Origin of the sequence: Lentzea pudingi, from assembly GCF_014646255.1 — a bacterium.
In the GTDB taxonomy this organism is placed as follows: Bacteria; Actinomycetota; Actinomycetes; order Mycobacteriales; family Pseudonocardiaceae; genus Lentzea; species Lentzea pudingi.
Window position 1 is genome coordinate 337,446 of the sequence record NZ_BMNC01000005.1, and the last position, 115,343, is coordinate 452,788.

Here is a 115,343-nt window from a genome sequence, read left to right on the forward strand (position 1 = left end):
GCCACGACTTCTTTCAGCCGGCCAGCTTGGCCTTCACCGCGACGGCCACCCGGCCACCCTCGGCGCGCCCGGCGACCTCGGCGTTGACGGCCTTCATGACCTGGCCCATCTGCTTCTGCCCCGGCGCCTCGCCGAGCTGCGCGGCGACGGCGTCGAACGCCTTGTCCACGATGGTCCCGAGCTCCGCGTCGTCGAGCTGCTTGGGCAGGTAGACCTCCAGCACGGCGAGCTCCTGGCGCTCCAGGTCGGCCTTCTCGGCCCGCCCGGCACCGTCGAAGGCCTCCGCGGCCTCCTTGCGCTTCTTCGCCTCGCGCGAGAGGACCTTCACGACCTCGTCGTCGGTGAGCTCGCGGGCCTGCTTGCCCGAGACCTCCTCGTTCGTGACGGCCGTGAGCGCCATCCGCAGCGCACCGGCCGTGACGGTCTCCCGTGCCTTCATCGCGACAGTCAGGTCGTTCTTCAGTCGCGTCTTCAAGTCCGCCATGGCGCAGAACGGTACCGCCCGCCGGATGCCGCGCCGATCGAGTTAACGCCCTTCCGTACCCTTGACGCGTGAACAAGCTGGGCCGCGCCCTCCTCGCCACGACCGCTCTCGGCGCCGCGACCGTCGCGTACGCGGCGGGAATCGAGAGAAGGCACTGGACCCTGCGCACCGCGACGGTGCCGGTCCTGTCCCCCGGAGCCAAGCCGATCCGGGTGCTGCACATCTCAGACCTGCACATGACGCCGAACCAGGTGTCGAAGCAGCGCTGGGTGGCTGCCCTGGCCGACCTGAACCCGGACTTCGTGGTCAACACAGGCGACAACCTCGCGCACAAGGACGCCGTCCCCGGCACGTTGCGCGCGCTCGGCCCGTTGCTCGACAAGCCGGGCGTCTTCGTGTTCGGCAGCAACGACTACTACGCACCCAGGCTCAAGAACCCGGTGCGCTACCTGCTGCCGTCCTCCAAGACCAAGCGCATCCACGGCGTGACGCTCCCGTGGCGCGACCTGCGCGCCGGCATGATCGAACGCGGCTGGGAAGACCTCACGCACCTGCGCAAGACCATCATGGTGAACGGCCAGGCCATCTTCTGCGCGGGCCTCGACGACCCGCACCTGAAGCGCGACCGCTACGCCGACATCGCGGGCACTCCGGACCCGTCAGCCGCTCTGAGGCTGGGCGTGACGCACTCCCCCGAACCGCGCGTCCTCGACCCTTTCGCGGCCGACGGCTACGACTTCGTGATGGCCGGCCACACCCACGGCGGTCAGCTGCGCATCCCGTTCTACGGCGCCGTGGTGACGAACTGCGAATTGGACCGGGGCCGAGCCCGCGGAGTTTCCCGCTGGGGTTCGCACATGTGGATGAACGTGTCCGCCGGTATGGGCACTTCGCCGTACGCACCGGTGCGCTTCTGCTGCCCTCCGGAGGCATCCCTGCTGACCCTGGTTCCCCGGCCCGTTACGCCTGGTCAGGGGCAGAATGAGGGGGTCCGATTCGGAGCTGGGGCGGACATGATGTAGAGTTCTACATGTTCCCAGCCGGGGTGTGGCGCAGCTTGGTAGCGCGCTTCGTTCGGGACGAAGAGGTCGCAGGTTCAAATCCTGTCACCCCGACTGAATAAAACAAATCAGCTCCTGTTCGCAGAAATGCGGATGGGGGCTGATTTGTTTTTCCGGGCTTTCGCGGTCGAGCCGCTCACGCCCGTCGCTCGTTGACGGAGCCCCCAGTCCGCCACCGCGTCGACATCGCGGCGAGCAGGACTCCTCGTCGGCACGCCCTTCGTGGAGGCGTGTGATGCAGCCCACGCCGTGAAACGAGAGGGTTGTTTCAGTCGTGAATTCGTCTCAGCTTTTGTTTGCCGGCATTGCCCGGCAAGGCCCTCCACTCCAGAGTCGAAGGTCCTTTCCGATCACGGAAGAAGGACATCAAGGTTCCCGATAAGCCACCCGATCGTGTGACGCGACTCGACGCGCGCGGCCGTAGACGGGACCGTGTTTGCATGACACAGCGCCATCGTTCCGCACCAAACTTTACGAAACGACCACGTAGCGTTAACCCTTACGAGTGAAGGTTGACGGTTCAACTCACGTTGCGTAACGGCTGTCTTGATCCAAACGACGAAGGCAGTGGTTCAGCCCTCGTTGAATATGTCAGGAGATGTTTGTGATGGACTCCGCCTCCGCCGCCAATCCTGCTCATAGGTCTTGGATCGTCGTAGCGGCCAAGGCAATTGTGGTGTTGCAGTCCCTGGGGATCGTTTACATGCTCACATCGGCTTGGGCGACGGCCGCGGTCGCCGTCGGTTTCGCTGTCGTCTTCTTCGCGGTCAGGGCCCTGTCCCGGGCCTCGCGGCAGGTCGACCGGATCTTCGACGAGGAGCTCGGCCGGCAATAGGCTCGCGGGCATGCTGACGCGGGTGTCCGAGGCCCTGGTGAAGCCGGGGCGGGAGCAGGAGTTCGTCGCACGGGTGCGGGACCTCGTCGCGGGGTTCCCGGCGATCTACGACGGACTCGAAGGGCACGAGGTGCTCGTCGACCTCGACGACCCGTTGCGCGTGCGGTACGTGAGCCGGTGGCGGGACGAGCAGGCGCTCGAGAACTACGCGGGTCCAGGGTGGCGCACCGATCCGGTGACGTTCCCGGACGAGGACGAGTACCTCCAGCAGCCGTTGGCGCTGCGGCACTTCCGGCACATCAGCTGACTCAGCTGATGAAGCCCCGCGCGGGCAGGCCCTCCGGGAAGCGTTCCAGCGCCTCGCCGGCCACGCGGGCCAGCGACTCCAGCGCCTCGGTCTCGGCCGGGGTCGCGGTGTGCGGGACGGCCCAGTAGCAGCCGATGGCGCCGAGCGGTTCCGGGCGCAGGATCGGAGCCATCAGCAGGCTCCGCACAAAGGTCGGCCGATAGGCTTCCTGAGGAATCCTCGAATCGACGCGGACGTCCCTGATCGCCACGGTCTGACGATTCATCATCGCCCACCCGCTGATGCAGTTCACGGCCGGGAACCTCTGCCCCTTCCACAGCGGGCTCATCGAGTCCTCGTCCGCGTAATAGCAGAGGTCACCGTCGAGGAGCACCAACGTCGCACCGTGCGCGACCAGCGAGGACCTGGCCGTCGTGCGGACGATCCGTTGGACCTCCTCCAACGTCGCGGCCCCGGCGAGGCGCTCCATCGTTTCGGTCATGCCTCAACGTTAACTCTCGCCGGACCGCGCACCTAGATCTTCTGATTCGGTTCAATCAATCAGCGTCGGTTCCTCGGCACGTGACCGTGCGACAAAGATTGCTGATGCTTTGCAACAATCCACTGCTTCACGGCCGGACGCGTCGCCAGCACGAGGCTGAGCACGCACACCGCCAGCAGTGCGGCCGACCCCAGTGAGGGCAGGAGCTCGGCGACGCCACGGCGTGCCGAGCGGATGAGCGCCACCAGCAGCACGAGCCCCGTGAAGACGCCCGCCATCTGCGAGGCGGTCGTGTTGGGGAAGTGCGGGTGGTTGATCGACATCGCGCCGAGGGCGTTCAGCACGCCGAAGCCCGCGACGACGAGGGCCAGCAGGATGCCGACGAACAACGTGCCGCCGGACACCAGGAAGCTCACGATCACGAAGGCCGCGAACGCCAGCATGGCGACGGCCAGGATCCAGTTCAGGACCGCGAGAAGGGTGAGCTGCGAGGGCTTCGGCGGCAACCAGCCGGGCTGCTGCTGGGGTGGCTGATGCTGGTACTGCGGTTGCTGGGGCCAGTGCTGTTGCGGCGGGCCTTGCTGGGGCCAGTGCTGCTGCGGTGGTGGCTGGTGTCCGTAGCCGGGCGGCGGCTGGTGCGCCTGGTGCCCGTGACCCGGTGGCGGCTGGTGCGGTTGCGCACCCCACTGTGGTGGTTGTGTCATCTGCGACCCCCCTAGAAGCAGCCTCTGACTCTAGTGTTGAACCGTGACCACGCACCCTTCTCCCGTCATTCCGGAACAGCTCTTCGAGGACCCTGCCGCCGAGACCCGGTGGCGTGAGCGGTTCACCGCTCCCCGCATGAGCCTGCCCGGCTGGGCCGACGACGCACCGGACCGCACCCTGTACGTCTCCAACGCGAGCGGCGTGTGGGAGATCTACTCCTGGGACCGCGCGACGGACGAGCACCGCAAGGTCACCGACCGCCCGAACGGCACGTCGCACGCCACGCTGAACCCGGACGGCACCGAGATCTGGTGGTTCGACGACCACGACGGCGACGAGTTCGGCGTCTGGGTGCGCGAGCCTTTCAAGGCAGATGGCAGCAAGGCCAAGCCCGCGGTCGCCGACGTGACGCCCGGCTACCCGGCGGGTCTGGAGATCGGCCGCACCGTCACGGCCGTGGCCGCGTCGACCGACGACGGCACCACGGTCTGGTTGACGCGGGGCGGCAAGAGCGAGGTGCTCTACCAGCACGTCAACGACGCCGGCGTCACCGCGCTGGCCAAGGACGAGTCGCTCGTCGTGATCGCGCACTCCGAGCACGGCGACAACCGGCACATGGCCCTGCGCGCGTTGAACGCGGAGACCGGCGAGACCGTCGCCGAGAAGTGGGACGGCAAGGGCAAGGGCCTCGACGCCATCTCGTTCAGCCCGGTCCGCGGCGACCAGCGGCTGCTGGTGCTGCACGAGCGCCGCGGCCGTGAGGAACTGCTGATCTGGGACGTCGCCGCCGGCACCGAGCAGGAGATCGTCCTCGACCTGCCGGGCGAGGTCGCCGCCGACTGGTACCCGGACGCGTCCGCGCTGCTGGTCGTGCACACCCACCACGCCCGCAACACCGTGCACCGCTACGACCTCACGACCGGCGAGCTGTCCACTCTGGACACCGCGCCCGGCGTCGTCGGCTCCGCGGGCGTGCGCCCGGACGGCACGGTCGAGTACTCGTGGTCGTCCGCCGAGCGCTCGACGGTCATCCGCGCGCTGGCCACCGACGGCACCGAGCGCGTGCTGGTCGAGCCCGCCGGCGCCAAGCCCGCGACGTCGTTCAAGCTGGAGGACGTGTTCGTCGGCGACGTGCACGCCCTGGTCTCGAAGCCCGACGGCGACGGCCCGTTCCCGACGGTCTTCCTGATCCACGGCGGCCCGCACTCCTCCGACGAGGACCGCTTCTCGGCCTACCGCGCGGTGTGGCTCGACGCCGGCTTCGCCACCGTGCACGTGAACTACCGCGGTTCCAGCGGCTACGGCTCGAAGTGGCGCGACGCCATCGAGGGCAGGCCGGGCATCACCGAACTAGAGGACATCGCCGCCGTGCACGACTGGGCGGTCGAGTCGGGCCTGACCGACCCCGCGCGCTCGGTGCTGAACGGCGCCTCGTGGGGCGGCTACCTGACCCTGCTCGGCCTCGGCATGCAGCCGGAACGCTGGGCCGTCGGCGTCGCGGGCGTGCCGGTCGCGGACTACCTCGCCGCGTACGAGGACGAGATGGAACCGCTGCGCGCCTTCGACCGCGCGCTGTTCGGCGGCTCCCCCGAGGAACTGCCCGATCTGTACCGGGAGTGCTCGCCGCTCACGTACGTCGACCAGGTCACCGCGCCGGTGCTGATCCTCGCGGGCGAGAACGACCCGCGCTGCCCGATCCGGCAGATCGACAACTACCTCGACGCGCTCGCGGCTCGTGGTCACTCCTACGAGATGTACCGGTACGACGCGGGGCACGGGTCGTTGGTGGTCGCCGAGACGCTCCGGCAGACGGCGGCCGAGGTGGACTTCGCAAGGCGTTACCTCTCGAAGTAGGCCGTGCTCTTGGCTGCCGGGGTGCCCGGTGGCCAAGAGCATGATCGCGAGTTGTCCACAGAGGGTTGCTGCGCTGACCTGCGATTGGCTGGAAATCGATAGCCTGTGGATAGAGCGGGAACCAAAACCGGGACCTGCGCGTTGCGTCATGAGGAATCGCGCGGGGAGCGGCATGGATCGGCCGCCACGACAGATTCGGCTCCGGCGTGTGCTTCCGGCGGTGGCAGTTGAAGTCGGCAGTTGAGACGGCGGCAGAGTCGGTGGCCGGGTCGGCGACAGAGCCGAGGGATGGGTCGGCGACAGAGTCGCGGCCGGGTGGGCGGCAGAGCCGACGGTTTGGGTTCGCGGCAGAGCCAGCGGCTTGGGTTCGCGGCAGAGCCGATGGCTGGGTTCGCGGCCGGGTCGAGGGCTGGGTTCGCGGCCGGGTTCGCGGCAGAACCGACGGCCACAAAGCGGCCGTTTCGACGTAGGCTGGTGGTGGCGCTGCCGAGCGCCTCACCTCCTGATCGGTCACCCACGCTGGCCGGCGTCGCGGAGGCAAAGGGGACTCCTGTCCTCCCGGCGCCGGTCAGTCGTGTGCACGCACGCAGCCCGGACGAGCTGAGCTCGGCGTGGGGAACGGCTCCAGCGCGTCCGTGAGAGGCACGCCATGACCGAGCAGAAGTCGTTCAAGCGCCTGGTTCGCGCCCGGATGGAGCGCACCGGTGAGTCGTACAGCACCGCACGCAGGCACGTTCTGAAGGACGCGCGGCCTGTGGGGCGGATGCACGACTCCTGGTTGTTGCGGGAGATGCTCGACGACGAGTGGTCCGAGGCGATGTTGGCCGGGCTCGCCGGCGGCATCGGGTTCATGTACTTCGTGTTCGAGTACGAGGGGCACACGCCCACGATGACGATCGTCGCGCGGCATCACCCGGCGCCGTTCATCCAGACCGCGCTCGTGCACGCCGGGATCTCGCACGAGGTCACGTCCACGTCGTCCGCGCGCAAGGCCGAGCAGCGGTTGAGGGCTGCTGACGGGCCGGTGATCTGCTTGCTGGGCAAGGAGAAGCATCCGGTCGGGGTTCTTGGTGTGGACGGTGACGTCGTCACCGTCCACGACCGGGGGACGCGGGTTCAGCCGCTCGGCGAGTTCATGGAGGGCTGGGGGTTGGGCAAGCACGAGATGATCAGCATCGGGGAGCGGCGGGGTGAGCCGGACGTCGCGGGGGCCGTGCGGATGACGTGTGAGCACCTGACAGGGCCCGTGCTGGGCAACAACTTCGACGTGAACTTCGGGTTCTCCGGTATGCGGAAGCTCGCGGAGCAGTTGCGGGACAAGGGGAAGAAGGGCTGGGCCAACCGTTGGGCCGATGACCACGGGTTCGTGCAGAAGAGGCTGCACGACTGCCTGGAGGTCGAGTACACGGCGCCGGGAGCCACGCGGCCGCTTTATGCCGAGTTCCTCGACGAGGCTGGGCTGCCGGGGGCGCGGGAGTTCCGGGAGTCGGGCGCGCTGTGGTCGGAGATCGCGCGAGGTGGCGACTACGAGGAACTGGCCCGGAAAGTCGACGAGGCCCGTTCCATCGAGGAACGGGCCGTCCGTCGGCTTGTATAGAGCTGGCGGGCTAGGCCGACTGGGCCTGCCACATCCAGTGCGCCTGCTCCAGTTCCTGCGTGATGCCGATCAGCAGGTCCTGGCTGACGAGGTCGTGCTTGTCGGTCTCCTCGATGCGCGTGCGCATGCGGGCGATCAACGAACCCAGTGACGACGTGATCGACGTGACCACCTGCTCCTCCTTCAGCCAGCCGGTCTCGATCTCCTGCACGCCGGACGACGCGGCGATGGTCTTCGCCGTGCCGTCCGGTGTGACACCGAGAGCCGCTGCGCGTTCGGCGACCTGGTCGGCGGCGTTGCGGGCCAGCACGACCAGTTCGTCCAGCTGGAGGTGGACGCTGCGGAAGTTCTTGCCGATCACGTTCCAGTGCGCCTGCTTCCCGATCAGGGAGAGGTCGACGAGGTCGACCAGCGTTGCCTGCAGGATGGCGCCGACGGCGTCGCGGTCGGCATCAGCGAGAGGGCTGGTGATCGGGTTCTTGGCCATGTGAGACGTGCCTCCTCAGACGGTGACGGTGAGTGCCACCTCGATGTTGCCGCGCGTCGCGTTGGAGTACGGGCAGACCTGGTGGGCCTGCTCGACGAGCTTCTCCGCGACCGCCTGGTCGAGTCCGGGGATCTTCACCGCGAGTTCGACGGCGAGCTGGAAGCCCCCGGCGCCGTTGGATCCGATGCCCACCTTGGCGGTTACCTCAGAAGAAGCGACCTGAATCTTCCCGGCGCGCGCGACTGCTGCGATGGCGGAGTTGAAGCACGCCGAGTACCCGGCTGCGAAGAGCTGCTCCGGGTTGGTCGCGTCGCCACCGGGGCCGCCCATCTCCTTGGGGACCGACAGGACCTCGTCGATCACACCATCGGATGAACGCACCTCGCCGTTGCGGCCTTCTCCGTAAGCAGTCGCCTCAGCCGTGTACAGCGCTTCCATTCCGCTCTCCCTTGAGTCAGTTACTTCAAAGCCTTTCACTGAGGGAGAACGCATCGTGCACGACTTAAATGCCCGATCGTGACTCAGTTCACGTCGGAGAGGGGGCGACGCAGCGCGAACTCGGCGACCTGGCGGCCGATGACCCGCAGGTTCCGGTCCACGTCGGCGTCCGAGCAGGCGCCGTCGCCGTCGAACTTGACCTGGGCGGAGTTGATCGCGGCGCCGAGCGGGGTCGGCCAGCCGCGCAGGGCGTGCACGATCGAGCGGACGGCCGAGAGCGTGTTCACGGCGGCCTGCCAGCCGTAGGCGGCGGTGATGGTGCCGACCGCGCGGCCGTCGAGGTACGGGCGTTCGTCGTCGCGCAGGTCTTCGATGTAGTCGAGGGCGTTCTTGACCAGGCCGGACACGGTGCCGTGGTAGCCGGGCGACACGACGATCACGCCGTCGCACCGGCGCAGGTCCTCGACCATGCGCAGGGCGATGTCCGTGCGCTCGGGCACCGACGGGTCGTAGAACGGGAGCACCAGGTCAGGGCCGCTGTACTGGATCGTCTCCGCACCGAGCTCGCGAGCACCCTCCAGTGCGACCCGCAACGCCCTTTCGGACTGCGAGTCGGACCTGATCGAGCCCCCGATGCCCACCACCGTCACCGTCATGACGTCGATCCTTCCACCTCCAGATAACTGGAGATCCAGGGCTACTCGTGAGTAACCTGAAACACATGTCGAACTTCCAGGCCGGCGTCCTGGCCGGTGCTCTGCGCTTCGCGTTCGGTCTCCCCGGCCCGGTGCGCCGGCTCATCGCCGGTGCGCCGATCTACCTGGACGGCCAGTACCTGCACCCGGAAGCCCAGCTGCTGCTCAGGCTCCAGCAGCTGTCGGGCACGGACTGGCGCACGAGGTCAGCTTCCGAGAGCCGGCTAGACCTGGAGTTGAGTTCGAAGCTCGTCTCCGGCCCGAAGATCACCGGAGTGGGTGCGCGGGACCTCACGATCGGCGAGTTCGCGGGCCGGCTCTACGTACCGCGGCTGCTGCCGACCGGCTCCCCGTTGTTGATCTTCTACCACGGCGGCGGCTGGGTGACCGGCAGTCTCGACAGCCACGACAACCTGTGCCGGTTCCTCGCCAGGGAGGCCGGTGTGCGGGTGCTGGCGGCCGACTACCGGCTCGCCCCGGAGGCACGGTTCCCCGCCGCGGCCGACGACGCCGCCGAGGTGCTGCGCTACGCCGTGGCGAAGGCCGAGGACCTGGGCATCGACCCGAAGCGGATCGCGCTCGGCGGGGACAGCGCGGGCGGCAACCTGGCCGCGGTGACCGCGCACTCGGCCGAGGTCGACCTCGCGTTCCTGCTGCTCTTCTACCCCGGCGTGGACGCGTCGGTACGCCGCCGGTCGCGGGAGATCTTCGCCAACGGGTTCTTCCTGACCGACGAGAAGATGGACTGGTTCCTCGACCAGTACACCGAGGGCGGCAAGGACCGGCACGACCCGCGGCTGTCGATCATGCTCGCCGAGGACCTGTCGAACCTGCCGCCGACCTACATCGCGACGGCGGGCTACGACCCGCTGCGCGACGAGGGCGAGGCCTTCGCGGAACGGCTGGCGGCCGAGGGCGTGCCGGTCGTGCTGCGCAGGCACGAGGGCCTGTTCCACGGCTTCGCGAACGTGCTCGGCATCGGCGGGATCTTCCGCGAGGCCGTGTCCGAGGCCGTCGGCGCGCTGCGGACCGGGTTCGCGCTGGCCAACTCCTCTCAGGACGTCGCGGAGACCGCCTGACGCTGCCGCGACAGCACCCAGCCGACGCCGGCGACGAGCAGTCCGGCGACTCCGGCGACGACGAAGCCGAGCGGGGGTCCGCTGTGGTCCACGGCGACTCCCGCGAGCGGCTGGCCCGCGGCGACGCCGAACGTGAACGCGGAGCCCTGCAGGCCCAGCGCCAGTCCGCGTGCGGTGGGTGGCGCGCTCTTGGCGATCAGCTCGGACGACGCCGTGATCGTGGGCGCGCAGGCGAGGTTCATCGGGATGAGAGCCAGCGCCAGCAGCCACACGTGGCCGTCACCGAGGCCGACCGGTATCTCCAGCAACGCCATGCACGCCAGCAGGAACACGCCGGTCGGCACGCGGCGCAGACTCCCGTAGAAGAGCCCTCCCAACGCCGAGGCCGCGCACATCACGAAGAAGATCAGGCCGAGCCAGCTCTGCTGGCCGGTGCGTTCGAGCGACGCGATGGCCGAGATCTCCATGCCCGACAACACCATCGTGGCGCCGAACGGGATGATCAACGCGGCGATCATCGGCCCGCGCAGCCACTCCTTCAACCCGGGCGGCGGCCCCTCGGCCACGTCGTCCTCGTGCAGCAGCACCGGGTTCACGAGGAACAGCACCGCGCTCGCGGTCAGGATCGACAGACCGATCACGACCAGCGCCGTGCCGGTCGAGAACTTCGTCGCGATCAGCACGCCCGCCGCCGGCCCGACCATGAACGACAGCTCGACCGAGATCGAGTCCAGTGAGAACGCGGGCCTGCGCTGGGGTTCGGGCACGATCGCGGTGAGCGCCTGCCGCCCGATCGACATCACCGGCACCGCGACGAGCCCGTTGGCGAACGCGAGCACGAGCAGCACGTAGTAGTCCATCAGCGGCGCCGTGACCCAGAACGCGCCTTCGAGCAGGCTCAGCGCCAGCACGAACCGCAGGCCCTTGGTGTCGACGAGCTTGCCCATCAGCGGCGAGCCGAGGCCGAGGCCGACCATGGTCGCGAAGCCCACCGTGCCGGCCGCCGCGTAACCCTTGTCGAGCGTGGTGACGACGTGCAGCGTCACCGTGACGCCCGCCGCCGTCGGAGGGATCCTGGCGAAGAGCATCAGCAGCATCAGGGGACGGACCCCCGGCAGCGCCAGGACCGACTTGAACGGGGCGAGGTTCACGAGGACATCGTCACCTTGGTGGCAACAGGTTTGCTCTGCCGGGCGAGCAGCCAGGCGACGCCCGCGACCAGCAGCCCGATCACGCCGACGATCGCGAACCCGAACGACGCACCGCCGTTGTCGATCGCCACGCCCGCGACGGGAGCGCCGATCGCGTGGCCCACGGTGAATGCTGACCCCTGCAAGCCGAGCGCCAGGCCACGGGCGGTGGGTGGCGCGAGCCTGCTGATGTGTTCACCGGACGCCGCGATCAACGGCGCGCACATGAGGTTCATCGGCACGAGGAGCAGGCACAGCAGCAGCACGTTGCCATCGCCCAGACCGACCGGAATCTCCAACGCGGCCATGAGGACCAGCAGCACCAGCACGCTCGGCACCCGTTTCACGCCGCCGTAGACCAGGCCGCCCACGATCGACGCCGCGCACATCGCGAAGAACACCGCGCCGAGCCAGCTCTGCTTGCCGATGTGCTCGAGCGACGCGATCGCCGAGACCTCCATGCCCGCGAGGCACACCGTCGCCCCGACGCACACGACCAGCACGCCGACGATCCGTCCGCGCATCCACTCGAACAGCCGGGGCTGCGGTCCGTCGACGACCTCGTCCTCGTGCACCATCGGCGGGTTCGCCCAGTACAGGAGCACTCCGGCGACCAGGATCGAGACGCCGATGAACAGCAGGGCGGCGTTGGTGGAGAACTTCGTCGCGACGAGCACGCCGAGCGCCGGCCCGCCCATGAACGACAGCTCGACCGAGATCGAGTCGACCGACAGCGCGACCCGCCGCTGGCTCTCGGGCACGAGCGCGGTGATGACCTGCCGTCCGATCGACATCATCGGCACGCCCAGCAGGCCGACGCCGAACGACGTCACCAGCAACGTCCAGTAGCCCATCAACGGCGCCGCGAGCCAGAACGCCGCCGAGGCCGTCACGCTCACGGCCAGCATCGACCGCAGGCCGCGGGCGTCGATCAGCCTGCCCATCAGCGGGGCGCCGAGCCCCATGCCGATCGTGCCCGCCGCCCCGACCAGCCCCGCCGCGCCGTAACCCCTGTCCAGCGTGACCGCGACGTGCAGCGTCAGGATCACGCCGGTCGCCGCCGGAGGCATCCTCGCGAAGAACATCAACAGCGCCAGGGGCCGCACTCTGGGCAGCAGCAGAACGTGTTTGAAGGGGGCGAGGTCCACCTCGTCATCCTCGCCCGGATGGCAAAAGGTTTTCTTTGCTAACGATGTGATTCGCCGTACAGGTCTTCCAGCGCCTTGTAGGCCTTCACGACGAACGGCCGTGCGTTCGCGTACCTCTCGACCAACCCCTCGTCGGGTGTGATCGTCTGGATCGGCTGCACGAGGTCGACGGTCAGCGACTCGATCTCGCCCAGCGCCCGCCACGCCAGCAGCGCCGCGCCCACGGCCGAGCCACCGGTGTCCTCGGTGAGGTGCAACGGCATGCCGAGTGTGTTCGCCAGCGTCTGGGCCCAGATCGGTGCGCGGAACGCACCGCCGGTGATCCGCAACGACTCGACGTTCGGCACCGCGTCCAGCACGAGCGCCAACTGCTGGCACACACCCTCGACCAGTGCCTTGGTGATCTGCGGAGGAGTGTGTTCGCGCCGGAGGCCGAGCAACGCGGCGTGCGCGGTCGGATCCCACCACGGTGCCCGTTCGCCCAGCAGGTACGGCAGCGCGACGAGCCCGTCGGAGTCGACGTCGGCGGCCTGCGTCAGCAGCTCACCGACCGGGACCTTGAACATCTCCGCGGCCCATTGCGCGACCACACCGCCGTTGCTGATCGCGCCGCCGCGCACCCACAGGCCCTCGCCGATCGCGTAGCTGAACGTGCGGCCCTCGGCGTCGACCCCGGGCCCCTGCTGGGCCACGCGGAGTGCGCCCGAGGTGCCGAGCGAGACCGCGCCCGCGCCGGGGGTAGCGGCGCCGACGCCGAGGTTGCCCAACGGTCCGTCGCCACCGCCGACGATCACGGGGATGCCGGGCCGCAGTCCGGGTATCAGGGCGGTGAGAGGCGTCGAGTGGGTGGGTTCGACCAACGGCGGGAGCTGGTCCGCGGTGACGCCGGCGAACTCCAGCGACGGCTCGTGCCACTGCAGGGTGTGGATGTTCATCAGGCCCGTGCCCGAACCGGACGAGTGCTCGTTGACCAGCACGCCCGTCAGGTGCAGGTGCACGAAGTCCTTGATCTCGCACCACTTCGCGGCGCGGACGCCGTTCTCGTGGAACCACGCGAGCTTCATCAGCGGCGTGAACGAGTGGATCGGCGCGCCGGTCTGCTGGTGCAGCTCACGTCCCTCGGCGGTGCCCCGCAGGCGTTCGGTCTGCTCGACCGCGCGGTTGTCGGCCCAGCTCAGGGCGGCGGTGACCGGGCTCAGCGCCGCGTCCAGACCCATGATCGAGTGCATGGCGCCGGTCAACGAGATCGCGCGCACGTCGTCGGAAGCCAGCTCGCGCAACGCGTCGAACGCGGCGTCGAGCACCTGCCACGGGTCGTGCGTGGCTTCGAGACCGCTGGTGTGCATGGGATAGGTGCGCTCGGTCGAGGCGACGACCCGAGCCTGGGCGTCGACCGCGACGACCTTGGTCGCCGTCGTGCCGAGGTCCACCGCGAGAACGATCACGCGTCACCCCGCACGGCCGTGAAGACGCCGAAGCTCGGGGACTGCCGCAGCGGCCCCCAGAACTCCTCGCCGCGGTCGTCGTCCGGCGTCACGGCGGGCTGCCGGGTGACGTCGGCGAGACCGGCCCGGCTCAGCGCCGCGTCGAACACGCCGCGCTCCCAGTAGAAGGAGTCGAACTCGAACGGTGGATCGCCCAGCACCTGCACCGTGACCGGCTGCTTCACGTTCATCGGGCCGGTGCGGGTGATCTCGTAGCCGTAGCGGCCGTACTGCGCGAGGAGGTCCCAGTCGGCGTCCGGGTTCGGCACCAGCACGACGAGCCGGCCGCCGGGCGCGAGGTTGGCCTTCAGGTTGCCGATCATGGTGTCGAGCGCGGCCTCGTCGTCCGCGTAGCCGAGCAGCCACACGGCCGTCACGACGTCGAACTCGCCGAGCACGGGCAACGCCGTCGCGTCGTGCTGCTCGTAGGTGATGCCGCGCTGTTCGCGTCGCTCGACGTGACGCGCGTAGCCGATCATCTCGCCGGCCGAGTCGACGCCGGCCACGCGGGTCGCGCCCAGGTCGTGGAAGAGCCGGGCGTAGAAGCCCGTGCCACAGGCCACGTCGAGCACCGAACGGCCCAGCAGGTCACCGACCGCGGACAGGAGCGTCGCGCGCTCGGCCAGGCCGGTCGGGATGTGCTTGGCGCGCTCGTAGATCGCGCCCAACGCGTCGTACTGATCGTCGCTCTCCGCCATGCGCCTCACCCTAGGTCGGCGGATACCGGACGAACCACTCCTGTCCCACCGGCGCGGCGTCGCTCTTCTCCAGGTCCCAGTCCGCGACCATGCGGTCGATGACGGGCCGGAACTGGACGCGCTCGACCCAGTCCGGGCGGATCTTCTCGACGCCGTGCAACGCTCCGGCGAGGTTGCCGGCCATGGACGCCGTCGAGTCGTTGTCGCCGCCGTGGTTGACCGAGAGCAGCAGCGCCTCGTTCGGGTCGTCGGTGGCGAGCACCGAGTACAACGCGATGGCCAGCGCCGTGTCACCGACGCCACCACGGCCGAGCTCTTCAACACGGTCTACGCCCGGGTTGCCCAGCGCGGCGAGTTCGAGAGCGTGCTCGATGCCCGCGACGACCTCTTCGTGGCCTTCGCGCCGGACCACCAAGTCCACCGCGACGTCCAAGGCGTCCAGCAAGTCCTTGCCGCGCAACAGCTGGTGCACCAGCACGGCGAACACGCCCGCCGACAGGTAGCCGCTCGGGTGGCCGTGCGTCAGCGCCGCGTTGTCCGCCGCGAGCGCGAACACCACGGCCGGGTCGTCGTCCGCGAGGGCGACCGGCGCGACCCGCATGGCGCCGCCGCAGCCCTTGGAGTTGTTGACGGGCTTGGTGATCGTGGCCTGCTCGCCGGTGCGTGCGTACTCCTGCAACGCGCTCGTGCACGTGAGGCCGGGCGCCCGCATCCGGAACAGGTCCCGGTGTGACACGAGCCAGCCATCGGGTTCGTCCACAGTGGAGTGAACGCCGCGTGCCTTGTCCCACGGCGTTTTCTGCGTGTGCAGCCAGCGCTGGTACGCGTTCTGCGTGACGGTGGTGAGCTCGCGTTCGCCGGTGATCCGTTCCCGCACGTGCGACCTGATGATCGCCTCGAACGTGAACAGGGTCATCTGGGTGTCGTCGGTGATGTCCGGCTTCTCGGGCAGGTCGGTGATGCCGTCCGGGCCGTGGCGTTCGTAGACGACCTCCATCGGCAGGTTCTCGGTGTTCGCGCCGAGCGCGTCCCCGATCGCGCCGCCGATGAGGCAGCCGCGCAGCCGCGAGTCCTTGTGCGGCACCACGAAGAACCGGTGGCCGGCGGCGTCGGCCCACCTGCTGGCTTCGCGCGTGGCGGACGGCCGCTCGCCGCACCCGCAGTTCCGCATGTGCTCCGCGGCGGCGCCGGCCAGCTCGGCGAAGTCGAACTCGGCCTCGAACGGCAGGCCGGGGTTGACGTGCAGCCGCGGCTTCGACGAGACCAGCCTGCTCAGGACGGTGTGCAACGGGACGCGGATCCACTGCTCGACGCCCGCCGGCAGCCGTGACTCGTCGGTGTAGGCCACGAGAACATCGGCCTCGGTCATCAGGACTTCGCCGGGGATGAGCAGCTCACCGTGGGCGGCGTGGCGGCCGAAGCCCTCCACGTCGCCCTCGTGGTCGTGCAGGAGCTGTTCCATCGGCGTCAACGGGCTCACCACGACCTCCGGTACAGCTCTTCGGCCACGAGCCGGACGTCGTGCTCGGGCCCGCCCTCCAGCGCACCGGCGACGGCCCGCGCGACCCCGCGGCCCCCACCTCGAACGGCCTGCGCCAGCGCCCCCGCGGCGGTGAACGGGTCGGCCTCGGGCGGGTCCAGCTCGGAAGGGCTGAAGAGGTGCGTGGCCAGCATGATCACGGCGTCGCACGCGGGCGAGTCGGGCCCGTGGGTCACCGCGACGAGTTCGCGGATCCGGTCCTCGTCGAGCCGCTGGACGGCGGCGGGCAGTGCCCAGATCAACGCGCCGGGCCCCTGCGACCTCACCTCGCCGTGCGGAGAGCTCCTGGCCAGGTCACGGGCACCCTGCCGGGACACCAGATCAGGCTGTACACCGGGCTTCGAAGCCCACGCAGCCAAAGCGGCAACCGGATCTTCCGCCGAACACGCGACCAACTGGTCGACGAGTCCTGTCCGGACACCCGCGCCGAAAGCGAAACCCTGATAGGCGGCCACGACTTCTGCCAGTCGCGGCGGCCTCACCCACTCGATGTCCCCCATCGCCGCCGAACCCTACCGGGCCCGGCGGCGACGCGAGAGTCGATCATCTAGAGGCGCTTCGCGAGCTCTTCCGCGACCTCGTAGGTGTTGAGCGCGGCACCCTTGCGCAGGTTGTCACCGCACACGAAGAAGTCCAGCGTGTTCGGGAAGTCCAGCGCCTGGCGCACGCGGCCCACGTACGTCGGGTCCTCGCCCACGGTGTCCGCGGGCGTCGGGAACTTCTGCGCGGCCGGGTCGTCGACCAGCACGATCGTCGGCTGCGACTCGAAGATCTTGTGCGCGGCCTCGACCGTGATCTCGCGGGCGAACGTCGCGTGGACGGACAGCGAGTGGGTCGTGACGACCGGGACGCGGACGCAGGTCGCGGAGACCTTCAGGTCCGGGATGCCGAGGATCTTGCGGGCCTCGTTGCGGACCTTGAGCTCCTCGGACGACCAGCCGCCGTCCTTGAGCGAACCGGCCCACGGCACCACGTTCAGCACCAGCGGGGCGGGGAACGGCGAGTCCTCGGCGGACAGGCCGGCGGCGGCGAGCGCCTCGGCCACGTCACCCGCCGACACACCGGCCTCCTTGCCCGCCAGCGCCGCGATCTCGGCGTACAGGCGGTCGATGCCGGACTGACCGGCACCGGAAGCGGCCTGGTAGGAGGCCACGACGAGTTCCTTGAGCTCGAACTCGCGGTGCAGGGCGCCCAGCGACGCCATCATCGACAGCGTCGTGCAGTTCGGGTTCGAGATGATCCCGCGCGGACGCTCGTTGATCTGGTCCGCGTTCACCTCGGGCACGACCAGCGGCACGTCGGCGTCCATCCGGAACGCGCCGGAGTTGTCGATCGCGACGGCGCCGCGCTCGACGGCGATCGGCGCCCACTCGGCGCTGACCTCGTCCGGCACGTCGAACATCGCGATGTCGACGCCGTCGAACGCCTCGGGCGACAGCGCGACGACGGTGACGTCCTGGCCGCGCACGTTGATCTTCTTGCCGGCCGAGCGCGGCGACGCGATCAGGCGGATCTCGCCCCACGGCACGGACGAGCGGGTGTTGATGATGTCGATCATCACGGTGCCCACGGCACCGGTCGCGCCCACGAGCGCGAGAACGGGGGCGGTCATCGTCCAGTCCCTGCGTAAACGACGGCCTCTTCGTCGGTGCCCAGGTCGAACGCGTCGTGCAGGGCACGGACGGCGTCGTCGAGCTGGGTGTCGCGGCAGATGACCGAGATGCGGATCTCCGAGGTGGAGATGATGTCGATGTTGACGCCGGCCGTGGCCAGCGCCTCGCAGAACGTCGCCGTGACGCCGGGGTGCGAGCGCATGCCCGCGCCGATCAGCGACACCTTGCCGACGTGCTCGTCGTAGAGGACCTGGTCGAACCCGATCTCGCCACGGGACTTCTCCAGGGCCGCCACCGCACGCGGGCCGTCGACCTTGGCCAGCGTGAACGTGATGTCGGTACGGCCGGACGCCGCCTGCGACACGTTCTGCACGACCATGTCGATGTCGAGCTCCGACTGCGCGACGACGCGGAAGATCTTGGCCGCGATGCCGGGGTGGTCGGGGACTGCGGTCACGGTGATCTTGGCTTCAGACCGGTCGTGCGCGACGCCGGTGATCATCGCCTGTTCCACGGGAAGGTCCTCCACTGAACCGGACACGATGGTTCCGGTCTTGTTGCTGAACGAAGAGCGGACATGCACGGGCACGTTGTAGCGGCGGGCGTACTCCACGCAGCGGAGCATCAGCACCTTGGCGCCACACGCGGCCATCTCGAGCATTTCCTCGTAGGTGATCGTGTCGAGCTTCTTCGCGTTCGGCACGATGCGAGGGTCGGCCGTGTAGACGCCGTCCACGTCGGTGTAGATCTCGCACACGTCGGCCTTGGTCGCCGCCGCGAGCGCCACCGCGGTGGTGTCGCTGCCGCCGCGGCCGAGCGTGGTGATCTCCTTGGAGTCCTGCGAGACGCCCTGGAAGCCCGCGACGATCACGATGGCCCCCTCGGACATCGCGTCCTGGATCCGGCTGGGAGTCACGTCGATGATCCGGGCTTTGCCGTGCGCCGAGGTCGTGATCACGCCGGCCTGCGAGCCCGTGTACGAGCGCGCTTCGGCACCGAGCGAGTTGATCGCCATCGCGAGCAGCGACATCGAGATCCGCTCACCCGAGGTGAGCAGCATGTCGAGCTCACGTGCGGGCGGCACCGGCGAGACCTGGCGGGCGAGGTCGAGCAGCTCATCAGTCGTGTCGCCCATGGCGGACACGACGACCACTACGTCGTTGCCCGCTTTCTTGGTCGCGACGATGCGCTCGGCCACGCGTTTGATCCGCTCGGCACTCCCAACCGATGAACCGCCGTACTTCTGGACGACGAGCGCCACCGACCTGACCTCCTTCGCGCGACTAAAACCCCACGTCGAAGGCAGCCTACCCGGACCACCTGGTGAGACTCTGGAGCCGTGACGCGCGTGACTACTCTGTCCGGGTGTCGTCCAGTGCCGATGTCGTGGAGGCCCCAGCAGCCGTGCATGAGAGCAGTGCGCGCTCGCGGATGGCCGAGGCGCTCAGACATCCGGCCGCGCTGTGGACCGCTCCGGCGCTCATCTACCTGATCGTCCGCCAGGTCGGCCTGTTCGTGCTGCAGCTCGTCGTCGAGTACCAGAACAGGCTCACCGGCAAGACCGACACCTCGGTCGACAACCTGAAGTCGTGGGACGGCGACTGGTTCCTCGGCATCGCCTCCGGCGGTTACAACGGCGTCCCGGCGCCCCCGTACGACGCGTTCGGCCGCCGCACCGCCGAGACCCCGCTCGCGTTCTTCCCCGGCTACCCCGCGCTGATCCGCTGGGTCGAGGGCCTGCCGGGCGTGGACGTGGTCGGCGCGGCCTTCGCGGTCAGCCTGATCAGCGGCATCTTCTGCGCGTACGGACTGTTCGTGCTGGGCCGGGTGGTCCGCGACGGCTCGACCCGCGCGGGCCTGATCTTCGTGACGCTGTTCGCCGCGTCCCCGATGGCCGTCGTGCTGTCGATGACGTACTCCGAGGCCACGTTCTGCGCGTTCGCCGCCTGGGCCCTGGTCGGCGTGGTGAAGAGGCGCTGGATCCTGGCCGGCGTCTGCTGCGCGGCGGCAGGCCTGGTCCGCCCGACCGCGGCGGCGTTGATCGTCGCCGTCGGCCTGGCCGCACTGGTCGCGGTGCTCGCCGACAGGAGGGACTGGCGGGCGTGGGCAGGCGGCGCACTCGCCCCGCTCGGCCTGCTGGGCTACCTCGGCTGGGTGGCCGTCCGCACCGGCGACCTCATGGGCTGGTTCGGCGTGCAGCAACGAGGCTGGGGCTCGAAGTTCGACGGCGGCGCGGCCACCTGGGAGTTCGCCTGGGGCCACCTCGGCAACCCGCGCTCGGTCCTCGAAACCGGCACCGTCTGGCTCCTGGTGCTCGCGATCGTCCTGGTCTTCTACGCCTTCCAGCGCCGCCTCGAGTGGCCGCTGGTCGTCTACGGCATCGGCGTCCTCGTCATGGACCTCGGCTCGAACGGCCTGATGAACTCGAAGGCCCGCCTGCTGCTACCGGCGTTCACCCTGCTGCTCCCCCTGGCCCTGGTCCTGGCCCGCCGCCGCCCGTCCACCGTCTTCACGATCCTCGGCATGGCGACGCTGTTCAGCGCGTGGTTCGGTGCCTACTCCCTGGCCGTTTGGCAGTATGCGATCTGATGAACGAACTCATCTCCCAGCGCCGCAGCCCGCGAGCCTTCGACGCTGACGCAACGGTGTCCGACGACGAACTCCGCACGCTGCTGGAGGCGGCCCGCTGGGCCCCGTCCCACGGCAACACCCAACCGGCCCGCTTCATCACGGGCCACCGCAACTCGACGACGTTCGACGCGATCTTCGAGACCCTCACCCGAGGCAACAAGACCTGGGCCTTCCGCGCCTCGGTCCTGCTCATCGGCTGCGTCGTCACCACCGACGACCGAGGCGACATCCCGAACGTGGAGTTCGGCCTGGGCCTGGCAATGGAGAACATCGCCCTCCAGGCCGTAGACCTGGGCCTGATCGCACACATGATGGGCGGCTTCGACAAGGAAGCCGCCCACAAGACGTTCGCGATGCCGGATAACGCCCGCCCACTGGTGGCCATGGCACTGGGACGACAAGGCGAGCTGTCCGACCTTCCCGAGGACCTTCAAGCCCGCGAGCAGCGCGAACGCAAACGCCTCCCCCTCAGCGACACCGTCTTCACCGGCACCTGGGGCGAGTCACAGTTCAGTTGAGAAGTACTTGGTCGCGACCTCGTTGTGCAGCGGAAACGCCAGCGGCACGCAGTCGAAGATGATCGTGCGCTCGGACGCCTCGTCGTTCGGAACGAACGGCGGCATGTCCTCAGCGTTGATCGCAGGCGCCGTGGCGAACATCAACACGGTCCCGCCGTCCGGCGTGGACACGAAGTGCAACGGCCGCAGGTCCTCCGGCGCAAGCCGCACGTTCGCTTCTTCTTCAAGCTCCCGCACAGCACTCTGCTGCCAAGACTCCCCGCGATCCATGAAGCCGCTGACGAACGCCAGCTCCCCCACAGGCGGAATCGCCCGGCGAACCGTCAGCAACCCGGTCCGGGGCCCGTCCTTCACCGGCACCAGCAACACCACGACAGGCGAGGGGTTCGCCCACACCATGTGCCCACAGCCACCGCACCTACGCGGGTACGCGGCCGTCTCGGCGTACTGAGTGCCACAGCTGTTGCAAAAGTCGTCGCGCGCCATGAGACGAACCTAGTTCAGGCGCCTAACAAGCTTAAGGACGATCGCTCGAACGCCAAGCCAGAACAACGCGGCCAACCCGAAGTTGACGATCACCCGCAACTTGGCGTCAGAGGGACTGAACAGGTCCTTGAACGCCAACGCCACCGGCTCCGCCACAGCCGCGACCGTGCTGGTGATGACGTTGCCGGGGTTGGCCCCGCCGACGGTGAGCACGACGTGAACGACGAGCACCACCGCCAGCGCAAGGCCGACCCAACTGACGACCCCGGCGGCAAGACCAACGACACGCGTCCGCATACCGCCGGAATCTACTACTCAGTAGCGCGACACCGCACGCGCAATCAAACCAGTCACGACCAGCCAGAACACGGCGGCGAGACCGTAGTTGAGGAAGACGTCGAGGTTGAAGTTCCCCGTCTGGAAGAGACCGGGGAAGAACAGCGCCAGAGGCTCGGCTAGGGACTGGATGAACCTGTAGAACGCGTTCGCTGCGTTCGCGCCCAACACGTTCATCAAGATGAACAGCACCTCAATGAGGGCGAAGACAACACCGATGCCGCTGATCACGCGCGAAGCCGTGCCGCGGCCACTGGAAGTACGTAATCTGGCCATACGTGAACTTTTCCCAGATCCGAGCAGGCCAAAACTTGCAAGTTGACCTGCTTCGCAAACGCATGCGCGAACGAGAAGCCAGACCAAGCGATGCCGCAGGCGAGCAGTCCAGTCCTTGTCTTTCGCCCTTAGCAAGCGCACTGGGCGGTGGGGTCCCATCACGAGTCGCGCCATAGCTCTTGCTGCACGTGAGGAGGGGTGTCAAGCGGACACGCTTTTCGTCCGCTTGACACCCCTCCTCACGTGTGGCCCGCTCTTGGCTCGGCTCGTGATGGGACCCCACCGCCGACGCCACCAAACTACGAAACCGGCAGCCGCTCAAAGCAACAGGCGTGCCATCTACCTACGGGCAGCGCTGGCCCCCTGATCAGATTGCCGGGGGTCTGGGGGCAGCGCCCCCAGGGGGAGCACGCAACCGCAACCAGGCCGCCCGCAACGGAACCACGCTGACGCAGGCGTCCCCCCGCCTTCAGGACCCCTACATCTCAACCTACTCAGAGGGTCTGACAGCCACGCCTGTCCCACGATCCGGTCGTCAAGTTCCATCAACCCCCACCATGTGACTACTCTGTCCGACGTGTGGCGTTCCCTCCTGCTTCGCTGCCGTGACGGGGTCTGATCAGACCGGCCCCCCGTCGCGGGCTTCAGCGTTGCCGCCGGTCGTTCCCGTAAAACGACCCGCAGGAGCACCCCCGACATGACCTCCGACGAGGCCTTCACCACCACTCCGAGCGTCGACTCGGCAGACGCCTACTCCTCAGGCACCAGCCGAATCCGCAAGCCCTCCCGCCCCGCCCCAGACACCCAGCAATCGTGGAACCGCCAACTGGGCAGCAGCATGCCGTTCCACCGCTACCGCCCGTTCCACGAGCTGGTAGAGGTAGTCGACGTCCCAGACCGCACCTGGCCGACGAAAACCACAAAAACCGCCCCTCTCTGGTGCGCCGTGGACCTGCGTGACGGCAACCAGGCCCTGATCGACCCGATGTCCCCGGCCCGCAAGCGCAAGATGTTCGACCTGCTGGTCCGCATGGGCTTCAAGGAGATCGAGGTAGGTTTCCCTGCCGCGTCCCAAACCGACTTCGACTTCGTCAGGGAGATCATCGAGGACGGCGCCGTCCCGGACGACGTCACGATCCAGGTCCTGACCCAGTGCCGCGAGGAACTGATCGCGAGGACGTTCGAGTCCCTCCGCGGAGCGAATAAGGCGATCGTCCACTTCTACAACTCGACGTCGATCCTGCAGCGCCGCGTGGTGTTCCGCAGCGACCGCGACGGCATCAAGAAGATCGCCGTGGACGCAGCGAAGTTCGCGAAGCAGCAAGAACAGCACTACCCGGAGACCGACTTCCGCTACGAGTACTCCCCGGAGTCCTACACGGGCACCGAACTGAGCTACGCGCTGGAAGTCTGCAACGCGGTCCAGGAAGTCATCGCACCCACGCCCGAAAAGCCGCTGATCATCAACCTGCCGGCCACGGTCGAGATGGCCACCCCGAACGTCTACGCGGACAGCATCGAGTGGATGTCCCGCAACCTCGCCAACCGCGAGGCCATCATCCTGAGCCTGCACCCGCACAACGACCGGGGCACCGGCGTGGCGGCCGCGGAACTGGGCTACCTGGCGGGCGCGGACCGCATCGAGGGCTGCCTGTTCGGCAACGGTGAGCGCACCGGCAACGTCTGCCTGGTCACGCTGGCCATGAACATGTTCAGCCAGGGCATCGACCCGCAGATCGACTTCAGCGACATCGACGAGGTCCGCCGCACGGTCGAGTACTGCAACCAGCTGCCGGTCCCCGAGCGCCACCCGTACGGCGGCGACCTGGTGTTCACCGCGTTCTCCGGCAGCCACCAGGACGCGATCAAGAAGGGCTTCGAGGCCCTGGAGGCCGACGCCAAGGACGCGGGCCAGCACGTCGACGACTTCGAGTGGGAGGTCCCGTACCTGCCGATCGACCCGAAGGACGTCGGCCGCAACTACGAGGCCGTCATCCGGGTCAACTCGCAGTCCGGCAAGGGCGGTGTGGCGTACCTGATGAAGCAGGAGCACCACCTGGACCTGCCGCGGCGCCTGCAGATCGAGTTCTCGAAGGTGATCCAGGAGGTCACCGACTCGCAGGGCGGCGAGATCAACCCGAAGGAGATGTGGGACGCCTTCGCGGAGGAGTACCTGCACGGCCGGGTGCCGCTGTACCTGCTGAAGCACCGCGCGTCGTCGGACGGCAGCGGCCGCGAGGAGATCACCGCGACGCTGATGATCGACGGCGACCAGCAGGAGATCACGGGCTCGGGCAACGGGCCGATCGCCGCGTTCGTCGACGCCCTCGCCTCAGTCGGCTACGACGTGCGGGTGCTGGACTACGCCGAGCACGCGCTGTCCGCCGGTGACGACGCCCGCGCGGCCGCCTACGTCGAATGCGCGGTAGGCGACCGCGTGTTGTGGGGCGTGGGCATCGACTCGTCCACGGTCGCCGCGAGCTTCCGCGCGATCGTGAGCGCCATCAACCGGGCACAGCGTTAACCCTTGGCCTGGCCAAGAACAACGGACGGGGAGGACGCGTGCGGCACCAGTTGCCGCGGCGCGCCCTCCCCGTTCGCCCGCACGGCCCAGATGCCCTCACCCGGCAAGCCGTAGGCGATGGTGTCGTTGTCGAGCCACACGACCTGGTCGTCGATCCCACGCGTCTCGGCCAGGGGTGTCTCCACCATCGTGGTCAGATCCAGCACGTGCTGCCGCCACGGCCGCACACCATCTCCAGCGACACGCTTCTTGAACGCCACGCGCTTGCCGTCCGGTGAGAGCGACGGGCATTCGGCGTTCTCCCGCAACGGTTTCGCCGACTCGTCCACCGCGTCGCCCTGCACGAGGTACGTCTTCCCGCCGGTGCTGAGGGTCGCGTAGTACGTGCGGTCGTCCGGGGCGAACGTGACGCCCCACCAGTTCATGTCGTTGACCGTCTTCATGCCTGACACGCTGGTGCCCTCGATGTTGCTGGCGTAGGCCTCGGTCTGCTGGTCGAAGATCGCGGTGCGGGTGGAGAACGTGCCGGCCTGCGCGTACGAGTCGCCGGTGACGAACGTCGTCCACGACGCCATCCGCCCGTCCGCCGACAGCTTCGCGCGGTTGGGCACGCCGTCGACCTCCACGCGCCGCCGTTCGGCCAGCCCGCGATCGACGAACACGGCGGTGGCGCCGGGCAACGGACCGGAGGCGTCCGCGAGGCACAGCCCCTGTCCGCCAGAGGCGAAGAAGCGCTTGCAGGACAACGAACTCACCCGCCGCGGTCCGGACGGATCAGCCAACGGCACCGAGGCGACGCGTCCGCTCACCTCGTCCACGAACATCAACCGCCCGGACGACAACTCGACCGGACCGGCCTCCACCGCGACCGAGACAGCGTCCGGAGCGCGCAGGGCGTAGGCGGTGGCGCCCGCACCCAGCGCGATCACGGCGGCAACGACGATCAGGATCCTCACCAAGCGAACCACGTCCAAAGAGCGCCGAAGAGAACCGAGGAACAAGCACGGGCCAGCACCTGCCCGGTCTGCAGCAGGGCCAGGCCGGACGTGCGCAGTTCGTCGGGGATCATCGGCCCGGCGACGGCCATCAGCACGCCGTCGGTGCACGCGTAGAACAGCCCGTGCAGCACCAGAACCCCGACCAGCAAAGAGATCCCGGAAACACCGGCGAGCAGCACGTACGCGCCGAGCAGCGCGAGATGCCCGACCAGGAAGATCTTCCACCGGCCCACGCGATCGGCCAGTGACCCGAGCGGCACGGCGGCGAGCAGGTACACGCCGGCCGTACCGAGGGGCAGCAGTGCGATGTAGGCGACCTCGACGTTGAGCTTCTTCTGCAGCAACAGGTAGATGAACCCGTCGCCGAGCGTCAGGAACCCGAGCCCGCACGCGACCAGGCAGACCCGCCGGAACGGCCTGGACCGCAACAACCCGAACGCCGATCGCAGCGACACCGCGACGCGTGGCAGCACGTCCCGGTGATCACGCACGAACAGCACGAGAACGAGAAAACCCACTGCCGCGAAGCAGAAGCTCACCACGAACACCACGTCGTAGCGGGCCGGCAGCGTCCACAGCAGACAGAACGCCAGCAGTGGGCCGAGGAACGCGCCGACGGTGTCCATGGCCCGGTGGACACCGAAGGCCCGTCCGAGCGCCGAGGGCTCGCTGCTCAACGTGATCAGCGCGTCCCTCGGCGCGGTGCGCAAGCCCTTGCCGGTCCGGTCCCCGGCCAGCACGAGCCCCATCGCGGTGGCCGAGGTCCCGGCGGCGAGCAGGCCGAGCTTGCCCAGCGCCGAGATCCCGTACCCGAGTCCGGCGACGAACTTGCGCCGTTGCCAGCGGTCCGCAGCGTGACCGCCGGCAACGCGGACGAGTGCTGTCACACCGGTGTAGATGCCGTCGAGCACACCGAACTGCAGCGGGGAGAACCCCAGCCCCAGCACTAAGTACAGCGGCAGGATGGCGGTGACCATCTCGGACGAGACGTCGGTGAGCAGGGACACCGCGCCCAGTGCGAGGACGTTTCCCGCGATCCTGCCGGTGCCACCCGAAGCCGGAGCTTGTCTGGCGGTTGCGATGTACACGACGGCCTCCGATCAACAGCCGGACTGGCTAGCGACAGTTGTAAGGACCGGCCTTATCGCGCACCCTGCCCGCGGTGTCGATGACCTCCCACGAGTAGGAGCGACCGGACAGGGTGAACTTCACGACGCCGTGCGAGTCCGCGAACCACTTCTCCACGCCCGCACGAGGCTTGACGTTCTCGTAGAGGTAGTCGCCGCCGATGCCGATGATCGCCGAGCGCATGCCGTTGGCCACGTCGACCGAACCGCTCTTGCTGAGCGGCTGGAGGCGCTCGTAGTGGTGGTCGTGACCGCTGAGCACCAGGTCGGCCTTGGCGTCCGCGAACGCGTTCCACACCGTCGTCATCTTCGACTTGTCGCCGTACTCACCCGAGTTGAAGCGCGGGTGGTGCCAGTAACCGACGACGCACGCCTTGGTGTTCGCGGCGAGGTCGGCCTTCAGCCAGGCCATCTGCGTCGAGTCGGCACCCGTGTCGTACATCTTCTGGGAGTCGAACGAGACGAAGTGGAAGTCGCCGGCCTCCCAGCTGTAGTACGGCTTGCCCTGCGGGTAGGCCTGGGCGCCGAAGTAGGACTTGTACCCGTTGAGGTTGTCCTCCCACTCGTGGTTGCCGGTCGCGGGGTGGGTGATGCTCTTGTAGCGGCCCCACGACTTGTCGTAGTGGGCCTTGAACTCGGCGAGCGTGCCGCTGTCGTACTGGTTGTCGCCGACCGTGAGCACGTGGTTCGGCTTGATCTGGTCGATCAGCTTCGCCGTCTCGTAGTGCTCGGTGTTGGTCAGCGACGCGATGTCACCGGCGGCGACGATCGTGATGGTGTCGCCGGGAGCGGGGGGCAGGGTGGTCGCCTGCACCGAGTTGCTCGCCGGGCCGAGGTTGCCGGCCGCGTCACGGGCCTTGACGGTGTAGGTGAACGCCGTGCCGGACGCGAGGCCCGTGTCGGTGAACGTGGTGCCCGTCGGGGTGCCCACGACGCTGCCGTTGCGCAGGACGTCGTAGCCGGTCACGCCGACGTTGTCGGTCGCGGCGGTCCACTGCAGGCTGACCGAGCTCGACGTCGTGCCGGTCGCGGTGAGACCGGCGGGCGCGGTCGGCGGCGTCGGATCGACACCCGAGCCGCTGCCCCAGACCTCCAGGTCGAAGATCGAGTAGCCGTAGCTCGTGCCGCGCTTGGTGCCGTAGATCCGCACGTAGCGGCCCGACGCGGTCACGCTCGTCTCGTCGATGCCGCCGTTCTGACCGGTGAGGGTCTTCTTGGTGCTCCACGACGAACCGTCGGCCGACGTCTGGATCTTGTACTCGGAGGCGTAGGCCGCCTCCCAGTTGATCTTGATCTTGGTGACGGCGGCCGTGCCACCGAGGTCGACGGCGATCCACTGCGGATCGACGCCCTCGAGGCTCGCCCAGCGCGTGGCCGAGTCCCCGTCGACGGCGTTGGCGCCGCCGAAGGTCTCGGCCTCGACGGACGAGACGGTGGTGGGTTTGTTGGCGGACAGCAGGGAATCAGCCGCGTTGGCCGTGCCGGACGCCGCGATCTGGGGGACCACGAGCGCGAGCAGGGCTATGGCGACACCAGCTCTGGTGTGCTTTTTGACCACTTCGTTCCTCCTGGGCAAAGGGCGGCGGCTCGAAGGATTGGTTAACAAGCTTCCCAATTGAAGTGGGACGCTAATGACGGCCAAAGAGGCACGTCAACGCCGTGCGCCGCCGAGGTGCCACAGAGCGGCGTGCACGACAACCGCCACGGACATGCCCTGGATCACACCCAGCAGGAGGCGCCGGACCCAGTCGTAGAGGCTGACTTGGCTGACCGGATCGGCCAACGACCACACCGCACCGGCCACCGCGCAGGCTCCGGCGAGCGCCCAGATCCAGTACCGCGCACGCCCCGTCCACGTCGGCCAGGTGTGCCCTTTCGGACAGCGGGCGGCCATCCAGACCAGCAGCGCCATGCCGCCGAGCGACGACACGTACCCGATCACGTTGTAGAGCCGGTGGGGTCCGGCGACGGACAGGTCCAGCCAGTCCCACCGCTGCACGAACCACCCGCCGGTCTGCGTGAAGGCGTCCCACAGCAGATGCGTGAGCACTCCCGCCACAACGGACACCGCGCGCACGAACGGCCGGCGGAAGTCTCCCGGACGCGACACCCGTGCCCGCACGAACGCGGGCGCCGGCGCCATCAGCGACGGCAGCAGCAGGCGTCCGGCGAGCAGCAACACCACGGCGGCAACGGATCCGCCGAGGACCCCGTGGGTCGACAGGACCGGCAGGTAGTACCCGAGGTCGGGCGCGACCGAGCCCGCAACCAGTCCGGGGAACCAGAACCACCGGCGCAACGGGAGCACCGCGGCCGGGTGCGCCAGCGTAAAGGGCACGACCTCAGGCTAGTTACCTGTGGGCGCGCTGAAGAAACACCCAGGTCGGGATTGTTCACCCGGGTCACGTACGTTCACCGATCATGAGCACCGCAGCCAGCCTCGTAGTGCTGTTCCTGGTCGCCGTCGTGCCGTTGGCACCGACGGAGGCCGTGCTGATCGGTGCCGGCGTCCTGGCCGCGTCCGGTGAGGTGCCGCTCTACCTGGTGGTGCTCGTCGCCGCGGTCGGCTGCCTGGTCAGCGACTTGATCAACTTTACCGCAGGGCGCCGGATGGGCATGCGCGCCCTCGACAAGGTCAACAAGAACGCCAGGGCGCGGGCGATGGTCGTGTGGACGGCGGACCAGCTCGCGACCAAGGGCGAGACGATCCTCATCGCGGCGCGGTTCCTGCCTGCCGGCGGCATCGTCGGAGCGTTGCTGACGGGGGCTCTCAAGTGGCCGCTGCGGCGGTTCGTGCCGGTCGCGGCGGTCGGGTCCGCGTTGTGGAGCCTCTACCCCGCCACCGTCGGGTACATCGGCGGTCAGCTCGTCGACGAGGCGTGGCTCGCGATGCTGTTGTCGTTCGGCGTCGCCACGCTCCTCTCCATCCCGGTCGGCATGGCGATCCGTGCGCGCAACGCCAACCGCACTCTCTCGTACGCCGAGGCGTCGTCGTAGAGCACCGCGAACCGGTCCGCGGCCGTCAGCAGGGCGTCCACCTCGAACGCCATCTGGGCGTCGCCGCAGAGCCGCTCCAGCAGTGAGATCCAGCGCAGGTTGAAGAGCATCAGCGCGTCGCGCACCCGGCCCGGTCTGGCGGCGAACTCCGAGCGCGTGACGACGAAGAAGCAGCCACCGGGGAACACGCGGCGTTTCGAGTAGTCGAGCCAGCGGTCGGCCAGGTCCAGCACCGACCCGCCCGGCATCACGACCTCGCGCGCGAAGATCTCGGCGGCGGCGTGCACGGCCGAGATCTGCAGTTCTTCCTTGGCGCCGAAGTGCGAGAAGACCCCGCTCTTGCTCATGCCGAGCTCGATCGCGAGCCGCCCGATCGTGACGCCTTCCAGGCCGTCGACCGAGGCGATCTCCGCCGCACGCAGGAGGATCGAGCCACGACTGTCCATCGCACGAGGACAGCGCAACGTCCTGGAGAAACGAACGGGGCCACCTCGAAAGGTGACCCCGTTCGCACGAAAAACCGTCAGCTCAGCGCCTCGGTGACCGAGGCAGGCCCGACGAGCGGGATGTCGGGCGACAGGCCGTCGCCCTCCTCCACCAGGATCGGCTTCACCTCGTGCGGCTGGATCTCGCCGGACTGGATCTGCTCGGCGTAGTGGCACGCCACCTTGTGCCCCGGCTTGAGCTCCCGGAGCACCGGACGGTCGGTGTCACAACGAGTCGCCTGCCGCCACGGGCACCGGGTGTGGAACCGGCAGCCGCTGGGCGGGTTCGCGGGCGACGGGAGGTCGCCCGCGAGCAGGATCCGCTCACGCCGGTCCTCGATGACGGGGTCCGGCACCGGGATCGCCGACAGCAGCGCCCGCGTGTACGGGTGCAGCGGCTCGGCGTAGAGGTCCTCGGCGGTGGCCTCCTCGACCAGGCCGCCCAGGTACATCACGCCGACGCGGTCGGAGATGTGCTTCACGACGGCGAGGTCGTGCGCGATCACCAGGTAGGTCAGGCCGAACTGCTCCTGGAGCTCCTCCAGCAGGTTCACGACCTGGGCCTGCACCGACACGTCCAGCGCGGACACCGGCTCGTCGGCGACGATCAGGTCCGGGTTGAGCGCGAGGGCCCTCGCGATGCCGATGCGCTGGCGCTGACCGCCCGAGAACTCGTGCGGGTACTTGCGCAGCGCGGTGGACGGCAGACCGACGGCGGACAGCAGCTCGCGCAGCCGCTTCGCCGTGGACTCCTTGCCCTCGTCCAGGTCGTGCGCCCGCAGGCCCTCGACCAGGATCGACTCCACGGACTGGCGCGGGTCCAAAGAGGACAGCGGGTCCTGGAACACCATCTGGATCCGGCGCCGCATCTTGCGCAGCTCCTCGCCCTTGAGCGCGGAGAAGTCCTGCCCGTCGAACACCATCCTGCCCGCGGTCGGCTCGTTGAGCCGCAGCATCGCCCGCCCGAGGGTGGACTTGCCGCAGCCCGACTCGCCGACGAGGCCGTACGTCTCGCCGCGCTTGATCTCGAGGTCGATGCCGTCGACCGCGTAGACGTAGCCGACGGTGCGGTCCATGAACACGCCCCGCTTGATCGGGAAGTGCACCTTCATGTCCTGGACGGAAACCAGGGTCTCGCTCATACCGGCACCTCCTCGGCGGCGGGAGTTCCCGGCACGACCGGGTTGTGGCAGCGGAGCAGGCGACCCAGCTGGTCTTCCTCCGGCGGCGTGACCTGGACGCAGACGTCCAGCGCGTTCGGGCACCTCGGGGCGAACGCGCAGGCGCTCGTCCACGGGATGTTGTCCGCGACGGACCCCCTGATCGGCGTGAGCTTCTCGCCGGGAGCCGCGTCGAGGCGCGGGATGGACGCGAGCAGGCCGTGCGTGTACGGGTGGCGCGGCTCGGCGAAGAGCTTGTGCCGCATGGCCTTCTCGACCACCTTGCCGCCGTACAGCACGTTCACCTCGTCGCACAGGCCCGCGACGACACCCAGGTCGTGGGTGATCATCACGAGCGCGGTGCCGAGGTCCTGCACCAGTTCCTTCATCAGCGACAGGATCTGGGCCTGGATGGTCACGTCCAGCGCCGTCGTCGGCTCGTCCGCGATCAGCAGCTTCGGCCGGCACGCCAGCGCGATCGCGATGAGCGCGCGCTGCCGCATGCCGCCGGAGAGCTGGTGCGGGTACTCCTTGAGCCGGCGGTTCGGGTCGGGGATGCCGACCTTGTCGAGCAGGTCCTTCGCCTCGATCATGGCTTCCTTGCGGGGCATGCCGCGGTGCCGTTCGAGCACCTCGGTGACCTGCAGGCCGATCGGGACGACGGGGTTGAGCGACGACAGCGGGTCCTGGAAGACCATGCCGAGCTCGCTGCCGCGCTTGTCGCGCATCTGCTTGTCCGACAGCTTCAGCAGGTCCGTGCCGTCGTAGGTGACGGTGCCGGTGACGGTGGCGCCGCGCTTGGGCAGCAGACCCATGATCGCCAACGATGTCACGGACTTGCCGCAGCCCGACTCGCCGACCAGACCGACGGTCTGGCCGGGCTCGACGTCGAAGCTGACGCCGTCGACCGCGCGGAACGGTTCCTCGCCCTTGCGCTGGAACACGACGGAGAGGTCACGTACTTCGAGCAGTGCCACGACGACTCACCGCCTGTTCTTCGGGTCGAGGGCTTCGCGCAGGGTCTCGCCCATGAGCGTGAAGCCGAGCGCGACGATGATGATGCAGACCGCGGGCCACGCGGCGAGGTGCGGATGCGTGTCGAAGACGTTCTGCACGTCGCCGAGCATCTGCCCCCACTCCGGGATCCGGTCGTCCGGGTTGCCGAGACCGAGGAACGACAGCGCGGCCGCCTCGATGATCGCCGTGGCCAGGACGAGCGTGGACTGCACGATCACCGGGCTGAGCGAGTTCGGCAGCATGTGCCGGAACACGATCGCGCCCTTCTTCACACCGAGAGCCGTCGCCGCCAGCACGTGGTCGCTGTGCCGTTGCGCGAGCATCGAGCCCCTGAGCAACCGCGCGAACACGGGGATCTGCACGATCGCGACCGCGAGGATCACCGTGAACTGGCTGGGCCGCGCGAACATCGCCGCGATCGAGAACGCCAGCAGCAGCGACGGCAGCGACAGCATGACGTCGACGAGCCGCATGACGATCGAGTCGACCCAGCCGCCGATCGCGCCCGCGAGCGTGCCCAGGATCAGGCCGCCGGTGAGACCGATCAGCGTCGCGCCGACACCGACGATCAACGTCTGCTGCGAGCCGACCAGCAGGCGCGAGAAGAAGTCGCGGCCCTGCAGGTCACCACCGAGGAGGTGGCCGGGCTGAGCGGGCGGGATCTCGTTGCGCGCCTTGACTACCTGCTCGATCAGCATCTTGTCGGCGGGGTCGTGCGGGGCGAGCCACGGTGCGAGCACCGACAGGACGACGAAGATGCCGATGATCGTCGCGCCGATGAGGAACACCGGGCTGCGCTTGAGCCGCTTCCACGCGCTGGCCGCGAGCGAGACGCCCGCGGTGTCGGCGAGGCCGTCGATCTTTTCCTTCTTGGAGACTCCGAGTGCCACTGCGCTCACCTCGTCCTGATGCGCGGGTCGATGAGCGCGTACGAGAGGTCGACCAGCAGGTTGACCACGACGTAGACGATGGTCGCCATGATGATCAGCAGCAGCAGGACCGGGTAGTCACGCCGTTCGAACCCGATGGCGAGAGCCTGGCCGACCCCGGGGATCACGAACACCTTCTCCGTGAGCACCGCGCCGGACAGCAGCGCACCGGTCTGCAGACCGATCGTCGTGACGACCGGGAGCATCGAGTTCCGCAGCACGTGCCGGCGACGGATCACCGGTGCGGTGAGGCCCTTCGACTCGGCGGTGCGCACGAAGTCCTCGTCGAGCACGTCGAGCACGGCCGCCCTGGTGATCCGGAAGATCACCGCGAACGGGATCGTGGCGAGCGCGATCGCCGGCAGGATCAGGTGCTCCAACGCGTCGAGCGTCGCGTCGAACTCACCGGTGAGCAGGCCGTCGAGGGTGAAGAAGCCGGTGACGCGGGTGGCGTCGATGTCGCCCTGGCGGCCGAAGGACGGCAGACCGAGAGCGTCGGAGGCCACGTCCTTGAGCACGTAGGCCAGGAAGAACACCGGCACGGCGACACCGATGAGCGAACCGATGACGCTGAAGTTGTCGAACCAGCCGCCGCGGCGCTTGGCCGCGAGGTACCCGAGCGGGACGCCGACGGCGATCGCGATCACGATCGCGAAGAAGCTGAGCTCGATCGTCGCGGGGAACCGCTGGAGGAAGATGTCGAGCGCCGAGTCACCGGGCTGGACACCGGTGGAGACGCCGAAGTCGCCGGACGCCGCGCGCCCGAGGAACTTGAAGTACTGGACGAAGATCGGCTGATCGAGGCCTAGCTGCTTGGTGAGGGCTTCACGCGACTCCGGCGTAGCGCGCTCTCCCAGGAGGGCCGAAACCGGCCCTCCTGGGAGAGATCGCATCCACGCGAAGAGCAGCAGCGAGAGCACCAGCACCACGCCGACCAGCTGAACCAGCCGTCGAATGGTGTAGCGGAGCACTTGAGCTACCCCGTTGTTCTCTTGTGGTGGGAGCTAGCCGACTCAGCCCTTGGAGACAGGGCCGAACTTCTCGTCGGTCAGCGGGCTGGGAACGAGGCCCTTGACGTCCGACTTGAACACCAGCGCGGGCGGGGAGTGCGAGATCGGGATCGCGGGAAGGTCCTCTTCCATGATCTTCTTGTTGATCTCTTCGTACAGCTTCGTGCGGTTGGCCTCGTTGGGCTCGGAGTTGGCCTTGGCCAGGTCCGCCGCGAGGGTGGCGCCCCACGGGGAGACACCCGTGTTGAAGCGGTTGTCGGTGCGGCCGAAGAACGTGCCGACCCAGTTGTGCGCGGTGCCGTTGTCACCGGTCCAGCCCAGGAGGAACAGGTCCGGGATGCCGTTGTCGACGTCGGTGAGGTAGCCACCGTTCCACGGCTTGGTGACGACATCGATCTTGATGCCGGCGGCCTGCAGGTCCGTGGAGATCGCGCCGAACAGGTCCTTCGGGGACGGCATGTACGGACGCGTGACCTCGGACGGCCAGTAGAACTTCAGCGTCAGGTCGGTCGCACCGGCCTCGGCCAGCAGCGACTTCGCCTTGGCGGCGTCGTACGCGACGGGCTTGAGGTCCTTGTTGTAGCCGTTGACGGTGTCCGGCATGAACTGCGTCGCGACCTTGGCGCCCTCGGGCAGCTGCGACTTGACCAGCTGCTCGCGGTTGATCGCGTACTGCAGGGCCTGGCGGACCTTCAGGTCGGCGAGCTTCGGGTTGTTCTTCTGGTTGATGCCCAGGTAGAACACGTTGAACGCCGGACGGATCGCGACGTTGAAGCCGTCGGTCTTCAGACCGGCCCAGTCCGCCGCGTTCGGCAGGTCGTACCCGTCGATGTCGCCGGCCTTGAGCGCCTGCTTGCGGGCGGTCTCGTCCGGGATGATCTTGAAGATCACCTTGTCCAGCTTGGCCTTCGTGCCGTGGTAGGCGTCGTTCTTCACGAGCTCCACGGTGTTGTTGGCCTTGTCGTACTTGCTGAACTTGAACGGGCCCGTGCCGGTCGGGTGCTCGTTCGCGTAGGCCGGGTAGGTGAACGCGTCACCGGCGGCCTGGACGTTGTCCGCGTCGTACTTCTTCAGCGCGTCGGGGCTGGAGATGGAGAACGACGTGAAGCCGAGGACCGACGGGAACTGCGAGGTGACCTCGTTCAGCTCGACCACTGCGGTCTTGGCGTCCTTGGCCGTGCAGGACTTGAACAGGGAGGGCTTGTCCGGCGTGCTCGCGAAGCCGCCGAAGTTGTCCAGCCAGTACTGGGAGACGGCGTCACTCGTGCCGGCGCCCTTCTGGTTGTACCAGCGGTTGAAGTTGAAGCAGACGGCCTCGGCGTTGAAGGCCGTGTCGTCGTGGAACTTCACGCCCTCCTTGAGGGTGAACGTCCACGTCTTGCCGTCCGCGGAGGGCTCGTACTTCGTGGCGAGCGCGGGCTCGACCTCGGCGGTACCCGGCTTGAAGCCGACCAGGCCCTCGAACATCTGGCGTGAGACCCGGAAGGTCTCGCCGTCAGTCGCGTAGAACGGGTCGAAGAGCTTCGGCGCGCCGGCGGCGCCGAAGGTCAGCGTCCCGCCTTCCTTGCCGCCGCCGCCTGAGTCGCGCTGGGATTGCGCGCAACCGGACAGGGCGAGCGCGCTGACGCTGAGGAAGCCGATCGCGGCGACCCAACGGCGGCGAGCCGTTACTGAGTGGACCATCAAACACCCCTTGGACAATCCGCACATCTCACGGTGTGGTCGCCGACCATAACCGTTGTAGATACCCCGTCCGGGGTTACTCAGGTCACGATCCGGCCACTAGACCAGGCATTCTGATACGTCCGGCGCACGGCCGCTGACCCAACGTGAGCACGGCAGATGCATCGGACGCTCTCCTAGGCTGTAGAAACGACAACGACACGCGGAGGAGGTCCCATGAGCAAACTGGTCGAGTTCCGCGTGCTCGGCCCCCTCCAGGTCCTCCTCGACACCGAACCTCTGCTGGTCAGAGCGGGCAGGCAGCGCGCGCTGCTGGTGTCGTTGCTGCTGCGCGCGGGCACGTCGGTGTCCGTGGACGAGCTCGCCGCCAACGTGTGGGGTGAAGATCCACCCGCTCGGGCACGCGCGACACTCCAGACATATGTGATGCGTCTCAGACAGCTGCTCGGACCGTCCGTGCCGATCCGGACCGTGCCCGACGGGTACCTGATCGACGTCGACGAGAAGACCATCGACCTGATGCGCTTCGAACCCCTGATCGACCAGGGCGAGCAGGAGCGCGCCGCCGGGAACCTCCAGGCCGCCTCGGCCGCGTTCGCCGCCGCGCTCGGCCTGTGGCGGGGTCCGGCCCTGGTCGACGTGCCGTCGGAGGTCCTGCACCGCGACGAGGTGCCGCGGCTCGACGAACGCCGCCTGCACGTGCTGGAACGCCGGGTCGAGGTCGACCTCGAACTGGGCCGGCACGGGGAGCTCGTCGCGGAGCTGTCGCGCCTGACCAGCGAACACCCGTTGCGCGAACGGTTCTGGGCGCAGCTGATGGTGGCGCTGTACCGCTCGGGCCGGCAGAGCGAGGCGCTGGCCGCCTACCAGCGCGTTTCCCGGCTGCTGGGTGATGAGCTGGGCATCGACCCCGGCGACGAGCTGCGGCGTGTGCACGGCCAGGTGCTGTCCGGGTCGATCGACGCGGTCACGGCGTCGGCCGGCGCGCCCGCGGTGGCCTCGAAGCCCGAACGGGTCGTGCCGTCGCAGCTGCCCGCGGACATCCCCGACTTCGTCGGCAGAGACGAGGCCGTGTCGCTGATCGTGGCCTTGCTGCGGACCGCGCAGGGCGTGCCGGTCGTGACGCTGGCCGGGCCGCCGGGCGTCGGCAAGACGGCGCTGGCCGTGCACGCGGCGCACCGGATGCGGGCGGACTTCGCGGACGGCCAGCTGTACGTCAACCTGCGCGGATACGCCCCCGGCCCGCCGTTGAGCGCCGTCGACGTGCTGCCGCGGTTCCTGCGCGCCCTGGGCACCGAGCCCGACCAGGTGCCGCTGGACCAGGACGAGCAGGAGGCGATGTTCCGGTCCACCCTGACCGGCCAGCGCGTCCTGCTGCTGCTGCTGGACAACGCCTCCTCCGCCGAGCAGATCCGTCCGCTGCTGCCCGGTTCGCCGGGGTGCGCGGTGCTGGTGACCTCGCGCGACACGTTGCGCGGTCTGGCCGTCTCGCACGCGGCGTCCAACGTGCGGCTCGACGTGCTCGACTGGCACGAGACGAAGTCGCTCCTCGCGGGCATCCTCGGCGCCGAGGAGGTGGCGTCCCAAGAGGACGCGGCGCTGGAGCTGGCGGACCTCTGCGCGCATCTGCCATTGGCTTTGCGTATCGCAGCCGCGAACATCGTGTCGCGCCCCGAGCTGTCCATCGCGGACTACGTGGAGGAGCTGCGGGCGGGCAACCGGCTCGCCGCGCTGGCCGTCGAGGGCGACGAACGGGTCGCGGTGCACGCGGCGTTCGACCTGTCCTACACGGCGTTGAAGCCCGAGCTCGCGCAGATGTTCCGGTTGCTGTCGCTGGTCCCCGGCACGGACTTCACGCCGGAGATGGCCGCCGCGCTGTCGGGGCTGACCACTCAGGACGCCCGCCGGCGACTAGACCGCCTGGCCACCGCGAACCTGATCTCGAACCACGCGCCGTCCCGCTACCAGTTCCACGACCTGCTGCGCGACTACGCGGCCGAGCGCCTGGCGTTCGAGGAGGGCCGCGCGGACTCGCGGCTCGCGTTGCGGCGGTTGCTCGACTGGGCGGTGCGCTCGGTCGACAACGCCACCTCGGCGATGAAGTCGACGCTGTTCCGCTTCCCGCGCCCCGCCCCGCTCGACGGCGTGGTGCCACGCACGTTCAGCACCTCCACCGAGGCCCTGACCTGGCTCGACGTCGAACGGGCGAACCTGGTCGCGCTGGTGGCGCACGCCGTGGAGCGCGATCCGGACAACTCGCCGTGGCAGCTGGCCGATGCCCTGCGCGGCTACTTCTACACGCAGTCGCTGACGGCGGAATGGCGGGAGACGGCCAAGGCCGGGTTGCTCGGGGCACGCGCACCCCGTGACGAACTCGGCCAGCTCGCGATGCTGTCCTCCCTGGGCACGCTGTACTGGGTGACCGGGCAGCACCGCAACGCGCTCGGTTACTACCAGCAGGCCATCGTCCTGCAGGAGCACGTCGACCTGCCCGCCGCCGAGGCCGCCGTGCTGTCCAACGCGGGCAGCGTCTACATCGACCTCGGCGAGCTCGAACACGCGGCCGCCCACCTGGAACGCGCCCTGGTGATCGCCCGCCGCGTGGGCGCGCCCCAGTTGCTGGCGAACGCGCTGTTCAACCTCGGCGGCGTCTACATGCAGCTCGGACAGCTCGACCAGGCCGCGTTGACGTTCGAGGAGGCGCTGGAGGACGGCAAGCGCCTCGACTCGTGGATCCTGCAGGCGAACTCGATGCGCGCGTTGGGCGAGGTGCAGGCGTGGCGCGGCAAGCCGGACCTCGGCGAGGACTACTTCGGGCGCGCACGGGAGCTGTACGAACGTGCGGCCGCCCGCAACTTCGGCCACACCATGCACGAGGGCATGGCCATCACGCTGATCATGCGCGGCCGGTACGAGGAGGCCGCTGTGGAGGCGGCCGCCGCGATGCAGATCGCGCAGGACCTGGAGAACGTGAAGAGCGTCTGCGACGCGCAGAACCTGCTCGGCCGGGCTCTGGAGGGTGGCGGCCGGTACGAGGAGGCGCTCGAGCAGTTCTCGTCCGCGCTGGCGATCGGGGTGGAGACCGGCTACTCGTGGGGCATCTGCTCGGCCCGTCGCGGCCTGGCCTCGTCCTACCGCGCGGTCGGCCGGTACGAGGAAGCCGTGGCGACGGCCACCGCGGCGCTGGTCGAGGCCGGCAAGTCGCAGTTCCGGCTGGCCGAGATGGAGGCGTTGCTCGTGCTGGGGCGCACCCACCTCGACACCTCGGATGCCGCCGGCGCGTTGGACTGCGCTCTGCGGGCGGCCTCGGTCGGTTCGGACTCCGGGCACCGGTGGGTGTTCGGGCGGTCCCTGCAACTGGCCGGCGACGCGTCGTTCGTGCTCGGGGACGCTGCCTCCGCCCGGTCCTACTGGTCCAGGTCACTCGAGGTGTTCAGCGCGATCGGGACGCCTGAGGCTTCGGTGGTGCAGGCTCAACTGCTTGACGTGACAACGTAGTCAGCCCTGGCCTTGGTCTCGTCGACCGCGAACCAGCCTCTTTCGTACTGCTGCCAACGGACGAAGTGCTCGCGTTGGTGTTCGCCGTCTCTGGCGACCGCGCGTTCCAGGCGTTCTCGCTCGTCCTCGTGGTCGACGAAGATCGCGAGGCTCAGGCGGGTGTTCGCTTTCCTGGCCGAGGAGAAGCCCTCCAGGATGATGGTCCTTTGTGGAGTGAGGATCACCTCGTCGCCCTGTTCGACGCACGGAAAGCCTTGGGACCAGTCGGTTTTCCGGTACCTGCCCTCGTTTCCCCGGGCGACCTCGTCGAGGGCGTTCTGGAGCCGCGGCCACCACTTCGTCGTCGGGTCGTCCCACGTGGCGAAGTGGTCGGTGCTGATGAGCTGGGCGTCGAGTTCGGCCGCCAGGTTTCGCGCGAACGTCGACTTGCCCGCGCCCGACGGGCCGTCCACCGCGACCAGGCGGGTGCCGCCCAGCCGCGGTGGGGCCGTCGCTACATGCTGCGGCGACCAGATAGCGCACGCCCCAGCGTCAGCTCGTCCGCGAACTCCAGGTCGCCGCCCATCGGCAGGCCGCTGGCCAGGCGCGTCACGGAGAGGCCCGGGAAGTCCCTGAGCATCCTGACGAGGTAGGTGGCCGTGGCCTCGCCCTCGGTGTTCGGGTCCGTGGCGATGATGACCTCGGAGATGTCGACACCGCCGGTGGGAGTGCCGATCCGGTTGAGCAGCTGCCGGATCCGGAGCTGGTCGGGGCCGACCCCGCTCAACGGGTCGAGCGCGCCGCCCAGGACGTGGTAGCGCCCCTTGAACTCCCTGGTGCGCTCGATCGCCTGGACGTCCTTGGGCTCCTCGACCACGCAGACCAGCGCCAGGTCCCGCTTCGGGTCCCGGCAGATGCGGCAGGTGGTCTCGGCCGAGACGTTGCCGCAGACGTCGCAGAAGACGACGCCCTCCTTGACCTTCTGGAGTGCCTGCTGGAGCCGCTCGATGTCGGCCGGCTCCGTCGCGAGGAGGTGGAAGGCGATCCGCTGCGCGCTCTTCGGGCCTACGCCGGGAAGTCTGCCCAGCTCGTCGATCAGGTCCTGTACCGGGCCCTCGTACATCTGGTCAACCGATCTCTTGGCTGTCGCGGACCACTCAGCCCAGCAGTCCGCCGAGGCCGCCCTGGGCCAGCGGGCCGAGCTTCTGCTCCACGAGCTCCTGCGCCTTGGCGTTGGCGTCCTTGATCGCGGCGATCACCAGGTCCTGGAGGGTGTCCACGTCCTCCGGGTCCACGATCTTCGGGTCGATGGCCAGGTTCACCAGTTCGCCGCCGCCGGTGACCGTGGCGGTGACCAGGCCGTTGCCCGCGTTGCCGGTGATCTGCGTTTCGGCCAGCTGCTGCTGGGCTTCTGCCATCTGCTGCTGCATGGACTGGGCCTGCTGGAGCAGGGCCTGCATGTCGAACTGACCGGGTTGCACCGCTGGTCCTCTCGGTGGGTGTTCACGGGCTTTCGTGGATCGCGTCCAGCCTACGGGCTCGGTTTCCGGTCTTGTCGGACCCTCCGAGCAGGTCGAGACGCCGGAGCCCGGGTCGGCGGGGTGTGATCTATCTGGCCCTGTCCGGTCATTCGGACCTGTAGAGGGTCTCCTTAGTTAGGTTAGGATCGCCTTGGTTATGGCCTGCCCGGCCGGCCAACGCCGAGAACCGGCGCCCAAGGACGAGGAGTAGGTGTGACCGAGTACGACCGTGAAGAGATCGCGACGGGGTCGGCGGATCCGCTGGACCTGGTAGCTCGGCTGGCTCGGTCCGGATTCGACGACTACGTCGTCTACGAGCGCGCGGGCACCTGGACGTTCGCCGGTGGTGCGCTCGCGACGGTGACGCTCGACGCGGGGCGGGTCCGGGTCGAGGCGGACGGCGAGGTGACCGAGCGGTCGTGGTCGGGCTCGCCGGGCCAGGCGCTGCGCGAGGCGCTCGCGGAACTGCCGATCTCCGACTGGCGGGCGTACGGCCGGGTCAACTTCGGGTTCGCCTCGCTGGTGCCGGGACTGGCCCTGCGCGGTGCCGCGTCCCCCGACGGCGAGGTCGTCAGGCTGATCGTGCCGCGGGTCGAGGTGACGCTGGACGAGGGCGCGGCCGTGGTCCGCGGTGTCGACGTCGCGGACCGCGTGCGGGTGCGCGACCTGCTGATCGCCGACGTCGAGCTGGACGCCGGGCAGGCCTCCGCGGTCGACATCACGGCCGACAACGCCAACTACCGCGAACGGGTCGCGCAGGCGGTCAAGGAGATCCGCCAGGGCCAGTACCAGAAGGTCATCCTGTCGCGGTCGGTGCACATCCCGTTCCCGGTCGACATCGTGGCCACCTACGAGCTCGGCCGCCGCGGCAACACCCCGGCGAGGTCGTTCGTGCTGCGTCTGGACGGTGCCGAGGCCGCGGGCTTCAGCCCCGAGATCGTCGTGTCGGTCGACGGTGCGGGCCACGTCGTCACGCAGCCGTTGGCGGGTACCCGTGCTTTCGGCCGCGGTACCGCGCTGGACGCGGCGGCACGCCACGAGCTCGAGAACGACCCGAAGGAGGTCTTCGAGCACGCCGTCTCCGTGCGGACCGCGCAGGAGGAGCTGCGCCGCATCTGCAAGCCGGAGTCCGTGCACGTCGGCGACTTCATGGGGATCAAGGAGCGGGGTTCCGTGCAGCACCTCGCCTCGCTCGTCAACGGCGACCTGGCCGAGGACCGGTCGGCGTGGGACGCGCTGGAGGCGGTGTTCCCCGCGGTGACCGCGTCGGGCATCCCGAAGCGCGAGTCGCTGGACGCGATCGCCCGCATGGACGGCAGCCGCGGTCTCTACTCGGGCGCGGTCGTCGCGATCGACGCCGACGGCTCGCTCGACGCCGCACTCGTGCTGCGCGCGGTGTACCAGGAGGGCGACCACGCGTGGCTGCGCGCGGGCGCGGGCATCGTGGTCGACTCGACGCCGGACCGCGAGTTCGAGGAGACCTGCGAGAAGCTGGGTTCGGTCGCGCCGTTCGTCGTGCCCGCCTGACCATTCGCACAAGACGACGCACCCTCCGTTCACGGTGGGGGCGTCGTCTTGTGTCAGGGCTTTCGCCAGAGCAGCCAGGCCAGGTAGACACCGCCCAGCGCACCGGTCGCCACACCGACGGGCAGGCCACCGGCGACCCGTTGCGCGGCGAAGTCCGCCACCAGCACCAGGAGTGCGCCCATCCAGGCCGCGGGCAACAACCCCGCACCGTTCGACCGGACCAGCCGTTTCGCCAGCTGCGGTGCGACCAGCGCCACGAACGCGATCGGGCCTGCCGCCGCCGTCGCGACCGCGCACGCCGCCGTGCCGGTGACGATCAGGTACACGCGGGCGCGTTCGACCGGGACGCCGAGACCCTGCGCCACCTCGTCGCCCATCTCCAGCACCTCGAGCCACCGCACGCCGAACAGCAACGCGGGCACCAGCACGACGAGCGCGATCACGACCGGCCACAGCTGGGGCCAGCCGAGGTTGTTCAGGCTGCCGGTGAGCCACACCGTCGCGCGCGCCACGTCGGCGACCCCCGCGTTGACGATCAGGTAGAAGTTGACCGCCTGCAGGATCGCGCTGACACCGATCCCGGTCAGCACCAGCCGCATCCCGAGCACACCACGCTGCCACGCGAGCACGTACACGAGCAGTGCCGTCACGAGGCCGCCCACCAGCGCGCCCGACGACACCACGGCGGGGCTGCCCCCGATGACCAGGATGACGAGCAGGCCACCGGTCGCGGCACCGTAGTTGAAGCCGATGATGTCCGGGCTGCCCAACGGGTTGCGCGACAGGCTCTGGAACACCACACCGCTCATGCCGAGCGCCGCACCGACCGCGATCGCGATCAGCACGCGGGGCAGCCGCAGGTCGAGCACCGCGTAGTTCGTGACACGACTGCCGTTGCCGAGCAGCGTGCGCGCCACGTCGAGCGGCGCCACGTAGATCGCCCCGGTGCCGAGCGCGATCACGCTGACGACCACGATCGCGGCGACGAGGCAGAGCGAGATGACGAGGGAACGCCGTCGTGCCCGCGAACGAGGCAGCTCCAGCTCGACGACGGGAGCCGGGCGGAGGGCGGTCATGCGCGGACCGCCTTGTTCCGCCGCAACAGGACCAGGAACACCGGCCCGCCGAGCAACGCGGTCACCACACCCACGTCGATCTCCTCTCGCGCCATCACCCGCCCGAGCACGTCGGCCAGCAGCAGCAACGCCGGCGCGAACACCGCGCAGTACGCCACCACCCACCGCTCGTCGGGCCCGGTGAACACCCGGACCATGTGCGGCGCGACGAGGCCGACGAACACCAACGGCCCCACGGCCGCTGTCGCCGCGCCGGCCAGCAGCGTCACCGCGACCAGCGTCAGCAGCTGGGTCCGGCCCGGATGAGCGCCCAGCGACCGTCCCACGTCGTCGCCGAGCGACAGCACGTTCAACGGCTTCGCCAGCAGGACCGCCAATGCCAGCCCCGCCACCAGGAACGGCGCGACGTCCGTCAGCGTCGCCATGTCCGCGCGTGCCAGCGCGCCCACGGTCCAGAACCGCATCTGGTCCAGCGCGTTCTGGTCCACCAGGATCACGGCCTGCGTGAACCCGGTCAGGGCGGCCGACACCGCCGCACCCGCCAGCGCGAGCCGCACCGATGACGCGCCGGTCCTGCCCGCGATCACGTACAGCACCGTGCCGGCCACGGCGGCACCCGCGAACGCGAACCAGACGAACGCCCGCAGGTCCGTCACCCCCAGCACGCTGATCGCCAGCACGGCCGCGGCCGAAGCGCCCGCGTTGATGCCGAGCAGGCCGGGATCGGCGAGCGGGTTGCGGGTCAGCGCCTGCATCAGCGCGCCCGCCACCCCGAGCGCCGCGCCGACCGCGATGCCGATCAGCGTGCGCGGGATCCGCAGCTCCCACACGACGAACGCCGAATCGGAGCCGTCACGGGTTGCGAGCACGTCCAGCACCGTCGACAACGGGATCGACCGCGCGCCCACCGCGAGCGACAGCAGCGCCACGAGCCCGAGTGCGACCAGGCCGAGCACCAGTCCCGTGGCGCGGGACAGCACAGGGGTCTTGACGCTCACCCGTTCTCACCGGTGAGCAGACGCACCAGCGCGACCTTGGAGACCTTGCCGACCTTCGTCTGCGGGAACTCCTCCAGCACCTCGAGCCGGTCCGGCAGCTTGTACGCGGCCACACCGCGCTCCCGCAGGAACGCCGTGACCTCGCGGAGAGTCGGTGCCTTCTCCCCCTTGACGACGATGAACGCGCACGTGCGTTCGCCCATCACCTCGTCCGGCATGCCGACGACGGCGGCGTCGTGCACGGCGGGATGCGCGAGCAGGTGGTTCTCCAGCTCCTCCGCGGGGATCTTCTCGCCGCCGCGGTTGATCTGGTCCTTGCGCCTGCCCTCGACGATCAGGTGCCCGGACGGCAGCTGCCGCACCACGTCACCGGACCGGTAGTAGCCGTCGGCGGTGAACGCGCGCGCGTTGTGCTCGGCGGCGCGGTAGTAGCCGCGCAGCGTGTACGGGCCGCGGGTGAGCAGCTCGCCGCTCTCACCGGGCCCGACCGGTTCGCCCTCCTCGTCGACGACCAGCAGTTCGTCGGCCGGGCACAGCGGGGCGCCCTGGGTGGTGGTCTTCAGTTCGTCGGTGTCGTCGAGCCGGGTGAAGTTCAGCAGGCCCTCCGCCATGCCGAACACCTGCTGCAGGTCGCAGCCCAACGCCTCGCGCACACGCGACGCGGGCTCGGGGTTGAACTTCGCGCCACCGACCTGCAGAAGCTCCAAAGTGGACAGATCAGCGTCCATGAAGTCGACGACGTCCATCCACAGCAACGCGATCGGCGGCACGACCGCGGTCACCGTCACGCGGTCGCGTTCGATCAGCTCGAACGCGGTGTCCGCGCTGGGGTCCGGCGCCAGCACGACGGTGCCCCCGGTGGACATCGCGCCCAGCAGACCGGGCGAGGCGAGCGCGAAGTTGTGCGCGGCGGGCAACGCCACCAGGTAGACGGTGTCCGAGCTGAAGCCGGAGACCTCCGCACTCGCGCGCGCGTTGTAGAGGTAGTCGCTGTGCGTTCGGGGGATGAGCTTCGGCGTGCCCGTCGTGCCGCCGGAGAGCAGGAACAGCGCGGGCTCGAACGGGTCCGCGGCGGGAAGGTCGATCGGGTCGGCCTCGGGCAGGGGAGCGAACTCGGCCGGGTCGCCGGCCACGAACACCTGGCGGACCGAGGGCACCGCCTTGGTCACGGTCCTGGCGAGGTCGCGGTAGTCGTAGCCCGCACCGTCGTCCTCGGCGACGAAGTACGCGACCGCGCCGCTCAGCTCGCAGAGCGGGACGATCTCGCTCTCGCGGTGCGCCGGCAGGGCGAGCACGGGCAGCACCTGGGCGCGCATCAGGCCGAAGAACAGAGCGACGAACTCCGGCACGTTCGGCAGCTGCACCAGCACTCGGTCCTGCGGCGCGAGTCCCGCGGCGACGAGGCCGGCGGCGATCCGGTCGGCCCACGCGTCGAGCTCCGCCCACGTGAAGCGGGTGCCGTCGGCGGCGACGAGCGCGGTCCGATCTGCGTGCTGTTCCGCGCCTTCACGCAGCAGCACGTCGAGCGTCTGCTCGGCCCAGTACCCCTCCGCCCGGTACCTCTCCGCCAGTGCACCAGGCCAAGGCACGCAGCCGTCCAGCATCGTCGACTCCCTGAGATCACGGCAAGAAAGTTAGGCTAGGCTAGCCGACATACTGGAGGGATGGTGCCGTGCGCCTCGGTGAACTCATCGTCGATGTCACACCACTGCGCGAGGACCCGGCATACCGCCTCGTTTTCGCCGCGCAGACGGTGACCGTGCTGACCACAGCACTGACGAACGTCGCGATCAACCTGCACGTGTACCAGATCACCGGCTCGTCGGTGCAGGTCGGCCTGGTGGGCCTGGCGTTCGGCGCCGCCCTGCTGGTCGGTCTGCTGACCGGCGGTGTGCTCGCCGACCGGAACGAACGGCGCAAGCTCATCCTCGGTTCGCGGGTGGTCGTCGCGGTCGTGCTCGGCGGTCTGGCGGTCAACGCGTCGCTCCCGTCGCCGTCGCTGTTGTTCGTCTACGTCGCCGCGGTCATCGCGGGCGCGGTCGCGGGCGTCGGCGGATCGGCGCTGATGGCCGCAATCCCGTCCACGGTCCGGCCCGTGCACCTCGCGGCCGCGGGAGCCCTGCTGACGCTGGCGAGCCAGTTCGGCGCGATGATCGGCCCGTCGGTCGCGGGCCTGATCGCGGCCGGACCCGGTGTGGCGGCCTGCTTCGCGATCGACGCGGTCGGCTACCTGGTGGGTGTCGCGCTGCTCTGGAAGCTGCCGGCACTGCGCCCGGAGGGCGTCGACGAGGTGAAGGAACACCCCCTGCGGTCCATCGCCGAGGGGTGGAAGTTCCTGCGCTCCAACGCGATCGTGCGCGGACTGCTGATCATCGACCTGTGGGCGATGGTCTTCGCGATGCCGTACGTGCTGTTCCCGCAGATGGCGGCCGAGGTGTTCGGCGGCGGCCCGGAAGCGGTGGGGCTGCTGCACACCGCGCCCGCCGTGGGTGCGTTCGTCGGCGGCCTGTTCAGCGGCTGGGTCAACACCTTCCGGCACAGCGGCCGCGCGCTGATCGGGGCCGTGCTGCTGTGGGGCCTGTCGATCACCGCGTTCGGCCTGTCCGGGCACCTGTGGCTGGGTCTCGCGTTCCTGGTGGTCGCGGGCGCGGCCGACACGACGTCCGAGATCCTGCGCCGTGCGCTGTTGCAGCACCACACCCCGGACCGCCTGCAGGGCAGGGTGGGCAGCCTGTGGCTCGCGCAGGCGACCAGCGGGCCCGCGGTCGGCGGCGCGGAGGCCGGTCTGGCCGCGCGGCTGCTCGGCCCGGGGCTGGGCATCGCGGCCGGCGGTGTCATCTGCGTCGCGGGCGTCGTCCTGGTCGCACTGACCATGCCCGGTCTGCGTCGCGCGAACCTGCGGGGTGACGCGTGTTCGCAGACCTCCCCGGCATAAAGCTCTCCTACGACGACACGGGTTCCGGCGAACCCGTGGTGCTCGTGATGGGCGCGGGTGCGAGCGGCAGGGTGTGGCACCTGCACCAGGTGCCCGCCCTCGTCGAGGCCGGCTACCGCGTGATCACCTTCGACAACAGGGGAATCTCCCCCGCCGAGCCCGGGTTCACCGTCGACGACCTGGTCGCGGACACGGCAGGGCTCGTCGAACACCTGGGGCTCGGCCCGTGCCGGCTCGTGGGCACCTCGATGGGCGCTCAGGTCGTGGCGGAGCTGGCGCTGGCCCGCCCGGACCTCGTGTCCCAGGCCGTGCTGATGGCCACCCGCGGGCGGCCGGACGTGATGCGCGCGGCGATGGGGCTGGCGGAGAAGGAAGTGGTCGACTCCGGCGTCGAGATCCCGCCGCGCCAGGAAGCCGTCGACCGGGCGCTGCGCAACCTGTCACCGCACACGCTGAACGACGACGCGGCGATCTCCGACTGGCTCGACGTCTTCGAGATGTCACCGATCCTGTGGACACCGGGGCTGCGCGCGCAGCTCGACCTCGACATCGCGCTCGAATCGAGCCGGCTGGCCGCCTATGCGGACATTCAGGTGCCTTGTCTGGTCGTCGGTTTCGCCGACGATCTTCGCCTTCCGCCGCACCTGTCCCAGGAGGTCGCCGAGGCGATTCCCGGTGCCCGGTACGTGGAACTGGAGCGCTGCGGCCATTACGGCTACCTGGAGCGGCCGGACGTGGTCAACGCCGCAGTTCTGGAGTTCTTCGCCGCTGGACACCGTTAGACCCACCTAACTAAGGTAAGCCTCAGTTAACCCGTCTGGCTGGAGGCTGCAGTGACGAACCCCTTCGACGACGACAACGGGCGTTTCTACGCGTTGGTCAACGACGAGGGCCAGTTCTCGCTGTGGCCCACGTTCGCCGAGGTGCCCCAGGGCTGGCGGGTCGTCTTCGGCGAGGACACCCGCGAAGCCTGCCTGGCGCACATCGAGTCGAGCTGGACGGACATGCGTCCGCTCAGCCTCGTCCGCGGCGAGCGCTGAGGCGTGACGTCGAACGTTGAAGACGTCCTCGCGCTGACCCCTCTCCAGCAGGGCATGGTGTTCCACGCCCTGCTCGGCGAGGGTGTCGACGTCTACACCGTGCAGACCGTGCTGCACCTTTCGGCCGGCGTGGACGCGGATCGGCTGCGCACCGCCGCCGAGCAGCTGATGCGGCGTCACGCGGTGCTGCGCGCGTCGTTCCGCACGCAGTCCTCCGGCCAGTTCGTGCAGGTCGTGTTCCGTTCGGCGGACCTCCCGTGGCGCGAGACCGACTGCGCTGATCCCGAAGCGTTGCGGCGCCTGCTGGACGCGGACCGCACGGCGCCGTTCGACCTGGGCAGGCCGCCGCTGGTCCGCTTCACGCTGGCGCGCACCGCAACCGGTCCCGTGCTCGTCATCTCGGCGCACCACCTGCTGTGGGACGGCTGGTCCGCCCCTGTGCTCGTGCGCGAGCTGCTGACCCTGTACTCGGGCGGGGAACTGCCGCCCGTCCGGCCGTTCCGCGACTACCTGAGCTGGCTGTCCAAACAGGACACGGCAGCCGCCTCCCGTGCGTGGGCCGAAGCGCTCGCCGGACTGGACGGCGCCACGCTCGTCGCCTCGGACGCCGCGCCCTCCGGATTGCCCTCCTTCCTCGACACCGCACTCCCCGCCTCGACGACGGCCGCACTGACCCGCGTCGCCCGTGACCGCGGCCTCACCGTGAACTCCGTCGTGCAGGCGGCGTGGGCTCTCGTGCTGGGAGAGCAGACCGGCCGCGAGGACGTCGTCTTCGGCGCCACCGTCTCCGGCCGCCACCCCGACGTGCCCGGCGTCGAGTCGATCGTCGGCATGCTGATCAACACCGTGCCGGCCCGCATCCGCCTGTCCCCCGGCGAAACGCTCGCCGAGCTGGTCGCCCGCGTGCAGGCCGAGCAGGCCGCCCTGCTCGACCACCAGCACCTCGGCCTCGCGGACATCCAGAAGGCCGCCGGCCGGCAGGCGCTGTTCGACACGCTCCTGGTCTTCGAGAGCTACCCCGGCACCGACTTCGAGGACTCGTTGCTGACCGCGATCGAGTCGCAGGACGCCACGCACTACCCGCTGGCCCTGCTGGTCGTCCCCGGCGAGTCGCTGTCGCTGCGCTTCGCCCACGACCCGGCCCGCTTCCCCGCCGTCGACCGCGTCGCCGCGCGCCTGCGGGACGTGCTGGAGCGGTTCGCCGCCACCCCGGACCTGCTCGTGGCCCGCCTCGAACCGCTCTCCCCCGCCGAACTGCCGAACTCGACCGCGCACCCGGTGCCGGACACGACCCTGGTGGAGCTGTTCTCCCAGCAGGTCGCCCGCACCCCGGACGCCACCGCGGTGGTGTTCGGGGACTCGTCGCTGACCTACGCCGAACTGGACGCGCGAGTCGGGGAACTGGCCGGTCAGCTCGCGGCTCGTGGCGTGCGGCCCGGCTCGATCGTCGGCGTGCACCTGGACCGCTCGTTCGAACTGATCATCGCTTTGCACGCCGTTCAGCGCGCGGGCGCGGCCTACCTGCCGCTCGACCCGTCCTACCCGGCCGACCGCCTGGCGATGATGATCGAGGACGCCCAGCCCGTCGTGGTGCTGGAGCCGGGCCTGCTCGACGGCCCGACGGCTCCGGTGCGGCGGCCGACGCCTCGTGACACCGCGTACGTGATCTACACGTCCGGCTCCACCGGCCGCCCCAAGGGTGTCGTGGTGTCGCAGCGGTCGATCGTGAACCACCTGCTGTGGATGCAGGCCGAGTACCAGCTCACCGCGGACGACCGGGTGCTGCAGAAGACGCCGTCGTCGTTCGACATCTCGGTGTGGGAGTTCTTCTGGCCGCTCCTCACCGGCGCGGTGCTGGTCGTCGCCAAGCCGGAAGGCCACAAGGACCCGGCGTACCTGGCCGACCTGATCGACCGCGAGCGCATCACGACCATCCACTTCGTGCCGTCGATGTTCCGCGCGTTCGTCGAGTCCGGCGCCCGGCCCGAATCGTTGCAGCGCATCATCCTCGTCGGTGAGGCCCTGCCCTCCGATCTCGGCGGTGCGCTGCCGCACGTGCACAACCTCTACGGGCCAACGGAAGCGACCCTCCAGATCACGTACTGGCCCGCGTCGGCCGGCCTCGGCAACGGCACGGTGCCGATCGGTGTGCCGTGCTGGAACAGCCAGGTCCACGTGCTCGACCGGTACCTGCGCCCGGTCCCCGAGGGCGTGGCGGGCGAGCTGTACCTGGCGGGCGTCCAGCTCGCCGACGGGTACCTGAACCGGCCGGGCCTGACCGCCGGACGCTTCGTCGCCAGCCCTTTCGTTCCCGGAGAACGGCTCTACCGCACCGGTGACGTGGTGCGGTGGAACGGCGTGGCCCTGGAGTACCTGGGCCGGTCGGACGACCAGGTGAAGATCCGCGGCATCCGCGTGGAGATGGGCGAGATCGAGGCCGCCCTGATGGCGTTGCCAGGGGTGCGTGCGGCGGCGGCTCACGTGTTCGCCGAACGCCAGCAGCTCGTCGGGTACGTGGTCGGCGAAGGCCTCGGGGACGTCCGGCGTGCGCTGCGGGAGGTGCTGCCGGAGCAGCTGGTGCCGTCGGCGATCGTCGTGCTGGACGAGATGCCTCTGACGCCGAACGGCAAGCTGGACCGCAAGGCGCTGCCGTCGCCCGAGGTGGCGGAGTCCGCCGGGGAGGCGGCCCGCGACCCGCGCGAGCAGGTGCTGGCAGGGCTCTTCGCCGACGTGCTCGGTGTCGAGCGGGTCGGCCGGGACGACGACTTCTTCGCGCTGGGCGGGCATTCGCTCCTCGCGACGAAGCTGGTCAGCCGGATCCGCCGCACGCTGAACGCCGACCTGCGGATCCGCGCGGTGTTCGACGCGCCCACGGTCGCCCGGCTGGCCCGGTTGCTGGACGGCGGTTCCGAGCGTCCGGAGCTGACGGCTCGGCAACGGTCCGCGATCGTGCCGATGTCCGCGGCGCAACGCAGTCTGTGGTTCCTCCACCGGCTGGAGGGACCGGACGCCACGTACAACGTGCCGTTCGCGGCCCGGCTGACCGGACCGCTCGACGCCGACGCCCTGGACGCCGCGCTGAGCGACGTCGTGGCTCGGCACGAGTCACTGCGAACGCTGTTGTCCGACGAGGGCCAGCGCGTGCAGGACGCACCTGTCGTCGAGGCGGTTCGGCGATCCGGCCTGTCCGAGACCGAGTTCGTCGCGGCCGCCACGAGCCGGCCGTTCCTGCTCGACCAGGAGATCCCGTTCCGCGCCGAACTCCTGACCACCGGCCCCGAGGACCACGTCCTCACCCTCGTCGTGCACCACTCCGCGGCGGACGAGTGGTCGGCCCGCCCGTTGTTCCGCGACCTGGCCACCGCCTACGCGTCGCGGCGAGCGGGCGAGGCCCCGCAGTGGTCACCGCTACCGGTCCAGTACGCGGACTTCGCGCTGTGGCAGCAAGATCTCGTCACGGACGGTGAACGCGCGTACTGGGCGAAGAAGCTCGAAGGTCTCCCCGAGGAGATCGCACTGCCCGCCGACCGCCCGCGTCCTCGTGCGGCGACCCGCAAGGCGGGCAGCGTCACCGTCGAGTTCCCCCTGGGCCTCGCCGGCCGGATGCGCGCGCTGGGCCGCAAGCTCGGCGTCACCGAGCTGATGATCGGCCAGGCGGCCACCGCCGTCCTGCTGTCCGCGATGGGTGCGGGCGAGGACGTGCCGCTGGGCACCCCGGTCGCCGGTCGCACCGATGCCGCGCTGGACGAGCTCGTCGGGTACTTCGTCAACACGCTCGTGCTGCGCACCGACGTGTCCGGCAACCCGGCGTTCCGCGAGTTGCTGGCACGGGTGCGCGACGCCGACCTCGACGCGTTCTCGCACCAGGACCTGCCGTTCGAGCAGGTGGTCGACGCGCTCAGCCCGCCGCGGTCGCCGGGCAGGCACCCGCTCTTCCAGGTCATGGTGTCGCGCAGGGACGACGGCGCGACCGACCTCGCGCTGGCGGACCTCACCGCCGAGCCGATCGCCACCGGCATCACCGGGGCGAAGTTCGACCTGGCGTTCCACTTCGGCGACGACGACTGCGTGATCACCTACTCGGCCGACCGGTTCGAAAAGTCCACTGTGGACTCGCTGGCGTGCAGGCTCGTCAAGGTGCTCACGACGTTCGTCGCGAAGCCGGAGCAGCGGATCAGCACCGTCGACCTGCTCGACGACACCGAACGCGCCGTGCTCGACGGGTTCAACGACACTGCGGAGGAACGGCGGGCGACCACCCTCACCGCGCTGGTCGAGGAGCAGGTGGCCCGCACCCCGGACGTCGTCGCGGTCGAGTTCCACGAGCGGTCGCTGACCTACGCCGAGCTCAACGCCAGGGCCAACCACCTGGCCCGCCGGCTCCAGGAGGCGGGCGTCGGGCCGGAGCGCACGGTCGGCATGCACTGGGAGCGCTCGCTCGAACTGGTCGTCGGGCTGCTCGCCGTCGAGAAGGCGGGTGGTGCGTTCGTGCCGCTCGAGCCCTCGTGGCCGGCGCAGCGGATCGCCGAGGTCGCGGACAGCGCGCAGTTGACCGCCGTGCTGAGCGGGCCGTCGCACGACGAAACGGTGCAGGGCTTGAACGTCCCGGTGCTGCACGTCGACCTCGACGCCGAGGACCCGGCGAACCTCGACGTCGAGATCGAGCCGGAGAGCCTCGCGTACGTGATCTACACGTCCGGGTCGACCGGCACGCCCAAGGGCGCGATGATCCGGCACCGGGCCATCACGCACCGGCTGCTGTGGCAGCGGGAACTGCTCGGCTTCGGGCCGGGCGACGGCGGGTTGTTCAAGGCCCCGCTCGGGTTCGACATCTCGATCAACGAGGTGTTCCTGCCGCTCACCACCGGCGCCAAGCTCGTCATCGCCGAACCCGGCGGTGAGCGCGACATCGACTACCTGCTCGGGATCATCGAGCGGCACCGCGTCACCTACACCTACCTGCCGTCGTCGATCCTCGACCTGCTGATCGGCCTCCCGGACTTCGAGCGGCGCGGGCAGTCGCTCCAGCACGTCTGGTGCGGCGGCGAGGTGCTCACGCCGGAGCTGTTCGCGAGGTTCCGCACGGTCAGCGACGCCGTGATGTACCACGGCTACGGCCCGGCCGAGGCGACGATCGGCGTCAGCCACGTCGTGTACCGCGAGCCGAGCGCCATGCGCGGTGCGGTGTCGATCGGCCGCCCGAACGGCAACACGCGGTTGCACGTGCTCGACCCGAACCTGCGGCGAGTGCCCGTCGGCGTGCCCGGCGAGCTGTACGCCGGTGGCGTGTACCTGGGCCGCGGTTACATCAACGACCCGCGCCGCACGGCCGCCGCGTTCGTCGCCGATCCGTTCGGACCGCCCGGATCTCGCCTGTACCGCACCGGTGACCTGGCGCGCTGGTGCCCGGACGGCACGCTCGAGTTCCTCGGCCGCGCCGACAACCAGATCAAGATCCGCGGCATGCGGGTCGAGCTGGAGGAGATCGAGGCCGTCCTCGAACAGCACCCGGCCGTGCGCCGCGCGGTGGTGCTGCTGCGCGACAAGCGTCTCGTGGGCTACCACGTCGGGTCCGAAGCAGACGGTCTGGGCGACTGGCTGCGGACCCGCCTGCCCGACCACATGGTGCCGCAGCGGTTCCTGTTCCTGGACGAGTTCCCGCTGATGCCGTCGGGCAAGGTGAACCGCAAGGCGCTGCCGGAACCTCCCGCCGAGGAAAGCACAGGCAGGGACGCGGAGACTGCGGCGGAGAAGCTGCTGTGCGGGATCATGGCCGAGGTGCTGAAGGTCGAACGGGTCAGCCCGGACGACAACTTCTTCTCACTCGGCGGCGACAGCATCCTGTCCATCCAGTTCGTGGGCCGGGCGCGCGCGGCAGGCCTGCGGGTCTCGCCGCGCCAGGTCTTCGAGTTCCAGAACGCCGCCGCGCTGGCTCGGGTGGCCGGCGAACCGCCTGCCCCTCAGGACGAGGAACGCGCGCGCGGCGTGGGCGAGGTGCCGCTGACGCCGATCATCCGGTGGTGGGCGGCGTCCGGCGACGAGAAGATGGCTCAGTCCGCGTTGCTGCGCGTGCCTCCCGCCGACGGCCCGGAGCCGTTCGCCGAAGCCGTGAACGCGTTGCTGGAACACCACGACATGCTGCGCGCACGGTTCGCGGACGGCGTGCTCACCGTGCCGGTGAACGTGCCGGACGGGGTCTTCAGCCACGTCCGGGTGGACGGTGAGCTGGAACCGTTGGTGCGTCAGGAGTTCGAGCGCGTCTCGGCCGAGTTGGATCCGGCGGCGGGTGCGCTCGTGCGGGCGGTGTGGTTCGACCTCGGGCCGGCGACACCGGGCCGGTTGCTGCTGGTGATCCACCACCTCGCGGTGGACAGCGTGTCGTGGCGGGTGCTGGCGGGCGACCTGGAGCAGGCGTTCACGGCTCGGGCCGACGGCAACCCCGCCAAGCTCGACCCGGTGCCGACCTCGTTCCGCTGGTGGGCCCAGAACCTGCCCACTCCTCCCGAGTCCGAGCAGCGGTGGTGGGAGCAGCAGACCTTCCCCTCCACCGAACCGGTGCGTCCCGGCCCGACCGCCGGCTCCCGCACCGACGAGATCAGCGGCGACCTGGCGAGCGCACTTCTCCGCGAGGTGCCCGGTGCGTTCCGCGCCGGCGTGCAGGACGTGCTGCTGGCCGCGCTCGCGACCGCGCTGGGCAAGCCCGAGACCGTCGCGCTGGAAGGCCACGGCCGCGAGGAACACCTCGTGCCCGGCGCCGACCTGTCCCGCACGGTCGGCTGGTTCACCACCGTCTACCCCGTCGCGCTGGCACCGGCCGCCACGCCTGGCGAGACCCTCAAGCAGGTCAAGGAGAAGCTGCGGGCGGTGCCGGACAACGGCATCGGCTACGGACTCCTGCGGGGCGAGACGGACCCCGCGATCGGCTTCAACTACCTCGGCCGCTTCGACATCCCGGACGGCTACTGGGTGCCCGCGGCCGAACGGCTGCCGGAGCCTGCGCACCAGCACCGGCCGCTGGAGCTGACGGTCGTCACCGAGGACCGGGCGGACGGTCCGGTCGTCAGGGCGACCTGGTCGTGGACCGGTGCACACACCCAGTCCGAAGTGGACGGAATCGCCCGGACGTGGCGGACGGTGCTGGAGGCGCTCGTCGCGCAGGCGCGCGGCGGCGAGGTGTCGTCGCTGACGCCGTCGGACGTGCCGCTGGTGTCGTTGCAGCAGAAGCAGCTGGACAAGATCGCAGCGAAATGGCAGAAGAAGTGAGCGACCCGATCGAGGACGTGCTGCCGCTGTCACCGTTGCAGCAGGGCATGTTGTTCCACGCCCTGTACGACGAGTCGGCCGACGACGTCTACACCGCGCAGTTCGTGCTCGGCCTCAGCGGTGACGTCGACGCCGGCCGGTTGCACCGGGCGGCGCAGGCGTTGCTCGACCGGCACGCCAACCTCCGGGTCGCGCTCGTGCACGAGGACGTGGACGAGCCCGTCCAGGTCGTCCTGCGCGACGTCGAACTGCCGTGGGCGCGGCACGAGTTCACGGCCGCCGAATTCGCCGAGTTCCTCGAGCGCGACCGGACCACCAGGTTCGTCCTCGACGAGCCGCCGCTGCTGCGGATGACGCTGGTGAAGCTCGGCGAGCGGGACTTCCGGCTGGTGATCAGCAACCACCACGTGCTGCTCGACGGCTGGTCGCTGCCGCTGCTGGTGCGGGAACTCCTGGAGCTGTACCAGGGCGTCACGCCGCCCGCGCCCCGTCCGTACCGCGACTACCTGGCGTGGCTCGCGGCGCAGGACCGCGACGCCTCGGTCGCCGCGTGGCTCGACGCGATCGGCGACGTCGAGGGCCCGACGCTGCTCGCGCCGGCGGCACCGAAGGTTCCCGTCCGGCCGGGCAAGGTGCGGCTGGAGCTGACCGAGGAGCTGACCGCGCGGATCTACGCCCGCGCCCGCGAGCACGGTCTCACCGTCAACACCGTCGTCCAGGGTCTGTGGGGACTGCTGCTCGCACGGGCGGCCAACCGCGAGGACGTCCTGTTCGGCGCGACGGTGTCCGGCCGACCGGCCGGGCTGCCCGGTGTCGACGGCATGATCGGCCTGTTCATCAACACCGTGCCGGTCCGCGTGCGCATCCGCGGCACCGTGCTCGACGTGCTGCGGTCCGTGCAGACCGAGCAGGGCGCGTTGATGGAGCACCAGCACATCGGGCTGACCGAGGTGCAACGGGCCGTCGGCCAGGGCGACCTGTTCGACACGCTCGTGGTGTTCGAGAGCTACCCGGTCGACACCGACGCCGTCGCCGAACGGGAACGCGCCGCGGGCATCACGATCAGCCAGATCGAGGTGGACGACTCCACCCACTACCCGCTCACCCTCGCCGTCGGCGCCGAGGAACGGCTCACCGTCGTCTTCGAGTACCGGCCGGGCGTCTTCGACGAGGCGTGGGCGCACACGCTCGCCGACCGGTTCCGGCGCGCTGCCGAAGTGTTCGCCGACGAGCCCGGCATCGACGTGCGGCACGTGGAGTTGTTGAGCGGCAACGAGATCACCGCGCTCCGCGAGTGGGGCACCGGCAAGGCTCTCGACACCGGGGACACCCTCGCCGAGGTGCTGGCGGAGCAGGCCCGCCGCACGCCGGACGCGACGGCGATCGTGGCGGGCGAGCGCAGGCTGACGTTCCGCCAGTGGAACGAGCACGCGAACCAGGTCGCCCGCAGGCTGATCGAGGCCGGCGCCGGACCGGAGAAGATCGTCGCACTGCTCCTGCCGCCCGGCCCGGACGTGCTGGTGGCGCTCGCGGCGGCGTTCAAGGCGGGCGCGGCGTACCTGCCGCTCGACCCGGACTGGCCGGCCGAGCGCATCGACTTCATGCTCCGCGACGCCGATCCCGCGATCGTGCTGACCAGCCTGCCCGACGTCACCGGCGTGCCGGGTGACGACCTGGAGCCGATCGCCCGGCCGGAGCACCCCGCGTACGTGATCTACACGTCCGGGTCCACCGGCGCCCCCAAGGCGGTCGTGGTGCCGCACCGGGCGATCGCCAACCTGTTGGTCAGCCACCGCACCGACCTGTTCGACCCCGCTCAGGAGCGGATCGGGCGGCCGTTGCGGGTCGCGCACGCGTGGCCGATGGCGTTCGACGCCTCCTGGCAACCGATGCTGTGGATGTTCGCCGGACACGAGCTGCACCTGGTGCCCGCCGACACCCGGCGCGACGCCGACCTGCTGCGGAGTTTCCTGGCCGACAACGAGATCGAGTTCGTCGAACTGTCGCCGTCGCTGCTCGCGCAGGTCGCGTCCGAACCCGGCTGGCGCGGCGCGCTGAAGGTGCTCGGTGTCGGTGGTGAGGCGGTGCCGTTGCCGTTGTGGCGCTCGCTGCGCGCGGAACCGGACCTCGCGATCTACAACCTCTACGGCCCGACGGAGTGCACCGTCGACTCGGCGGCCTGCGACTTCGACCGCACCGAGAACCCGTGCATCGGGTCGCCGGTCGGCAACGCGCACGCATATGTGCTCGACCGCGGCCTGCGACCGTGCCCGCCCGGGGTCGAGGGCGAGCTGTACATCGCGGGCGCCGGCCTGGCCCGCGGCTACCTCAATCGTCCCGGCACGACCGCCGAACGGTTCGTCGCGGACCCGTTCGGCGCACCCGGCACCCGCATGTACCGCACCGGTGACGTGGCGCGCTGGAACGCCGAGGGCCTGATCGAACTGCTGGGCCGCGTCGACGACCAGGTGAAGATCCGCGGGTTCCGCATCGAGCCCGGTGAGATCGAGGCCGTGCTGCTGCGCGACGAACGCGTCCGGCGGGCGGTGGTCATTGCCCGCGAGGACGTGCCGGGGGTGAAGCGGCTCGTGGCGTACGTCGTGGCGAGCGGCACGGAGGGCCTGCGCGAACACTGCGCCGCGGCGCTGCCCGAGCACATGGTGCCGGCGGCGGTCGTGCGCGTCGACTCGTTCCCGTTGACCCGCAACGACAAGCTCGACGTGAAGGCGCTGCCCGCACCGGACTGGACGGCGACGTCGTCCCGGCCACCCGCGACCGTGCGGGAGAAGCAGATCGCGGAGCTCTTCGCCGAGGTGCTGGGCCTGCCGGCGGTCGGGGCCGACGACAGCTTCTTCGCCCTCGGCGGCGATTCCATCGTGTCGATGCGGCTGGTGAGCAAGGCACGCGGTGCCGGGCTCTCGTTCAGCCCGCGTGACGTGTTCGAGCAGAGGACCGTGGCCGCGCTGGCAGCCGTCGTCCGCGAGGCCGTCCAGTCCGGGGAGTCGGACGGCGTCGGCGAGGTTCCGCTGACCCCGATGCTGCACTGGCTGGGCGACAACGCGCCGTACGACCGGCTCAGCCAGGCCCGCCTGCTCTGCACGCCCGCCGAGCTGACCGAGTCGCGGCTGGTGGACCTGGTGCGGGCGCTGCTCGACCGGCACGACGTGCTGCGGGCGCGGTTCGACGGCACCTTCACCGTGCCGCCACAGGGCAGCGTGACGCCCGCTGTGCGACGGATCGACGCGACCTCGTTGTCCTACAACGACATCGCCGAGCTGCTGCCGTCGGTGATGGAAGGGGAGCTGGCCGAACTGCGGCCCGCGACCGGTGACATGACGCGGTTCGTGTGGTTCGACTGCGGCGACCGGCAGGGCCGCTTGCTCGTGCTGCTGCACCACCTCGTCGTCGACGGCGCTTCGTGGGGTGTGCTGGTGCCCGAACTGGCCGACCTGTGGGACGGCCGGGAGCTGCCCCCGGTCGGCACGTCGTTCCGCGAGTGGGCCACCGGACTGCAGGAAGCCGCACGCGCGAAGGCGCCGGAGCTGCCGTTGTGGCGGGAGGTGCTCTCCGGCCCGGATCCGTTGCTCGGCACCCGCAGGCTCGACCCGGCGGTGGACATGCGCGCCACGATGCGCGCCACCCGCACGTTCCTCGACGACAAGACCACCGAGGCCTTGCTGACGCGAGTGCCCGCGCGGCACGGCGTCACGGTCGACGACGTCCTGCTGTCCGGTCTGGCGCACGCGGTCTCCCGCTGGCGCGACGCGTCCGGCACCTCGCTGCTGCTGGCATTGGAGGGCCACGGGCGTGAGGAACAGGTCGTGCCCGGCGCCGACCTGTCCGGCACGGTCGGCTGGTTCACCAGCGTCTACCCGGTGCGCGTCGATCCCGGCGACCTCGCCGCAGACGTCCACAAGGGACTGAAGCGGGTCAACGAGCAGCTCTCGGTGCCGGACAAGGGCATCGGTCACGGCCTGCTGCGGTACCTCAACCCGGAGACCGCGGCCGAGCTGGCGCGGCTGCCGGAGCCGCAGCTGGAGTTCAACTACCTCGGCAGGTTGACCATCGGCGAACGCGACGGCGAGTCGTGGACCGGTGCGCCCGAGGTGGGCGCGATGGGTGGCGGGGTCGACGACGCCGCACCCGCCCCGTACTGCCTGGTGCTCAACGTGCTGGTGCGCGGGTCGGCCCTGGAGGCCGACTGGCAGTGGCCCGCCGCGCTGTTCAGCGAAGACCGCATCCATGAGCTGTCGCGTGAGTGGTTCGCCGCGTTGACGCTGATCGCGAAGGAGACCCCCGGTGAGTGACCTTGCCGCCCGCAAGCGTGAGCTGCTGCGCCGCAGGCTGGCCGAGGCCGGTCTCGCGAACACGGCGCAGATCCCCAAGCGGGACAGCGACGACGACCTGCCGTTGTCGTACGCGCAGTCGCGCATGTGGTTCCTGCAGCAGATCGCCCCGAACAGCCCCGCCTACAACGTGTGCCTCGCGATCGACCTGCGCGGCCCGCTCGACACGGCGGCGCTGCACCGGTCGTTCCAGCGACTGGTGGAACGGCACGAGATCCTGCGCACCCGCTACACCGAGGGCGCCGGCGGCGAACCGCGCCAGGTGGTGGACAAGTTCGCCGTGGTGACCATGCCGGAGTCCGACCTGCGCGGGCTCGACGCCCTGGAGCGGGACGGCGCGGTCGCGCGGATCGCCCGCGAGGAGTCCGGGTACGTCTTCGACCTGCGCCGCGACCACCCGTTGCGGCTGCGGCTGTTGCGGCGCGGCGAGGACGACAACGTGCTCGTGCTGACCGTGCACCACATCGCCTGGGACGGCTTCACGTTCAACACCCTGTCCCGCGACCTCTCGGCGCTGTACCGGGAGGACACGACGGGCCGTCCGGCCGCGCTCGACCCGCTGCCCGTCCAGTACGCGGACTTCGCGGTGTGGCAGCGCAGGACGCTGGACGACGCGAAGATCACCCGCGAGGTGGAGCACTGGCGGCGCGCGCTGGACCCGATGCCGGAGAACCTGCCGCTGCCCACGGACCTGCCGAGGCCGGCGGTGCGGTCGGACCGGGGTGACCGGAGGTTCCGCACGTTCGCGCCGCGCGTCACCGAACTGGTCGGCGAGTTCGCGCAGACCCGTGGTGTCACACCGTTCATGGTGGTGTTCGCGGCCTACGCGAGCCTGCTCGGCCGGTACACCGGTGCGACCGACGTGCCGATCGGCTCGGCGTCGATGAACCGGGACGCGGGCGAGGTCGAGAAGCTGATCGGCAACTTCGGCAACACCCTGGTGCTGCGCGCCGACCTGACCGGCGACCCGACGTTCGCCGAGCTGGTGGCGCGCGTGCAGAAGGTGTGCACCGAGGGGTACGCGCACCAGGACCTGCCGTTCGACCTGCTCGTCGAACGCCTCCGCCCGCCGCGCGTGCCCGGCCGTTCGGTGCTGTTCGACGTGATGCTGCTGTTCTTGGCACAGGGCCTGCAGGGCTTCGACCTGCCCGGTGTGCAGGCCACCTGGGAGACCGTGCACAACGACACGACCCAGTTCGACCTCGCGCTGGAGGCGTTCGTCACCGGCGGGCAGATGCGCGTCGAGGCCACGTTCTCCACCGAGCTGTTCGCCCACGCGACGATCGACAGGTTCCTCGCGCACCTGGAGAACCTGCTCACCGCGGCACTCGCCGACCCGTCGGCAAGGCTGAGCGCTCTGGACTTCCTCGCGGAGGGCGAACGTTCGCAGCTCGTCGGCGCCCAGGTCGACGTGCCGGACACAACGCTGGTGGAGCTGTTCGCGCAGCAGGTCTCGCGGACCCCGGACGCCACCGCGGTGGTGTTCGAGGGCTCGTCGCTGACCTACGCCGAACTGGACGCGCGGGTCACCGAACTGGCCGGACAGCTGGCGGCTCGCGGTGTCGCGCCCGGCTCGATCGTCGGCGTGCACCTGGACCGGTCGCTGGAGCTGATCGTCGCGCTGTACGCGATTCAACGGGCTGGCGCGGCCTACCTACCGCTCGACCCGTCGTACCCGGCTGACCGCCTCGCGATGATGATTGAGGACGCCCAGCCCGCCGTGGTCCTCGAACCGGGCCTGCTCGACGGTTCCACGGCCGAGGTCGTCGCGCCCGCACCTGGTGACGCGGCCTACGTGATCTACACGTCCGGCTCCACCGGCCGTCCCAAGGGTGTTGTGGTTTCGCACCGGGCGATCGTGAACCGGTTGCTGTGGATGCAGGACGAGTACGGGCTGACGGCCGAAGACCGGGTCCTGCAGAAGACACCGTCGTCGTTCGACGTCTCGGTGTGGGAGTTCTTCTGGCCCCTCATCACCGGTGCCACCCTCGTCGTCGCGAAGCCGGAAGGCCACAAGGACCCCGCCTACCTCGCCGATCTCATCGAGCGTTCCAGCGTCACGACCGTCCACTTCGTACCGTCGATGCTGCGCGCGTTCGTCGAGTCCGGCGGCCGGCCGAAGTCCCTGAAGCGGGTCATCTGCAGCGGCGAGGCACTGCCGTCCGACCTCGGCCACGCACTCCCGCACGTCCACAACCTCTACGGCCCCACCGAAGCAGCCGTCGACGTCACCTACTGGCCAGCCTCCGCCGGTGTCGGCACCGGCACCGTGCCGATCGGCCTCCCGGTCTGGAACACGCAGACGTACGTGCTCGACCGGTTCCTCGAGCCGGTCGCGCCCGGTGTCGCCGGAGAGCTCTACCTCGGCGGTGTGCAGCTGGCCGAGGGTTACCTGAACCGGCCCGGCCTCACCGCCTCGCGGTTCGTCGCGAACCCGTTCGGCACAGGCCGGCTCTACCGCACGGGCGACCTGGTCAGGTGGACCGGGCACGCGCTCGAGTACCTGGGCCGCACCGACGACCAGGTCAAGATCCGCGGTTTCCGCGTCGAGCTCGGCGAGATCGAGGCGGCGCTGACGGCGTTGCCGGAGGTCGTGAGCGCGGGCGTGGTGGCACGGACCGAGCGTCAACAGCTCGTCGGCTACGTCGTGCTCCGCGACGGCGCGGACGTGTCCGAGATCCGGCAGAAGCTCGCCGCCGGGATGCCCGAGCACCTGGTGCCGTCGGTGATCGTCGAGATCGACGAACTCCCGCTGTCTCCCAGCGGCAAGCTCGACCGCCGGGCACTGCCCGAACCCGAGCTCACCGCCCTGTCCGAAGAGCCTGCGACACCCCGTGAGCAGGCGGTCGCCCTGCTGTTCGCCGAACTGCTCGGCGTCGAACGGGTCGGCCGCCACGACGACTTCTTCGCACTCGGCGGGCACTCGCTGCTCGCCACCCGGCTCGTCGGCCGGGTGCGTTCCGACCTGGGCGCGGAGATCGCGATCGGTGAGGTCTTCGAGGCACCGACGGTCGCGGGACTCGCCGGCCTGCTGGACTCCACCGGCCGCAGGCGCCCCGTGCTCGCCCCGATGCCGAGGCCGCGGCGGATCCCGCTGTCGTCGGCGCAGCAACGGTTGTGGTTCCTATACCGGCTGGAGGGGCCGAGCGCGACCTACAACGTGCCGTTCGCGGTGCGCATCGACGGCCCGCTGGACACCGACGCGCTGAACCTCGCACTCGCGGACGTGGCGCGGCGGCACGAGGTGCTGCGCACCATCTACCCCGAGTTCGAGGGCAAGCCGTACCAGCAGGTGCTCGACGTCCTGCCGTCGCTGAAGCACGGCGAGGGCTCGCCTCGCGAAGCGGCCGCCAGGGCGTTCGAACTCGACCGCGAACCGCCGTTCGAGGCCACGCTGTACCGAGTGGGCGACCACGCCCACGTTCTTTCGCTGCTGGCACACCACATCGCGAGCGACGGCTGGTCGTCCGAACGTCTCGTCGCGGACCTGACCACGGCCTACCACGAACGGTCGCGCGGCCGCACGCCCACGTGGGCACCGCTGCCCGTGCAGTACGCGGACTACGCGTTGTGGCAACGGGATCTGCTCACCAGCCTCGCGGACGAACAGCTCGCCTACTGGACGCGACAGCTCGCCGACCTGCCGGAGGAGATCAGCCTCCCCGCAGACCGGCCCCGTCCGGTCGAGGCGACGTACGCGGGTGACGCCGTCGCGTTCCGCATCGCCCCGGAGACCCACCGCGCGCTGGCGAACCTCGTCCAGCAGTCCGGCGGCACGGTGTTCATGGCCGTGCAGGCGGCCGTCGCGACGCTGCTCGCCCTGGTCGGCGCGGGCGACGACATCCCGCTCGGCGTGCCGGTGGCGGGCCGGACGGACACGGCCCTCGACGGTCTCGCCGGGTTCTTCGTGAACAACCTGGTGCTGCGCACGGACCTCAGCGGCGACCCGACGTTCCGGCAGGTGCTGGACCGGGTGCGGCGCACGGACCTGGAGGCGTACGCGCACCAGGACCTGCCGTTCGAGCGGATCGTGGAGGCGCTCAACCCGGCACGGCAGTTCGGCAGGCACCCGTTGTTCCAGGTGATGCTCGCGTTCCAGCGCGCGTCCGGCGGACCTGTGCCGTTCGGCGCGGCTTCCCTGCGCGAGGAGCACGTCGACTTCTACACCGCGCGGCTCGACCTGTCGTTCCACCTGTTCGAGCGCTCCGACGCGGGCGGGCTCGACGGCTGGCTGGTCTACAGCGGGGACAGGTTCGATCGGTCCACTGTGGACGGTCTGGTGGCGCGGTTCGTGCAGCTGGTCGACGGGCTCGTCGCCAACCCGGACCGGCCGTTGTCGAGGGCGTCCGTGCTCACGTCCGGTGAGCGCGAGGCGTTGCTCGGACGCACCACCGACCACGACGTGCCGGACACGACGCTGGTGGAGCTGTTCTCGCAGCAGGTCTCGCGGACGCCGGACGCCACCGCGGTGGTGTTCGAAGGCTCGTCGCTGACCTACGCCGAGCTGGACGCCCGAGTTTCCGAGCTGGCCGGTCGCTTGGCGGCGCAGGGAGTTCGCCCCGGCTCGATCGTCGGCGTACACCTCGACCGGTCGCTCGACCTGATCGTCGCGCTGTACGCGATCCAACGGGCCGGTGCCGCCTACCTGCCGCTCGACCCGTCGTACCCGGCCGACCGCCTCGCGATGATGATCGAGGACGCCCAGCCCGTCGTGGTGCTGGAACCAGGTCTGCTCGACGGTCCCGCAGCCGAGGTCGTCACCCCTGCACCGGGCGATGCGGCGTACGTGATCTACACGTCCGGTTCCACCGGCCGTCCCAAGGGCGTCGTCGTCTCCCACCGCGCGATCGTGAACCGGTTGCTGTGGATGCAGGACGAATACGGCCTCACCGCCGAAGACCGCGTCCTGCAGAAGACGCCGTCATCGTTCGACGTCTCGGTGTGGGAGTTCTTCTGGCCGCTGATCACCGGCGCGACCCTGGTGGTCGCCAAGCCCGACGGCCACAAGGACCCCGCCTACCTCGCGGAACTCATCGACCGCGAGAACGTCACCACCGTCCACTTCGTACCGTCGATGCTCCGGGCGTTCGTCGAATCGGGCGCACGGCCGGAGTCCCTTAAGCGCGTGATCTGCAGCGGTGAGGCACTGCCGTCCGACCTCGGACGGGCTCTGCCGCACGTGCACAACCTCTACGGCCCAACGGAAGCAGCCGTCGACGTCACGTACTGGGACACGACCGAAGGCGTCGGCGACGGCACGGTGCCGATCGGCCGGCCCGTCTGGAACACCCGGGTGTACGTGCTCGACCAGCACCTGCGCCTCGTCCCGCCCGGCGTCCCGGGAGAGCTCTACCTCGCGGGCGTGCAGCTCGCCGAGGGCTACCTGAACCGGCCCGCGCTGACCGCCTCGCGGTTCGTCGCCAGCCCGTTCGACGCGGGACAGCGGCTCTACCGCACCGGCGACCTGGTGAAGTGGACCGGAGACGCGCTGGAGTACCTGGGCCGCACCGACGACCAGGTCAAGATCCGCGGCTTCCGCGTCGAGCTCGGCGAGATCGAGGTCGCGGTCGCGAAGGTCGCCGGCGTCCGGCAGGCCGCCGTGGTGGTGCGGGACGACCGGCTCGTCGGCTACGTCGTCGGCGACGCGGCACCGGACGCGATCCGCACCGAACTGGCCCGTGACCTGCCCGATCACATGCTCCCGGCCGCGCTGGTGCCGTTGACCGAGCTGCCGCTCACGCCGAGCGGCAAGCTCGACCGCAACGCGTTGCCCGCGCCGGACTTCGCCGCGCTCACCGGGGACGCCAAGCCCGCCGACGAGCGGGAAGCCGTGCTGTGCGGGCTGTTCGCCGAGGTGCTCGGGCTGCCGGAGGTCGGCGCGCAGGACAGCTTCTTCACGCTCGGCGGCGACAGCATCCTGTCCGTCCAGCTGGTCAGCCGCGCCCGCAAGGCAGGTGTGGTGATCACCCCGAGGCAGGTGTTCGAGCACCGCACCCCGGCCGCGCTGGCCACGGTGATCTCCGCACCCGCGCGCACGGCCGACGACGAGCCGGTGGGCCTGGTCGAGCCGACGCCGATCATGCGCTGGACCCGTGGCGGTCTCGCGCAGGCGATGCTGCTGGTCGCGCCGGAGGGCCTGACGCACGACGCGCTGGTGCGAACCGTGCAGGCCGTGCTGGACCGGCACGACGTGCTGCGTTCCCGTTGGGACGGAACGACTCTGGAAGTGCCCGCGGAGTCGTTCGACGCGGCCGAGGTCGTCCGCCGGGCCGAAAGCGACCTGGACACCGAGCTGGCCGCGGCCCGCGAACGCCTCACGGCCGACCGGATGGTCCAGGTCGTGTGGTTCGACGACCGCGTGCTGATCGTCGCCGACCACCTGGTCGTCGACGGTGTGTCGTGGCGGATCCTGATGGACGACCTCGCCGAGGCGTGGGCGGGACGTGAGCTCGCGCGGACCGGCACGTCGTTCCGGCGCTGGTCGCAGTTGCTCGCCGAGCAGCAACGCGGCGGCGAGACCGGCATGTGGCGGGACGTGCTCGAGGGCGCGGACACCGTGCTGCCGCTGGGGGGAGAGCAGCTCCTCACCGAGTTCACCGTGCCGTTGCCCGATTCCGGCGGTGTCCGGGAGCTGCTGCTGGCCGCGCTTGCCCGGGCCTTGGAAACGTGGCGCGGCCGCAGCGGCGACGTCGTGGTGGCGGTCGAGGGTCACGGCCGGGAGGAGCAGATCGCCCCCGGTGCTGACCTGTCCGCCACGGTCGGCTGGTTCACGACGATCCACCCGGTGCGGTTGCGGCCGGGCATCCGGGTGCGCGACATCGCCGAGCAGCTGGACGCGTTCCCCGACCACGGGCTCGGCTACGGCCTGGTCCGGCCGTTCGCGGGGCTGCGCGAGCCCACGATCGTCGTCAACTACCACGGCCGGTTGCGCGAGGGTTCAGGCGCGCCGTGGACGGTGGCACCTGAGGCACCGGTGCTGCGGGTACCGCCGAAGACACCTCACTGGGCGTTGGAGGTGAACGCCGTCGCCGTCGGCACCACGTTGCGCGTCGAGGTGACGGGCCCGGACGAGCCGGGGCTGGTCGGGAAGTTCCGCGCGGAGCTGGCGGGCAGCGCGCCGACGGCGATCGACACGTCCTTCGTGGACGTTTCGGCAGAAGACATCGACGAGTTCGAAGTGGAGCTGGGCACGTGGTGAGTCAGCAGCCGACAGCGGGGGAACTCCTGCGCGAGGTCACCGACCTGTTGGGGCCGGAGGCGGCCGGGCTGTCGGAGAACGACAGCCTGATCGAGTGGGGCCTCGACTCCATCCAGCTCATGCAGGTGGCGAACAAGTGGCGGCGCGGCGGGGTGAAGGTGCCGTTCGCGTTGCTGGCGAAGAACCCGACCCTCGCGGACTGGCGGAAGATCCTCGCCGACGCCGCCGGTGTCGCGCCCGAACCGGAGGTGCGGGTCGAGGTCGACGAGAGCGCACCGTTCCCGCTCGCGTTGATGCAGCACGCGTACTGGATCGGCCGTGACGAGGAGGCCACGCTCGGCTCGGTCGCCGCGCACCTCTACGTCGAGTTCGACGGGCCCGACCTGGACCCGACGCGGCTCACGACGGCGGTGCGCAAGCTCGTCGCCCGGCACGGCATGCTGCGCGCGGAGTTCGGTGACAACGGGAAGCAGCGCATCCTGCCCGACCGCCGCCAGGACCCGCTGACCGTGCACGACCTGCGTTCTATGGACGAAGACGCGGTGGCGCAACGACTCGAGGAGCTGCGGGACGCCTCGTCGCACGCGCGCCTGGACGTGGCGCACGGTGAGGTCTTCCACGTGGCGCTGAGCCGGCTGCCCGGCGGCAAGGCACGGCTGCACGTCGACGTCGACATGCTGGCCGCGGACGCGCTGAGCTACCGCGTGCTGCTGGCCGACCTGGCGCGGTTCTACGACGAGCCGGACCACGTGCCCGCGCCGATCGCCTACAGCTACCCGCGCTACCTCGCCGAGCGCGAGCTGAGCCGCAAGGCCGAGCAGGAGGCCGCGCGGGAGTGGTGGCAGCACCGGGTCTCCGAGCTGCCGACCGCGCCGGACCTGCCGCTGGTGCCCGAGTCCGAGCGTGCGGACGCGTCCCGCGTGACCCGGCGCCACCACTGGCTCGCCCCGGAGGACCGCAAGCGCCTCGCCGCCCGTGCGCACGAGCACGGCCTCACCCCGGCGATGGTGGTGGCGGCCGCGTTCGCCGAGACGCTGTCGGCGTGGAGCGCGCAGCCGCGGTTCCTGATGAACCTGCCGATGTTCGACCGCCAGAGCGACCACCCCGACGTGGACAAGCTCGTCGGCGACTTCACCAGCTCCGTGCTGCTGGAGGTCGACCTGAGCGAGGAAGCGCCGTTCGTGACGCACGCACGGGCGTTGCAGGCCCGGATGCACGAGGACGCGTCGCACGCGGCCTACTCGGGTGTCGAGGTGCTGCGCGACCTGTCGCGGCACCACGGTGAGCAGGTGCTGGCGCCGATCGTCTTCACGAGTGCGCTGAACCTCGGCGAGCTGTTCGACGCCCGCGTCCGCCGGTGCTTCGGCGAGGCGGTGTGGATCGTCTCGCAGGGCCCGCAGGTGCTGCTGGACGCGCAGATCACCGAGGTCAACGAGGGCCTGCTGATCAACTGGGACGTGCGCGAGCACGCGTTCCCCGAGGGCGTGATCGACGCGATGTTCGCGGCGTTCCGCGACCTCGTCACGAACCTGGGCCAGCGCGACGACGTGTGGGAGCGTCCGGCTGGAGGCGCGCTGCCTTCTTCCCAGCTGGAGGTCCGTGCCGCCGCCAACGCGACCGACGGCCCGCGCAGTGGTGCGTTGCTGCACGACGGCTTCTTCGCGCTGGCGAAGGAGACGCCGGACGCGCCTGCGTTGCTGTGGGGCCGTGACGGCGTGCTGACCTACGGCGAACTGGCCGACAAGGCCCTGCGCATCGCGGGATCGTTGGTGGCTCAGGGGGTTCAGCCGGGCGACCTGGTCGGCGTGAGCCAGCGCAAGGGTCCCGAGCAGGTCGCTTCAGCCATCGGTGTGCTGGCCGCGGGTGCCGGGTACGTGCCGATCGGCGTCGACCAGCCTGCCGCGCGGGCCGAGCGGATCCGGCGCATCGCGGGTGTCGAGCACGTGCTGACGTCGTGGGAGACCACGGCCGAACCGCTGGCTTCGCCCGTGAGCGTGCCCGAGGAGAACATCGCGTACGTGCTGTTCACCTCCGGCTCCACCGGTGAGCCGAAGGGTGTCGAGGTGCCGCACCGCGCCGCGATGAACACCATCGACGACCTGAACGTGCGCTTCGGCATCGGCCCGTCCGACCGCTGCCTCGCCGTGTCGGCACTGGAGTTCGACCTCTCCGTCTACGACGTGTTCGGCCTGCTTTCCGCCGGTGGCGCTGTCGTTCTCGTCGAGGAGGACGACCGCAAGGACGCCCGCCAGTGGGTCGAGCTGGCCGCCACCCGTGGCGTGACGCTGGTGAACTGCGTGCCCGCGTTGCTCGACATGCTGCTCGTGACCGCACGGCCCGGCGAGCTCTCCGGCCTGCGCACCGTGCTGCTGGGCGGTGACTGGGTGGGCACGGACCTGCCCGGCCGGACGTTCGAGCAGTCGCCGTCCTGCCGGTTCGCTGGCCTCGGCGGCACTACCGAGACGGCGATCCACTCGACGGTGTGCGAAGTGCGGGAAGTGGCGCCGTCGTGGCGCTCGGTGCCCTACGGCACGCCGCTGCGCAACGTCGCGTGCCGAGTCGTGGACGTGCGCGGCCGCGACTGCCCGGACTGGGTCACCGGTGAACTGTGGATCGGCGGCGATGGCGTGGCCCACGGCTACCGCGCTGATCCGGAGCGCACCGCGGACAGGTTCGTCACGCACGAGGGACGCCGCTGGTACCGCACGGGCGACCTGGCGCGGTACTGGCCGGACGGCACGCTGGAGTTCCTGGGCCGCCGCGACCACCAGGTGAAGGTGCGCGGCATGCGCATCGAGCTGGGTGAGGTCGAGGCCGCGCTGGCCGAGTTCTCCGGTGTCCGGCGAGGCGTGGCGGGCGTCGTGGGCACGCAGCTCGTCGCCGCCGTCGCCGGTGAGGTGGACGGCGAGGAGGTCCGCGAGTTCGTGCGCACCCTGCTGCCACCGCACATGGTCCCGACGCGGGTGGTCGTGCTGGACGCGATGCCGTTGACCGCCAACGGGAAGGTCGACCGCAAGGCCGTCGCCGCGCACTGGGCGAGCGAGGCGGACACCTACGTCGCGCCGGTCTCCGCGCTGGAGCAGGTGCTGGCGAAGATCTGGGCCGAGGTGCTCGGCGTCGAACGGGTCGGCCTCGACGACGCGTTCTTCGCGCTGGGCGGCGACTCGGTGCTGGCGACGATGATCGTCGGCCGCCTGCGGGAGGCGCTGGACACGTCGGAGGTGACGGTGCGGACGCTGTTCGCGACGCTGACCGTGGGCGCGATGGCGGCCAGGATGCAGGCCGACGAGCCGGTGCCCGGCAGGCTCGGCCAGGTCGCGGAGATCTACCTGGAGATCGACGCGATGACCGAGGAGGAACTGGCGCTGTAGACGCCGAAAGGGCGTGCATCCCGCGGGATGCACGCCCTTTTTCGTTGGTGTGTCAGGCGAGCTTGGACACGCCCGGCTTCAGCTTCTCGAGCACCCACGGGATGTCGAGCGCCGTCGGGTAGCGCAGCGCCGAGATGGTCTCCATGTCGACGAGCAGGTAGTTACCGGCCTTGAGACCGGCGGCGAGCTGGTTGGCCTCGAACGCGGCCTGCAGGTCCGGCGTGGTGAACGCGACGACCACCAGGTCGGCCTTCAGCTTGTCGTACTGCTCCGGGGTGAGCGTGCCGGTCGGGCTGCCGGACTCGTTCTTGGTCGCGTCGGCGACGGTCGGGCTCAGCGTGAGGCCGGCCTGCTCGATCAGCTTGACCGCGAAGTCCTCCTTGGACACCAGCGAGAACATCTTGCCCGCGGTGTTGCCGACCGAGGCGGTGAAGGTCTTGCCGGCGGCCTTCGGGTTGTCGCTCTTGAACTTGGCGATCGCGGCCTCGGTGGTCTCGACGACCTTCTTCGCGTCACCGGTCTTGCCGAGCGCCTGCGCGACGACCTGGACGTGCTCCTGCCAGGTCTGCTTGCCCCAGTCGCTGGCGTAGCCGACCGTGGGCGCGATCTTGGCGAGGTTCGGGTACTCCTGCTCGAGCCCGTAGCTGGACGTGGCGAGGATCAGGTCGGGCGTGAGCGCACCGACGTCCTCCGCGTTCACACCCGCGGCCGCGTTGACGATCTTCGTCTTGGCCGGGTCGAGCTTGCCCTTGAGCCAGCTGGGCACGGCGTCCGAACCGGACTTGTTGAAGAACGCGATGGGGGTGACGCCCAGCGCCAGCGCGGCGTCCAGGTCGTCGGTGGCGGTGCCGACCACGACCACGCGCGACGGCGCCTTGGTGATCTCCGCGGTGCCGAACTTGTGCGTGATCTTCACCGGGAACGCCGACGGGTCCGAGCTCGCGGGAGTCGTCGGCTGGGTGGACGAGTCCTGCACCTGGCCGCACGCGGCCAAACCAACGCCCAGTACCGCCGTGAGGAGGAGGCTCCCCAGAACTCTGCCGGACGAACGAACCCTGCTGGACATGGCAACACCCTTTCGGTGCACGCGGTCAAGAGCGCGCCAAGTCAAGCAAGGCTAACCTAATTAAGCAAACGTCTCGCCTGCGACACCGATCACGTTCACCAAGGCCTTCCGAAGGCCTTCGAAGACAGATTTTCGGGACTGGATCACGCATTTCCGGTCGGCCGGGAAGATCCGGACCGACCGGTTCGGCCGCGCAAAGCCATCCCGATCCGCGATCGGCGCAACGCATTCGTGACCTCGTTCAGCCCAAACAGAACCGAGCGTGTCCGAGCGGTCACTCAATCGCGTCAGGCCTTTTTCAGCGGGCGGGCTCCCAGTTCGTCCGCCAGCAGTTTCAGGATCACCGTTTCCGGGTCTCGCGCCTCTGGGGTGCTGTCGGGATCCGCCGGACGGGCGGCCTCGGCCAGCATCGTCTCCTCGTCGTCCGGCTCCGGCGGCAGGGGGTCGTCGGGCTCGGGCGGTTCCGGCGGGGGCGGGACGTCGTCCACCGGCGGGCGTGGAGCCGGCCGTTGCTGGGGTTCTGGCTGACGGGCGCTCGTGGCCTGGCTCGGGCGCGTCGGAGCCGGGCGGGCGACCTTGGCCGGGGTGGACGCCTGCGCTGTGGCACCTGGGGCACCGTGGGTGCAGCGGACCTGCCACGTGCCGCCCAGGACCGCGGCCAGCGCGGTGGCGATGGCCTCGGTGTTGCGGGACTCGGCCAGGCGGCGGGCCAGGGGGGCCGAGGTGTGGGTGATCGTCACCACGTTGCCGTCCACCTCGCCGACCGTGGCGTTGGTCAGCATCGCCTCGGTGCTGCGGCTGGTCGCCCGGACCGCTGCCAGCAGTTCCGACCAGATCCGCCGGACCGCCGTCGCGTCCATGCCGCCGGAGACGGGAGCCGGGGCGGCGGGCTGGGGCGTTGCGGCGGGCACCACCGGGGCGGGCGCCTGGACCGCTGCCGGGGCCACCGGCTCGGGCTGGAGCGGTGCCGGGGTCGGTGCCGGAGTGGCGACGGGCTGGGTTGCCGCCACCACCTGGGGAGCTACCGGTGCCGCTCGGGGCGGTTCCGGTGCTGCCGCCGGGGGTTCCGCCGGCTGCTGGGACCTTCTGGTGAAGACCGGGCCTCCAGCGGCCTGGGGGGCCGCCGGCTGGTCGCCCGACGCGGCCGCGATGGCGGCCGGGGGGCGGCGTTCCAGCTGTTCCAGGCGCTGGAGCAGGGCTGCTTCCGACTGGCTCGCCGACGGCAGCAGCATCCGGGAGACGAGCAGTTCCAGCAGGAGGCGGGCCGCGGTGGCACCCCGCATGTCGACCAGGCCCTGGTGGACGATCTCGGCGTAGCGGGTGAGGGCTGCCGGGCCGATTCGTTCCGCCTGGGCCGCCATGGTGGCCAGTTCGTCCTCCGGGACGTTGACCAGGTTGCGCTCCGCCGCGTCCGGCACCGCGCAGAGCAGGACCAGGTCGCGCAGGCGGTCGAGCAGGTCCGAGGCGAAGCGGCGGGGGTCGTGGCCCGCGTCGACCAGGCGGTCGATGGTGCTGTAGACGGCTGCGCCGTCACCCGTGGAGAGGCCGTCCACCACGTCGTTGATCAGGGCCGAGTCGGTGACGCCGAGGAGCGTGATGGCCCGCTCGTACGTCACGCCTTCCGGGCCCGCGCCGGAGAGGAGCTGGTCCATGACGGACTGGGTGTCGCGGGCCGAGCCGCCGCCCGCCCGGATGACCAGCGGGAAGACCGCCGGTTCCACCGCCACGCCCTCCGCCGCGCAGTTGCGTTCCAGCAGGGCGCGCATCTGGCCGGGCGGGATCAGGCGGAACGGGTAGTGGTGCGTGCGCGAGCGGATGGTCGGGAGGACCTTGTCCGGCTCGGTGGTGGCGAAGATGAAGATCAGGTGGTCCGGCGGCTCTTCGACGATCTTCAGCAGGGCGTTGAAGCCCTGCGTGGTGACCATGTGCGCCTCGTCGATGATGAAGACGCGGTACTTCGCCTCGGCCGGGGCGTAGAAGGCCTTGTCGCGGAGTTCGCGGGCGTCTTCCACGCCGCCGTGCGAGGCCGCGTCCAGTTCCACGACGTCGACGCTGCCGGTGCCGTTCGGGGCCAGGCCGATGCAGCTGTTGCACTCGCCGCACGGGTCGGGCGTCGGGCCCTTCGCGCAGTTGAGCGAACGGGCCAGGATGCGGGCCGACGACGTCTTGCCGCAGCCGCGCGGGCCGCTGAACAGATAGGCGTGGTTCACCCGGCCTGCCGACAAAGCGACGCGCAGCGGGTCGGTCACGTGCTCCTGGCCAACGACCTCGGAGAACGTGGCCGGACGGTACTTGCGATACAGAGCGAGCGCCACGCCGCAGACAGTACCGGTGGACCCCGACACGAAAAGGGGACCCCGTGCACCCACCAGAGCCCGCTTATCCTTGCTGCCTTCCGGCCCTGGGGAGGTTCGCGAGATGTGTGCCGCACGAGGTCCGACGCAAGTGTAGCGAACGATCTAGATCGAACGTGTGTTCGAGTTGCCCACAGAGTTGTCCCCAGGTGTGGACAACTTCCGTCCGGTGGCGAGCATCAGCAGGTCAGGGGCCGGAAGATCGGGAATTCCGGTGTCCCGGAAACGCTTGCGAGCGCCCCAGAACGGGCTCTTCATCACATGTTCGAGGGCCGCCTCCGCCGGTTCGAGCGGCATCTCGCGGACACGGCCCAGCGGGCGGGCGATGTCCTGCCCGTGGACGAGGAAGTCGACCAGCGGATCGATCGGGGCCGCCATCGGCGCGCGCTTCGGCGAGGCGGCGGTCTCGCGGATCTGCGCGATCAACTCCGACCGGGTGAACCTCGCCGCGATCGCGCGGGCCTTCTCGTCCTCCATGCGCTCCCAGTCGAAGCGCGCCTTCACCACGCCGGTCAGCACGTCCCGCCAGCCCGTGCGCGTGGACGTGGTCAGGTGAGCGGCCATCGTCTGCATGGTCCAGCCGGCGCAGAGGGTGTCGCGCTGCCACTCGTCGTCGGTGAGGTCCTCCAGGAGGTCGGCGACACCCAGGCGTTCGGCCTCCAGCCATTTCATGATCATGATTGCCCCTCGACGGCGGTCAGCCTGCGGCGCAGGAAGTCCTGTTCGGATTCGGTGCCCGCGAGCGCGATGGCCTCGCGGTAGGCCTGGGCGGCCTCGGCGTCGCGGCCCAGGCGGTGCAGCAGGTCCGCGCGGGCCGCCCGGTACGGGTGGTAGTCGCGCAGCCGGGGTTCGCTGGCCAGCGCGTCGAGCAGCTCCAGGCCTGGCTCCGCACCGTCGCGCATGGCGATCGCGGCGGCCCTGTTCAGGGCGACGACGGGTGACGGCGTGAGTTTGGCCAGCACGTCGTAGAGCGCCACGATCTGCGGCCAGTCGGTGCTGCCGAAGTCCGGTGCCTCGTCGTGCAACGCGTTGATCGCCGCCTGCACGCCGTACGGGCCGAACCCACCCGTGAGCGCGCGCTCGGCCAGTGCGCTGCCCTCGTCGATCATGTCGCGGTCCCAGAGCGCACGGTCTTGGTCTTCCAACAGGTCGGCACGGGCGTCACGGCGGGCGTGGATCAGCAACATCAACGCCAGCAGCCCGGTGACCTCGCGGTCGGGCAACAGGTTCCGCAGGATCCTCGCCAGCCGGACGGCCTCGTCGGCCAGTTCGGCGCGCTGGGCCGCGTAGCCCTCGGTGAAGATCGAGTAGACGGCCTGCAGCACGCCGGGCAGGCGTTCCGGGAGCTCGTGCTCGTCGGGGACGCGGAACGGGATGCGCGCTTCCCTGATCTTCTTCTTCGCGCGCACGATCCGCTGCTGCATCGTCGTCACCGGCACCAGGTAGGCCCGCGCGACCTCGGGCGTCGTGAACCCGGCCAGGCAACGGAGGACCAGCGCGCCACGGTCCTCCTCGGCCAGCGCCGGGTGCGCGCACGTGAAGAACAGCTCCAGCCGCTCGTCCGGCAACCCGTCCGCGACCGGCGGATCGGCGCGGTCCACCTCCACCTGCAGCAACGCGAGCCGGGCCGCGTGGACCTGGTCACGACGCAGCCGGTCGACGGCCTTGCGGCGCGCGGTCGTGAGCAACCACGCGCCGGGCCGGTCCGGCACCCCGTCCACCGGCCAGTGCTTCAGCGCCGCCTCGACGGCGTCGGAGGTGACCTCCTCGGCCAGGTCGAGGTCGCCGAAGCGCTTGACCAGCGTCGCGAGCAGCCTGCCGCGCTCCTCCCGGAACACCTGCTCGACGTTCATCGCTCAGAACTCTGCGATCGGCCTGACGACGACGGCCCCGCCGTCACGCGACCCAGGACACTTCGCGGCCCACTCCAGCGCCGCATCGAGGTCGGGCACGTCGATGACGTCGTACCCGCCGAGCACCTCCCGGGTCTCGGCGAACGGCCCGTCGGTGACGGTGCGCCTGCCGTCCTGTCCGACCTGGACGGTGGTCGCGGTGACGAGGTCGGCCAGCGAGTGCCCGGAGACCAGGACGCCCGCGTCCCTCATCTCCTTCTCGTACGCGATCCAGTCCTCGACCGTGCAGCTCGCCTGCTGGTCAGCGGCCGCGTAGATCAACAGCATGTACTTCACGATTGCCCTCCTCGGTCCGGTCCTACGGGATCACGACGAGCGGGCCACCGCCAGATCGACACGGCGCTTCAAGATTTTTCCGGCGTCGCGTCGGAACCGGGCTCGGGCGCTGGCGGGAGGCCGCGCCGGGCACGCCGGGCGTGGACGAGGGTGACGATCGCGGCGGGAACGGCGACGAACGCGCTGAGGATTCCCGCGACGTCGTTGAGAACGTCGATGAGGGCGAGCACTTGGAGCCTCCGGTTTTAGCGCACAGCGGCTAAACCGGAGGTCTCTTCCGCCGGTGCGGCGATCTCACCGGCCAACGGCACCGGGCGTCCCACGTTGGACTCCGTACTGACGACACCGCTGCTTAGGGAGTACTCCCCTCCATGTATCCCCACCAGGCTAGGCCTGCTGCCCGACGACGTCAGCGTCCACACGGGCGACCCCCCGTTTTGGGCCCCGGAACACCCGTCCGGTAAGGTTCTCCACGGAGGATTCGCATAGCGGCCTAGTGCGCACGACTGGAAATCGTGTTGGGTTCACCCCCTCACGGGTTCAAATCCCGTATCCTCCGCTCGCGGAAAAGGGCGCCGAACGTTCAACGTTCGGCGCCCTTCGCGCGTTCTGGGTACATGCTGCCCGAAGACCTGACGCTGCTCCTCCGGCCGCGTCCGGCGGTTTCTCCTGAGGAGGCTGCGATGACGGATTACCGTGGGGGCATGCTGCCCGAAGACCTGATGCTGCTGTTCCTCGACCAGCAGACCGGAAAGCTGCACGCCGACTCGTCGTCGGTGGAGAACGCGCTCGCCGGCGCCGTGCTCATCGAGCTGGTCAACTCGGGCCGCATCGCGTTCGAGCCCAACGGGAAGAAGCTCCAGATCGTCGACCCGACGCCGTTGAAGGACCCGGTGCTGCAGGAGGCGATCGGCAGGTTCGACAAGCCGATGAAGCCGCAACGAGCCGTGGAACGCCTGCGGAAGAACGTGCGCGACAACGTCGCCGCACAGCTCGAAGCCCGTGGGATCGTGCGCGTGGAATCGCGGAAGGTGCTCGGGATCTTCCCCGGCAAGCGCTACGTGATCACCAAGGAAACCGTGGCCTTGGAGGTGCGCAAGGCCGTCGGCGAGGTCGCGTCCGGGTACCGGGGTGCCGATGCGCGCACGGGGTCGTTGATCACGTTGCTGCACGCGGTGAAGGCCGTGCACAAGGTGTTCGACGGCGACAAGCGCGCCATGACCGAGCGGGCCAAGGGCATCGCGGCCGGCAACTGGGCGGGTGACGCCGTGCGCAGGGCCGTCGAGGCGATCCAGGCCGGGGTGGCCGCCGCAACGGCCTCTGCCGCCGCCGCGTCGTCCGGTGCCGGATGACGCGACGACGGCAGCGTTGAGGCCGTTACTTCTTGAGGCAGTCGATCAGGTCTTCGAGCGCGAACACGATCCTGTCGACGTTCGCGTCACCCGTGGACGGGCGGGTGCGGACGATCTGCGGGTCGTGGTCGCTCGCCTGGTCGGCGAACTCCGCGTTGATGTGGACCACGTCGTAGCTGAAGCGCGTGATGTTCTTGCTCAGCACGAGGTGGTCGAGCGTCTGCGAGTTGCCCTCGAAGACGTAGCTGTACCGCTCGTTGACGGGCAGCGTCTCGATCAGCGCCTTGAGGTTGCCGTCACCGGTCAGCGTCTTGAGCGCGGGCGAGAACTGGTAGTCGTTCAGGTCGCCCGCGAGCACCACGTTGGCGCCCTTGTCGACCGCGCGGAGCTGCTCCGTGAACGCCTTCAGCGCCGTGGCCTGCTTGCCGCGCTGCACCTCGGACGTGCGGTTCGGCGGCTGGTTGCGGCCGTGGATGGCCTCGTCGCCGCCCTTGGAGTTGAAGTGGTTCGCGACGACGAAGACCGTGCGGCCGCGGAACTTGAACTCACCGGCGAGCGGCTTGCGGCTGTTCGCCCACGCGTCGTTGAGCGGGTCGATCCGGCCCGGTGACACGGAAAGGGCCGCGCGGCCGTTCTTCTTCACGACCTGGACGGGCGTCTTGAAGTCGCCGCCCGGACGGTCCACGAAGGACACCCGCTGCGGGTTGAAGAAGAAGCCGACGCGGATGTTGCCGCCGGGCTCGCCGCCGTCCTTGAGGTTCTCCGGGTCGATCTGACGCCACTGGTAGCGCGGGCCGCCTTTGGCGACGATCGCGTCGGAGAACTTCTGCAGCGTCTGGTCCGCCGCGACGACACCGTCGTTCGTCGCGCCGTTGTTGTCCTGGATCTCTTCCAGCACAACGACGTCCGGGCTGCGCAGGTTCGTCGTGACGCCGTCGGCGAGCCGGTCGAACTTGTCCTGCGGGTCGGACGGGTCGAGGTTCTCGACGTTGTAGGTCGCGACCGAGAGCTCGGACTCCTTCTGCTGCGCCGTGATCTCGCGCTGCAGGTTCGACGATGTGTGCGTGCCGAGCTTGAGCGCCGCCAGCGTGTAGCCGCCGAAGTTCGTGTACTCCATGGCACCCACGGTCGCGCCGGAGAAGACGTCTCCGACGTTGGCCGCGGGCAGCGTGCCGACAGCCTTGATCTTGAGACGACCGCTGTTCTGCTGGTCGTAGCTCGGGTACGTGGTGCCGCCGCGCTGGTTGCGGTTCTGGTCGGGGTTGACCGTCACCCAGACCTCGCCGAACGTGTTGCTCGGGCCCACGACGCGGGCGTCGTCGACCTGCACGAGCGTGCCTTCGAGCGACTCGAAGTAGTCGAGGCCGTACTTCGCGGGCTCCAGCGGGAGCTGCTCGATGCTGCCGCCGGGCGCGGGCAGGTAGCCGGCCGGGACGTTCTTCACGACGACCGGCGCCGGAACGGGGTTGCCCTTGGAGAGCGTGGTCGTGGTGGGCGCGGTGATCTCGGTGAGGGTCTGGTTGGAGCCCGTCTCACCGCCGGGCCGGTACTCCGCGATCGTGCCGCTGACGAGCACGCTGTCGCCCACCGCGACGGTCGGCGCGCTGCCCGCGGTGTAGACGAAGACGCCCTCGCTGGTGCGCGGGTCGGCGTCCGGGCTCGTCGTGTCCTGGATCCAGAAGCCGCGGTCACCCGAGGCGCGCGTGCCGGTGACGACACCGGGGACGTTGGTGACCTTCTGGCCGTTGAGCGGCGAGATGCGCGTGACGCCCTGGATGTCGTGGATGCGCTTGTCGCCGGGGGTCGGGTCGGGATCGGGGTCGGGGTCCGGGTCGCCGCCGCCCGGGGTCTCGCCCTTGGAGTTGGTCGGGGTGGGGTCACCGGCCGCGAAGTCGGTGGAGTTGTTGTCGGTGTCCGCGAGGCCGGTGGGGCGCGCGACCGAGGTGGTGTTGCTCAGCGCCGGTGCCGCGGTGCCCTCGCGCACGACGGCGGTGCCGTAGCCGACGAGGTCCTTGACCCGCGTGTCGGCGGCGCAGTCGGCGGCCGTCTTGCAGGTGAGCGGCGCGGTGCCGCTGACCAGCGCGATGGTGCCGTTGGTGGCGCTCATGGCGAGGGTGCCGGTGGCGTCCGGGGCAGGCAGCTCGACGGTGCCGCCGGTGCCCTTGGCCTCGGCGACGAGGTACGTCTTGCCGGGAGCGATCGAACCGGCGAGCGGGGTGACGCCCCACTGCGTGCTCGCGCCGGGGCTCGCGGAGATGTACTGGACGCTGTAACCGTCGAGGGCGACGGCCGCGGCGCTCTTGTTGGCGAGCTCGACGAAGTCCTGGGTCAGCGTGGCGCCGGAGTTGCCGCCGCCCCCGTAGACCTCGGAGATCAACGCGTCCGTGCTCGGTGCGGCGACGGCGGGAACGGCGGCGAGCACGAGTGCCGCCACCGCTGTCCCGACGACGGGCAGGGTGGGTCTCAAAACTTCCTCCAGGGGATGCGGCGGATCGCCGCATCTTTCCCCGATCGAGTGAGCTTTGGTAGCCGTTGTTACTAACGGTTAACCGGTTGGCCCATCAATGATCACTCGAACAAGTGTTCGATCATGGTGTATGATCGGTTCCGGAACGCCGGCCAGTGGGCCCCTCCCAGGCACCGGCCGGCGTCCCTACAGTCGGCTCGTGGGGATTCCGAGCTACGAGCGCCGCTGCGCCGAGATCATCAACCAGACCGAACTGCTGGTCACCGCCCTGGACGACGCTGACCTGGGCGTTCAGGTCCCGTCGACGCCGGACTGGTCCCTCAACCAGCTGCTCCGCCACGTCGGCCACGCGCACCGCTGGGCCGACTCGATGCTCCGCGACAGACTCCCGGAGATCGACTTCTCCCGCAACGGCGCACAACTCCTGTCGTCGTATGTGGGTGAGTCGACGTCAGTGCTCATCCCGTGGCTGCGGGAGGGCGCGGCCTCTCTCGCGGAGGTCCTCCGCGAGGTCGACCCGGACGAGATGATCGCGCCGCTGGGCGGCCACCCGGGCCCGCGCGTGTGGTCGCGCCGGATGACGCACGAGACGGTGATCCACAGGTGGGACGCCTGCGACGCCCTCGGCGTGCCGTTCTCGCTGGACCCCGAGATCGCCCAGGACACGCTGCGCGAGTGGACCGGTCTCGCCCTGCCGTACGCGTTCTCACGATGGCCTTCCGAGACCGCGGCTCTCGTCGGTTCCGGCACCGTGCACCTGCACGCGACGGACACCGAGGCGGAGTTCGTGATCGATCTCACCGGCCCGCTGCCGGTGGTGTCGGAGGGGCACGCGAAGGCTGACGTGGCGTTGCGCGGACCCGTGGTCGACCTGGTGCTGGCCGTGTACCGGCGGCGGTCGTTGGAGGGGCTGGAGGTGTTCGGGGACGCGGACCTGCTCTCGCTGATGGTGGAGCGCGTACGTTTTTGACCATGGGCGCACTGAGCTACCGGGAACGCTTGGACACCATCGTCTCCGAGACCTCGCTGCTGGTCGCCGGGATCGAGGGCGCCGATCTGTCGGTCCCGGTGCCGGCCACTCCCGGATGGACGCTGAACCAACTGCTGCGCCACGTCGGCTACGCGCACCGGTGGATCGCACAGATGGTCGGCGAGCGGTTCCCGGAGGTCGACAGGTCGCTCAGCAAGGCGCACACCGTCGAGGAGTACGCCGGTGAGACGGCCGCCGACCTGGGGCCGTGGCTCATCGAGGGCGCGACGCTGCTCGCGGACGCGATGCCCGCCGACCGCCTCGCGATGATCGCGGTGCTGCGGCCCGGCCAGCCGGGACCGGACTTCTGGTCGAGGCGGATGGCGCACGAGACGGTCATGCACCGGCGCGACGCCTTCGAGGCGCTCGGCCTGCCGTTCGAGATCGACGAGCGAGTCGCCTACGACGCGTTGTACGAGTGGATGACCACCATCGTGGACATCATCTTCGACCTGCGACCGGCCGCCGCCGAGCTGCTCGGGTCCGGCCGGCTCTACTTCCAGGCCACCGACACGTTGCAGGAGTGGACGGTCGACCTGGGCGGGGAGACCATGCGCATGCTCGAGGGCCGCAAGAAGCCGGCGGTGACGGTGCGCGGTCCGGCGTTCGACATCCTGCTCGCGCTGTACCAGCGGCGTGGGACCGAAGGGCTCCGGGTGCGCGGCGACACCGATCTGCTGGAGAAGTTCCTGGCCGCGATGAGGTTCTGACGAGCAGCGGGCCCGCACAAGGCCCGCTGCTCGAAGTACCGCTACTCGGTGCGGAAGGACACGTCGCCGGAGTCGACGCTCCGCAACGTGCCGAGCGACGTCGCCTGACCGGTGCAGTCCGGCGTGGAGTAGGCGAGGACGTTCGTCAGACCGCTCCAGCCGACCAGCAGGTCAGCACCGGCCGGCACCAGGTGGCACCCGCCGTCGGGCTGCGGGAAGTTCTTGATGAGCTTGAACTCCTTGTGGGCGTAGAACGACAGCCCGGTCTCGGGGTCCGCGGGTGCCGCCGTCGCGGGGCCGGCCACAGCTCCCGCCAGCGCCACGGCCGACACGAGGCCGATCACGGTGCGGGTCAACGCATTGCGCATCCTTCGCTCCTTCGAGGTAGATCGGTGCGCCCACTGACAACGATTACCGGACGAAGGTTGATGGATCAACATTTCTAGCGGTTTCGACAGGCGCGCTCAGCCAGGGCTCCAGCGCGGAACGGCCCGAGAACGCAAGAAGGGCCCCGGATCGCTCCGGGGCCCTTCAACAGCGGTGGCGGTGGGATTTGAACCCACGGAGGCGTTAACCTCACACGCTTTCGAGGCGTGCTCCTTCGGCCGCTCGGACACGCCACCGATAAGAACAATACACAGCCGTCGAAGCCGTTTTAACGCTGGGTCCGGAAGAAGCGTTCCAGCAGGTCAGCGCACTCCGCCTCCAGCACACCGCCCTGCACCTCCGGCCGGTGGTTGAGCCGCCGGTCGCGCACGACGTCCCACAACGAGGCCACCGCGCCGGTCTTGGGCTCCCAGGCGCCGAAGACGAGACGGGACACGCGGGCGAGCACCAGTGCGCCGGCGCACATCGTGCACGGTTCCAGCGTCACCGCGAGGGTGCAGCCGTCCAAACGCCAGCCGTCGCCGAACCGGGCAGCGGCCGCGCGCAACGCCAGGATCTCGGCGTGGGCCGTCGGGTCGCCCAGTGCCTCGCGGGCGTTGCAGGCCTCGGCGAGCACGGAGCCGTCCGGGGCGAAGACGACGGCGCCGATCGGGACGTCCGCGCCTGCACTCGAAGCCGCGGCAAGAGCGGCGCGGACCATGTCCTCTGCGGGGATCACGCTTGGATCGTGTCGAGCAGCTTCGTGAACTCGTCGATGAAGCCGATGCGCTGGGCGATCATCTGGAGCTGCTCGTCCGGGTAGAGGTCGACCTCGTCGACGATGATCTGGAGTTCGTGCGAGGGCATGCCGAGGTCGGACAGGACGCCCAGGTCACCTTCCGGCCAGAGCTCGTTGTCCTCCTCGTCGGGAGGGTCGACGCGGAGCAGGTCCAGCACGTCGGCCGCGATGTCGTAGTCGAGGGCGGCGGCTGCGTCCGACAGCAGCAGCGCGACTCCGCCTGGCACGGGGCGGAGAACGATGAAGAACTCGTCGTCGACCGCGAGGAGCCCGAAAACGGCTCCGGTCGACCTCAGTTGGCGCAGCTCCGTGATCGCCGCGTCCAGCTCCGACAGCGCGGAGCTGTCCATCCGGTTGCACCGCCAGCGGCCGTCCTCCCGGACCACCGCGACCGCGAAGCCGTTGACCGGCTCCTGCTGTGTCATGTGCACACCGTAGGGCCCAGACGACCTTCCCGGTAGCCGAGGTGGTGGCACCATCGGTAGATGAGCACAACTACGCCGGACCCCCGTCTCGCCGGATTGCTCGAAGGCGCGCGCGCACTGCAGCCCCGCACGGTGTCGCTGCGCCGTCAGATCCACAAACACCCTGAGCAGGGCCTTCAGAACCCCAGGACGCAGGCGTCGATCCTGCACGCGCTGGAGGGGCTGCCGCTCAAGGTCACCAAGGGCGAGTCGACCACGTCGGTCGTGGCGGTGCTCGAGGGCGACCAGCCGGGGCCGACGGTGCTGCTGCGCGGCGACATGGACGGCCTGCCGCTGCAGGAGGAGACCGGGCTGCCGTTCGCGTCCGAAGTGGACGGCAACATGCACGCCTGCGGGCACGACACGCACGTGGCGATGCTGGCTTCGTCCGCCCGTCTGCTGGCCGACCGGCGTGATGCGCTCAAGGGTCGCGTGCTGTTCATGTTCCAGCCGGGCGAGGAGGGCCACCACGGCGCCCGGTACATGATCGAGGAGGGGCTGCTCGACGACGGCGTGGAGAAGGCGTTCGCGCTGCACATCACGTCGACCATGAAGTCCGGCGTGGTGACGTGCCGGCCCGGTCCGATGATGGCGTCCGCGGACACGTTCCACGTGCACGTGAAGGGGCGCGGCGGCCACGGCGCGATGCCGCACAACGCGCTGGACCCGGTGCCGGCGACCGCGGCGATGGTGGGGGCCATCCAGACGATGCTCGGACGGCGGATCAGCGTGCACCAGCCCGCCGTGGTGACGGTCGCGCAGATCAACGCCGGTACGACGACGAACATCATCCCCGAGGTCGCGACGCTCGACGGGACGATCCGCACGTTGTCCGAGGAGACGCGCGCGCTCGTGCACAAGGAGCTCAAGCAGGCCGTGAAGCACACGGCCGCCGCCTACGGCTGTCATGCCGAGGTCAGCATCGTGCCGGGCTACCCGGTGACGGTGAACGACGACGTCGTCGGCAAGCACGTGGTGGACCTGGCCGCCACGGCGATGGGCGCCTCGTGGAGCGAGCCCATGCAGGACCCGCTGATGGGCGCGGAGGACTTCTCGTACGTGCTGCAACGGGTGCCCGGGGCGCTGGCGTTCCTCGGCGCCTGCCCTCGCGGGGTCGACCTGGAGGAGGCCGCGCCGAACCACTCGAACCGGGTGCTGTTCGACGAGGCCGCCATGGAGCACGGGGTCGCGATGTACGCGGCGTTCGCGCTGGACGCCCTCCGGTAGTTGCAGGTACGCGTCGCACGGAATGATGGGCGCCGTGCGAGACGTGTGCGTGATCGGACTGGGACTGATCGGCGGCTCCGTGCTGCGAGCCGCCAAGGCTGCCGGTCGCACGGTGTGGGGTGCGACGGCGAGCAAAGAGGACGCGGACAAGGCACGCGCTGAGGGCTTCGACATCGTGAGCGTGGACGAGGCCCTCAGCCGCAACCCCGAGGCGCTGGTCGTCCTCGCCGTACCCATGCCCGCGCTGCCCGACCTGCTGCGCAAGATCCCCGCGGGCACGAGGCTCACGGACGTCACGAGCGTCAAGGGGCCCGTGCACGACGCGGTGCACCGGTACGCGCCGCACGCGCGGTTCGTCGGCGGGCACCCGATGGCCGGCACGAGCAGGAGCGGCTGGGACGCGGGCACGGCGACCCTCTTCGAGAACGCCGCGTGGGTCGTCACGCCAGAGGAGGCCGACGACCACCTCGACGACGTCATCCGGTTCGCGCTCGACCTCGGGGCGCACGTGGTGCCGACGACGCCCGAGGAGCACGACGAGGCCGTGGCGCGGATCAGCCACCTGCCGCACATCATGGCGGCGGTCCTCGCGGCGGTCGGGGCCGACGGCGGACCGCTGGCCATGGCGCTCGCGGCGGGCAGCTTCGGCGACGGGACGCGGGTCGCGGGCAGCCGGCCAGAGCTCGTGCGGGCGATGTGCGAGGGCAACCGGGACGCGCTGCTGATGGCCGTCGACGACGCGCTGGGCAGGCTCGGCGCGGCGCGGGGCTCGCTGGCGTCCACCGGAGGTCTCGCGAAGACCATCGAGGCCGGCCACGAGGGCAGGAACGCGCTGGTCAACCAGCCTGACCGCACCCCGGTCACGATCGACCTGACCAAGCCGGGAGCACTGGCCGCGCTGCGCAACCTGGGGTCGCGCGGCGGACGCGTGGTTGGTCTGAACGGCAGCACCGCCCAAGCGGAAACGTCGTAGGGTCGCCGGGTGGATCGACGGACGCTCGCCGGTGGGCTCGGTGGTCTTGCGCTCGTCGTGGCCGCCGTCGTGGCGCTCCGCAGTGGCGACGCGCCGGACACCCTCAAGAAGGAGATCGCGGACGGCGTCGAGGTCGTGGCGCTGCAGGAGCCGATGAAGCCCGCGAACCCGAGGGCGCAGGCGCTCGACGTGGACGCGCTGCAGATCGCGTGGAACGGCTCGGCGTCCGCCTACGAGGTGCGCTGGAACGGCAACGAGCAGCTCGTGCCCACGCCCGAGGTCGAACTGCCGGGGCTGAACCCCGACGACGAGACGCAGGTCGAGATCCGGGCGGTCAGCGCCACCGGCAAGCGCAGTGAGCCGCTCAAGCTCGCCGCCAGGCCCAAGGACCTCTACAACGGCAAGTGGGACGACCAGCTCGTCGGCCAGCCGGACAGGTTCGACGGCCCGGAAGCGCTCGACCCGCGCAAGTGGCGGGTGGAGGCCGAAGCCGACTGCCTCGGTCTCCGGCCGTTCGGGCCCGGCAAGCGCGTCGACGTCGACTGCCCGATGGCGGCCTTCCAGTCGAACACGCCCATCCGCTTCGGGGTGCCCGCGACCGACGGCGCGACCGGCCGGGCGATCATCAGCGTCGCGGGCGCGGTCGAGTCGAGTCACGTGCGGCTGACATTGCTGCCCGACCCGTGGCAGTACCTGAAGGAGACCGACGCGCAGCCCAGGGGCGCGGTCAGCCTCGACATCACGACGCAGGGCACGCGGATCATCGCGGACCCGGAACTCCCCCGCACCGGCAAGCAGATCGCCCTCGGCGACTCCCCCATGACCGGACTGGTCGCGGGCGTGCGGCACCGGTGGGAGATGCGGGTGCTGCCGGACGCCGTGGTCGCGCTGCGGGACGGCGTCGTGGTCGCCTACGAGCCCGTCGCGATCACGGAACGCGTGGTGCACCCGCGGATCCGCATCGACGGCGGCGGGTTCCTGGACGCGTTCGGCGTCGGGGGCGTGCCGGAACGCGTCGTGCCCACCGAGGTCATCCCGCTCGACCAGGACGTCGACCTGCCGCAGGACGTCGTCGCCGTGAAGCTCGTCAAAGCGCAGGGCAACCAGGTCACCGTCACCGACGTGCCGCTCAACGCCGGGAGGATCCCCGCCCAGGAGGCGCGGCTCGTGGTCGTCCGCAAGCCCGAGAGCCGCCCCGGCGCGCTCCCCCGGCTCGTGGACCGGCCGGGCGGCATCAAGACCGGCGGCCCCCGCCTGCACGTCATGCACGAGGACGGCGCGAAGCCCCCGCAGCCGTTGCCCGCCAAGGGACGCGTCCTCGTCACGGCCGAGCTCAACGACATCGGCCACCGCGGCATCGAGCTCGAACTCGACGGCAGGCGGATCGTCGCGCTGCCCACGAACGAGCAGGGTCCCGGTGTCCCCGGCAGGCACGAGTTCTGGCTCGACACCGGGAACCTGACCCCCGGGTCGGACGCTCGGCTCAAGCTGAGCGTCCTTCCGGCGGACGGTGGCGAACCCGTTATCGCGGAAACCGTGTTCGGGCTGGGGTGAACCCCTAGCGTGACCGCTATGAAGCGGGTCGTCCTCGTAGTCGCGGGACTCGCGCTGGTGGCGGGCGTGATCGTGCTGCGCGACACCGGCGGGAGCGACCTGCCCACGGCTCCCCCGCCGCCGACGAAGCTCAAGGCGTACACGGCGGAACAGCTCCTGGTGCCGGGTGCGACGGGTCGCCCGGCGACACCGGCGAACGTCGTCGCGCGCGCCGGTCACCACAAGATCCAGCTCAACTGGTCCGGCGACGCACCCGCGTACGAGGTGCGGTGGGGCGAGAAGGTCCGGCTCGTCACGCGGCCCGGCACCCAGCTCAACGGCCTGGAGAACGAGCGCGAGCAGCAGATCGACATCCGCGCCGTCGACTCGTTCGGCCAGCGCTCACAGCCCGCCAGGACCAAGGCGACCCCGCGCGCCGACAACGCGCCGTACACGTTCGCCGACCGTTTCGACGCCCCCGCCGAGCCCGACCTGCAGCGGTGGAGGCTCTCCAAGCGCACCGACTGCGCCCGCGCCACCTCGGGCGACGAGGACGACCACGACCGCCTGGTCATCAGCAGCAGCTGCGGCACGCGCGCGGTCACGCTCAGGTCGCGCACGCCGTTCGTCCGCGACGACGCCGAGAGCCGGCTCGTGGTCGAGACCGACGCCCCGAGCACCGGCGGCAAGCTGCTGCTCGACCTCGTGCCGGGCCCGGTCAGCGTGCAGGGCGAACCGGTGCCGCCGAACACCGTCCGCGCCACGGTCTCCACCGACAACGCGGGCAACTCGATCCTCGAGCTCGTCCCGAACGGCACGACGGTCAAGCCCGTCCCCGCCGCGCTGCCGGGCGTGACGGTGCGCTGGGAGATCGTGCTGACGCCCGCCGGAGTGCAGGTCGTGCGCGACGGCGACGTCCTCGCCACCTCGCCGTTCGTGCCGCAGTGGCGCGAGGCGACGGCGTTGGTGGGCGTCGCGGCGCTGGCGGGCGACCGGATCCGCGCCGGCATCGACCTGATCGGCTACCGCACCGCCAAGGCCGACGCCCCGAGCACCGGCCCGACACCGCAGGTGCGCGTGGACGGTCCGGCCAGCACCAGCGCCCTTCCCCTCGCGGACGTCACCGCAGGTCAGCTGCGCATCGCCATGATCCCGTCGCGCGAGAGCGAACCCATCACCGCCGTGAAGGTCAACGGCGTCCAGGTGCCGCTCAGGCCTGCCGTCGAGGGCGTGCCGTGGAAGCCGGGCGCGGAGTACCCAGCCGTCGCCGACCTGCCCAGGGAGGCCTTCACCGACAACCTGAACGTCCAGCTGGTCACGCAGGAACGCGTCCAGGTCACCCACACCGACGTCGAGCTGACCGGCCCCCGCAGCATCGCCCAGCGCGAGACCGCCGAACCGCTGGTGGACGCGAAGCCGACGCTCGCCGACCCGGTCCCCGAGGTGCTGGACGCCGGTGGCCAGCCCATCGAGAACGGCGCCGCCTTCAACCGGGGCCGCGTGGTCCTGGAGGTGCGGATCAACGCCCTCAACGCGTCCGTGGCGGGCCTGGCCGGGTTCGAGATCCGGCTCGACGGCAACCACGTCGCGACTGTCCCGACGACTGCCGACGGACCTGCCGCGGCAGGCCGGTGGCGGATTTCACTCAACACCGCCGCCCTGACCGCCGGACCGCACGCCGTCGAGGTGAAGGCCTTCAGCACCGATTCAGAGGTGCACCCCGAAACGGGTTACGTTCCCTTTTTGCTGAAGCCCTGATTGCTCCAAGATGGTTCTCATGGCACGCGCACTGATCATCGACGCCGCCCGCACGCCGTTCGGGAAGTACCGGGGAGGTCTCTCCGGCATCCGGGTGGACGACCTCGCCGCGCTGCCCATCATCGACCTGCTGCGCCGCTACCCGTCGCTCGACCTGGCGCGCATCGACGACGTGCTGCTGGGTGACGCGAACGGTGCCGGCGAGGACAACCGCAACGTCGCCCGCATGGCCGCGTTGCTGGCGGGGTTGCCGGTCTCCGTGCCGGGCGTGACGCTGAACCGGCTGTGCGCGTCCGGCGGCGAGTCGATCATCCAGGGCGCCCGTGCGCTGATCACCGGGGACGCCGACCTGATCATCGCCGGTGGGGTCGAGGGGATGTCGCGGGCGCCGTTCGTGACGGCCCGGCCGGACAAGGCCTTCCCCGACCGGCTGGAGACCGTGTCGACGGCGCTGGGCTGGCGGCTCGTGAACCCGCGCATGCCCAAGCACTACACGATCCCGTTGGGGCTGGCCGCCGAGAACGTGGCCCACGAACTCGGGATCACCCGCGAGCAGATGGACAACTTCGCGCTGCGCTCGCACCGGCGTGCCGCCGCGGCCTGGGACGCGGGCGTGCACGAAGGGTTCGCGTTCCCCGTGCAACTGCCGGACGGGACGGCGATCCGGCGCGACGAGAACGTCCGCGCGGACACCAGCACCGAGAAGCTGGCCAAGCTGAAGCCCGCGTTCTCGGAGAACGGCTCGGTGACGGCGGGCAACGCGTCTCCGTTGAACGACGGTGCACTCGCTGCTCTGCTCGGTACGGAAGCGATCGCGTCGGAACTGGGCGTCGAGCCGCTGGGTGAGGTGATCGGCAGCGCGACCACCGGCGAGGAACCGCACCGCTTCACCATCGCGCCCGTGTCGGCGATCCGGAAGTTGGTGAAGCGCCTGCACCTCGACGCCGGTCAGGTCGACCTGTGGGAGATCAACGAGGCCTTCGCCGCGATGGCGTTGTCCGTCGTGCACCACCTGCCCGAGATCGACAAGGAGAAGGTCAACGTCCACGGCGGCGCGATCGCCTACGGACACCCGCTCGGCGCCTCGATGCCGCGCGTGATCATCGACCTGTGCCGCCACCTGCGGGCTCGGGGTGGCGGCGTCGGCATCGCGGCGGCGTGCGTCGGTGTGGGCCAGGGTGTGGCCGTGGCGGTGCGCGTCTAACGCTTCGAGTGCAGGATGTCGCGCGCCTGTTCGGCCGCGCGCACGATGCTCTCGCTGACGAAGTCGAGGAACCGCGCGATGTTCTCCAGCCGGACGGCCGCGGGAGTGCCGGGGCCGAGGCTGCTGACGCCCTGGCGCGCGGCCTCGGCGAGCGTCGTCGTGCCGGCGGCGCTCGCGATCATCGACTGGTACCAGATGTCGCCGTCGTCGACGACGTAGCGCTCGCGGCGGCGTTCGTCGCGCACGCGGCCGATGAGACCCTGACCTTCCAGGTACGACATGGCTTTCGAGACCGTCGCCGGACTGACCTGCAGGTGCCCCACCAGTTCTGACGCGGTGAGGCTGCCGGAGTCGGTGGCGTAGAGGCTCGCGAGCGCCCTCGCCGTCATCTTCGGCAACCCCTGGCCCACGAAGATGCCCGAGAACACCTCCTCGAACTCCCGCACCGCTTCCGGGTCGCGTCCGTCGGCCCGTTCGACGGCCTGCCTTCGGGGCGTGGCCTGCTTGCGGCGCTGGGCCCGGCGTTCGGTGGTGAGCTGGGCGATGTCGGCCTTGTAGCCGGCCGGACCTCCGTTGCGCATGACCTCGCGCGTGATCGTCGAGGTCGGCCGGTCGAGGCTCCTCGCGATCTCCGCGTACGCGAGGCCGTCGGCGAGGCCGATGGCGATCTGGCGGCGTTCCTGCTGGGTGAGTCGACCTCCTGGCATGCGCGGAGCATAGCGTTCGTCGACACCCCATTGCAACGTGCGTTGCGTTAGCTTCACATCCCGTTGCAACGATATTAGGGCGTTGAACTGGTGTAATGCGTTCTCGTCGCAACGAAGTTGTTGGTGAAATCTGGAAACGCAACGTAGCTTTTCCATCATCAGAAACAACGAGCCACAGGAGCCCGAGATGCAGACCTTCGCCACCCCCGCCCCCATCGCCGCCGTCCTCGACATCCCCGCCGGCCGCGTCCAGTTCATCGCCGCCGACCGCGCCGACACCGCCGTCGAGGTCCTGCCGGCCAACGCCTCGCAGAGCCGCGACGTGAAGGCCGCCGAGAAGATCGAGGTCGACTTCTCCGACGGCGTCCTGCGCGTCACGACCAAGGCCGGCAACAAGGTCCTCGGCTCCTCCGGGTCGGTCGAGATCACCGTCCAGCTGCCCGCCGGTTCCCGCGTCGAGGCGAAGGCCGCCAGCGCCGAGTTCCGCGGCGTCGGCCGGCTCGGCGACATCGCCTTCGAGGCCGCGCAGAGCGACATCAAGATCGACGAGGCCTCGAACGTCACCGTCTCGACGCAGGCGGGCGACGTCACCATCGGCCGCCTCAACGGTTCCGCCGAGATCACCACGCAGAAGGGCGACATCACCGTCGCCTCCGGCCGCTCGGCCGCCCTCGACGCCGGCACCGCGTACGGCCGCGTCACCAACTCGCTGCGCAACGACGGCACGACCGAGATCACCATCCGCGCCACCACGTCGTACGGCGACATCACCGCCCGCAGCCTCTGACCACCTTCTGACTGGGGAGACATCACCGTGATCACCGACGCCAACTACCAAGCCGCAGAACAACTCCTCCGCCGCCCGGCGGCCCCCGGTGAACTCGTCGTCGGTGACAAGGTCCGTCCACAGTGGATCGAGGACGGCCGCCGCTTCTGGTACCAGGTCCGCGACGGCGCCGCACGCCAGTTCGTCGTCGTGGACCCGGCCGCGGGCACCCGCACCGCCGACTTCGACCCGACGCCGTTCCTGCCGACCCCCGGCAACCCGCTGGAAGTGCCGTCACCGGACGGCAAGGTCGCGGTCTCACGCCGGGGCCACGACCTCTGGGCCCGCTCGGGCGAGGAGGAATGGGCGCTCACGACCGACGGCGTCGAGGGCCACGGTTACGGCTACGGCCCGGACGCCATGAGCTACGGCACGCTGATGCGCAAGTTCGGCCTCCCGCACATGCCGCCGGCGCTGGCGTGGTCCCCGGACTCGTCCAAGGTCCTCGCCCACCGCACCGACCAGCGGGGCGTCCGCAAGACGCACCTCATCGAGTCTCGCCCGGCCGGCGGCGGCGCCCCGGTCACGCACACCCAGCACTACGCCTACCCCGGCGACGCGGACATGCCGCTGGCCGAACTGGTCGTGTTCGACGTGGAGGCGGGCACGACGGCGTTCGCCCAGTGCGATCCGCTGCTCATGCCGGAGTTCTCACCGCTCATGGCGGGCTGGGCGTGGTGGTCCGACGACAGCACGGCCGTCTACTTCCTCTCCCGCCCCCGCGACCAGCACACCCTGACCCTGAACCGCATGGACGCCACGTCCGGCGAGGTCCGGGTCGTGGTGAGCGAGACGGACTCCACCCGCATCGGCCCCAACCAGGTCATGTACGGCATGCCCCTCGTCCGAGTGCTCGCCGACGAGGTCCTGTGGTTCTCGCAGCGCGACGGCTGGGGCCACCTCTACCGCTACGACCTGCACACCGGCGCGTTGCTGGGCCAGGTCACCTCGGGCTCCTGGCTGGTCCGCGAGATCCTGCACGTTGACGAGACGAGACGTCTCGTCTCGTTCACGGCAAGCGGACTGGTCGCGGAGGACCCGTACCGGCGCACCGTGTGCCAGGTCGGACTGGACGGCAACGGGTTCAGGATCGTCACCGACGACTCGCTGGACCACGTCGTCACGGTCTCGCCCGACGGAACGTACTTCGTCGACTCAGCGTCCACTGTGGACACGCCTCCGGTGACGACAGTCCGTTCATGGGACGGAGAAGTGCTGATGTCGCTGGAAATCGCCGACATCAGCCGCCTGCTCGCCACAGGCTGGACCGCGCCGGAACGCTTCTGCGTCAAGGCGGCCGACGGCACGACGGACATCTACGGCGTGCTCTACAAGCCGCGCGACTTCGACCCGTCGAACAGCTATGCCGTGGTGGACAGCGTTTATCCCGGCCCGCAGGTCACGAGGGTCGACCCGTGCTTCGACCCCGGCGGCATGGGACTCGACGCGGAACCGTTGGCAGCACTCGGTTTCGTGGTGGTGGCGATCGACGGACGTGGCACACCGGGCCGTTCGAAGGCCTTCCTCGACGTGTCGTACGGCAACCTCGCTGGCGCGGGCAGCCTGGAGGACCACGTCGCGGCACTGCACCAGCTGGTCGAGTCACGGCCGTGGATGGACCTCGAACGGGTCGGCGTGATGGGCCACTCCGGCGGCGGGTTCGCTGCCGGACGGGCGATGCTCGCCTTCCCGGAGACCTACAAGGCAGGCGTCGCACTGTCCGGCTCGCACGACGCCCGGTGCATCGGACTGGGCTGGGCCGAGAGCGTCGACGGCGCCGACAACCCGTCAGCCTGGGAGCGCGCCTCGAACGTCGAGCTCGCGGACCGGTTGCAGGGCAAGCTGTTGCTGGTGCACGGCGAACTCGACGACACCGTGCACCCGGACCACTCGCTGCGCCTCGCGGACGCGTTGATCACGGCCGGCAAGGAGTTCGAGATGGTGATCGTGCCGGGGTCCGAGCACCTGTTCCTCGACCGGATGGCGTTCGTGCGGACGAAGGCCTGGGACTTCCTGGTCCGTGCGTTGATGGGCGTCGAGCCGCCCGCCTACCGGCCCGCGCCGATCCTGATCGACCCCGAGGTGCTGGGAGAGATGCTCTAGCGAACCTTCACGTCGGCCAGGAACGCCGACCACGCCTTGTCCGACACGGGCAGGTGCGTGGTCGGCGCCTTGCTGTCCCGGATGCCGACGCCACGACCGACCTCGACGCAGTCGCTCGAAGTGCCGCTGTAGCTGCTCTTCCGCCAGGTCGTCATGTGCCCGTCTCCTCACGCAAGCAAGCTTGTGATCAACTCCCTCGATTGTTCCTCATCCAAGGCCTGGACGGCGAGGGCTTCCAGCACATTGTCGTAGACGGTGATCGAGCCCTTGTCCTCGAGAAACAGGTTGGAGTTGTGGCTCTCCAGGTAGACCACCGGCTCGAACTTCGCGTAGCCGAGCCTGGTGAACGAACCCGCGAGTCCGGCATGTACGCCGATCGAGAGCGGAACGACCCTCACGCTCACATAGGGCCGGATGGACATGCGAAGGAGTTCGTTCAGCTGCTCGACCATCAGCTCGGCGCTACCGACCTGTAGCCGCAAGGCCTGTTCGTGGATGTAGAAGACGAACTCACGGCTCCGGTGGAAGACCGTCTTCCGTCCGGCCTTGGCGGCCACGATCTCGGCAACCTGTTCGGCCGATATCTTCGGAACCGCGCGCACGACCTCGGCGGAATACTGCTCGAGTTGGACGAGACCGGGAATGAGGTCCATCGCCCACACGAAGACCTTGTTGGCGAGCCGCTCCTGGTCGATCAACGTCGTCAGCTGCTGGGGCACGCCGTCGTTGAACTCCAGGTATCCCTTTTCCCTGGTCTCCCTGAAGAGCGCGAGCAGGCGGCGGGCTTCGTCCGGCTTCACCGTGCAGAGGCCGAGGAGCATCGCCACCTCTACCTCTGTGACGCCGCCCTTGCCCTTGACCAGGTCGGAGACCTTGGCCTCTTCCCAGTCGAGCAACTCGGCGATCCGCCGCTGCGTCATCCCGGTGGACTGGATGGCGTCGCGGACGCCATCACCGAACGAGCGGCCGACCACGCTCGAGAATCGTTTCGGCATGGTCGGAAGCTAGAACCACCGGGCCCGGCTCTTCCATCGTTCGGGCCCGACTCGCCACGAAGGAAGTACTTCTTGGAGCGCTTCTAAATCCGCTTCGAGATCAACGGGTACTCGACGACGAGGCCGTTGGGGTCGACCTTGATGTTCTGCTCGAACCCGCCGCTCTTGAACCGCACCACCGAGACCTCGTCGCCGACCGAGACGGTCTTGTAGGTCTGGGTGACGGCCTTGACCGTCAGGTCGGGCAGGGACACGCGGACGACGGGCAGCGCGTGCTCGCCCGGTTCGCGGTGCAGGTTCAGCCGCCGGATCGGGATGGCGTTGAACAGCACGGCGAACTGGACGTCGACGTCGAGGGCGTCGTTGAACGTCTCGCGCTTGCTGCCCTGGCCGTGGTCCACCAGCCAGGCGCCGTCCTCGGTCCTCGACAGGGAGCACTGGCGCTCTTCGAGGACGGTGGCCGTGCGCAGCAGCAGCCGGTTGACCTGGCCGCTCTCACCCACGGACACCTCGAAGGAGGCGTTGAACTGCTCGTCGGGGCCGGCGGCGACGAGGCGGCCCGACGCGCGGAGGCGTTGGTCGCTCGACAGGAGCAGGCGGACCTGCTCGAGCCGCGGCTCGTGGATGCCCTGCCAGGTGATCATGTCCGGGCGGCGGGCAGAAGGAGAGCGGGTCTCTCCGGAGGAGGTGACCCGCCCAGCGTCAGTGGCGTTGAAGGAGTTCACTCATCCACCTGGAAGGATGTCCTTGATCTTCTCGGCGACCGAGTCGACCTGCTGTTCGTGACCGAACTTGCCTGCGATGAAGTCCGCCGCGGCGTCCACGCCCTGGTCGACCTTCTCGTGGTTCTGCTCAGCGAGGTCGAGGGCCTTGTTCTTGATCTCGTCGAAGTTCATGTCGTGCTCCTTCGTCCCTGACGCAGGGTACCCGAGTAGGGCCCGCGTGTTGATAGCCAGCGATCACGCTAACTGCGCCTGGACAAGTCGGCTCCGTGAAACGAGGATGTCGCTACCGCCGCCTGGTCGGCCGCCTTCGCGGTCAGAACCAGGAGGATGCTCGATGACACGACTCCTGCGTGGAGTTATGTCCGCAGTACTGCTGTTGCCGCTCGTCGCGGTCTCCTCGGCCAACGCCACGGCCGATGTTCAGGGGAAAGCGAAGTTCACGGTGACGACCACGGCCACGAGCGTCGCGGCCCGCAGTGACCGGCGCCCGGTCGCTGGTGGGGTCTACGACAAGAAGGCGAACAGGACCTTCATCTCGTGGGCCGGCCAGTACGAGGACAGCTACGTCCAGTCGTACGACCACCGCAAGTCCACCTGGTCCGCACCCAACCGGATCGCGGACGGTGCGTCGGACGCGCACAACTACCCGACCATGGTCCAGGCCAGGGACGGGCACCTGCTCATCTTCCGCGGCATGCACAACGTCGAGTTGCGCATGTCCCGCTCGCCCCAGCCGAACTCGGCCGACGGCGTCTGGGAAGAGACGCTGATCTCGAAGAACGCGGCCACGTACCCGATGCCGTTCGTCACGCGTGACGGCACGATCTACGTGTTCTACCGCGAGACGACGCGTGACCTCGACGGCACGACGCCGACGGACACGCGTCCGATGCTCTACGTGGTGTCCAAGGACAACGGCAAGACGTGGAAGACCTCCACGGACCTCACCGGTGACCGCTTCGCGATCGGTTCGACCGCCCGCGCGGACAACATGAACGAGATCTACATCGGTCAGCTCCGCCAGGAGGACAACGGCCGCGTGCGGATCGTCTACACGCTCGCCGGCGGTGGTCCCGAGGGCAACAAGCACGACCGCTACCACCGCAACATCTACTACACGTGGTTCGACCCGCAGAACCGGCACTTCTACTCGGCGGCCGGCAAGGACCTGGGCACCCAGATCGACGACGCCGACCAGGAGAAGCACCTGAAAGTCGCGGAGACCCCGCTGACCCTGCCGAACAACGTGAAGTCGCCCGACTACATCCAGCAGGTCGGCACGACCCTCGGGCAGCCGTTCCTGTTGTGGTTCATGGGCGACGAGGCCGGCGGCCCGCTGCGCAACTACCTGTCCGTCTGGAACGGTCGCAGCTGGGAGACCAAGGAGGTCGCACGGGGCCTGCGCACCCGTGAGGTCGAGAAGGTCGACCTGTTCACGTGGCGCGTCTACGCCACGGAGGACGGCAAGCCGAACGTGAACACGTACCTGGTGCGGCTGGGTCGTTTCTGGTCGCCGGAGACCGTCATCCCGACGGCCAAGCCGGTGCAGCGCGTCGAGATCGTGGAGAACTTCCGCGACCCGGCCCGCGCGATCTTCTCGGGAGCGTCGTCCAACCGGGACGTCGCGATCGCCGACGGGGACATCTACGTGGCGGGCATCAGCCGCCGGTAAGTCGTTCCGAGGAAAGGCAAACGCCCCCTGCTCCGGCGCGGAACCAGGGGGCGTTCGTCTTGGGGGCTGGCTACCTCAGATCCTCAGATCAGGCGCCGGCCTTCTTGCGACGGACCACGAACAGCGCACCGACACCGGCGCCGACGAGGACCAGACCGCCGAGCAGCGGCCACAGGATCGACGCACCGGTCGACGCGAGGTCGTCCTCGCCGCCACCCGGAGCCGGGTTGGCCGGGGTGGAGGAGGTCGTCGACGGAGTGGTCTCCGGCGCCGTGGTGGTGGTCGTGGTGGCGGAGGTCGTGGTCGTGGTGGTCGGCACGACGCCGGCCTTCCAGAACGCCTTGGCGTTCTTCTCGACCTTGGCCTTCTGCGGCTGCGCGACGACGAGCGACTGGGCGACCTCGTCCGCGCCGACCGAACCCTTGTCCTTCGCCACGAACAGGCGGCCGAGCTGCAGCTCCGCCTCGGCGGAGAGCGTGAACTTCGCCTCGCCGTCCTTGGCACCGGCCGGGACGTTCACGAGGAACTGAGCGAACTTGTCACCCTTGAGGATGACCTTGTCCTTGTCGTTCTTCTGCGCCTCGACCGGGTTGCCGTCCTTGTCGGCGGCGGTGACGGTCACGCCCTCGGGGAGGTTCGCGGTGAGCTTGACCTCGGACGCGGTCGTGGTGACCTTGAACGGGCCGATCGACTTGCCGGGCTCGCCCTGCTTCTCGGCCGGGTCGATCTCCAGCGTCGGCTTCGGCTGCGGCTCGTCCTTGGCCTGCTCGAGGAACTTCGTGTAGAGGTCCTTGACGTCCTTGCCGTTGCGCTGGTCGCCCATGTCGAGCTCAGCACCGTCGGAGAAGTGCCAGATCGCGGCCTGCGTGGCGGCGATGGTCTCCTTCTCGTCGAACTGCTTGCCCCACTTGGTCTCGATGTCCGCGCCGTCCTTGCCCTTCTTCATCGGAAGGTTGGGGTACGAGTTCGTCAGGATCCAGAGGATCTTGCCCGCGTTCTTGTTGAACTGGTCCATGTTCTTGTTGGGGTGCTGGCCCCACGGCGCCTCGCGGAGGACGTCGCCGTTCGTGAGCTCAGTCGGCAGCTCCACGCAGTACGCGTAGACCTTGGTGTCCTTCTGGCCCTCGATCTGGAGACGGATGATCGCCGTCTCGATGTACCGCTCCTTGTGCTTGGGAAGGCGCGGTCCTTCCTTGAGCGCGACGAACTCGCCCTTCGGCTGGTCGCCCTGGTCCGGGGTGGCGATGACGTCTGCGTGGGCCGGAAGGGCCGAGAACGCGAGGGCGGCGGTGGCGCCGAGCAGCGCCGTGCCGATCCTGAACCGGGAAGCCATGGGTCTCCTCTTGCTCACTGAAGTTAGGCCCGAACGCGGCGGGAAAGTCAGTCATCCGTCGGGACGGTCGGCACGTCGTCATCGACACTGAACCGACAGGAAGCGACCGGGACGTTAGCCGATGGGGTGACACACGTGTGAGTGAGGTAAGGAGCCCATCACCCACTAGGCGTGAGCAGCGGAAACATACTCAGGGTGTCCACAGTGGATAGGGTTGCGATGCATTCATTCCGTCAGGTGACGTTAAATCCGTTGCCGAACAGTTATGAATGGCGCGTTTCGCTACGGATGATCACCGCGGTCGGTTCAGCGACCTAGGCCACCATTTCGGTAACTTCCGCCGGGCGAATGTCGCCGGGACGCAGTGAGGTGCCGCGCAGGCACATCTCCCTGGCCTGCGGGCGGTCGCCGGTGAGAATCCACCGGGTCAGCCCGGCCAGCTGGTAGGCGATCAGTGGCGGAACGGCGTCGCCCACGTGCCGGTAGGCGTTCCCGAGGATCGAGACGTCGAAGCGGAACTGGCGCGGGAACCCTTGCAGCAGAGCCATCTCGCGGACCGTGCACAGGCGGTGCTGGACGGGGTGGGCATAACGCCCGTTGCCGACGTGGCCGCATTCGCGCTTGATCGTCCGGGCCGGTTCGTCCCACCACATCCGGCCGTAGACATCAGGGTGCGAACCCCAGTTCTGGTCTTCGACGATCTTGCGTTGTGCAGGATTCAACAACTCCGCGGTCTCCGGTGTGCGGAGCAGATCGGCCCACGATCCGCCGTTCGCCGGAATCGCACGCATTCGTTCGAGGCTGCGGTCCTGGGAAAAGGTCGGCGAGACGTGAATGGGGTCTTCCTCGTCCGCGACGCCGGCCGCGACGACCGGGAGCTTGCCGATCGCGCGCCGGACCGTGATCGCGGACGGGCGGATCACCCGGCCCGCCCACAGGTCGTCCAGCGTGAGCAGCGGCAGCCCGCCGTCGACCGCCACCATCAGCGTCCGCTCGCGCAGCTGCGGCAGGCCGAACCTGGACAGCATGTGCGTGCCACCCCAGACGGAGTACCCGATTCGGGTGAGTTCCTCGGCGAGGCTGTCGAAGTGGTGGCGCTGCTTGCCCTTGACGAGCTCGCGGGCGTTCTCCATCAGCACGACCTTCGGCCGCAGCTCCTCCGCGTACACCGCGATACGGCCCACGAGAGAGTTGCGGGGGTCGTCGCGCAGGTGGTTCTGGGAGGTGATGCGGCTGAAGCCCGAGCACGGCGGGCACGCGAGCAGCACGTCCAGTTCGCCGCGCTGCAGGCCCCAGACCTCGCGCAACGCCGCCGGGGAGACCCTCCCGAGATCGACCTCCAGCGGGTCGACGCCGATGTTCACCCGGTAGGTGTCGTTGCACCGCAACGAACCCAGCTTCGAGCTCGGCTTGCCGATCTGCGCGTCGGCGGCACCCACGACCCGGAAGTCGCGGTGGGCGTGGAAGCCGTAGCTCATGCCGCCCGCACCCGAGAAGATGTCGGCCACCGAGAAGGACACGGCGAGATCGTACGGGCGAGGCGCCGAGGACCTTTCCCTGACATCCCGTACCTTTCCCGCCTATGGAGCTGCCGCGCGCCTGGCAACGGCCTGACCCGTTGCGCGGACTCGACAGGATTTCCTGGGCCGAGGTCTACGACGGCCGGGGCGGCGCCGGTCGCGTGCCCCGCCTGCTGCGCTCCCTGATGGACCCCGGCGAGGACGTGCGGCAGGACGCGCTCTCACAGCTCGCCGAGCGGGTCCTCACCGACGACACGGTGTCCGAGGCCTCGTTCTGCGTGGTGCCGTTCCTGGTGGAGCTGGGAGCGTCGTACAAGGTCGCGGGCGACGTGCGCGACCGGGTGATCTTCCTGCTGGCCGCCATGGCGTTGGCGGGCAAGGGGTTCACCGAGGAGGGCCGGCGCACGCACCGCAGGTGGAACGCCCTCGGCCGGGAGCTGCCCAGGACCGCGCCCGACTGGCTGACGCAGACCCGTCACGCCGTCTCCCAGGGTGCGCCGAAGATCTTCGAGGCGCTGGCGTCCGAACGGGTCGCGTGCCTGGTCGCGCTGGCCTGCGCGGTGCCCGAGAAGCTGCCGTCGTTCGTCGGCGGGCTGATGAACGACATGGTCGAGCTGCCGGGCGAGGAGATGCTCGCGGACGCCGCCGAGATCGCGGTGGCGCTGCTGAAGGACTCACCCGAATTACTGGGCGTGGACCTGCCGAAGGTGCTGGGCGAGGGGCTGGTGCGGCCGGTGCACCAGCCGCGCGAGGTCGCCGCCGCGCTGATGGGCTACCGGTTCGCCCTCATCTCCGCGTACGGCGATGAGGGCGCCTGGTAAGCGTTCCTAGGCGGTCACGGCCTCTTCGATGGCCTGCTCGACCTGGACCTCGTCCTCGACCGCGATGGCGGGTTCGAGGGCGCCGAGGCCCGTCCCCCACTCCTGGTCCGCCAGCGCGAACGCGGCGACGGTCAGCGCGGCCACCGGAGCGCCCACGGGCATGTTCTCGCGGTGCAGGTCGAGGTCCAGCCGGCCACCGATCGGCGACGGGCTCAGCCTCAGCGTGGCGTGCGCGGCCTCGTCGGCGTGCGCGAGGCGGCAGGCCCAGCCCGTGAAGATCACGCGGCGCTCGTCGGCCTCGGTCGGCTGCACGGCCCGCACGTTGGCGCCCACGGCACCGGCGCGGTGGTTGTCCGCCGCCTGCAGGACGAGCTCCTCGAACTCCATCGAGGAGACGTCCAGGTCCCAGCCGGCCACGAGCGCGACCTGGACCAGCGCGAGCGGCAGCGTCGGGACGGCGTCCTCGAAGCACACCATCGCGCCGCCGTAGCGGGTGTTGATCTCGGTCGGCAGGAAGCCGTCCTCGGTCGCGATGCCGTCGAGCGTGAACGTGCCGCGGTAGCCGACGGTCTCACGCAGGTGCTCGCCGACGCGGCGGGCCAGGTTGCGCATCTCGTCGCGGATCCACACGGGCGGGTCGTAGAACGACGCGCAGCCCGCGTAGAGGAACTTGGCCTGGCCCTGGCGGCGCGGCACGACCATCTCGATCGGACGGAGCACCGCGGTGCCGTCCGGGAAGACGATGCCGTGCACGCTGACCGGGATGCCCTCCAGGAACGGCATGACGCGGACCTGGTCGCACTTGGGCGCCAGCACGTCGAACGCTTCCTTGGCCTCCTCATACGACCGCACGCGGCGCACGAAGTTGGCACCGCCGTTGATCGCCGGGCCGTCACCGGACCAGACGACGCCCGCGCCGCGGTCCAGGATCTCCGACGCGCCCCAGAGGCGTTCGAAGTCGAGGTCGAACACCATCGCGGGCGCGCGGCGGGCGCTGAGCTCGTCCCAGAGCGCGTCGATGGTGGTCTTGTTCTCCAGCGCGACCCAGTCGTGCTCACGCGCGTTGAGCACCGGACGGCCCTCGAACGAGGGGATCTCGTTGTACGGCGTGCTGATCACGACGGCTTCGCGGTCCGCGTCGAACTCGCCCAGGATCGCCTTGACCTCGGCGCCCGGCTTGGTCAGCAGCTTGCCGAGACGGCGCTGCTCGACGGCGACGAGGCTGCCCTTGATGCCCAGCGACACCCAGCGGGCGATCTGGGAATCATGCAACGGCGCGTGATCGTCGGTATCGAGCACGAGCGTATGGCGAGCGCCGAGCGCATGGAGCTCATGCGCGCGCTTCGCCAGACGGGTACCACCGGCCAGAACGACGAGCCGGTCACCGAACAACTTGCCGAGGCGCTCGTTGAGCGCTGAGAGGACATGATTCATCGCCGAAAACTCGCTTAAGAGAAGCGGAGGACGTGACCGGCGATCGCCGGGTGACGCGTAGCGTAGAGCCACCCGGTATGTGTGTCGAAGCACGGTCCGGCAACGGCCGGATGAATCTTGCGGCGGGCCTGTCGGCGCAGGCCCGGCCGCGAGTGGATCAGACGATGATCTCGCTGCTCAGAGCGAGCGAGCCGCGTCCCGGAGGACCTGGTCGACGCGGTTGAGGAAGCTGCGCTTCGGGTTGATCGACGGCAGCGGTGCCGTCAGCTCGGCGGGCTGGGCTGCGGGCGCGGCTCCCACGATCTCAGCCACGTTGCGCAGGAACTCCTGCCGCTTGAACTCGTGCACGGCGTGATCGTGCAGAAGTTCGGCGATGCTCGTGTGCACAGCGCGATGGGGGTAACTCACTCGAGTGTTATCGGCGGGGTCAGCGTCGACCTTTAGGGTTGTTCAGTGCGAGTTCTGGTGACCGGCGCCACTGGGTACGTGGGACGTGCCGTGGTGCGTGAGCTGCGGGTTCATGGTCATGAACCTGTTTTGTCCCGTCAACGCCTCTCGGAGCCGTTCGAGTCGCCCGATGTGGACGCCGTCATCCACTTGGCCGCCGCGGCCCGCGTCCGGGAGTCGTTCCTTGATCCACTTCCGTACTACGGGACGAACGTCGGCGGGACGCTGAATCTGCTCAATGCCCTTAAGGGGCAACGATTCCTGTTCGCCTCGACTGGGACCGTGTACCGGCCTTCGGACGCTGCGCTGACCGAGGAGTCGGCACGGGAACCCTCCTCCCCCTACGCCGCCTCCAAGGCCGCCGCGGAGGACCTCGTGGCGTGGACGGCGCGCTCCGGACGGATCGGCGCGACCACTCTCCGTTTGTTCAACGTCGCTGGAGGTGGTGACACGGACACCAGTCGGGTGATCACGCGGGCCGTGGCGTGCGCCGCCGGGACGGTGCCGGGAATGGAGGTCTACGGCGACGGTTCGGCCGTGCGCGACTTCGTGCACGTGCGCGACGTCGCCGCCGCCTTCGTCGTGGCCCTGGAGGCCTGCGAGGTGGGCACGTCGTCGGTCTACAACGTCGGCGCGACCGCGGCTTCCGTCCATGACGTGCTGGACGCCGTCCGCGAGGTGACCGGCCGGGCTGTCGACGTGTCCTGGAAGCCCGCCCACGCCGGGGAGATCCCTTCACTGCGGGCCGACGCCTCCCGGCTGCGAGCGCTGGGCTGGGAGCCCCGTTCGTCGGCGCTGGAGGAGATCGTCAGGGACCAGTGGCTCGCTTCGGCACCGGCACCCGGTCCAGGTCCTTCGCGATGACGATCTCGCCGTCGAACTCGGCGGCGGCCTCGGCCAGGAACTCGGCCGGGTCGTCGTAGCGCTGGGAGAAGTGGGTCAGCACCAGCTTGCGGACCCGGCAGTCCTTCGCGACGCGGGCGGCCTGCTGGGCGGTGAGGTGGCCGTGGTCGCCGGCGAGCTTCGTGTCGCGGGCGAGGTAGGTCGACTCGATCACGAGCATGTCGGCGTTGTCGGCGAGCTCGAAGACGTTGTCGCAGAGCCTCGTGTCCATGACGAACGCGAACCGCTGCCCCTTGCGGGGCTCGCTGACGTCCTCCAGCTTGACGCCGTTGAGCTCGCCCTCGGCCTGGAGCGTGCGGACCTGCGGCCCCTGGATGCCGTGCTCCCTGAGCTTCTCCGGGAGCATCCGGTGGCCGTCGGGCTCGGTCAGGCGGTAGCCGACGCTGTCGATGCCGTGGTCGAGCTCGAAGGCCTCGAGCCGGCCGAACTTCCCGTTGGCGACCTCGCCGTCACCGGTGACCGGCACCTCCTTGACGTCCGCGGCGTCGTAGAAGGCGCTGGCGTACCGGAGGCGTTCGAAGAAGTGGGCGCCCGAGCGCGGGTAGTGCGCGTGGACGGTGTGCGGGACGCGGTCCAGGCTGAGGCGCTGGATGATGCCGGGAACGCCCAGGCAGTGGTCGCCGTGGAAGTGGGTGATGCAGATCCGGGTGATGTCGCTCGCAGCGGCGCCCGACCGCAGGAGCTGCCGCTGGCTGCCGTCACCGGGGTCGAAGAGGAAGCCCTCGCCGTCCCACCTGAGCAGATAGCCGTTGTGGTTGCGCTGGCGGGTCGGGACCTGGCTGGCCGTTCCCAGGACGATCAGTTCCCGGACTGTCACCCCATGACGTTAACGTGCGTCCTATGCGGAGCGTGGAAGTAGCGGCGTCCTGGCCTGTCGAGAACGTGGCGGTGGCCGTCGTCGCCGACGGTGCCGTAGTGGGTTCGCTGGGCGATCAACAGCGCGTGTTCCCGCTCGCGTCCGTCACGAAGCTGCTGACCTCGTACGCCGTGCTGGTGGCCGTCGAGGAGGGCGCGGTCGAGTGGGACCAGCCCGCGGGCCCTTCCGGCTCGACCGTGCGGCACCTGATCGCGCACACCGCCGGTTACGCGTTCGACAAGCCCGAGGTGCAGGCCGCCCCCGGCACCCGGCGCATCTATTCGAACGCCGGTTTCGACGTGCTGGCGTCTTTTGTGGACGAGGCCTGCGAGATGCCGTTCGCGACTTATCTGCACGAGGCCGTTTTCGCGCCTCTGGGGATGAATTCTTCTTCTTTGACCGGGTCGGCCGGCGCCGGAGCCGAGTCGTGTGCCGCTGACCTGGCTCTTTTCGCTGCTGAGCTGCTGTCGCCCCGACTGGTCTCGGCCGCGCTGGTGAACGAGGCGACGACGGTCGTCTTCGAGGGCCTGAACGGCGTGCTGCCCGGCTACGGAATGCAGAAGCCGAACGACTGGGGCCTCGGTTTCGAAATCCGCGACGGCAAGTCGCCGCACTGGACCGGCCTCACGTCCTCACCCAGGACCTTCGGCCACTTCGGCCAGTCCGGCACGTTCCTGTGGGTCGACCCGGAGATCTCGTCCGCGTGCGTGGCCCTGACGGACCTGCGCTTCGGCCCGTGGGCGGTCGAGGCGTGGACGCCGTTCACCGACGGCGTCCGCGCCGAACTGGTCAGTCGGCGAGCCTGATCGCGAGCTGCCGCAGCACTTCCTGCACGTCGGCGTCCTCGTAGTCGTTCTCGTAGGCCTGCGCCACCCCGTGGAAGGCGTAGAGCAGCCCGGCCGTGAACCAGCCGAACTGCGACAACACCTGGTCCATGGCCTGCTTGAGGGCCTGCTGACCAGCCTCGTTGAGCTCGCCGTCGACCTTGACCTCGTAGCTGAACACGCCCTCCTGCAACGACTTGAGCGCCATCCGCAGGTAGTCGTTGGACCCGGCGCCGTCGTAGGTGAGCGTCAGGACGCCGAGCGCCCGCTGCATGATCTCCCGCTGCTCCACGCCGCCACTCTGCCCGTTGCCGCCGCGTGCGTCACCTTCCGACACCACCGAGCACAGGATTTCCGGTGCCGTCAACGGGTTGAACGACCCACATCGCCGACGGCACGGGTCGGCTACCTTCGGATCATGACTGGCACCGACTTCAGCCGGCCGACCCGGTTGGAGGCCGCCAAGGAGCACGTCGGGCACGTTTTCGGCCCGAGGTTCGCGAGCCGGCTAGACACGTTCGACGACGGAACCCTGTACGTCACGGCCGGCGTCCTGGCGCGGCTGCTGGCGTGGGTCGTGGACTTCGTCGTCTACTTCCTCATCGCGTTCACCGGCTTCGTCGTGTTCGTGCTCGCGTTCCGCGACAGCGGCACCTCCGACAACGTGACCACCCTGACCATGCTCGGCATGCTGGCGGGGGCTCCGGTCCTGTACGGACTGTTCTTCGGCAACGGCCGCGCGCTGGGCGCGATGCTCACCGGAACCCGGCTCGTCCGCGTCCACGACGGCGGCCGGATCGGCTTCGCGGCCTGCTGGGCCATGCTCGTGCGCACCCTGCTGTTCCCCTTGCTGATCGCCGCCTTCATCGCCGCCGGGGCGGCCGTCGGCTCACTCAGCAGGATCAGCATCGACGACGCCGCCACCCGCCGGCTGCACGAAGCCGGGTTCCTGCGTCTCGGCGCGGTCGAGCACTGAGGATCCGCGCGAGGAATTCGGCGAAATGACCGCACACGACAAAGCCCCAGCGGACCGAAGTCCAGCTGGGGCTTGTGCAGTGCGCTCGGCAGGATTCGAACCTGCAACCTTCTGATCCGTAGTCAGATGCTCTATCCGTTGAGCTACGAGCGCGAGCTATTCAATTGTAACCGATCCCCTAGAGGCTCGGCCTTGCGGAGGCTCCGGGATTTGAACCCGGGATGGGGGGTTACCCCAAACCGCATTAGCAGTGCGGCGCCATAGACCAGACTAGGCGAAGCCTCCCGGGACCATCCTCGGCCACGGGACATAGGTTACACACGTCCTCAACCGAGTTGCAAAACGCCCCCCTCGAAGCCTGGAACGCGCTGGTCAGGGCACGTTCCGAGGGCTCGAGAGGGGCGGTAAACGCCTGGTCGGCGCGAGCGGAGTGACCTAGATCATTCCGAGGCGAGTTCCAGGAACGGTTGCAGGGACTCGGGATTGCGCAGTGCGCCGCGGCTGACGGCTCGGTCCGGGTCCATGCCGGCGAGGATCTTCTTGACCGGGACCTCGCACTTCTTGCCGTTCAACGTGCGCGGGACCTCGGTCACGGCGACGAAGCGGTTCGGGACGTGGCGAGGGGACAGCGAGGCCCGCAGTTCGCGGCGCAGCAACGGTTCCACGTCTGCCAGAGTGACGCCGTTGAGGACCACGAAGCAGAGGAGTTCGCCCTCCACCGCGCCCGAGGTGTCGATCACCAGGGAGTCGACCACGCCCTCGACGGACTCGACGACGCGGTAGAACTCCGAGGTGCCCATGCGGACGCCGCCTCGGTTCAGGGTCGAGTCGGAGCGGCCGTAGATCACCGCCGAGCCTCGTGGGGTGATGCGGATCCAGTCGCCGTGGCGCCAGATTCCGGGATATGTGTCGAAGTACGCGTCGCGGAGCTTCGAGCCGTCCTCGTCGCCCCAGAAGAAGACCGGCATGGACGGCATCGGCTTGGTGATGACCAGTTCGCCGACCGCGTCCTCCAAAACACCCCCCGCCTCGTCGTAGGCGAAGACCGCGGCGCCCAGGGCTCGGCAGGAGAGCTCGCCGAGCCAGACCGGGCGGTCGGGGGAGGCCGCCACGAAGGCGGTGCAGAGGTCGGTGCCGCCGGAGACCGAGGCGATCTGGACGTCCTTGCCGACGGCGGAGGCGATCCAGCGGAAGCCTTCCGGGCTCAGGGGTGCGCCGGTCGAGCCGACCACGCGCAGGCCCGTCAGGTCGTAGCTGGAGGACGGGTCGAGGCCCTCCTTCAGGCACGACTGGACGTACGGGGCGGAGGTGCCGAAGTAGGTCACGCGGTGCTGTTCGGCCAAGTGCCACAACGTGTTCAGCGACGGGTACGCCGGGCTGCCGTCGTACAGGACGATGGTGGTGCCGACCATGAGGGCGCCCACCAGGTAGTTCCACATCATCCAGCCGGTGGTGGTGAACCAGAAGAAGCGGTCCCCCGGGCCGAGGTCGCTGTGCAGGCCGAGCATCTTGAGGTGTTCCAGGACGATGCCGCCGTGGCCCTGGACGATGCCCTTGGGCAGGCCCGTGGTGCCGGACGAGTAGAGCACCCACAGCGGGTGGTCGAACGGCACCGGGGTGAACTCCGGCGCGGCGCCCTCGAAGGAGCTCACCAGTTCGGCGAACGAGTGGGTGTCCGGCAGCGAGGCGCCGTTGTCCAGGTAGTCGATCAGGACCGTGGCGCGCAGGCCGGGCAGTTGCGCGCGGATCTCCTCGACCACCGGGCGGCAGTCGAACGACCGTCCGTTGTAGACGTAGCCGGAGACCGCGACGAACACCGCCGGCTCGATCTGGGTGAAGCGGTCGGCCACGGCTCGGGCGCCGAAGTCCGGGGAGCAGGACGACCACGTGGCGCCCAGCGAGGCGGCCGCCAGGAACGCGATGAGGGCCTCGGGGGCGTTCGGGACGAGTGCCACCACCCGGTCGCCCTGGGAGACGCCCAGAGATGCCAATGCGGCCCGGAAAGCGGCCACGCGCGTGCGCAGCGCACCGAACGTCAGGGAGGACGTGACGCCGTCTTCGCGATGGAAGATCACGGCGAGGTCGTCGTCGTCACCGCGGCGGAGTGCGTGCTCGGCGTAGTTCAGAGTGGCGCCGGGGAACCACTCGGCGCCGGGCATCTCCGTGGAGCCCAGGACGCGCTCGTAAGGCGTGTGGAACCGAACGTCGAAGTACGAAGCAATGGCGCCCCAGAACCCCTCGAGGTCTGAGACCGACCACTCCCACAGCGACTCGTAGTCGGGGAGGTCGTGCCCGCGGCCTGCCAGCCACGAGCGGAAGGCGGTCATCCCGTTGTCCCTTGTGGGGTCCGGGCGCCACAGCAGTTCGACGTCGGTGTCGGTCATGCCCCATGTCTAACCGAGGCACAACCCCACGTCCATGTGTGATTGGCGGACTTGCGGCAGTCCGCCGGTGTGGAACTATCCCGCCGCGATCAACTCGTCGACGGCGCTGGTCAGGCGGGAGGCGTCGGCCGGGGCGAGCACCAGCCAGCCGTCCTGCCTGCGCAGGAGGTAGCGGCCCTCACGGGTGTCGAGCCACGACACCGAACGTCCGGTCGGGCGGGGCACGCCGTCGCGGTTGCGGGCCGTGAGACCGAGCTCGCCGCCACCGATGCGGGAGGTGACGATCCGCATCAGGTTGTGCGCCTCCGGCTCGCGGATGCCCGCGTCGCGCAGCACGTCGAGGAACGCCTGCTTGCCCTCCTGCTCGCCTGCCTGACCTGCACGGACGTAGTCGTCCCAGCGCACGTTCACAGCACGGCCGGTGCCGGGCGCGAGGCCTGGCAACGATGACACCGTGGCCGAGGCCAGCGACGTCGGGTGGAACGAGTAGAGGTGCACCTCGTCGTTCACACGGGCGGCGAAGGCACCGCCCCAGCCCGCGCACGCGATGCCGCGGGCCAGTTCGGTGCCCTTGAAGTACGCGATCTCCAGCGCGCGGTCGAACTCGCCGAGACCGCTGACCAGCGCCCGCAGGTCGGGATCCGGCCGCTGGATCGTGCCCAACCGGCGAGCGTGCAACGTGCGCGAGCTCTCCTCGACGAGACGCTGCCGCGCCGCCCGGGTGGCCCCGACGTGGGGCGTGCCGAGCGGCACGACGCGGTCCTCGCCGTGCACGGCCTGCCACAACAGGAAGAACTCCTGCGAGCTCACCGTGAACTGGCTTTGGTTCACTGACCGATCACCGGCGGGGCCGCCTTGCGGTCCAGGCCGAAGACGTTGTCGTCCTCTTCCAGGTAGCTCGCCGTCTTGTGTTCCTTGGAGTCGTTCTGGCCGCCGGCGGCCGCGGGGGCACCGGCCATCGGCGCCCCGCCCATCGCGAGCGGGTTCTGGAACGCCTTGGTCGTGTTGCCGGGTGCGGCGGAGGCAGCAGCCGCGGCGCCACCGGCGCCACCACCGCGGGAGCCCTCGCTGACACCGGCCGAGCCACCGCCGGACATCGGACCACCGGCTCCGCCGCCACCGGCAGCGCCCTGGTTGCCGGAGCCGGAGCCGAACGGACGGGCCATGCCGCCGCCGAAGCCACCGCCCGCGCCACCACCACGGCCACCGCCCGCACCGCCGCCGTAACGGGAGGAGGTGTTCGTGGTGCCGCGGTTCTGGTTCTGCGTGCCGGTCGTGACGGGAGCGGCCGCGCCGCCGCTGGGGGTGCCGTCCGGGGACGTGCCCGGCGTGCGGGTGGTGAGGTCGGGACCGGTCGGCGTCGGGTTGAGCGGGTTGACCGGGGGCGTGAACTGCGAGGGCACGGTCTGGTCGACCGCGGCCGAGTTGCGCTGGAACGCCGCCATCACGTCCGCCGCGCGGCGGTGCGAGGCGTCGTTGGCCGCGAGGGTGTCGACGGGGCTGGTGCCGATGGTCTCGAAGCCCGCGAACTCACCGCCGTTCTGCGCGATCAGGCGGTCGCGCAGGCCCGCGGAGGCGAACCCGTCGACCTGGTCGACCTGTGCCAGCCGGTCCTGCAGCACCGGCCTGGGCGGTAACGCCGTGTCGGTGGGCACCGGCGGTGCGGGAGCCTTGGGAGGCGGCGGCATCGCGTCACGTGCGGCCTCGACGTTGCTGGTCTCGGTCGTGATCGCGGCCGAGACCTTCGTCGCGTAGTTCGCGGTGTCGTCCACCCAGTTGGTGACCTCGGTGATGCCACCGCGGGCGAGCCTGGCCGACTCGCTGTCCCAGCCGACCGAGGAGTCCTCGACGGCCTTGAGCAGGCTCGTGCGCACGCCGGCGATGTCCTCGCCGATCTTCTGCCAGTTCGTGGCGGCGGCCTGGGCACCGGCGAGGTTCACGCCCGTGTGCACCATGTTGTAGAGCTGCTCGTGGCTGTACGTCATCCAGTCGACCGGCTCGTGCAGGTCGTTGCGGTCGTACTTGTCGTCGTTGTGGTGGTTCGACGACTTGTTGTCCTTGTCGCCGTTGCCCTTGTTGTCGTGCGATCCCTGACTCACCAGGACCCCCCGGCGTTCTTCATCGACTGTTCGGCTTCTTCGTCGGCGTCTCGGAGGGTGTCGCGGTTGCGGCGCAGCGCGTTGCTGATGTCGTCGAGGACCTTGAACAGGTCGAGCAACGCCTTCGCGGCGCCCGAGTCCTCGCCGACGGCCAGGTCGGAGAACCGCGCGCTGATCGCCTTGGCGACCGGGTTCTCCCCCAGCTGCAGCGGAGTGGCCAGCTGGTCGGTCGCGCGCTTCCACAGGTCCATCACCTGGTCGCGCGCGGTCTCGACCGCCTTGATCAACGCATCGGCGGACTCGACGTCGAGCGTCAGCTTCCCCCGGTCCGCCGCCTCGTCGAGCTTCGCCGCGGCGTGGCTCGCCTCCGCCTTGTCCACCAGCATCTGCTGCTGGAGGGCGGGTTTCGCCGCCGCCAGCTGCTCAGCGGTGATCGGCACGGTGGCCGATGTCGTCACCGCCGGTGTCACCGCTGGTGGTTCCGCCGGCGGGACGGTGCCCGTCGTCGCCGCACCCGTCGTCGGGGTACCTGTCCCAGTGCCTTCAGCCATCCCTCATAACCCCCTGCACTGCTAACTCGTCACCGCAGCACTGAGTGTTACGCGCAGCTACACCCAGTCAGCCGTCCGAAGCACTCCTTAGATGTACCTGGAGGACGGTTCGGTTCCAATCCGCCGTAAAGACCCTTACCTCATGTGAGCGTCGAACCAGTTCAACGCACGAACCCATGCTTCGTCACTCGAAACGGTGAAACGAACCAGATCGGACGCCGTTTCGGAGCTGATCACAGCATCACGAAGCTTGCTCACTTCTTCCGAGTCGTCGTCACCGAAGATGCCGAGCCACGGGCAGCTCAGGTCGGCGGCGACGTCCACCAGCGCGGGGAGGCCCTCCGAGAGCGGCTCGAGGATGCCGGGCGCCTGCACGGTGACGGCCGCGCCGATCGACCGGCTGGCGGCGACCACCATGGCGACGGTGCCGCCGATGTCGAAGCCGACGACGCCCATCTGGTCGGCGCTCACGCCCTGCTGGCCGAGCCAGACGAACGCGACGTCGGTGTCCGCGAGCAGCCGGTCGCCGTTGAGCTTGCTGACCTGGTCCTTGATGTCGGCACCGTGCACCCGGTCCTCGTCGTAGAGGTGCGGCGCGATCGCGAGCCAGCCCTCGTCGGCGAGGCTGCCCACGAGCGTGCGGACGCCCGTGGTGATGCCCCGGGCTTCGTGCAGCACCACGAGCCCGCCCCGCACGGCGGAGTCGGGTTCGGCGATCGTCACCCGCAGCTCACGGCCGTCGGTGAGGGAAAGCGTCTCGGTGCGGGTTGAGGTCATGATTCCCACCCTTCCACGCGGGGGTGAACTCCAGTCAACGTGACCAATCGGACGGAGCAATGCGAGGATCGGTGACATGACCGTGCGAACCCGTGCTGACCTGGCGTCCCTGCCGTCCTACGTGCCCGGCAGGACCATCCCCGGCGCCATCAAGCTCGCGAGCAACGAGGTGTCCGCCGGACCGCTGCCCAGCGTCGTCAAAGCGATCGCCGACGCGGCCACCGGCATCAACAGGTACCCCGACTCGGGCTCTGCCGAACTCACGGGACGGCTGGCCGACAAGCTCGGCGTCCCGGCCGACCACCTGGCGATCGGCTGCGGCTCGGTGACCCTGTGCCAGCAGCTCGTCCAGGCCACCTGCGCCGAGAACGACGAGGTGCTGTTCGCGTGGAGGTCCTTCGAGGCCTACCCGATCGTCACGCACGTGGCGGGCGCGAAGCAGATCCGCGTGCCGTTGAACTCGGAGCACACCCACGACCTGGACGCGATGCTCGCGGCGATCACGCCGAACACGCGGATGGTGTTCGTCTGCAACCCGAACAACCCGACCGGCACCGCGCTGCGCACCGAGGAGATCGAGGCGTTCATCGCTCGCGTGCCGCGCGACGTGCTCGTGGTGCTCGACGAGGCCTACAAGGAGTTCGTGGACGACGCCCACATCCCGGACGGCGTCGAGCTCGCGAAGCAGCAGTGGGCCGCGGGCCACAACAACGTCGCCGTGCTGCGGACGTTCTCGAAGGCGTACGGCCTCGCGGGCCTGCGGATCGGCTACGCGGTCGCCCCGCCGGTCGTCGCCGACGTGCTGCGCAAGGTCTACGTGCCGTTCTCGGTCAACGCGCTCGCGCAGGTGGCCGCGATGGCCTCGCTGGACGCCGAGGACGAGCTGATGGTCCGCTGCCGCGGGATCGTCGCGGAACGCACCCGCGTGCGCGGCGAACTGCTCGCGCTGGGCTACGACGTGCCGGAGACGCAGGCGAACTTCGTGTGGCTGCCGCTGGGCGAGCGCACGGCCGAGTTCAACGAGCACTGCCTGGCGCACAAGGTCGTCGTGCGCGCGTTCGTGGGCGAGGGCGCCCGCGTGACGATCGGCGAGCCGGACGAGAACGACGCGTTTCTGGCCGCCGCCAGGGCTTTCACGGTCTAGGAACCACTACCTGGTGAGCAGCTGAACGATCGCCGCGACTCCCACCACCACGATGACGCCGCGCAACACGGCGGGTGGGAGTTTGCGGCCGATCTTCGCGCCGATCTGGCCGCCCACCACGGACCCCACGGCCAGCAGCAGCACGACCAGCCACGCCACGTCGGCGATGAAGATGAACAGGACACCGGCAACGAGGTTCACGAACGCGGTGAGGACGTTCTTCAGCGCGTTCATCCGCTGCAGGTGCTCGCTGACGAGCACGCCCATGATGCCCATGACCAGCACACCCTGCGCCGCGCCGAAATAGCCGCCATAGATGCCCGCGGCGAAGACGCCGAACCACAGCAGCAGACCGCCGTCGCTGTCCTCGTTGCGCCGGTGCGAGAGCTTGCGGTTGAGCCACGGCTGGATGACCACGAGGACCAGTGCGATCACGATCAGCACCGGCACGATCGCGGTGAACGCCTTGTCCGGCAGCGTGACCAGCAGGATCGCGCCGATGATGCCACCGAGGATGGACGCGGGCAGCAACCGCTTGACCCGGTCGGCCTGGCCTTTGAGCTCCTCGCGGTAACCCCACGCACCAGACAGCGAGCCGGGCACGAGGCCGAGGCTGTTGGACACGTTCGCCACCACGGGCGGGTAGCCGACGGCGAGGAGCACCGGGAACGTCACGAGGGTGCCGCTGCCCACGACGGTGTTGATGCCGCCTGCGAACACACCCGCGGTCACCACCGCGATCATTTCCCAGACCGACATGTCACCCCCGTACCCGATGGTTCGCGACGCTAACACTCCGTTCGGACCAGCGAGATGTGGCGCTCATGACAACGGGCCCGGCACTCGGGGTGAGTGCCGGGCCCGTCTGGCGTTCGTACCGTTATGCGACCTTGCGGCGACGTCCGATCAGGTTGGCGCCGAAGCCGAAGGCCACGAGCAGCGCACCGAGCACGCCGAGGCCCAGCACGGACGCGCCGGTCTTCGCGAGCACCTCAGCGGCACCGCCACCAGCACCGCCCGGCGCCCGGTCCTCGGGCAGCGGGTAGCCGGGGTCCTCGACCTCGGGTCCGGGCACGAGGTGGAACTGCTGCACCCAGGACTCGCCACCGGTCCGGACGAGGAACCACGGGTTCATCCGGCGGATCTCCACCTTCCACGGGCCGGGCACGATCACGTCGTACTTGCCGACCGGCAGCTGCGAGACGCCGAACTTGCCCGCGGCGTCCGTGATGGTGCGCGCGACGACCTTCTTCGTACCGGCCTCGACCACGACCACGGTCGTCGACGGCTTCGGGACCTCGCCCTCGGTCACGAGCTGGCCGAAGGCGTCGGCACGCTGGCCGGGCACCTTCACCTCGTCGAACGCACCGGCGCTGCCCGGGTCGGACGAGTCGGGAGCGAAGCGGCAGTTGAGGGTGGCGTAGCCGATCGACGCCGACTCCTGCGGCAGCGGGCCGGTGACCCGGAACGTGCGCTTCTCGCCGTTCGGGACGGACACACCACCGCCGTCCCACGCGAGGGCACCCCAGCCGGGACCGTTGTTGTAGATCTCAGCGGACTCGCCGGAGCCGCTGCAGAGCGCGTTCACGACGGGCAGGTCCGCGCCGGTCTTGTTCTCCAGCGTGATGTCGGCTTCCCAGTTCTCACCGGGCGCGTACTCGTCCTTCAGGAAGTTCACCGTCGCGAAGAACTTGTCGGACAGTGGACGCTGCGCACCGACCTCCAGCACCGACTCCGTGCCGGCGGTGACGGTCAGCCTGTCGTCGCTGGAGCCGGGCCGGACCCAGCCGTCCGGGTACGAGGCGGAGAAGTGGTACACGCCGACCGGGACGTTCTTGAACGACACACGACCGGACTCGTCCGTCTTCCCGCTGCCCCACCAACCCGGCCGGGTGCCGCCGCTGGCGAACACCTCGACGTTCGGGAACGGCTGCTCGCCCGCGTCCTTCTGGTCGTTCTTGTTCGCGTCGGCGTAGAGCACGATCGCCGCGTCACCGTTGAGGTACGTGACGGTGGTGGTCGCCGTGGCCTCGGAGGGACCAGGGCCGTAGTTGATCGGCGTGAACACCTGAACCGGCAGGTTCACCCTGTTGTCGCCGTTCAGCCACCCCGAGGTGCCCACGACGGTGA

At 69.7% G+C, this 115,343-nt stretch carries 94 protein-coding genes, 5 tRNA genes, 1 other RNA gene and 2 pseudogenes (1 of these 102 only partly in view); 38 read left to right on the forward strand and 64 right to left on the reverse strand.

Going from position 1 to position 115,343, the window contains the following annotated elements; translation table 11 throughout:
• Positions 1-13: 13 nt before the first annotated feature.
• Positions 14-484, reverse strand: a complete 471-nt coding sequence (locus tag IEY88_RS20525; RefSeq protein ID WP_189156393.1) for a GatB/YqeY domain-containing protein — start codon at positions 482-484, stop codon at positions 14-16.
• Between the two features lie 68 nt (positions 485-552).
• On the opposite strand from IEY88_RS20525, the gene IEY88_RS20530 reads away from it, so the two are divergent.
• From IEY88_RS20530 to IEY88_RS20540, 4 genes are all read left to right on the forward strand, one after another.
• A complete protein-coding gene (locus tag IEY88_RS20530) occupies positions 553-1,506 on the forward strand; it encodes a metallophosphoesterase (RefSeq protein WP_189156394.1) in 954 nt (317 codons plus the stop codon).
• A gap of 19 nt (positions 1,507-1,525) precedes the next feature.
• A tRNA-Pro gene (locus IEY88_RS20535) sits at positions 1,526-1,599 on the forward strand.
• A gap of 649 nt (positions 1,600-2,248) precedes the next feature.
• The gene (locus tag IEY88_RS45125) at positions 2,249-2,380 is read left to right on the forward strand and encodes a hypothetical protein (protein WP_268241253.1); all 132 of its coding nucleotides are present in this window, start codon (positions 2,249-2,251) and stop codon (positions 2,378-2,380) included.
• A gap of 10 nt (positions 2,381-2,390) precedes the next feature.
• Positions 2,391-2,687: an antibiotic biosynthesis monooxygenase family protein gene (locus tag IEY88_RS20540; protein ID WP_189156395.1), complete on the forward strand. Its 297-nt coding sequence runs from the start codon at positions 2,391-2,393 to the stop codon at positions 2,685-2,687.
• Position 2,688: 1 nt separating this feature from the next.
• Here the strand turns inward: IEY88_RS20540 and IEY88_RS20545 are convergent, their stop codons facing one another.
• Both IEY88_RS20545 and IEY88_RS20550 read right to left on the reverse strand, forming a co-directional pair.
• Positions 2,689-3,168 (reverse strand): GAF domain-containing protein, encoded by a 480-nt coding sequence (locus IEY88_RS20545; protein ID WP_189156396.1) that lies wholly within the window; start codon positions 3,166-3,168, stop codon positions 2,689-2,691.
• A gap of 59 nt (positions 3,169-3,227) precedes the next feature.
• Entirely contained in the window at positions 3,228-3,872 is a 645-nt protein-coding gene (locus tag IEY88_RS20550) for a hypothetical protein (RefSeq protein ID WP_189156397.1), read from the reverse strand.
• Between the two features lie 43 nt (positions 3,873-3,915).
• Between IEY88_RS20550 and IEY88_RS20555 the strand changes: the two genes are divergently transcribed.
• Positions 3,916-5,727 (forward strand): prolyl oligopeptidase family serine peptidase, encoded by a 1,812-nt coding sequence (locus tag IEY88_RS20555; protein ID WP_229693578.1) that lies wholly within the window; start codon positions 3,916-3,918, stop codon positions 5,725-5,727.
• Positions 5,728-6,376: 649 nt separating this feature from the next.
• Entirely contained in the window at positions 6,377-7,324 is a 948-nt protein-coding gene (locus tag IEY88_RS20560) for a BtrH N-terminal domain-containing protein (protein ID WP_189156398.1), read from the forward strand.
• Between the two features lie 10 nt (positions 7,325-7,334).
• Here the strand turns inward: IEY88_RS20560 and IEY88_RS20565 are convergent, their stop codons facing one another.
• The 3 genes from IEY88_RS20565 to IEY88_RS20575 all read right to left on the reverse strand — a co-directional run bounded on the left by IEY88_RS20565 (position 7,335) and on the right by IEY88_RS20575 (position 8,905).
• Positions 7,335-7,811 carry a Dps family protein gene (locus IEY88_RS20565; RefSeq protein WP_189156399.1) on the reverse strand — a complete coding sequence of 159 codons (477 nt, stop codon included), beginning with the start codon at positions 7,809-7,811 and terminating at the stop codon, positions 7,335-7,337.
• 15 nt (positions 7,812-7,826) lie between these two features.
• Complete coding sequence (locus IEY88_RS20570) at positions 7,827-8,249, reverse strand: organic hydroperoxide resistance protein (protein WP_065915251.1); 423 nt, start codon at positions 8,247-8,249, stop codon at positions 7,827-7,829.
• An 83-nt stretch (positions 8,250-8,332) separates the two neighbouring features.
• The gene (locus IEY88_RS20575; protein WP_189156400.1) at positions 8,333-8,905 is read right to left on the reverse strand and encodes an NADPH-dependent FMN reductase; all 573 of its coding nucleotides are present in this window, start codon (positions 8,903-8,905) and stop codon (positions 8,333-8,335) included.
• Positions 8,906-8,970: 65 nt separating this feature from the next.
• Here IEY88_RS20575 and IEY88_RS20580 point away from each other — a divergent pair, with 65 nt between their 5' ends.
• Entirely contained in the window at positions 8,971-10,023 is a 1,053-nt protein-coding gene (locus tag IEY88_RS20580) for an alpha/beta hydrolase (protein WP_189156401.1), read from the forward strand.
• Here IEY88_RS20580 and IEY88_RS20585 read toward each other — a convergent pair.
• The 8 genes from IEY88_RS20585 to IEY88_RS20620 form a co-directional block, all read right to left on the reverse strand.
• Positions 9,999-11,174: an MFS transporter gene (locus IEY88_RS20585; RefSeq protein ID WP_189156402.1), complete on the reverse strand. Its 1,176-nt coding sequence runs from the start codon at positions 11,172-11,174 to the stop codon at positions 9,999-10,001. The genes IEY88_RS20580 and IEY88_RS20585 overlap by 25 nt on opposite strands.
• Positions 11,171-12,361: an MFS transporter gene (locus IEY88_RS20590; RefSeq protein WP_189156403.1), complete on the reverse strand. Its 1,191-nt coding sequence runs from the start codon at positions 12,359-12,361 to the stop codon at positions 11,171-11,173. The genes IEY88_RS20585 and IEY88_RS20590 overlap by 4 nt, the downstream gene beginning before the upstream one ends.
• Positions 12,362-12,399: 38 nt before the next feature.
• Positions 12,400-13,806: a gluconokinase gene (locus IEY88_RS20595; protein WP_189156404.1), complete on the reverse strand. Its 1,407-nt coding sequence runs from the start codon at positions 13,804-13,806 to the stop codon at positions 12,400-12,402.
• Positions 13,803-14,543, reverse strand: a complete 741-nt coding sequence (locus IEY88_RS20600; RefSeq protein WP_189156405.1) for a class I SAM-dependent methyltransferase — start codon at positions 14,541-14,543, stop codon at positions 13,803-13,805. The genes IEY88_RS20595 and IEY88_RS20600 overlap by 4 nt, the downstream gene beginning before the upstream one ends.
• Before the next feature lie 10 nt (positions 14,544-14,553).
• Positions 14,554-16,023: an ADP-ribosylglycohydrolase family protein gene (locus IEY88_RS20605; protein WP_189156406.1), complete on the reverse strand. Its 1,470-nt coding sequence runs from the start codon at positions 16,021-16,023 to the stop codon at positions 14,554-14,556.
• Positions 16,020-16,400: a hypothetical protein gene (locus IEY88_RS20610; RefSeq protein WP_189156407.1), complete on the reverse strand. Its 381-nt coding sequence runs from the start codon at positions 16,398-16,400 to the stop codon at positions 16,020-16,022. Before IEY88_RS20610 ends, IEY88_RS20605 begins: the two co-directional genes overlap by 4 nt.
• 230 nt (positions 16,401-16,630) lie before the next feature.
• Positions 16,631-17,695 carry an aspartate-semialdehyde dehydrogenase gene (locus IEY88_RS20615; protein WP_189156408.1) on the reverse strand — a complete coding sequence of 355 codons (1,065 nt, stop codon included), beginning with the start codon at positions 17,693-17,695 and terminating at the stop codon, positions 16,631-16,633.
• Positions 17,692-18,957 (reverse strand): aspartate kinase, encoded by a 1,266-nt coding sequence (locus IEY88_RS20620; protein WP_189156409.1) that lies wholly within the window; start codon positions 18,955-18,957, stop codon positions 17,692-17,694. Before IEY88_RS20620 ends, IEY88_RS20615 begins: the two co-directional genes overlap by 4 nt.
• Before the next feature lie 104 nt (positions 18,958-19,061).
• On the opposite strand from IEY88_RS20620, the gene IEY88_RS20625 reads away from it, so the two are divergent.
• The gene (locus IEY88_RS20625; protein WP_229693579.1) at positions 19,062-20,285 is read left to right on the forward strand and encodes a glycosyltransferase family protein; all 1,224 of its coding nucleotides are present in this window, start codon (positions 19,062-19,064) and stop codon (positions 20,283-20,285) included.
• A complete protein-coding gene (locus tag IEY88_RS20630) occupies positions 20,285-20,845 on the forward strand; it encodes a nitroreductase family protein (protein WP_189156410.1) in 561 nt (186 codons plus the stop codon). Before IEY88_RS20625 ends, IEY88_RS20630 begins: the two co-directional genes overlap by 1 nt.
• On the opposite strand, the gene IEY88_RS20635 is transcribed toward IEY88_RS20630, so the two are convergent.
• From IEY88_RS20635 to IEY88_RS20645, 3 genes are all read right to left on the reverse strand, one after another.
• Complete coding sequence (locus tag IEY88_RS20635; RefSeq protein WP_189156411.1) at positions 20,831-21,244, reverse strand: NUDIX domain-containing protein; 414 nt, start codon at positions 21,242-21,244, stop codon at positions 20,831-20,833. The two genes, IEY88_RS20630 and IEY88_RS20635, sit on opposite strands and share 15 nt — an antisense overlap.
• A gap of 96 nt (positions 21,245-21,340) precedes the next feature.
• Positions 21,341-21,628, reverse strand: coding sequence for a hypothetical protein (locus tag IEY88_RS20640; RefSeq protein ID WP_189156412.1), 288 nt, complete (start codon positions 21,626-21,628; stop codon positions 21,341-21,343).
• An 18-nt stretch (positions 21,629-21,646) separates the two neighbouring features.
• Positions 21,647-21,943, reverse strand: coding sequence for a hypothetical protein (locus tag IEY88_RS20645; RefSeq protein WP_189156413.1), 297 nt, complete (start codon positions 21,941-21,943; stop codon positions 21,647-21,649).
• A 697-nt stretch (positions 21,944-22,640) separates the two neighbouring features.
• Between IEY88_RS20645 and leuA the strand changes: the two genes are divergently transcribed.
• The gene (gene leuA / locus IEY88_RS20650; RefSeq protein ID WP_189156414.1) at positions 22,641-24,467 is read left to right on the forward strand and encodes a 2-isopropylmalate synthase; all 1,827 of its coding nucleotides are present in this window, start codon (positions 22,641-22,643) and stop codon (positions 24,465-24,467) included.
• 881 nt (positions 24,468-25,348) lie between these two features.
• Here the strand turns inward: leuA and IEY88_RS20660 are convergent.
• The 3 genes and pseudogenes from IEY88_RS20660 to IEY88_RS20670 form a co-directional block, all read right to left on the reverse strand.
• Positions 25,349-26,553: pseudogene (locus IEY88_RS20660) on the reverse strand (MFS transporter); the annotation flags it as partial.
• A gap of 28 nt (positions 26,554-26,581) precedes the next feature.
• Positions 26,582-28,150: a discoidin domain-containing protein gene (locus IEY88_RS45285; protein ID WP_189156417.1), complete on the reverse strand. Its 1,569-nt coding sequence runs from the start codon at positions 28,148-28,150 to the stop codon at positions 26,582-26,584.
• A 93-nt stretch (positions 28,151-28,243) separates the two neighbouring features.
• Positions 28,244-28,930 (reverse strand): DUF4184 family protein, encoded by a 687-nt coding sequence (locus IEY88_RS20670; protein ID WP_189156418.1) that lies wholly within the window; start codon positions 28,928-28,930, stop codon positions 28,244-28,246.
• Between the two features lie 83 nt (positions 28,931-29,013).
• Between IEY88_RS20670 and IEY88_RS20675 the strand changes: the two are divergent.
• Positions 29,014-29,433: pseudogene (locus IEY88_RS20675) on the forward strand (DedA family protein); the annotation flags it as partial.
• Positions 29,434-29,453: 20 nt separating this feature from the next.
• Here IEY88_RS20675 and IEY88_RS20680 read toward each other — a convergent pair.
• The 6 genes from IEY88_RS20680 to IEY88_RS20705 all read right to left on the reverse strand — a co-directional run bounded on the left by IEY88_RS20680 (position 29,454) and on the right by IEY88_RS20705 (position 35,873).
• Positions 29,454-30,035 carry a TetR/AcrR family transcriptional regulator gene (locus tag IEY88_RS20680; protein ID WP_189156419.1) on the reverse strand — a complete coding sequence of 194 codons (582 nt, stop codon included), beginning with the start codon at positions 30,033-30,035 and terminating at the stop codon, positions 29,454-29,456.
• Positions 30,036-30,112: 77 nt separating this feature from the next.
• On the reverse strand, positions 30,113-31,216 hold the full coding sequence (locus IEY88_RS20685) for an ABC transporter ATP-binding protein (RefSeq protein ID WP_189156420.1): 1,104 nt from the start codon (positions 31,214-31,216) through the stop codon (positions 30,113-30,115).
• Complete coding sequence (locus IEY88_RS20690; RefSeq protein WP_189156421.1) at positions 31,213-32,211, reverse strand: ABC transporter ATP-binding protein; 999 nt, start codon at positions 32,209-32,211, stop codon at positions 31,213-31,215. Before IEY88_RS20690 ends, IEY88_RS20685 begins: the two co-directional genes overlap by 4 nt.
• Positions 32,212-32,217: 6 nt before the next feature.
• Positions 32,218-33,141, reverse strand: coding sequence for an ABC transporter permease (locus tag IEY88_RS20695; RefSeq protein ID WP_189156422.1), 924 nt, complete (start codon positions 33,139-33,141; stop codon positions 32,218-32,220).
• A gap of 5 nt (positions 33,142-33,146) precedes the next feature.
• Positions 33,147-34,151, reverse strand: a complete 1,005-nt coding sequence (locus IEY88_RS20700; RefSeq protein WP_189156423.1) for an ABC transporter permease — start codon at positions 34,149-34,151, stop codon at positions 33,147-33,149.
• Between the two features lie 42 nt (positions 34,152-34,193).
• The gene (locus IEY88_RS20705; protein ID WP_189156424.1) at positions 34,194-35,873 is read right to left on the reverse strand and encodes an ABC transporter substrate-binding protein; all 1,680 of its coding nucleotides are present in this window, start codon (positions 35,871-35,873) and stop codon (positions 34,194-34,196) included.
• A 216-nt stretch (positions 35,874-36,089) separates the two neighbouring features.
• Here IEY88_RS20705 and IEY88_RS20710 point away from each other — a divergent pair, with 216 nt between their 5' ends.
• The gene (locus tag IEY88_RS20710) at positions 36,090-39,371 is read left to right on the forward strand and encodes an AfsR/SARP family transcriptional regulator (RefSeq protein WP_189156425.1); all 3,282 of its coding nucleotides are present in this window, start codon (positions 36,090-36,092) and stop codon (positions 39,369-39,371) included.
• Here the strand turns inward: IEY88_RS20710 and IEY88_RS20715 are convergent.
• Genes IEY88_RS20715 through IEY88_RS20725 form a run of 3 tightly spaced genes read right to left on the reverse strand, consistent with a single transcriptional unit; the run spans position 39,347 to position 40,810 of the window.
• Positions 39,347-39,823: a uridine kinase family protein gene (locus tag IEY88_RS20715; RefSeq protein ID WP_229693580.1), complete on the reverse strand. Its 477-nt coding sequence runs from the start codon at positions 39,821-39,823 to the stop codon at positions 39,347-39,349. The genes IEY88_RS20710 and IEY88_RS20715 overlap by 25 nt on opposite strands.
• Before the next feature lie 41 nt (positions 39,824-39,864).
• Positions 39,865-40,473 (reverse strand): recombination mediator RecR, encoded by a 609-nt coding sequence (recR, locus tag IEY88_RS20720; RefSeq protein WP_189156426.1) that lies wholly within the window; start codon positions 40,471-40,473, stop codon positions 39,865-39,867.
• 34 nt (positions 40,474-40,507) lie between these two features.
• Entirely contained in the window at positions 40,508-40,810 is a 303-nt protein-coding gene (locus IEY88_RS20725; RefSeq protein WP_189156655.1) for a YbaB/EbfC family nucleoid-associated protein, read from the reverse strand.
• A 273-nt stretch (positions 40,811-41,083) separates the two neighbouring features.
• Here IEY88_RS20725 and IEY88_RS20730 point away from each other — a divergent pair, with 273 nt between their 5' ends.
• On the forward strand, positions 41,084-42,397 hold the full coding sequence (locus IEY88_RS20730; RefSeq protein ID WP_189156427.1) for a salicylate synthase: 1,314 nt from the start codon (positions 41,084-41,086) through the stop codon (positions 42,395-42,397).
• Positions 42,398-42,450: 53 nt separating this feature from the next.
• Here IEY88_RS20730 and IEY88_RS20735 read toward each other — a convergent pair whose 3' ends face one another.
• From IEY88_RS20735 to IEY88_RS20745, 3 genes are read right to left on the reverse strand one after another with little or no spacing between them, the layout of a single operon-like run.
• On the reverse strand, positions 42,451-43,473 hold the full coding sequence (locus IEY88_RS20735) for a FecCD family ABC transporter permease (protein WP_189156428.1): 1,023 nt from the start codon (positions 43,471-43,473) through the stop codon (positions 42,451-42,453).
• A complete protein-coding gene (locus tag IEY88_RS20740; protein WP_229693581.1) occupies positions 43,470-44,471 on the reverse strand; it encodes a FecCD family ABC transporter permease in 1,002 nt (333 codons plus the stop codon). Before IEY88_RS20740 ends, IEY88_RS20735 begins: the two co-directional genes overlap by 4 nt.
• Complete coding sequence (locus IEY88_RS20745; RefSeq protein ID WP_189156429.1) at positions 44,468-46,075, reverse strand: (2,3-dihydroxybenzoyl)adenylate synthase; 1,608 nt, start codon at positions 46,073-46,075, stop codon at positions 44,468-44,470. The genes IEY88_RS20740 and IEY88_RS20745 overlap by 4 nt, the downstream gene beginning before the upstream one ends.
• Before the next feature lie 68 nt (positions 46,076-46,143).
• On the opposite strand from IEY88_RS20745, the gene entS reads away from it, so the two are divergent.
• The 7 genes from entS to IEY88_RS20780 are packed head-to-tail and all read left to right on the forward strand — an operon-like array spanning position 46,144 to position 70,624.
• Positions 46,144-47,406, forward strand: a complete 1,263-nt coding sequence (gene entS, locus IEY88_RS20750; protein ID WP_189156430.1) for an enterobactin transporter EntS — start codon at positions 46,144-46,146, stop codon at positions 47,404-47,406.
• On the forward strand, positions 47,382-48,188 hold the full coding sequence (locus tag IEY88_RS20755) for an alpha/beta fold hydrolase (protein WP_229693582.1): 807 nt from the start codon (positions 47,382-47,384) through the stop codon (positions 48,186-48,188). Before entS ends, IEY88_RS20755 begins: the two co-directional genes overlap by 25 nt.
• Positions 48,189-48,239: 51 nt before the next feature.
• The gene (locus tag IEY88_RS20760) at positions 48,240-48,446 is read left to right on the forward strand and encodes an MbtH family protein (RefSeq protein WP_189156431.1); all 207 of its coding nucleotides are present in this window, start codon (positions 48,240-48,242) and stop codon (positions 48,444-48,446) included.
• 3 nt (positions 48,447-48,449) lie between these two features.
• A complete protein-coding gene (locus IEY88_RS20765; RefSeq protein ID WP_189156432.1) occupies positions 48,450-55,709 on the forward strand; it encodes a non-ribosomal peptide synthetase in 7,260 nt (2,419 codons plus the stop codon).
• Complete coding sequence (locus IEY88_RS20770) at positions 55,694-60,016, forward strand: non-ribosomal peptide synthetase (protein WP_189156433.1); 4,323 nt, start codon at positions 55,694-55,696, stop codon at positions 60,014-60,016. Before IEY88_RS20765 ends, IEY88_RS20770 begins: the two co-directional genes overlap by 16 nt.
• Entirely contained in the window at positions 60,009-67,253 is a 7,245-nt protein-coding gene (locus tag IEY88_RS20775; RefSeq protein WP_189156434.1) for a non-ribosomal peptide synthetase, read from the forward strand. The genes IEY88_RS20770 and IEY88_RS20775 overlap by 8 nt, the downstream gene beginning before the upstream one ends.
• Positions 67,247-70,624, forward strand: coding sequence for a non-ribosomal peptide synthetase (locus IEY88_RS20780; RefSeq protein WP_189156435.1), 3,378 nt, complete (start codon positions 67,247-67,249; stop codon positions 70,622-70,624). The genes IEY88_RS20775 and IEY88_RS20780 overlap by 7 nt, the downstream gene beginning before the upstream one ends.
• A gap of 52 nt (positions 70,625-70,676) precedes the next feature.
• Here the strand turns inward: IEY88_RS20780 and IEY88_RS20785 are convergent, their stop codons facing one another.
• The 7 genes from IEY88_RS20785 to IEY88_RS20815 form a co-directional block, all read right to left on the reverse strand.
• A complete protein-coding gene (locus IEY88_RS20785; RefSeq protein ID WP_189156436.1) occupies positions 70,677-71,690 on the reverse strand; it encodes an ABC transporter substrate-binding protein in 1,014 nt (337 codons plus the stop codon).
• Positions 71,691-71,977: 287 nt separating this feature from the next.
• Positions 71,978-74,005 (reverse strand): DNA polymerase III subunit gamma and tau, encoded by a 2,028-nt coding sequence (locus IEY88_RS20790; protein ID WP_189156437.1) that lies wholly within the window; start codon positions 74,003-74,005, stop codon positions 71,978-71,980.
• Positions 74,006-74,036: 31 nt separating this feature from the next.
• Positions 74,037-74,131, reverse strand: an RNA gene (gene ffs, locus IEY88_RS20795) — signal recognition particle sRNA small type.
• Between the two features lie 18 nt (positions 74,132-74,149).
• Positions 74,150-74,722, reverse strand: a complete 573-nt coding sequence (locus IEY88_RS20800; RefSeq protein WP_189156438.1) for a maleylpyruvate isomerase family mycothiol-dependent enzyme — start codon at positions 74,720-74,722, stop codon at positions 74,150-74,152.
• Positions 74,719-75,897, reverse strand: a complete 1,179-nt coding sequence (locus tag IEY88_RS20805) for an RNA polymerase sigma factor (protein ID WP_189156439.1) — start codon at positions 75,895-75,897, stop codon at positions 74,719-74,721. The genes IEY88_RS20800 and IEY88_RS20805 overlap by 4 nt, the downstream gene beginning before the upstream one ends.
• 3 nt (positions 75,898-75,900) lie before the next feature.
• Positions 75,901-76,233 carry a YciI family protein gene (locus IEY88_RS20810; protein ID WP_189156440.1) on the reverse strand — a complete coding sequence of 111 codons (333 nt, stop codon included), beginning with the start codon at positions 76,231-76,233 and terminating at the stop codon, positions 75,901-75,903.
• Between the two features lie 68 nt (positions 76,234-76,301).
• A complete protein-coding gene (locus IEY88_RS20815; RefSeq protein WP_189156441.1) occupies positions 76,302-76,463 on the reverse strand; it encodes a hypothetical protein in 162 nt (53 codons plus the stop codon).
• 244 nt (positions 76,464-76,707) lie between these two features.
• On the opposite strand from IEY88_RS20815, the gene IEY88_RS20820 reads away from it, so the two are divergent.
• Together IEY88_RS20820 and IEY88_RS20825 are read left to right on the forward strand one after the other, a co-directional pair.
• Positions 76,708-76,792: transfer RNA gene (locus IEY88_RS20820), tRNA-Ser, on the forward strand.
• Positions 76,793-76,916: 124 nt separating this feature from the next.
• On the forward strand, positions 76,917-77,585 hold the full coding sequence (locus IEY88_RS20825; RefSeq protein ID WP_189156442.1) for a GOLPH3/VPS74 family protein: 669 nt from the start codon (positions 76,917-76,919) through the stop codon (positions 77,583-77,585).
• Between the two features lie 25 nt (positions 77,586-77,610).
• Here the strand turns inward: IEY88_RS20825 and IEY88_RS20830 are convergent, their stop codons facing one another.
• The gene (locus IEY88_RS20830; RefSeq protein ID WP_308426002.1) at positions 77,611-80,052 is read right to left on the reverse strand and encodes a DUF8508 domain-containing protein; all 2,442 of its coding nucleotides are present in this window, start codon (positions 80,050-80,052) and stop codon (positions 77,611-77,613) included.
• A 199-nt stretch (positions 80,053-80,251) separates the two neighbouring features.
• Here IEY88_RS20830 and IEY88_RS20835 point away from each other — a divergent pair, with 199 nt between their 5' ends.
• A complete protein-coding gene (locus tag IEY88_RS20835) occupies positions 80,252-81,022 on the forward strand; it encodes a maleylpyruvate isomerase family mycothiol-dependent enzyme (protein WP_189156443.1) in 771 nt (256 codons plus the stop codon).
• Between the two features lie 2 nt (positions 81,023-81,024).
• Positions 81,025-81,792, forward strand: a complete 768-nt coding sequence (locus tag IEY88_RS20840; RefSeq protein ID WP_189156444.1) for a maleylpyruvate isomerase family mycothiol-dependent enzyme — start codon at positions 81,025-81,027, stop codon at positions 81,790-81,792.
• A gap of 41 nt (positions 81,793-81,833) precedes the next feature.
• Here IEY88_RS20840 and IEY88_RS20845 read toward each other — a convergent pair whose 3' ends face one another.
• From IEY88_RS20845 to IEY88_RS20860, 4 genes are all read right to left on the reverse strand, one after another.
• Complete coding sequence (locus tag IEY88_RS20845) at positions 81,834-82,160, reverse strand: hypothetical protein (RefSeq protein ID WP_229693584.1); 327 nt, start codon at positions 82,158-82,160, stop codon at positions 81,834-81,836.
• A 170-nt stretch (positions 82,161-82,330) separates the two neighbouring features.
• A tRNA-Ser gene (locus tag IEY88_RS20850) sits at positions 82,331-82,415 on the reverse strand.
• A 32-nt stretch (positions 82,416-82,447) separates the two neighbouring features.
• Complete coding sequence (locus IEY88_RS20855; protein WP_229693628.1) at positions 82,448-82,879, reverse strand: nucleoside deaminase; 432 nt, start codon at positions 82,877-82,879, stop codon at positions 82,448-82,450.
• Positions 82,880-82,893: 14 nt separating this feature from the next.
• Positions 82,894-83,382, reverse strand: coding sequence for a tRNA adenosine deaminase-associated protein (locus IEY88_RS20860; protein ID WP_189156446.1), 489 nt, complete (start codon positions 83,380-83,382; stop codon positions 82,894-82,896).
• Positions 83,383-83,442: 60 nt separating this feature from the next.
• Between IEY88_RS20860 and IEY88_RS20865 the strand changes: the two genes are divergently transcribed.
• Genes IEY88_RS20865 through IEY88_RS20885 form a run of 5 tightly spaced genes read left to right on the forward strand, consistent with a single transcriptional unit; the run spans position 83,443 to position 90,116 of the window.
• Positions 83,443-84,648 (forward strand): M20 metallopeptidase family protein, encoded by a 1,206-nt coding sequence (locus IEY88_RS20865; RefSeq protein ID WP_189156447.1) that lies wholly within the window; start codon positions 83,443-83,445, stop codon positions 84,646-84,648.
• Between the two features lie 25 nt (positions 84,649-84,673).
• Entirely contained in the window at positions 84,674-85,621 is a 948-nt protein-coding gene (locus IEY88_RS20870; protein WP_444543335.1) for a prephenate dehydrogenase, read from the forward strand.
• A 9-nt stretch (positions 85,622-85,630) separates the two neighbouring features.
• Positions 85,631-87,175 (forward strand): fibronectin type III domain-containing protein, encoded by a 1,545-nt coding sequence (locus IEY88_RS20875; RefSeq protein WP_189156449.1) that lies wholly within the window; start codon positions 85,631-85,633, stop codon positions 87,173-87,175.
• 18 nt (positions 87,176-87,193) lie between these two features.
• Entirely contained in the window at positions 87,194-88,912 is a 1,719-nt protein-coding gene (locus tag IEY88_RS20880; RefSeq protein ID WP_189156450.1) for a hypothetical protein, read from the forward strand.
• Positions 88,913-88,931: 19 nt separating this feature from the next.
• Positions 88,932-90,116 carry a thiolase family protein gene (locus IEY88_RS20885; RefSeq protein ID WP_189156451.1) on the forward strand — a complete coding sequence of 395 codons (1,185 nt, stop codon included), beginning with the start codon at positions 88,932-88,934 and terminating at the stop codon, positions 90,114-90,116.
• Here IEY88_RS20885 and IEY88_RS20890 read toward each other — a convergent pair.
• Positions 90,113-90,823: a helix-turn-helix domain-containing protein gene (locus tag IEY88_RS20890; RefSeq protein WP_189156452.1), complete on the reverse strand. Its 711-nt coding sequence runs from the start codon at positions 90,821-90,823 to the stop codon at positions 90,113-90,115. The two genes, IEY88_RS20885 and IEY88_RS20890, sit on opposite strands and share 4 nt — an antisense overlap.
• Before the next feature lie 187 nt (positions 90,824-91,010).
• Between IEY88_RS20890 and IEY88_RS20895 the strand changes: the two genes are divergently transcribed.
• Both IEY88_RS20895 and IEY88_RS20900 read left to right on the forward strand, forming a co-directional pair.
• Positions 91,011-91,610, forward strand: coding sequence for a DUF4097 family beta strand repeat-containing protein (locus tag IEY88_RS20895; protein WP_189156453.1), 600 nt, complete (start codon positions 91,011-91,013; stop codon positions 91,608-91,610).
• 27 nt (positions 91,611-91,637) lie between these two features.
• A complete protein-coding gene (locus IEY88_RS20900; RefSeq protein WP_189156454.1) occupies positions 91,638-93,752 on the forward strand; it encodes a S9 family peptidase in 2,115 nt (704 codons plus the stop codon).
• Here the strand turns inward: IEY88_RS20900 and IEY88_RS20905 are convergent.
• The 4 genes from IEY88_RS20905 to IEY88_RS20920 form a co-directional block, all read right to left on the reverse strand.
• Positions 93,749-93,907, reverse strand: a complete 159-nt coding sequence (locus IEY88_RS20905; protein ID WP_189156455.1) for a DUF397 domain-containing protein — start codon at positions 93,905-93,907, stop codon at positions 93,749-93,751. The genes IEY88_RS20900 and IEY88_RS20905 overlap by 4 nt on opposite strands.
• Before the next feature lie 12 nt (positions 93,908-93,919).
• Positions 93,920-94,726 (reverse strand): DUF5753 domain-containing protein, encoded by an 807-nt coding sequence (locus tag IEY88_RS20910; protein ID WP_189156456.1) that lies wholly within the window; start codon positions 94,724-94,726, stop codon positions 93,920-93,922.
• Between the two features lie 104 nt (positions 94,727-94,830).
• The gene (locus IEY88_RS20915) at positions 94,831-95,472 is read right to left on the reverse strand and encodes a putative glycolipid-binding domain-containing protein (RefSeq protein WP_189156457.1); all 642 of its coding nucleotides are present in this window, start codon (positions 95,470-95,472) and stop codon (positions 94,831-94,833) included.
• On the reverse strand, positions 95,473-95,643 hold the full coding sequence (locus IEY88_RS20920; RefSeq protein WP_189156458.1) for an antitoxin: 171 nt from the start codon (positions 95,641-95,643) through the stop codon (positions 95,473-95,475).
• A 187-nt stretch (positions 95,644-95,830) separates the two neighbouring features.
• Here IEY88_RS20920 and IEY88_RS20925 point away from each other — a divergent pair, with 187 nt between their 5' ends.
• On the forward strand, positions 95,831-97,144 hold the full coding sequence (locus tag IEY88_RS20925) for a BNR-4 repeat-containing protein (protein ID WP_229693585.1): 1,314 nt from the start codon (positions 95,831-95,833) through the stop codon (positions 97,142-97,144).
• An 88-nt stretch (positions 97,145-97,232) separates the two neighbouring features.
• Here IEY88_RS20925 and IEY88_RS20930 read toward each other — a convergent pair whose 3' ends face one another.
• Both IEY88_RS20930 and IEY88_RS20935 read right to left on the reverse strand, forming a co-directional pair.
• Complete coding sequence (locus IEY88_RS20930) at positions 97,233-98,477, reverse strand: thioester domain-containing protein (protein WP_189156460.1); 1,245 nt, start codon at positions 98,475-98,477, stop codon at positions 97,233-97,235.
• Between the two features lie 314 nt (positions 98,478-98,791).
• Positions 98,792-99,997 (reverse strand): DNA cytosine methyltransferase, encoded by a 1,206-nt coding sequence (locus tag IEY88_RS20935; RefSeq protein WP_229693586.1) that lies wholly within the window; start codon positions 99,995-99,997, stop codon positions 98,792-98,794.
• A 62-nt stretch (positions 99,998-100,059) separates the two neighbouring features.
• Between IEY88_RS20935 and IEY88_RS20940 the strand changes: the two genes are divergently transcribed.
• On the forward strand, positions 100,060-100,818 hold the full coding sequence (locus tag IEY88_RS20940; protein WP_189156461.1) for a hypothetical protein: 759 nt from the start codon (positions 100,060-100,062) through the stop codon (positions 100,816-100,818).
• A 6-nt stretch (positions 100,819-100,824) separates the two neighbouring features.
• Here IEY88_RS20940 and IEY88_RS20945 read toward each other — a convergent pair whose 3' ends face one another.
• Positions 100,825-102,090: an ATP-grasp domain-containing protein gene (locus tag IEY88_RS20945; RefSeq protein WP_229693587.1), complete on the reverse strand. Its 1,266-nt coding sequence runs from the start codon at positions 102,088-102,090 to the stop codon at positions 100,825-100,827.
• A 6-nt stretch (positions 102,091-102,096) separates the two neighbouring features.
• Here IEY88_RS20945 and IEY88_RS44350 point away from each other — a divergent pair, with 6 nt between their 5' ends.
• Positions 102,097-102,237, forward strand: coding sequence for a hypothetical protein (locus IEY88_RS44350; RefSeq protein ID WP_229693588.1), 141 nt, complete (start codon positions 102,097-102,099; stop codon positions 102,235-102,237).
• Positions 102,238-102,429: 192 nt separating this feature from the next.
• On the opposite strand, the gene IEY88_RS20950 is transcribed toward IEY88_RS44350, so the two are convergent.
• Positions 102,430-102,639: a hypothetical protein gene (locus tag IEY88_RS20950; protein WP_189156463.1), complete on the reverse strand. Its 210-nt coding sequence runs from the start codon at positions 102,637-102,639 to the stop codon at positions 102,430-102,432.
• Positions 102,640-102,705: 66 nt separating this feature from the next.
• Here IEY88_RS20950 and IEY88_RS20955 point away from each other — a divergent pair, with 66 nt between their 5' ends.
• Positions 102,706-103,563: an NAD-dependent epimerase/dehydratase family protein gene (locus IEY88_RS20955; protein ID WP_189156464.1), complete on the forward strand. Its 858-nt coding sequence runs from the start codon at positions 102,706-102,708 to the stop codon at positions 103,561-103,563.
• On the opposite strand, the gene IEY88_RS20960 is transcribed toward IEY88_RS20955, so the two are convergent.
• Positions 103,508-104,419, reverse strand: coding sequence for a ribonuclease Z (locus IEY88_RS20960; protein WP_189156465.1), 912 nt, complete (start codon positions 104,417-104,419; stop codon positions 103,508-103,510). The two genes, IEY88_RS20955 and IEY88_RS20960, sit on opposite strands and share 56 nt — an antisense overlap.
• A 23-nt stretch (positions 104,420-104,442) precedes the next feature.
• Between IEY88_RS20960 and IEY88_RS20965 the strand changes: the two genes are divergently transcribed.
• Entirely contained in the window at positions 104,443-105,264 is an 822-nt protein-coding gene (locus tag IEY88_RS20965) for a serine hydrolase domain-containing protein (RefSeq protein WP_189156466.1), read from the forward strand.
• On the opposite strand, the gene IEY88_RS20970 is transcribed toward IEY88_RS20965, so the two are convergent.
• Positions 105,248-105,622 carry a hypothetical protein gene (locus IEY88_RS20970; protein ID WP_189156467.1) on the reverse strand — a complete coding sequence of 125 codons (375 nt, stop codon included), beginning with the start codon at positions 105,620-105,622 and terminating at the stop codon, positions 105,248-105,250. The genes IEY88_RS20965 and IEY88_RS20970 overlap by 17 nt on opposite strands.
• 78 nt (positions 105,623-105,700) lie before the next feature.
• Between IEY88_RS20970 and IEY88_RS20975 the strand changes: the two genes are divergently transcribed.
• On the forward strand, positions 105,701-106,258 hold the full coding sequence (locus tag IEY88_RS20975; RefSeq protein WP_189156468.1) for an RDD family protein: 558 nt from the start codon (positions 105,701-105,703) through the stop codon (positions 106,256-106,258).
• 80 nt (positions 106,259-106,338) lie between these two features.
• Here IEY88_RS20975 and IEY88_RS20980 read toward each other — a convergent pair.
• The 7 genes from IEY88_RS20980 to IEY88_RS21010 form a co-directional block, all read right to left on the reverse strand.
• A tRNA-Arg gene (locus IEY88_RS20980) sits at positions 106,339-106,411 on the reverse strand.
• A 42-nt stretch (positions 106,412-106,453) separates the two neighbouring features.
• Positions 106,454-106,543 (reverse strand) — tRNA-Ser (locus IEY88_RS20985).
• A 155-nt stretch (positions 106,544-106,698) separates the two neighbouring features.
• The gene (locus IEY88_RS20990; RefSeq protein WP_189156469.1) at positions 106,699-108,642 is read right to left on the reverse strand and encodes an acetoacetate--CoA ligase; all 1,944 of its coding nucleotides are present in this window, start codon (positions 108,640-108,642) and stop codon (positions 106,699-106,701) included.
• 75 nt (positions 108,643-108,717) lie between these two features.
• A complete protein-coding gene (locus IEY88_RS20995) occupies positions 108,718-109,473 on the reverse strand; it encodes an ESX secretion-associated protein EspG (RefSeq protein ID WP_189156470.1) in 756 nt (251 codons plus the stop codon).
• Complete coding sequence (locus tag IEY88_RS21000; RefSeq protein WP_189156471.1) at positions 109,470-110,741, reverse strand: PPE domain-containing protein; 1,272 nt, start codon at positions 110,739-110,741, stop codon at positions 109,470-109,472. The genes IEY88_RS20995 and IEY88_RS21000 overlap by 4 nt, the downstream gene beginning before the upstream one ends.
• Entirely contained in the window at positions 110,738-111,292 is a 555-nt protein-coding gene (locus IEY88_RS21005; RefSeq protein WP_189156472.1) for a hypothetical protein, read from the reverse strand. The genes IEY88_RS21000 and IEY88_RS21005 overlap by 4 nt, the downstream gene beginning before the upstream one ends.
• 135 nt (positions 111,293-111,427) lie before the next feature.
• Entirely contained in the window at positions 111,428-112,069 is a 642-nt protein-coding gene (locus IEY88_RS21010) for a dienelactone hydrolase family protein (protein ID WP_189156473.1), read from the reverse strand.
• A 76-nt stretch (positions 112,070-112,145) separates the two neighbouring features.
• Here IEY88_RS21010 and hisC point away from each other — a divergent pair, with 76 nt between their 5' ends.
• Complete coding sequence (gene hisC / locus IEY88_RS21015) at positions 112,146-113,213, forward strand: histidinol-phosphate transaminase (RefSeq protein ID WP_189156474.1); 1,068 nt, start codon at positions 112,146-112,148, stop codon at positions 113,211-113,213.
• A gap of 6 nt (positions 113,214-113,219) precedes the next feature.
• Here the strand turns inward: hisC and IEY88_RS21020 are convergent, their stop codons facing one another.
• Both IEY88_RS21020 and IEY88_RS21025 read right to left on the reverse strand, forming a co-directional pair.
• Complete coding sequence (locus IEY88_RS21020) at positions 113,220-113,972, reverse strand: sulfite exporter TauE/SafE family protein (RefSeq protein ID WP_189156475.1); 753 nt, start codon at positions 113,970-113,972, stop codon at positions 113,220-113,222.
• A 121-nt stretch (positions 113,973-114,093) separates the two neighbouring features.
• Positions 114,094-115,343, reverse strand: partial view of a hypothetical protein gene (locus IEY88_RS21025; protein WP_189156476.1) — the final stretch only. Its footprint extends 1,834 nt past the window's final position; 1,250 of the gene's 3,084 nt are visible here — the last part of the coding sequence; the start codon falls outside the window, past its right edge; its stop codon occupies positions 114,094-114,096.

What these genes read in the sequence shown, in the direction of transcription:
- IEY88_RS20770 (WP_189156433.1), top strand. Translation starts at nt 55,694, where the DNA reads ATGGCAGAAGAAGTGAGCGACCCGATCGAGGACGTGCTGCCGCTGTCA.
- IEY88_RS20525 (WP_189156393.1), bottom strand. Translation starts at nt 484, where the DNA reads ATGGCGGACTTGAAGACGCGACTGAAGAACGACCTGACTGTCGCGATG.
- IEY88_RS20565 (WP_189156399.1), bottom strand. Translation starts at nt 7,811, where the DNA reads ATGGCCAAGAACCCGATCACCAGCCCTCTCGCTGATGCCGACCGCGAC.
- IEY88_RS20975 (WP_189156468.1), top strand. Translation starts at nt 105,701, where the DNA reads ATGACTGGCACCGACTTCAGCCGGCCGACCCGGTTGGAGGCCGCCAAG.
- IEY88_RS20575 (WP_189156400.1), bottom strand. Translation starts at nt 8,905, where the DNA reads ATGACGGTGACGGTGGTGGGCATCGGGGGCTCGATCAGGTCCGACTCG.
- IEY88_RS20570 (WP_065915251.1), bottom strand. Translation starts at nt 8,249, where the DNA reads ATGGAAGCGCTGTACACGGCTGAGGCGACTGCTTACGGAGAAGGCCGC.
- IEY88_RS20545 (WP_189156396.1), bottom strand. Translation starts at nt 3,168, where the DNA reads ATGACCGAAACGATGGAGCGCCTCGCCGGGGCCGCGACGTTGGAGGAG.
- IEY88_RS20865 (WP_189156447.1), top strand. Translation starts at nt 83,443, where the DNA reads ATGAGCACAACTACGCCGGACCCCCGTCTCGCCGGATTGCTCGAAGGC.
- IEY88_RS21005 (WP_189156472.1), bottom strand. Translation starts at nt 111,292, where the DNA reads ATGGCTGAAGGCACTGGGACAGGTACCCCGACGACGGGTGCGGCGACG.
- IEY88_RS20710 (WP_189156425.1), top strand. Translation starts at nt 36,090, where the DNA reads ATGAGCAAACTGGTCGAGTTCCGCGTGCTCGGCCCCCTCCAGGTCCTC.
- IEY88_RS45125 (WP_268241253.1), top strand. Translation starts at nt 2,249, where the DNA reads ATGCTCACATCGGCTTGGGCGACGGCCGCGGTCGCCGTCGGTTTCGCT.
- IEY88_RS20540 (WP_189156395.1), top strand. Translation starts at nt 2,391, where the DNA reads ATGCTGACGCGGGTGTCCGAGGCCCTGGTGAAGCCGGGGCGGGAGCAG.
- IEY88_RS20745 (WP_189156429.1), bottom strand. Translation starts at nt 46,075, where the DNA reads ATGCTGGACGGCTGCGTGCCTTGGCCTGGTGCACTGGCGGAGAGGTAC.
- IEY88_RS20990 (WP_189156469.1), bottom strand. Translation starts at nt 108,642, where the DNA reads ATGACCGACACCGACGTCGAACTGCTGTGGCGCCCGGACCCCACAAGG.
- IEY88_RS20680 (WP_189156419.1), bottom strand. Translation starts at nt 30,035, where the DNA reads ATGGACAGTCGTGGCTCGATCCTCCTGCGTGCGGCGGAGATCGCCTCG.
- IEY88_RS20600 (WP_189156405.1), bottom strand. Translation starts at nt 14,543, where the DNA reads ATGGCGGAGAGCGACGATCAGTACGACGCGTTGGGCGCGATCTACGAG.
- IEY88_RS20895 (WP_189156453.1), top strand. Translation starts at nt 91,011, where the DNA reads ATGCAGACCTTCGCCACCCCCGCCCCCATCGCCGCCGTCCTCGACATC.
- IEY88_RS20930 (WP_189156460.1), bottom strand. Translation starts at nt 98,477, where the DNA reads ATGGCTTCCCGGTTCAGGATCGGCACGGCGCTGCTCGGCGCCACCGCC.
- leuA (WP_189156414.1), top strand. Translation starts at nt 22,641, where the DNA reads ATGACCTCCGACGAGGCCTTCACCACCACTCCGAGCGTCGACTCGGCA.
- IEY88_RS20940 (WP_189156461.1), top strand. Translation starts at nt 100,060, where the DNA reads ATGGAGCTGCCGCGCGCCTGGCAACGGCCTGACCCGTTGCGCGGACTC.
- IEY88_RS20925 (WP_229693585.1), top strand. Translation starts at nt 95,831, where the DNA reads ATGTCCGCAGTACTGCTGTTGCCGCTCGTCGCGGTCTCCTCGGCCAAC.
- IEY88_RS20890 (WP_189156452.1), bottom strand. Translation starts at nt 90,823, where the DNA reads ATGCCAGGAGGTCGACTCACCCAGCAGGAACGCCGCCAGATCGCCATC.
- IEY88_RS20560 (WP_189156398.1), top strand. Translation starts at nt 6,377, where the DNA reads ATGACCGAGCAGAAGTCGTTCAAGCGCCTGGTTCGCGCCCGGATGGAG.
- hisC (WP_189156474.1), top strand. Translation starts at nt 112,146, where the DNA reads ATGACCGTGCGAACCCGTGCTGACCTGGCGTCCCTGCCGTCCTACGTG.
- IEY88_RS20880 (WP_189156450.1), top strand. Translation starts at nt 87,194, where the DNA reads ATGAAGCGGGTCGTCCTCGTAGTCGCGGGACTCGCGCTGGTGGCGGGC.
- IEY88_RS21020 (WP_189156475.1), bottom strand. Translation starts at nt 113,972, where the DNA reads ATGTCGGTCTGGGAAATGATCGCGGTGGTGACCGCGGGTGTGTTCGCA.
- IEY88_RS20635 (WP_189156411.1), bottom strand. Translation starts at nt 21,244, where the DNA reads ATGGTGTGGGCGAACCCCTCGCCTGTCGTGGTGTTGCTGGTGCCGGTG.
- IEY88_RS20805 (WP_189156439.1), bottom strand. Translation starts at nt 75,897, where the DNA reads ATGAACGTCGAGCAGGTGTTCCGGGAGGAGCGCGGCAGGCTGCTCGCG.
- IEY88_RS20785 (WP_189156436.1), bottom strand. Translation starts at nt 71,690, where the DNA reads ATGTCCAGCAGGGTTCGTTCGTCCGGCAGAGTTCTGGGGAGCCTCCTC.
- IEY88_RS20725 (WP_189156655.1), bottom strand. Translation starts at nt 40,810, where the DNA reads ATGCAGGCCCTGCTCCAGCAGGCCCAGTCCATGCAGCAGCAGATGGCA.
- IEY88_RS20800 (WP_189156438.1), bottom strand. Translation starts at nt 74,722, where the DNA reads ATGATCATGAAATGGCTGGAGGCCGAACGCCTGGGTGTCGCCGACCTC.
- IEY88_RS20965 (WP_189156466.1), top strand. Translation starts at nt 104,443, where the DNA reads ATGCGGAGCGTGGAAGTAGCGGCGTCCTGGCCTGTCGAGAACGTGGCG.
- IEY88_RS20580 (WP_189156401.1), top strand. Translation starts at nt 8,971, where the DNA reads ATGTCGAACTTCCAGGCCGGCGTCCTGGCCGGTGCTCTGCGCTTCGCG.
- IEY88_RS20630 (WP_189156410.1), top strand. Translation starts at nt 20,285, where the DNA reads ATGAACGAACTCATCTCCCAGCGCCGCAGCCCGCGAGCCTTCGACGCT.
- IEY88_RS20855 (WP_229693628.1), bottom strand. Translation starts at nt 82,879, where the DNA reads ATGGTCCGCGCCGCTCTTGCCGCGGCTTCGAGTGCAGGCGCGGACGTC.
- IEY88_RS20640 (WP_189156412.1), bottom strand. Translation starts at nt 21,628, where the DNA reads ATGCGGACGCGTGTCGTTGGTCTTGCCGCCGGGGTCGTCAGTTGGGTC.
- IEY88_RS20705 (WP_189156424.1), bottom strand. Translation starts at nt 35,873, where the DNA reads ATGGTCCACTCAGTAACGGCTCGCCGCCGTTGGGTCGCCGCGATCGGC.
- IEY88_RS20920 (WP_189156458.1), bottom strand. Translation starts at nt 95,643, where the DNA reads ATGAACTTCGACGAGATCAAGAACAAGGCCCTCGACCTCGCTGAGCAG.
- IEY88_RS20735 (WP_189156428.1), bottom strand. Translation starts at nt 43,473, where the DNA reads ATGACCGCCCTCCGCCCGGCTCCCGTCGTCGAGCTGGAGCTGCCTCGT.
- IEY88_RS20645 (WP_189156413.1), bottom strand. Translation starts at nt 21,943, where the DNA reads ATGGCCAGATTACGTACTTCCAGTGGCCGCGGCACGGCTTCGCGCGTG.
- IEY88_RS20615 (WP_189156408.1), bottom strand. Translation starts at nt 17,695, where the DNA reads ATGACCGCCCCCGTTCTCGCGCTCGTGGGCGCGACCGGTGCCGTGGGC.
- IEY88_RS20840 (WP_189156444.1), top strand. Translation starts at nt 81,025, where the DNA reads ATGGGCGCACTGAGCTACCGGGAACGCTTGGACACCATCGTCTCCGAG.
- IEY88_RS20905 (WP_189156455.1), bottom strand. Translation starts at nt 93,907, where the DNA reads ATGACGACCTGGCGGAAGAGCAGCTACAGCGGCACTTCGAGCGACTGC.
- IEY88_RS20885 (WP_189156451.1), top strand. Translation starts at nt 88,932, where the DNA reads ATGGCACGCGCACTGATCATCGACGCCGCCCGCACGCCGTTCGGGAAG.
- recR (WP_189156426.1), bottom strand. Translation starts at nt 40,473, where the DNA reads ATGTACGAGGGCCCGGTACAGGACCTGATCGACGAGCTGGGCAGACTT.
- IEY88_RS20550 (WP_189156397.1), bottom strand. Translation starts at nt 3,872, where the DNA reads ATGACACAACCACCACAGTGGGGTGCGCAACCGCACCAGCCGCCACCG.
- IEY88_RS20870 (WP_444543335.1), top strand. Translation starts at nt 84,674, where the DNA reads ATGGGCGCCGTGCGAGACGTGTGCGTGATCGGACTGGGACTGATCGGC.
- IEY88_RS20860 (WP_189156446.1), bottom strand. Translation starts at nt 83,382, where the DNA reads ATGACACAGCAGGAGCCGGTCAACGGCTTCGCGGTCGCGGTGGTCCGG.
- IEY88_RS21010 (WP_189156473.1), bottom strand. Translation starts at nt 112,069, where the DNA reads ATGACCTCAACCCGCACCGAGACGCTTTCCCTCACCGACGGCCGTGAG.
- IEY88_RS20685 (WP_189156420.1), bottom strand. Translation starts at nt 31,216, where the DNA reads ATGAGCGAGACCCTGGTTTCCGTCCAGGACATGAAGGTGCACTTCCCG.
- IEY88_RS20825 (WP_189156442.1), top strand. Translation starts at nt 76,917, where the DNA reads ATGACGGATTACCGTGGGGGCATGCTGCCCGAAGACCTGATGCTGCTG.
- IEY88_RS20845 (WP_229693584.1), bottom strand. Translation starts at nt 82,160, where the DNA reads ATGCGCAATGCGTTGACCCGCACCGTGATCGGCCTCGTGTCGGCCGTG.